Below are 113,913 nucleotides of genomic sequence, written 5' to 3'. Positions count from 1 at the left end.
CGCGATCGGCAGGATCAGCTCGCTCGCCTTCGGCGCCACGACCACCCCGCCGACCACCAGCCCCGAGGCGGGCCGGCAGAACAGCTTCACGAACCCGTCGTCCAGGCCCATCATCTTCGCCCGCGCGTTGCCCGTCAGCGGCAGCATGACCGTACGGGCCGGCACCTTGCCGCTGCTGACGTCCGCCTGGCTCACCCCGACCGAGGCGAGCTCGGGGTCGGTGAACACGTTGGAGGCGACCGTCTGCAGCCGCAGCGGCGACACCGCCTCGCCGAGCGCGTGCCACATCGCGATCCGGCCCTGCATCGCCGCCACACTGGCCAGCGGCAGCACGCCGGTGCAGTCGCCGGCGGCGTAGATGCCCGGCACGTTCGTACGCGACACCCGGTCGACGGTCACGTACCCGCCGCGGCCGATCTCCACGCCGTACTCCTCCAGCCCGAGGCCGGTGGTGTTGGGGATCGCGCCGACGGCGATCAGCACGTGCGAACCCTCGACCGTGCGGCCGTCCTGCAGTTCGACGACCACCCCGTCGGCGGTACGCCGGGCGGCGGCCGCGCGGGCCCGGCCCAGGATGTTCATGCCGCGCGAACGGAAGACGTGCTCGATGACCACGGCGGCGTCGGGGTCCTCGGTCGGCATCACCCGGTCACGGCTGGAGACCAGCGTGACCTCCACCCCCATGGCCAGGTACGCCGACGCGAACTCGGCGCCGGTCACGCCGGAGCCGACCACGATCAGGTGCTCGGGCAGTTCGGTCAGGTCGTACACCTGCCGCCAGTCGAGGATCCGCTCGCCATCGGGACGGCCGTCCGGGAGCACCCGCGGAGTGGCGCCGGTCGCGATCAGGACCGTGGTGGCGTCGACGGCGTACTCATCGCCGTCGGCCGGGGTCACGACGACGCGGTGGAGATGCCCGACGGTCTCCGGGCTCAGCCGGGCCGTTCCCTGCACGAACCGTACGCCCGCCTTGGTCAGCTTGGCGCAGATGTCGGCGGACTGCGCGGCGGCCAGCCGCTTGACCCGGCCGTTGACCACCGACGCGTCGACGCTGACGGTCTCCAGGCTGGCGCCCCGGATACCGAACTCCTCGGTGTCCCGATAGGCGGTCACCACATCCGAGCTGGCGATGAACGTCTTCGACGGCACACAGTCGTGCAGTACGCACGCGCCGCCCGCGCCCTCCCGCTCGACGACCGTCACCTCTGCCCCGAGCTGCGCCGCGACCAACGCGGCCTCGTAACCCGCAGGACCTCCACCGATGATCACTACCCGATTCACAGGCCAAGCCTAGAGCGAAAGCACCACCGACCAGGCACCGCGTCGCATATCGCTCCCGACACGCTACGCAGTATTCTCGGGGCGGCCCGCCGGACGCTATCGTCGGGCCCGTGCGTCACTACGCCGCGTACGGCTCAAACCTGGACCCCGCCCGCATGCGGGCATACTGCCCCCACTCGCCCATGGTGGGCGTGGGCTGGATCGAAGGGTGGCGGTTGACCTTCGCCGGGGGCGACGTCCTCGGCTGGGAGGGCGCGGTCGCCACGGTCGTCGAGTCGCCCGGCGACCGGGTCTTCGTGGCGCTCTACGACGTACACCCCGAGGACGGCCGGCAGCTCGACGAGGTCGAGGGCGTCACGGCCGGGACCTACCGGAAGATCCATGTACGGGTGGCGACGCTCGACGGCGACGTGACCGCATGGGTCTACGTGTTCACCGGCTACGAAGGCGGCTCGCCGACCGCCTGGTACCTGAGCGAGCTGGTCCAGGCGGCGGAGAAGGCGGGCGCGCCGGCCGACTACGTCGAGCGGTTGCGGTCACGGCCCACCCGGGACTAACGGAACTCCGGGCCTCTGTTCACGGCCCAGTCGTACGCCCGACCGGGCCTGGCGAACGGGTACGGCTGGCGGTCTGCCGGCGCCCGTTCGGCGTGCGGGTCCTTCTGCAGCTTCCGCGCGGCGTCGAGCAGGTCGACCAGCTCGCGGCGCTCCTCGGAGGTCAAGACCCGGTAGGCCCCACCGGCGATCCGGTCGGTGAGCGCCTCGGCCCACGCGCGCTTGCGTACGAGCGGCGCGTACGCCGGGTACGGCGGCCGCCAGCCGAACTCGGTGGCCCCCGACTCACCGTCCGGCCCCGCCACGATGGCCTCCAGCGGGGTGAGGTCACTGGCGCGTACGGCCTGCACGTGCGCACCGCAGCGGTGCTCACGCAGCAGGTGGAGCAGGACGGCGGCCCGGGCGCCGGGGCCGCCTTCGGGTACGGGCATCGCCCGCCACGCGGCGAACAACGGCATCCCGGTCGGGTCGGCGTCCACCGCCACCCGCTCGGCCAGCCCCAGCAGGCGGGGCAGCCCGTAGAACGACTCCAGGTTCTCCCGGCCCCACCGACCGCACTCGGCGGCGCTGTGCCCGGCGATCTCCCGCGGCGACGCCACTCGCAGGGCCGCGTCCCACCCGTCCCGGACCGCGTCGGGCGCGATGAAACCCATCGCGGCGGCCGCGACGTCGGCGTGTACGTCGCCCAGCGCGCCGGCACGCCCGGCGACGTAGAACGCCCAACCGGTCAGCCCGAGCTGGCGCGCCTTGCGGGTCGTACGCGGGTCGTGCCAGAAGGCGCCGCCGAGTTCGAGGACGGCGCTCTTCACGGCGGCCGCTGTCTGCTCGGGCGTCATGCGGTCATTGTGCCGGTACCGTCGCGGTGCGTCACGCCGCTACTCGTCGGTTGCCAGGCCGTCCAGCGCGGCGGCGGCCTTCTCCACCCGCCGGCGCGCCGCCGTCACGGCCTTCTCCGCCAGTACCCGCGCCGCTTCGGCCTCCGCCAGTTCGGTACGTGCCGCCAGCAGTTCGCGGTGCGCGGCGGCGCGGGCCCGGCGGCGCTCCGCGGCGGCCGCCGCGGCGGCGGCCCGGCGCTCGGCCTCCGCGGCTCTCTCCGCCGCCCGGCGCTCCGCCTCCGCCGCCTTGCGTGCGGCCTCCTCCGCCGCTTTCTCCGCGGCCCGGCGCTCCGCCTCCGTGGCCTTCGCCGGCGCCTTCCCCGTCGTGGAAGTCTTCGCCGTCGGGCTCCCGTCCGGCGGGCCGGGCTCGGGCTCCGCCTCGCCGCCGTGGATCAGACGCAGCTTGGGGCGCGGGGTCTCGCCGAACCCGGCGTACGTGACGGCCCGGGTGAGCTGCCCGGCGCGCACCTGCTCGGCGACGGCTGGGTCGGCCAGCGCGGCGGTGAGAGTGGCTTCGATCTCGGCAGCCGGCAAGTTGGCACGACCGGCGAGCCGGATCGCCTCCCGGGACAGCGCCGCGACCACCGCCCGCCGGCGCATCGACAGTTCCCGCAGGTCGTCGCCGCGCAGTTCGCGCTGCGCCGACCGCAGCGACTCCCCCAGCACCAGCAGCTCGTCGACCAGCTCCGGTCGCTGCCGGGCCAGCAGGTTGACCACCCAGGCACCGACCGTCGGCCGGCGCAGCGCGCCTATCTCGGTCGCGAGTCGACGGTCGCCGGCGGCCCTGGCCCGCTTCACGGCGTCGTTGCGCGCGGCCACGAACTCCTCCGGGGGCAGCGCGTACAGATCGGTCATGACCTGGGCGAGCGGATCGGCATGCACCCACCCATCTTGGCCCAGCGCCGACCCTAGAGTTCGATCTGACGCCCCGGTTCCAACCGCGCGTACTCGGTGCGCACCAGGTTGGCCATGTTGTTGTCGGTGACCATGAACCCGGTCTCGTTCAGCACGGCCTCGTGCATCGCGTACGCACGTCGGGGCGCCACCTGGCGGACGAACTCGACCGCCTCGGCGAGCTTGAGCCACGGCCCCGCGACGGGTACGAACAGCGTGTCCACCCGGGCGTCGGTCGGCACGTCGAACGAGTCGCCGGGGTGGTAGACCCCGCCGTCGCCGTCCGGCGCCTCGACGAAGAACCCGACGTTGGCGACGCGTGGCAGCTCCGGGTGGATGATCGCGTGCAGGCCCCCGTACGCCCGTACCCGCAGGCCGGCCGCGGTGAACTCGTGACCGGGAACGACCGGCTTGGCCGCGTCGGCCAGGTCGCCGAGCTTCCCCATCACGTCCGGGTGCGTGTACACCTCGATGGCCGGCCGTTTGCCCAGCGCGTCGGCGAGCGCGTCGACGTTGAGGTGGTCGAAGTGCTCGTGAGTGATCAATACCGAGTCGACCCCGTCCAGCGCTTCCCGCTCCGACAGCGAGCCGGGGTCGATCACGATGACACCGCCGTCGTGCTCAAGGCGTACGCAGGAGTGGGAGAACTTCGTCAACCTCATCGTGACCTCCTCGCATCGAAACCGGTATCCGCGGCGGGAACCCGGCGGCAGGTCGGGCGCGTCGGACGGGGGCTTGACGATCGTGACCCTACCCGGGGAGACCACATGTCAGTCCTGAACCCCTCAGGGCGGCTCATCGCCGCCGCCCTGGCATCCACGACAGTCATCGTCATCACTGCCGGCTGCTCGGCGAGCAGCAGCAGCGGAAGCACGTCGAACGCCGGCGCCCAGCGGCAACCGGCCGCAGCCGGCGGCGACCGCGTCGCGTCGGGCGCCGGCCCCATGGCACAAGAGCCGGCGCATGGAGGTACCGCCGGCAAACCCGGCGCCGACCCTCCGGCTCAGCTGGCGACCGACTCCCGCGCCCTGATCTTCACCGGCACCGTCACGATCCGGGTCTCCGACGTCGGGCGTGCGGCCGCCGACGTGAGCGCGCTCGCCACGAGCGCCGGTGGGTTCGTGGGGGGCGACGACCGTACCAGCGACAAGGACCGCTCCCAGGCTCGGCTGACCCTGCGGGTGCCGTCGGCCCGCTTCACCGGCGTCGTGGACGGCGTCAGCAAGCTCGGCGCCAACGGACGGGACGAGAGCCGACAGCTGTCCACTGAGGACGTAACCGACCAGGTGACCGACCTGAACGCCCGAATCGCGACCGGCCAGGCCAGCGTCGACCGGGTCCGGGAGCTGCTCGCCAAGGCCCAGAACATCGGCGACATCGTGTCGCTGGAGTCGGAACTGTCCCGCCGGGAAGCCGATCTGGAGTCGTTGAAGTCCCGCAAGAGCAAGCTCGACGACCTCACGACGCTGTCCACGCTCACCGCGGTGATCCTCGGCCCGCAGGCGGCCGCGAAAGCGCCGGCACACCGGTCCGCAACCGGCTTCAGCGCCGGTTTCGAACGCGGTTGGCACGCCTTCGCCGGCTCGCTGCGGATCCTGCTGACCGTGCTCGGTGCGCTGCTCCCCTGGCTGCTCGGCCTCGGCCTGCCAGCCCTCGCCGCGCTGTGGGCGGTACGCCGGCTACGCCGGCCCCGACCGCGAACCGCCGAGTGAGACGGCGGGGACGTCGTGGACGTCGTGGACGTCGTGGCCGTCGTGGACGTCGGGGCCGTCGGGGTCAGAAGGCTCCGGCGGACAGCGCGGCCAGCGCCGTGTGCACCATGACCCGTACGCCGTAGCCGATGGCCCGTTCGTCGACGTCGAAGGCCGACTGGTGTATGTCGAACTTGACGTCGGAGCCGGGAATGCCGCAACCGAGACGGATCATCGCTCCGGGCACCTGCTCGAGGTAGAACGCGAAGTCCTCGCCGCCCATGCTGATCTCGGCCTCGACCACCCGGTCGGGGCCGAGAGCGGCGCCGGCGGCGCCGGCGATGATGGCCGTGGCGAGCCGGTCGTTGACCACCGGCGGCACGCCCCGGGTGTAGGTCACCTCCGCCTCGGCGCCAGTGCCGGCGACCACGTCATGGATGAGCTTCGTGATCAGCTCGGGCACCTCACGCCAGGCGTCGCGGTTGAGCACCCGGACGGTGGCCCGGGCGTACCCCTCGATCGGGATCGCGTTGGCCGCCTCGCCGGCGCGGACCGAGCCGAAGACCATCGACACGCCGGCGCGCGGGTCGACCCGCCGGTCCAGCAGGGACGGCACGTCGACGACGACCCGCCCCAGCGCGTGCACGAGATCGGCGGTGAGGTGCGGGCGGGCGGTGTGGCCGCCGCGCCCGGTGAGCTTGACCTCCACCTTGTCCGCCGCCGCCGTGAACGGGCCGGACCGGACGCCGACCAGGCCGGTCGGCAGCAGCGGAGCGCAGTGCAGCGCGAAGATGGCGGCCACGTCCTTGAGGCCCCCGGCGGCGATCACCTCAGGGGCGCCCGACGGCATACGCTCCTCGGCCGGCTGGAACAGCAGCCGGACCCGGCCGGGCAGCTCGTCGCGCTTGGCAAGCTGGGCCAGGGCGAGCCCCACGCCCAGCATCACGGTCGTGTGCACGTCGTGGCCGCAGGCGTGGCAGACGTTGTCGACGGTCGACCGGTAGGGCACGTCCTTGGTGTCGGGCAACGGCAGGGCGTCGATGTCGGCGCGCAGTGCGATCACCCGGTCGCCGTGGCCGATGTCACACATGACGCCGTTGCCCTTGGGTAGCAGGCGCGGGGAAAGCCCGGCGGCCGTCAGTTCGCGCGCAATCAGAGCGGCGGTCTCGAACTCCTGACCGGAAAGCTCTGGATGTGCGTGAATGTGGCGTCGTACGGCTACCAGCTCCGCCCCTCGGGAGGCGAGCCAGCGATCGAGCTGGCCCGGCAGCGGATCAGCCCCGGGCGGCGTCTCGGGCCAGGACGACGTCAGCGGGCTGCCCGGTGGCAGCGACAACGCACTCGTCACGGTGAGTTCTCGATCTCGGTCGGATGGATCAGCGCGCCCCGTGCGCGCCCCGGACAGCCTAGCCCCGTTATTGTGACGGAGCGCAACAGCATTCTCGTAGCGACCGCGTAGCGCTACGTCACGAAAGCCCTGGTAGGGGCGGTTTGAGGATGTCGGACCCGCCGCATTTGCACTCTCGGCTGCTGACACGTGCCCCACTCCTCCTACAACGCGTGACGACCCAATCAGTCACGGAGCGATTAGGGTTGACTACTGTCGTCGTTCACTCCGACGACGCATTTACCCAGCAGAGCCGCTATAGGTCAACAGAGCGTGATCGGGACGGATCCGGGCTGGCACTACTTTTGGCGTGCCGACCGCGTGAAACATCCGTCACCGCCTTTCACCCGCCTGCCGGAATGGGCAAGATCGCGGATGTCTGGAGCTAAGCTCCGCTCTTCTTGCCCATAGGTACGGCTCCAAACACCGGACGGTTCGGCCTTTCGTCACCTTCCTGGAAATCCGCCCCGTTCGAAGGGTGATACCCAGGCAATTGCCCGCTTCATCACTCCAGACACCTACTGCGAGTTCTGCCATTGCTCGATGTCTCAGCGACGGTTATCCACAGGCGCGCCGGCAGGGCAGCGCGAGCCGGCCGACCCGCACCATGCTCCATCGCGTGCCCCGTACTCCGAGACGCCCGGCCGACCTCGCCGGCACCCTCTTCCTCGGCAGCGCCGCCGTGGCCGACGGCCTGCTCACCCCCGCCGACCTGCGAAGCCGCGCCTGGCAGCAGGTGCTCCACGGCATCTACGCCGACGCCGCCGTACCCCTGACACACCGGCACCGGTGCCTCGCCGTGGCGCGCTTCGTCATGCCGCCCGGCGGCGCGGTCGCGGGACGCTCGGCGGCGTACCTGTACGGCGCCGAGCTGGTCACCGCCACCGATCCGGTCGAGGTCCTCGTCCCTCGGACGTCCTGCGTCCGGATGGCCCGTGTGAGTACGCACGTCGCTCACCTGGACACGGCGGAGACCCACCTGCTCGATGGGATACCCGTCACGACCCCTTTGCGGACCTGCTGGGACCTGGCGCAGTGGTGCGCCGACCCGGTGGAACGGGTGGTCTGGATCGACGCCCTGGCCGCCCGTGGGGCGGTCGCACTCCCCGACCTCACGGCGTATGCCCGGGCCGGGGCCGGCCGACGCGGCTGGCGGCGGCTGCTGGACGCCGCGCGGCTGGCCGACGCGGGCGCGGCGTCACCCCAGGAGTCGCGGCTGCGTGTGCGGCTGGTACTCGCCGGCATCCCACGTCCCCAGACGCAGGTAGTGATCACACGGGACGGTCGCTTCGTGGCCCGCACGGACCTGGCCTGGCCCGAGTACCGGGTCGCGGTGGAGTACGACGGGGTCTGGCACGCGGAGTCACCGGGACAGATCCACGCCGACCGCCGCCGGCTCAACGACATGATCGCGGCCGGCTGGGTCGTCCTGCACGTGACGGCCAAGCGCCTACGCGACGATTTCGACGGGTTCGTCCGTGAGCTGCGGACCGTGCTGCGCGCCCGCGAAGGACATTGATCCGCGCAATGTTGCACACATTGCCGTCTCGTGCCGCGTCAAGGCCGCAATGTGTGCAACATTGCGTGGATCTTGGGGCGCCGGGGGCCGGGGGGCGGGGGCCGGGGGGGCGGGGGGCGGGGGCGGGGCGCGGAGATCAGAACCGGTCGCTCGGGCGGTAGACGCCCCACACCTCACGCAGCGCCCCGCACACCTCACCGACCGTCGCCCGGGCCCGCAGCGCCTCCTTCATCGGGTACAGGACGTTCTCCGTACCCTCGGCAGCCGCCCGCAGGTCGGCCAGCGCGCGGTCGACGGCGGCGTTGTCGCGCGACGCCCGCAGCTCGGCCAGGCGCGCGGCCTGCGCCGCCTCGATCGCCGGGTCGACCCGCATCGGCTCGTACGGCTCCTCCTCATCGAGGGTGAACCGGTTGACGCCGACCACGACCCGATCGCCGTTGTCGATCTCCTGGGCGATCCGGTACGCCGACGACTCGATCTCCCGCTTCTGGAAGCCGGCCTCGATCGCCTCGACCGCCGAACCGTAGTCGGCGACCTGCTCCATGAGCGCGACCGCGGCCTGTTCGATCTCGTCGGTCATGGCCTCCACGACGTACGAGCCGGCGAACGGGTCGACGGTCGCGGTCAGATCCGACTCGTACGCGATGACCTGCTGGGTGCGCAGCGCCAGCCGGGCGGCCTTCTCGGTGGGCAGCGCGATCGCCTCGTCGTACGAGTTGGTGTGCAGTGACTGGGTGCCGCCCATCACCGCGCCGAGCGCCTGCACCGCGACCCGGATCAGGTTGACCTCGGGCTGCTGCGCGGTGAGCTGGACGCCGGCGGTCTGGGTGTGGAAGCGCAGCATCCACGACTTCGGGTTCTGCGCGCCGAACTCCTCGCGCATGATCCGCGCCCAGATGCGCCGGGCGGCCCGGAACTTCGCGACCTCCTCCAGCAGCGTGGTGCGCGCGACGAAGAAGAACGACAGCCGTGGGGCGAAGTCGTCGACGTTCAGCCCCGCCTCGAGGGCGGCCCGCACGTACGCGACGCCGTTGGCCAGGGTGAAGGCGATCTCCTGGACGGGCGTCGCACCCGCCTCGGCCATGTGGTAGCCCGAGATGGAGATCGTGTTCCAGCGGGGGATCTCCTTGCGGCAGTACGCGAACGTGTCCGACACCAGCCGCAGCGACGGCTTCGGCGGGAAGATGTACGTGCCGCGGGCGATGTACTCCTTGAGAATGTCGTTCTGGATCGTGCCCGAGAGCGCCGAGCCGGGCACGCCGTGCTCCTCGGCGACCAACTGGTAGAGCAGCAGCAGCACCGACGCGGGCGCGTTGATCGTCATCGACGTCGAGACCTTGTCCAGCGGGATCTCGCTGAACAGCACCCGCATGTCCTCGATCGAGTCGATCGCGACGCCGACCTTGCCGACCTCACCGTGCGCGATCGAGGCGTCCGAGTCGTACCCCATCTGGGTGGGCAGGTCGAACGCGACCGACAGGCCCATCGTGCCGGCGGCGAGAAGCTGCCGGTAACGGGCGTTGGACTCGGCGGCCGTGCCGAACCCGGCGTACTGGCGCATCGTCCACGGCCGGGAGGTGTACATCGTCGGGTACACGCCGCGGGTGAACGGGTACTCGCCAGGCTCGCCCAGTCGTTCGGCCAGATCGGCCGGGAGATCCTCCGCCCGATAGATCGGCTTGACGGGGAAGCCGGACTCGCTGCGCCGCTCGCTCATACCCGCTGATGGTAAGCGCACGTTAAGGAGCGCGCCGCGCCCGTACCGTGAGGGATAGCGCACAACGGCCGCCATCGGTCACGATGAGTGCACAATCTCGGGCGCATCCGCCGGTCAGACTTCCCCTGCCACCGGGCCAACCGGCAAGATATGGAGGTTGGCCGGAAGATCCTATTCCCGCCGGCCGCTCCCGCACAGTCCCGATCTGACACCGACGGCGGAACTACGGTTTGAAGCCAGTGACGACTCAGCTCCCGACGTGGCACGGCGAACCCGTCCCACCATCCGGCTCCACGGCGTCCATCAGCCCTTTGAGCGGCCAGGACCCGGGTGGCGAAACAACGGCGCTGGACCTTGCGGCGGACCGGCCTCCAGCCGCCGAGGACCGCACCCAGGCGCGGCCGGCGACCGGTGACCTCCCGCAGGCGCAGGCGGAGACCGGTGACCGCACCCAGGCGCAGCCTTCGGCTGGTGCCGGCATGCGGCCGCGGCACGACGACAGCGAACGCACCCAGGCGCAACCGTCGGCGCCGGTGACACCGGCCGTCGCCGACGCGTCCACCGGCGTCCGGGGCGCCCCCGGCATGATGATCGGTTCCCGGTACACGCTGCGCGCCGCGATCGGCCACGGCGGCATGGGCACCGTGTGGCGCGCGACCGACTCCCTGCTGCGCCGCGACGTCGCGGTGAAGGAGGTCCTGCTGCCGCAGGGCATGGCCGCCAGCGACCGCGACGCGATGTACCAGCGGACCCTGCGCGAGGCGCGGGCCGCGGCCGCGCTGTCGCACCCCGCCGTCGTGCAGGTCTACGACGTGGTGACCGACGGTGGCCGGCCGTGGATCGTCATGGAGCTGCTGCAGGCCCGCAGCCTCGCCGAGATCATCGTGGAGGACGGCCCGCTCGCGCCACGGGCCGTCGCGAAGATCGGCATCGCGCTGCTCGGCGCGCTCGAGATGGCGCACGCCGCGGGGGTGCTGCACCGCGACGTCAAGCCCGCCAACGTGCTGATCTGCAACGACGGCCGGTGCGTCCTCACCGACTTCGGGGTGGCGCGGATGCCGTCCGACAGCCAGCTCACCACGCCCGGCATGGTCCTCGGCTCCCCGCACTTCATCTCGCCGGAACGGGCGATCGGGGCGCCGTTCGGCCCGCCCAGCGACCTGTTCTCGCTCGGCGTCACCCTGTACACGGCGGTCGAGGGCCGCCCGCCGTTCGACAAGCCGGACCCGATCGAGACGATGCGCGCCGTCGTCGAGGAGCAGCCGGCGCCCTCGGTGCGCGCGGGCGCCCTGTCCGGCGTCCTGCAGGGGCTGCTGGAGAAGGACCCGGCCCGCCGCTGGGACGTGCCCCGCGCCCGCGCCGTGCTGCGCGAGCTGCTCGTCGGCGCCCTGGCCAGCGCCGCGCCGGCGCACCACACCGACCCGTACGCGGTCGTCCGGCCGGCGCCGTACACCCCGCCGACCGTGAACGTCGGCGGGCAGATCGGCGGCCGCGCCATGCTGGCGCCCGGCGAGAGCGTGAGCGGAGCGATCCGGCGCCGGCAGACCACGGCGTCGCGCCCACCGACCCAGCGCTCCGCCACAGAGTCGGCCGCCGACCCGGCCACCGATCCCGCCGCCGCCGAGCGGACCGCCGTCCTTCGCGGCCGAGTGCCGCTGCCGGAGACCGACGAGTTCCCGCCGCCGGCCGGCAACGTCTACGGCAGCCCGGTCGGCTCCGGCCGCGCGCCGCGCAACGGCAGCCCGGTCGGCTCCGGCCGCGCGCCGCGCAACGGCGCCCCGAAAGCCGAGGCCTCCTCGCGCCGAGCCGCCGCGCTGCTCGCCAGCGCCGCGTCCGGCGTCCGCCAGGCCTCCGACCGGGCGGTGACGACGTTCCGGGGCCTGCCACCGAAGGGACGCACCGCCGTGGTCGCCGGCGCGGTCGTGGGGGTGCTGCTGCTGGGCATCGTCGTCGGCACCTCGATGGGGGGTTCGAGCGGGCAGCAGCCGGCGGCGAAGCAGTCCGCCGCCGCCGACAAGCCGCTGATCCCGGTACAGGAGTACCGCGACCCGAAGGGGGTCGTGGTCAACGTGCCGCAGGGCTGGCGGCAGACACCGCCGAAGACGGGCACGTACATGGACTTCGTCGACCCCGCCAACCCGGATCGGTGGGTGCGCGTCAACGTCGAGACGACCAGCCAGCCGACCGGCCGGGCCGTGCTCGAAGCGGCCGCCCGCCGGTTCCAGAGCCCCGGCGGCGGCTGCCCGGGCTTCCAGCAGGTCAAGCTCGCCGACACCACGCTGGCCGGGTTCGACGGCGCCGCGTTCGAGTACACCTGCAGCCCGCCCGGAAAGGCGCAGCGGCACGGGCGGTGGAGCGCGATCGTGGTCAAGGGGCTGGCCTACCAGGTGACGCTGTCCGTACCCGCGGCGGACTTCGCCGACAGCAAGAAGATCGACGACGAGCTGGCCCGGTCGTTCCGGCTCGTCACCTGACCGGCCGGGGATGGAGCACAGGTGTCGACCTCGGACCACGACGTGATGAGCGCTGTTGACGAGCTGATCTCCGCGGCACAGGCCTGGCTCGACGACGACCCCGACGAGGCCGACCGGGCCGAGCTGCGGGCCGTCCTCGACTCCCTGCCGGACAGCGCCGCCGAGCTCGCCGACCGGTTCGCCGGCCCGTTGCGCTTCGGCACCGCCGGGCTGCGCGGCCCGCTGCGCGCCGGCCCCAACGGCATGAACCTCGCCGTCGTCCTGTCGGCCGCCGCGGGCCTGGCGCGCTGGCTGGACAGCCGCGAGGTGGCGGGCCCCGTGGTCATCGGGTTCGACGCCCGGCACCGGTCGCACGCGTTCGCGCGGGCGACGGCGCGGGTCGTGACGGCGACCGGACGGCGGGCGCTCGTGCTGCCGGGCCCGCTGCCGACTCCGGTGCTCGCCCATGCCGTACGCGCGCTCGACGCGGCCGCCGGCGTGATGGTCACCGCAAGCCACAACCCACCGCAGGACAACGGTTACAAGGTGTACCTGGGCGCGACGGCCGGCGGACCGGGGGGCGACGGCGCACAGCTCGTACCCCCGGCCGACGCCGAGATCGAAGCGGCCATCCGCGAGGTCGGCGCGGCGGCCCGGATCCCGCTGGGCGACCCCGGCGAGACCCTCGACGCCCGTCTCGTCGCGTCCTACCTGGACGGTGCGGCGGCCGTGGTCGACCCGCAGGGGCCACGCGACCTGGTCGTCGCGTACACGCCGCTGCACGGCGTGGGGGCGCGGGTGCTCGGGGACGCGATGGCGGCGGCCGGCTTCCCCGCGCCGCTGGTCGTCGCCGAGCAGGCCGAGCCCGACCCGGACTTCCCGACGGTGCCGTTCCCCAACCCGGAGGAGCCGGGGGCGATGGACCGCGTCGTCGCGCTCGCCCGTACGAGCGGCGCCGACCTGGCCGTCGCGAACGACCCGGACGCCGACCGGTGCGCGGTGGCCGTCCCCGACGCCGGCGCGCCGGGTGGCTGGCGGGCGCTGCGCGGCGACGAGATCGGCATCCTGCTCGCCGACCACCTGATGCGCCGCGGTGTGCGCGGTCGCTACGCGACGACGATCGTGTCGTCCACGCTGCTGGAAAAGCTGTGCGCGGCGCGCGGCGCGCCGTACGGCGAGACGCTGACCGGGTTCAAGTGGATCGTCCGGGCCGGGGTGCCCGACGTGCCGGGCCGCGCGACGGCCGGCGACGCGCCCCTGGTGTACGGGTACGAGGAGGCGCTCGGTTACTGCGTGGCGCCCGGGCACGTCCGGGACAAGGACGGCATCACGGCCGCGCTGGCCGTGTGCGAACTGGCCGCCGGCCTCAAGGCGGAGGGCCGTACGCTGCTCGACCGCCTCGACGAGTTGGCCGCCGAGTTCGGCGTGCACGCCACCGACCAGGTGTCGGTGCGCGTGGACGATCTGAGCAGGATCGCCACGATGATGCGCGCGATCCGCGCCCGGCCGCCCGCGTCACTGCTCGGCCAGCCGGTCACCGGAGTGGACGACCTTCTTCCGGCAACCGATGGGCTGGTGCTGCGCACCGGCTCCGCCCGGATCGTGGTGCGCCCGTCCGGTACCGAGCCGAAGCTAAAGGCGTACCTCGAGGTGGTGGAGCCGGCCGCGGACGGTGACGTGCCGGCGGCGCGGCAGCGGGCAGCGGCCGCGCTGGAGGCGCTGCGCGCCGAGACCCGCGCGGCGCTCGGCCTCGCCTGACCTCATCCATGATCACGGAGACTTTTCCGTCCTCGGACACGGAAAGGTTTCCGTGATCATGGTGCGGGCGAAGAGCTAGAAGCGCGGCATGCCGCCGAACTGCCGGTCGCCGGCGTCACCGAGGCCCGGCACGATGAACCGCTTCTCGTTGAGGCCCTCGTCGATCGAGGCGGTCACCACCCGCAGCGGCAGGCCGGAGCTCTTCAGCCGGTCCAGCCCCTCCGGAGCGGCGAGCACGCAGAGCACGATGATCTCGGTGCAGCCGCGGTCGGCGAGCAGCTGGCAGCAGTGCTGCAGCGATCCGCCGGTGGCCAGCATCGGGTCGAGGACCATCACCGGCTTGCCGGTCAGGTCCGCCGGCAGCGACTCCATGTAGGCGCGGGGCGCGAAGGTGACCTCGTCGCGCGCCAGGCCGACGAAGCCCATGGAGGACTCCGGCAGCAACGACAGCGCCGCGTCGGCCATACCGAGGCCGGCGCGCAGCACGGGCACGAGCAGCGGAGGGTTGGCCAGCCGGGTCCCCTCGGTCGTCGTCACCGGCGTCTGCACCGGGTACGTCTCGACGGGGTACCCACGGGTCGCCTCGTACACGAGCATGGTGGTGAGCTCGTGCAGTGCGGCGCGGAAGGCGCCCGGCTCGGTGCGCGCGTCACGCATCGCCGTCAGGCGTGACTTGGCCAGGGGATGATCGACCACGAGTACGTCCACGGCGAGCAACCTAACGTGACGCCGATCGCGACTCGCGTCCGGCTATCCAAGATCGGCTGTCTCCCCCGTGCGTACACTGATCGCCATGACGGCAACGGTGGCGTCCGGCCTTTCCGAGGTGGCCCGCTCGGACGCCGCTCTGCGCGCTTTCCTGCACGGTCTGCCCGGGGTGGATCAGGTCGGGGCGCAGCAGCGGGCGGCGATGCTGGGGACCCGGTCGATCAAGACGACGTCGAAGGCCTGGGCGCTGGACCTGGCGATCCGGATGGTGGATCTGACCACCCTCGAAGGCGCGGACACGCCGGGCAAGGTGCGGGCGCTGTGCGCGAAGGCGCTGCGCCCGGATCCGACGGATCCGTCCTGCCCTCCGGTGGCCGCGGTCTGCGTCTACCCCACGATGGTGGCGACCGCCGTGGAGACGCTCGAGGGCAGCGGCATTCACGTGGCGAGCGTGGCGACGGCGTTCCCGTCCGGGCAGGCGCCGCTCGCGGTCAGGCTCGCCGACGTCGAGGCGGCGGTGGCGGCCGGCGCGGACGAGATCGACATGGTGATCAACCGGGGGGCGTTCCTGTCCGGGCGCTACCGGGAGGTCTTCGACGAGATCGCCGCGGTCAAGGCCGCGTGCGGCAGCGCGCACCTGAAGGTCATCCTGGAGACCGGGGAGCTGGCCACCTACGACAACGTCCGGCGGGCGTCCTGGCTGGCGATGCTGGCCGGAGGCGATTTCATCAAGACGTCCACCGGCAAGGTGTCACCGGCCGCGACACTGCCGGTGACGCTGGTGATGCTGGAGGCGGTCCGTGACTTCCGGGCGGCCACCGGCCGGCAGGTGGGGGTCAAGCCCGCGGGCGGGATCCGCACCGCCAAGGACGCCATCAAATATCTGGTACTGGTCAACGAGACCGCGGGCGAGGACTGGCTGCACCCGGACTGGTTCCGGTTCGGCGCCTCCAGCCTGCTCAACGACCTGCTGATGCAGCGCTACAAGCTGTCGACCGGCCGGTACGCCGGGCCCAACTACGTCACCTTGGACTAGCGCATGGTTTTCGAGTACGCGCCGGCACCGGAGTCCCGGTCGGTCGTCGAGATCAAACCGTCCTACGGGCTGTTCATCGACGGCGAGTTCGTCGACGCCGCCGGCCGGTTCAAGACCGCCAACCCGGCCACCGAGGAGGTGCTGGCCGACGTCGGCGAGGCCGACGCGAGCGACGTCGACCGGGCGGTGGCCGCCGCCCGCCGGGCGTACGAGCGGGTGTGGGGGCCGATGCCGGGCCGGGAGCGGGCCAAGTACCTCTACCGGATCGCACGGATCGTGCAGGAACGCGCCCGCGAACTGGCCGTGCTGGAGACCCTCGACAACGGCAAGCCGATCCGCGAGTCCCGCGACGTCGACCTCCCGCTGGTCGCCGCGCACTTCTTCTACTACGCCGGCTGGGCCGACAAGCTCGCCTATGCCGGGTTCGGGCCGGACCCGAAGCCACTGGGCGTGGCCGGGCAGGTCATTCCGTGGAACTTCCCGCTGCTGATGCTGGCCTGGAAGATCGCCCCGGCGCTGGCCTGCGGCAACACGGTCGTGCTCAAGCCGGCGGAGACCACGCCGCTCACCGCGCTCGCCTTCGCCGAGATCTGCCAGCAGGCCGACCTGCCGCCGGGCGTGGTCAACATCGTCACCGGCGCCGGCGACACCGGCCGCGCGCTCGTCGAACACCCCGGGGTGGACAAGGTCGCCTTCACCGGCTCGACCGAGGTCGGCAAGCAGATCGCCCGATCGGTTGCGGGATCGCGCAAGCGGGTCACCCTGGAGCTGGGCGGCAAGGCCGCCAACATCGTGTTCGACGACGCACCCATCGACCAGGCGGTCGAGGGCATCGTCAACGGCATCTTCTTCAACCAGGGCCACGTCTGCTGCGCCGGCTCCCGGCTGCTGGTGCAGGAGTCCATCGCCGACGACCTGTTGGAGTCGCTGAAGCGCCGGATGGCGCTGCTGCGCGTCGGTGACCCGCTGGACAAGAACACCGACGTCGGCGCGATCAACTCGCGCGCCCAACTGGACAGGATCCGGGCCCTGTCCGAGGTGGGCGACGCCGAGGGCGCCCAGCGCTGGAGCGCGCCGTGCCCCCTGCCCGACCGCGGGTTCTGGTTCGCCCCGACCATCTTCACCGGTGTCTCGCAGGCCCACCGCATCGCCCGGGAGGAGATCTTCGGCCCGGTGCTGTCGGTGCTGACGTTCCGCACCCCCGCCGAGGCGGTCGAGAAGGCCAACAACACCCCGTACGGGCTGTCGGCCGGCATCTGGAGCGACAAGGGCTCCCGGATCCTGGCCATCGCCGACCGGCTGCGGGCCGGCGTCGTCTGGGCCAACACGTTCAACAAGTTCGACCCGACCTCGCCGTTCGGCGGCTACAAGGAATCCGGGTACGGCCGGGAAGGCGGCCGGCACGGACTGGAGGCCTACCTTGCCCACTGAGCAGGAGTCGCCTGCGGCGACGACCGAGCCAACTGTCCGACTGGCTGTCCGCAAGACGTACAAGCTGTTCATCGGCGGCGCCTTCCCCCGCAGCGAGTCCGGGCGCTCGTACCCCGTCCACACCGCGACCGGAGACTTCATGGCCAACGCCGCGCTCGCCTCCCGCAAGGACGCCCGCGACGCCGTGCGCGCCGCCCGCGCCGCGTTCGGCACGTGGTCGGCCGCCACCGCCTACAACCGCGGCCAGATCCTCTACCGCGTCGCCGAGATGCTCGAAGGCCGCCACGCCCAGTTCACCGCCGAGGTCGCGGCCGCCACCGGCGACCGCGACGCGGCCGCCGCGGAGGTGGACGCCGCGATCGACCGCTGGGTCTGGTACGCCGGCTGGGCCGACAAGATCGCCCAGGTGCACGGCGCGGCCAACCCGGTCGCCGGCCCGTACTTCAACCTGTCCACCCCCGAGCCGACCGGTGTGGTCGCCGTCGTCGCGCCGCCGGAGTCGCCGCTGCTGGGTCTGGTGAGCGTCGTCGCGCCCGCGATCGTGAGCGGCAACACGGCGGTCGTGGTCGCCAGCGAGGACCGCCCGCTCCCGGCCGTCACCCTCGCCGAGGTTCTCGCCACTTCCGACCTGCCCGACGGCGTCGTGAACGTGCTCACCGGCCGGGTCGCCGAGATCGCACCGTGGCTGGCCAGCCACATGGATGTCGACGCCATCGACCTCACGGGCGTCACCGACGCCGGGCTCGCCGTCGACCTCGAGACGGCCGCCGCCGAGAACCTCAAGCGGGTGCTCCGCCCGGCGCCGGCCTCGTCCGATTGGGCAGCCGATCCAGACGTTCAGCGCATGCTTGCCCTCATCGAGACGAAGACGGTGTGGCACCCTAAGGGGATCTAGTTCCAGGTTCAAGTCGCCCGTAGGGGGTAACCGCACAAGGAGTGCGGTACGACTAGGGTGTCTGTGCGCAAGACTGGCCGTCGCGACGGTCGCGTCGGTCGGCGCATCGGACAGCGATACGGAGGTCGCCGTGAGCCGCCAACCGTCGGGAACGGAAAGCGCCGAAGAGTCGTCCGAGACGCCCGAGGAAAACGTGGACGCCGACGCTCTCAACGAGGACGACCCGATGGACGAGGAAAGCGACAGCACAGGCGCGACGGCCGAGAGCCGTTCCGCGGCGACCGATGCACTGTGGACAGACGTGCGGGTACAGCCGATCGAGATCGCGCTGCCGTCCGGCGTCGGGTACACGCTCCGGGCGTACCGGCTGTCGACGGAGGTACGCGCCCCGGAGATCGACGAACGCGAAGAAGACTTCCCCGAAGCCTCCGTGTCGCCGACGGCGACCGATGAGGACGGCGAAGACGTCGGCGGGATCGACGAGGCTGAGCTGACCGCCCAGGCGCTCGCCGCCGGCAAGGAGTCCGGCCGGCACACCACGGGCGACGGGGAAGCCGAGACCGACGGGCACGACGCGAGCGCCGCCGACAAGGCCGACGCCGGGCGCGACGACGAGGAGTCGCTGGACGCCGGCGAGGGCGAGGAAGCGGCGGAGGGCGAGGAGGAGGCCGAGCCCGAGGATGTGCCGGTCTTCCTTGCCGAGCGCGGACGGCTGCTGCTGTTCCGCAGCCCGGAGGGGCTCGTCGAGTACGTGCGCACGAGCACCGACCACGAGCTGGCCCAGCTCGACACCTGGGACGAGCTGCGTGAGCGCATCGAGCCAGACGACATCGTCCCGCTCGAGGAGGACCGGTACGAGCTCGACCTGGTCGTGGAGAACCTGCGCGGCGGACACGACGCGTGGGACCCGTCGCTGATCATTCAGGCCGGAGAGCTCGCGCGTGACGTGGCGTACGCGCTGCGTATCCCGTCGGTGATGACGGCGCTGGCGCCGGGTTCGCCCCTCGACGATCTGGACGAAGGCCTTCGGACGGTCGAAGCGGGCGGGTTCGGCGCGTTCTTCGCACGTCGCCGACTTCGCAAGATTGACCCGCAAACCACCGCGGCGCTCAGCTGGCGCACGGTCATAGGCAAGATCTCTTCGGTTGTGGACTGGCGCGACTGACCACTGACCAGGGAGCATCATCCCGATGAGCACGACGAGAAGGCGCGGGCGCGTTGGACCATAACGGAACGGTCGGGTCGCGCGTTCGACTTTGAATGGGAATAGTGAAAGCCGTTGAGGTCACCCTCTTCGGCCGCACCGGGCAGGACCAGAGACAGGGTCCCGCCGGGCGCAACGCAAGATCATGACAGCTGTCTCGGGAGGAGGACGACGCGGTGGCGCTCGTACGGGTGTACTGCGGTCTGACGGCGACAGACCAGGACGCCACACCACCGGGCTCCGAGACATGGCTCACCGTCGCGGTTGTCGACGACGCCGGCCGCCTCCTGGACATCTGTGACATCAGCGACGACGCACCCGGCTTCTCGGAGCTGGGCGCCCTGCTCGCCGAGCGCTCGAACGGACTGGAGTCCGTCGCGATCGCCGCCGACAGCGACGAGCACATCGTCACCCGGCTTCTCACCGCCGCCGGCCGCTACCTCGCCTACACCGACGAGGACTCGGCCGAGGACTACGCCGCGCGCTTCAGCAACGACGCGGCCGCCGACGAGATGCAGTCCAGCCCGGCCGAGCGGCGGGCCATCGGCCTCGCGCGGGCGCTGCAGGCGGGCGTACTGTCCGCCGTCGCCCAGCCCACTCCCCGGGACCTTTTCGGGATCAAGCCGGTCCTCGCCGCGCACGCCGCCGTCACCAACGGCCGGCAGAGCGCCGCCGCGACGCTGCGCGAGGTGCTCCGCGAGCTGTACCCGGCAGCCCTGCGCGCGTTCCCCGACCCCGCGGAGCCCATCCCGCTGGCCATCCTCGACGCCCTGCCCGAGCCGGGCCCCCTGGGCGGCGGCGGCAACGGGCGTGGGCGGGACGCCCAGGCCATCGCCGAACTGGCCGAGGCGGGCGTCGCCGACCAGGAGACGCTCGCCGAGGCCGTGTCCGCACTGCGGGAGGCGATCGCCGAGACGCCCCGCCGCACCGGCATGAACCGCTCGATCACCAATGCCGTGGCCGAGACCGTGCGCCAGTCCGTCGCCGCCGTTCGCGCCTGTGACGCTGGCGCGGCCGCCCTCGTGTCGGTCCTGTCCGCCCGGATGCCGGCCGCCGGCGCGGCGGGATCCGCGCAGCCGATCCAGACGCGTGGCCGGATGGCGGCGACCGCCGGCGCGGAGCCGGCGGCCACCACGCAGCAGTCATCGGCCGACGAGCCGGGCCGCGCGGCGACCGGGCGCCGTACGCGCACCTCCCCGGCGCGCCCCCGCTCCGCGTCGCCCACGCCGGCGCAGCCGCAGCCGCAGCCCGCCGTCGCGTCGAAGACCACGCCACCGACCGCGACGCCGGCCGTACCGCCGGCAGCGGCCGGTGTCCACCGCTCCGCCGCGGCTGAGCCGGTGGCCGCCGACCAGCCCGCGCCCCGTACCCGTGCCGCCCGGCGCGCTGCCGAGAAGCGAGCCGAGGAGCAGGTCGCGGCGGCGGCACAGGCACCGACGCCGGTGCAGAGCCCGGCTGCCACGCCGGTCCCGGTGACCGTGGCGTCGCCGCCGCCGGTTCCCGTCCAGTCGCCTCCCGCGCCGATCCCGGTCCCCCCGCCGGCCACGGTCCCGACCCCGGTCAACCCGGCCCCGAAGGTGCAGCCGGAGCCGACCGTCGTCCGGTCGCCGCAGGTGCAGCCGGAGCCGACCATCGTCCGGTCCCCGCAGGTCCCGCCGGTGCCGCCGCCCGGCCTGACCCCGGCCTTCCCGACCCGGTCGGCAAGCACCACGCCGTTCCGCGCCGCACCGTCCGAGCCCGCCGCCAACTTCACGGTGGCGCCCGGGCCCGTGCCGACCGGTCCGGTACTCGACGAGCCGGCGGTCGCCGCTCGGTCCGCCGCCGCACCCACCGAGCCGCCGCTGCGGGAGCGCCGCCCCTCGGACCGTCCGCGCCGCGCTGACGCGCCCTCCGGCGAACTGCCCCGGATCGACTTCACCCGGAGCCTGGACCTCCCCGCGGCCGAGCCGCCGCTCGCCGACCGGGGAGAGCAGCGTGAAGGCCGGGTCGTGCCGCCCTGGCAGTCGATCGACCTGCCGGCCGAGCCGCCGGCCCTGCGCCTGGTCGAACCGGCCCCGCTGACCGACCCGGCCCTGTCGCAGGAGCGCTCGCAGTACCGCAGCGAGCTCGGTGAGGACTCGCGCCTCGAGCCGCGTCCGCTCCGGCTCGTGGAGGACGCCAGCGGCGCCGGCAGCACCGCTGGCAGCGTCCCCAACGGGGCGGGCCCTGACCGGGAGGAGCGGGCGTCACGCCGCGCCGGGTCGCGCGCCCGGACCGACGAGCCGTCCGAGCCGCCGGCCAAGGACGAAGCCGACGGCGACCTGTTGATCTTCGCGGAGGCGAGGTCCGCCTGGTTCACCGACTACTTCGGCGAGGACGACACACCGCACACCTTCGACAGCCCGTCCGACGAGGGCTGGCGGGCCGCCAGGCACGCCGCTGAGCCGACGGTGGGCGCGGAGACGCCGTCGGGCCTGCCGCGCCGTGTACCGCAGCAGAACCTCGTACCGGGCTCCCCTGTCGAACTGCCCGAGCGTCCGCTCCGCGTCGTCCGCGACCCCGCAGCGATCGCCGCCCACACCTCCGGGTATTTCCGGGGTTGGCGGCGCGGCCAGGAGGTCGGCGGCTACCGAGTGGGTGGACGGCCCGGGCGAGAGTCGGCGGGCGGCTGGGACTTCAGCCGCGACCAGCAAAGCGACGACGAGCGCGGGTACGAGTACCGCTCCGCCCGACGCTGAGGCCGAAGCGAAACGCGGCCGCTGTCCGGACTCGGACGGCGGCCGCGTTGTCGTACGGGTGTGGTGGTCTCCCCCGGTCGCCGGGTGCTGACCGGTGCGCCCACGTCTTCGTGGCCGCCCGTCGGCGGTGTCACGAAGGCGTGAGCGGCGTCAGGCGAGCGTGGGCGTACGGGTGCGCCGCATGGTCAGCACGTACTCGACCAGCGAGATCAGCACCTGCTTCGTCGACTCGCGGGTACGGGCATCACAGGAGATCACCGGCACATCCGATGAAATCGCCAGCGCCTCGCGCACGTCGTCGGCATTGTGGTACTGCACGCCGTCGAAACAGTTGATGGCGATCAGGTACGGCAGCCGACGGTGCTCGAAGAAGTCGATGGCGGCGAAACAGTCGGCGAGCCGACGGGTGTCCACGAGGACGACCGCGCCGATCGCGCCGCGCACCAGCTCGTCCCACATGAACCAGAACCGCGTCTGGCCCGGAGTGCCGAACAGGTAGAGGATCAGGTCCCGGTCGATCGTGATCCGACCGAAGTCCATCGCAACGGTGGTCGTCGTCTTGCCAGGCACCTGGCGCGTGTCGTCGACGCCCACGCCGGCCGACGTCATGATCGCCTCGGTGGTCAGTGGTGTGATCTCCGAGACCGAGCCCACCAGCGTGGTCTTACCCACGCCGAAGCCACCGGCGATGACAATCTTCGCTGACGTGACCCGCCCGGACGACGAACGGTGCGGCGTCATGTCAGAGCCTCCGAAGTCCACTCAGCACCCTTTCCAGCAGTTCTGTGCCCACCGCGTCGTTGTCGTCGAACGAGGTCGGCTCGTACACGGCGACCAACCCGTCCGCCGCCATGTCCGCGATGAGAACCCGCGCTACGCCGAGCGGCAGTTGCATCCGCGCGGCGATCTCCGCAAGGGACTGCAGCCGGCCATCGCACAACGTGGCGATGTACTGCTGCTCCTGCCCTTGCGCGCCGCCTCTCCCACCGGCGGTACGTCCCCGCACGGTGGTTTCGATCAGCGCCTCGATCGCAATTTCCAGCCTCGGCCGGGTGCGGCCACGGGTGACGGCGTACGGCCGCACCAATGCTCCACTCGGCTCATCACGTTGGGCCATCTTCGCCGCTCACCTCCTCACTCCTCGGGCCGGTTACCACACGCGCGACTGATCTCGGTAACGGCCGGTCAGCCCAGCAGCGACGCGGTCGGCCGCGGCGCGGGGGTCAGCGCGTCACCGACCCGGTCGACCAGCAGCGCCATCTCGTAGCCCACCTGTCCGACGTCACACGCCCGAGCGGCCAGCACCGCGAACGACGAGCCGTCGGAGATCGACATGAGGAAGAGGAACCCGTTGTCCATCTCCACCACGGTCTGCAGCACCGCGCCACCCTCGAAGCAACGGGCCGCCCCCTGGGTCAGGCTGACCAGCCCGGACGCGATGGCGGCGAGCTGATCGGCCCGGTCGCGTGGAAGGTCGCGCGACGAGGCGAGGAGCAATCCGTCAGCGGAGACGGCCACTGCGTGTGCAACACCGGGCACACGGTCGGCAAAGTTGGTCAGCAACCAACTGAGGTCCTGCGTTGTCGTCATGCTTCTTGCTCCTTGCCACCTTGCGAACTTTGTGGTCCGGTCGTGGTGTGCTCCGGGGTCTTCGCATCACCGGGCTTGCTGCCTCTGCCGCGTTGAACGCCCCGGTGATACGCCGACAACAGACCACGAACGGCCTCTGGCGTGCGCTTGTGCGCGCTGACAGTACCCTTCTCAACCCCACCGGGCACAAGCTGGGACATGGGTACGCGCTTGGGCAGCCCCGTCGCGGTGGTGCTGAAGTCGTGCTGCTGGTCGAGCGCTGACGCGGCTTTCCATCCTTCGTCCGCCGCGGTACGCCACATGGACGTCGCCTCCACCGGTGTCGAACGCTCGGTCGTCTCGGCCGGAGCCGCCACGTCATCCGCCTGCGGTGCGGTGTCCTCGGCGACGACCGGCTCCACCGCGGCCACTGAGCCGTTCGGCTCGGGGGCGGCGGACGGAACGACGGCGGACGGAACGGCGGCGGACGGAACGACGGCGGACGGAGCGGCGGCAGCCGGCTCGATGGACTCCGGCACGGCCGGGGCCGCCCCGTTTGTCGGAGCCGGCGTCCTGGATGCGGAGCCGGGCTTGCGGAACCAGGCCGACTCGAGCTCGCGGAAGATCGGCAGCTCCATCGTTTCGTCCGCGAATCGCTGCTCGGCGCCCCCGACCGTGCCGGAGGCCGGCGAGCCGCCGCTGTCCTCCCAGTCGACGCGTACCCGCGGCATCTCCGCCGTCATGTCGAGCGCGGCGGAGAACGCCGCTGGCGCGTGCGGCGGCTGGGCCGGAGCAGCGGGCTCGGGCTGCTTGGGCACCGGCGGCCAAGCGGGCGGAGTGGCGGGCGCGCCGCCGACCAGCCGGTTACCGCCGTTGTCGCCCGGGCGGGCGCCCGTCGACCCGGCGGGGGCCGACGGAACGGCGGGAGCTTGCGGAGCCGCGGGAGGCTCCGGAACGGCGGGCGCCTGCGGAGCCGCGAGAGGCTGCTGCGCCGCTGCCGTGTCGTCGGCCTCGGCGCCGCCCAGCAACGGGCGCTGCCGCGGGATGGCCGTGCCGTCGCCGTCCGGGGTGGCGGGCTCGGCCGGTCGCCGGTGCGGCAGCGGCACGCGATCCTGGGGCGCGACGGCCGGGTGGACCGTGCCGTTGTCCTCGGGCGTGGCGATGAGGTCCGACCAGGCCGGGGCCTGCCCACGGTTGGGCGCGACGGCGGGCGGAACGACATCGCCGGAGGCCGCGGGCGAATCACTGCCCGGCTGGGACCCGCCCGGCTGGGACCCGCCCGGCTGGGACCCGCCGAACAAGCCGGCGGCGCCGGACCCGTCGTTGAGCGGGCGCGGGTTGATCTGGCCGCCAGGGCCGGCGAACGCGGTCCTGGCGGAACCGTTGAGCGCCGGGCCCGACCCGCTCGTGGCCGCACCCTGGTCGGCACCGGCCCACGGACCGGCGCCGACGAGCGGGTAGGCGCCCGTGGTCGGCTCGCGTGACGGGACCTGAGCCCCGCCGGTCGAGGCCGCGCTTTCGAGGGCCAACGGGGCCCCGAACGGTGACCGGTCGGGCCGGGCGATCGGACGTTCGGTGCCGGTGACCTCGCGCGAACCGGCGATCGGCACGCCACCGCGACCGGCGAGGGCGCGCGGCACGAGAACGCTGGCCGGCAGCGTGAGGTCGGCGATGGTCCCGCGCTCACGCGCCGGTCGCAGCTCGACCTTGACGCCGTGCCGGGCGGCCAGCCGCGCGACCACGACGAGGCCCATCATCCGGGAGACGGCGACGTCCACCATGGGTGGGTTGGCGAGCCGCTCGTTGAGCTCTCGCAGCTGATCCGGCGAGATTCCGATGCCCCGGTCCTCGATGATGAGGACGGCCCGGTCGCCGACCCGACGCGCCTCCACGACCACGGCCGAGTCCGGCGGTGAGAAGGCGGTGGCGTTGTCGAGAAGCTCGGCGATCAGATGGACCATGTCGTTGACCGCGTGCGAGGCGATCTCGACATCACGGTCGATCATGCCGAACTCGATCCGGGTGTAGTGCTCCACCTCGGACTGTGACGCCCGCAGCACGTCCATCAGCGGCGCGGGCTCGCGTTGGATACGCGTGGAGTCCGCACCGGCGAGCACCAGCAGGTTCTCGTCGTTACGGCGCATCCGGGTGGCCAGGTGGTCGAGCTGGAACAGCTCGGACAGCCGGTCGGGGTCCTCCTCGCCGCGCTCCAGCCGGTCGAGGTGGCCGATGAGCCGGTCGACCAGGATCTGGCTTCGGCGGGCGAGGTTGACGAACATCGTCGCGACGCTCGACCGCAGCGCCGACTGCTCGGCGGCGGTGCGCACGGCCTCCAGGTGAACGGCGTTGAACGCCTCGGCCACCTGGGCGAACTCGTCGTTTCCGCGGACCGGCAGCGGCTCGGCGATCTGCGCGGCCAACTGCTGTGGGGAGGCCTGCGTGGCCAGCTGTGGATCGCGCAGCCGGGCGACCGCCTGCGGCAGGCCGTACTGCGCGACGGTCAGCGCGCCGTGGCGCAGCTCGCGCAGGGCGCGGGCCATCGACCGGGCCACGATCCACGCGAACAGGATGGAGACCATGAGCAGCGCGAGCAGCAGGCCGACCTGGAGCACCATCTGCCGCTGCAACTGGTCACGCAGGCTCGCCGCGTCGCTGACGGCGTGCTGGTCGAGCGAGACCTCGACCTTGCGGACCAGGTCGGCCTGACCGACCATGGCCCGGTCCCACTGCGCCGGGGTGAAGATGTCGCCGGGCAGCTCGTCGCCGGTGAGGCTGGAGATCGTGCTCTGGAAGTTCTCCGCTTCCCGCCGGTCGGCGCCGGTGACGGTCTTGTCGTAAAGCGCCCGCTGGTCCGCGGTGGCGACCGCCTGGAACTCCCGCAGAGCCTGTTCCTGGCCCTTGAGCGTGCCGATGAAGGCCACCTTCATCTGTACCGGCATCGAGCGCTGCAGGAGCGCCTGGAGCACGACCACGCGCTCCTGCGCCAGGAACTCCTTGCTCTGCGACAGCGCGGCCGAGGCGCGCATGTCGTTGGAGAGGTTCTGGTCGCCGGCCAGCTGGGCCGCCGCGCCCCGGATGGACACCAGGTCGCCGATGAGCGTCTGGTACCGGAAGATGGCGTTGCTCAGCGTCGTGGGCTCGGCCGCGTTCTGCTGGCCGCTGCTCCTGATCTGGTCGCGCTGCTTTGCCAGGTCGGACAGCTGAGTGTCGATGCGGTTGAGCTGTCCGCGGAAGTCGGCGGGCAGGTTGGCGAGAGCCGACCGGCGCAACCGGTACTGCTTGGACGCCTGGTCGGTGGAGGCCGTCTGACGGTCGAACGCCGCCCTCGTGTCGTTGCTCGGACTGCCGAGGAGAAGGGTCGCGGCTGCTCGTTCGTTCTGCAGCTCATGCACCAACGCGCCGCTCTCGGCCGTGAGGCCGGCCAGCAGGCGCGACTGGTCGGCGTCGCTGGCACGGTGGTAGTTGCCGACCAGACCCAGCATGCCGACCACGACGGTGGCGATGGTGGGAACGATCATGATGAGCCCGAGCTTGGACCAGATCGGCGCGTTACGCAGCCAGCCCATCGGCAGGCGTACTTGCGAGAACTTCGAGGTCCCCGCCGTTGGCCGTTTGCTCACCTCACCGCCCTCCGAACCGGCGCCTGACAAGGATCAGGCACCCGCCACCGCCCGACCCGTCTTGAGCCAGACCCCCGAGATTCCACCACGTCCGATGCCAAGAAGAAAGCCCAGCGTGGCCTCCTGATACCAGGCACGTTAACCCGACGGCGGCTGTAGGCAGCGAAATCACTCCTCGGAAGCGGACGCGGAAGAACAGAAAGTGGTAAATGCCCGGGTCGTCCTGCTGATCCTTCGGGGACGACCACCCATCAGCAATGACGAAGACCTCATATCCACCGAACCGGACGAGCGCAGGCGACTACCACCCATCGTCCACCATCAGCGGCCAGAGTCCATCCCCTCAGACCGGACAGGTCGGCCATTCGGATAAGAAGTGGAACCCATCGACCGATCGCACGCACGGACGATCATCCGAGCAGCTTCGCGTACGCCGGTTTGACGACCTCGTTGATGAGCGTGAGCCGCTCGTCGAAGGGGATGAACGCGCTTTTCATCGCATTCACCGTGAACCATTGCAGTTCGGCCCAGCCGTAGCCGAACGCGTCGACCAGCAGCGCCATCTCACGGCTCATGCTGGTGCGGCTCATCAGCCTGTTGTCGGTGTTCACGGTGACCCGGAACCGCAGATCGTGCAGCAGACCGATCGGATGCTCCGCGATCGACGGCACCGCGCCGGTCTGCACGTTCGACGAAGGGCACAGCTCGAGCGGAATCCGCTTGTCCCGCACGTACGCCGCGAGCCGTCCCAGCCGGCCCGTCTCCGGGTCGATGTCGTCGACGATGCGCACCCCGTGGCCCAGCCGGTCCGCGCCGCACCACTGGATCGCCTGCCAGATCGAGGGCAGCCCGAACGCCTCCCCCGCGTGGATGGTGAAGTGGAAGTTCTCCCGCTGCAGGTACTCGAAGGCGTCGAGATGCCGGGTGGGCGGGTAGCCGGCCTCGGCCCCGGCGATGTCGAACCCGACGACGCCCCGGTCCCGGTAGCGGACCGCCAGTTCGGCGATCTCCATCGAGCGCGCCGCGTGGCGCATCGCCGTGAGCAGCGTGCCGACCCGGATCCGTCGACCGGCGGCCGCCGCCTGCCGCGACCCCTCCTCGAAGCCGGCGAGGACGGCCTCGACCACCTCGGGCAGCGCGAGGTCGCGCTCCAGGTGCTGCTCGGGCGCGTACCGGACCTCCGCGTACACCACACCGTCGGCCGCGAGATCGAGCGCGCACTCCGCCGCCACCCGGTGCAGCGCCTCGGCCGTCTGGGTCACCGCGACCGTGTGCGTGAACGTCTCCAGGTAGCGCTCAAGCGATCCCGAATCGGCCGCCTGCGCGAACCATTTCCCGAGCTCACCCGCGTCGGTGCTGGGCAACGGGTGTCCGACGGCGTCGGCCAGCTCGATGATCGTCTCCGGGCGTAGGCCGCCGTCCAGGTGGTCGTGCAGCAGGACTTTGGGAGCGAGCCGGATCTCTTCGTAGGTGGGTGCAGGCATTCCTCGACCTTAAGGCCATGATGGTCGGGTGCGCGCAGACCTCGTCGAGTACCTGTGCTGCCCGGTGTGCAAGGCGGCGCTGGAGGCGACCCCGGCCGCGCTGCGTTGCGCCAACGGGCACAACTTCGACATCGCCCGGCAGGGCTACGTCGACCTGAGCGGCGGGCGGGTGACCCATCCCGGCGACACCCCCGACATGATCTCCGCACGTCAGGCGCTGCTCGCGGCGGGGCATTTCCGGGTACTGACGGACGCGCTCGTCGCGTCGCTCGCCGAGCGGCCGCCCGGGCTGGTGGTGGACGTCGGCGCCGGCACCGGCCAGCACCTGGCCGAGGTGCTCGATGCCCGCCCCGGGGACCTCGGCCTGGCCGTCGACGTGTCGAAACCCGCGCTGCGCCGCGCCGCACGGGCGCACCCGCGGCTGGGCGCGGTACGCGCCGACGCCTGGCGGGGCCTGCCCGTGGCCGACGCCGTGGCCGACGCCGTCCTCGATGTGTTCGCGCCGCGCTCCGGGCTGGAGTTCCATCGCATCCTGCGCCCCGACGGCGTCCTGGTCGTCGCCACGCCGGCGCCCGAGCACCTCGGCGAGCTGGTCGACGCGCTGGACCTGGTACGGGTGGACCCGGCCAAATCTGAGCGGCTGTCGGCCACGCTGGATCCGTGGTTCGTCCGCGTCGACGAGCGGCGGTGCCGCTGGCAGTTGCGGCTGTCGGCGGCGGAGGCGCAGGCCGCCATCGCGATGGGGCCCAGCGCCTGGCACACCGAGCCGGAGCGGCTCGCGCGGCTCATCGCGGGGCCGGTGACGGTCACCGCCGCCGTCGACGTGACCCGCTGGAGGCCTCGCCCCCGAGGTTGACGGGGGCGAGGCCACCCGCGGGGCGGACCGGCCGAAAGCCGGCTACCCCACCAGCTTCCAGCCGCCGAAGCTCGCGGTGGTGGAGGCGGAAACCTGCTTGTTGATGTACAACTTGCCGTCCAAGCCGACGGCGAACAGGTCGAGCAGCCCGCTGGACTCCTGCTCAACCGCGGGATAGTCGACTATGGCGCCGCCGAGATCCTGCCAACCACCGTACGGCTGGTTCGACCCGGTTTGCCGGGTCATGCTCACCCCGCCTCCACCGTTGCGGGTGAAGGCGAAGATCCGTACGTCGTTGAGGCGGGTCTCCACCCCAGCTGTGAAGAGCGTCGGCTCGCCTACGCCGCCCTGGCCACCGATGTTCGTCGGAGTCTTGCGCCAGCCGCCGTCCGGGACGTCCTGGACGATCACCCCGACGCTGCTGTCGGTCTTCCGGTAGTGCACTTCGAGCCGACCATCCGCGTTGGCCGCAACCGCCGGAGGACTGGCTGGGGTGTCCGTCGGGAACGTGTTGTCGTACACGAGGACGTCGTTGGGGCTGTGCTGGAACCAGTGCAAGATCGTTCCCTGGTTCGCGTTGTTCCTCGGGTCGGGAACGGAGCTGGCAAAGATCTCGATCCGGCCCTTGTTGACGATCGCGGCGACCGGGTCCTGTATTCCGGTACCGCCGAAGTCGTGCCAGGGGGTGAACGTACCGTTGGGCGAGGTTTGCCAGGCGCTGCTCATCCCGCCGCCGCCGTTCTTGATGAAGATCTGGATTCGTCCGTCGGCGTTCGTGGTCACGATGGGGGTACCAGCCTGTTCCGGATTGCCCACTTGGTCGTTGGGGTTGCCGAGATTGGTCCAGCCACTGGTCCACACGCCGTTCGGGCTCGTCTGGTACTTGGTGACGATCCGGTGGTCGTAGCTGTGGGCGAAGATTTGCATCCGTCCGTCAGCGTTGTTGACCACGCTGATCGCGGGGTAAACACCCCCTCCGTAGTACCCGAGCGACTGTGGACCGGACCATCCTCCCGATGTCGTCTGCCATCAGGTGAACACCTCGCCGTCCCGCACCGCGAACACCTGTATCCGACCGTCGGCGTTACGCCCCACCCACGAAGTGCCGCGCGCCCAGCGGTAGTACATCCGTTCGGTCCATCCGGAGTTGACGTAGGCCTGAGCAGGTGGATTGAGCGGCATGTACTGGTTGAGGAAAGCGTTCCGCTTCACGTCACGCGCCCAGCTGACAAGGTTCTCGGGCACGTTCTGAATGTTGTAATCGCGGTAGTACACCAGGTTGGCGCGTGTGCCGGAGGCGTCACCGTACCGACGAGTGGCCGCCTCGGCGAACTTCGCTGTGGCCACGTGGTCCTGATGGTCTTCGATGTAGCCACGATTCGGATCCGCCGGCACGGTGTCCTGCAGCCGAATGGTCGTGGGGCCGTAGTAGCCCATGACGGCTGCGAGCGTCTGCAGCAGCCCGTCATGGTTGTACGTGAAGCGCTGCTGTACCAGGGATTGGCAGGAGGAGGAACCACTTTCGTCCTGACAGGGAATTCCCGTCGTGGTGACCGCGGTGCCGGACTCCCAGAGGCTGCGGATCGACACGTCACCTGAGGCCGGGGCGTTGTCCGCGAGGTTCATGAAGACGAGCTTCACGTTCGGACGATCACGCAGGACGTACTCTTCGACCTGCTTGCCGCCGAAGGTGAGCAACCGTCCGGTCCACTCGTCCTGATTGTTGAGGTCGGACACATTGGCCATCAGACGGTAGGCATCTTGGATGCCCCGCTGCCGGTTCCGTATCGTCGGTTCACCCCTGCCGTCCGTCACGAAGACCGTCACGCTGCACTTACCAGCATTGATCTGGTTGTAGATGTCGGGATTCATAAACAGCAGGTCGTCATCTTCGTGCGCGACAACCTGCATGGCTTCACAGGGGCTCACTGCCGCATGGGCGGCCGTGGTAGCAACAGTGGTCGACGACGCCATGACGGCGACCGCTATCGTCCAGACGCACACTCGACGGGCCTTACGCATCGTGATATGCACGCACTCTCCAATCGAGACGGCGCTCCGTGGCGTCGTCGAACCGATGCCCTCCTGTACAGGACTCCGCTACACCAGCAGCGCTCGCGCCTGTCGGCCCAGAGGAATCGGGGCGCATCGGCGGATCGAGGGGCCTGGCTGCGGCGCTTCGAGCTAGACGATCTTAAATCTTGAGATTTATAGATGTCCACAGCCAGTTGCGGGCAGCCACTACGCATCAAGCCCGATTTTGTTCACCCGAAATGCCCCGTCGAGACAGGGTTCAACAGTGAGGCGAATCAGTCGGAATCCCGGTGCGCCAGGTCGGGGCCGAACGCCGGCCGGCACACCGCCACGTACTCGGCGCCCTCGTCCGCCGGCGTCGCGTACCGGATGCGTTCGCCGGCCCGGGTCACCACGGCCTGGCCGGCGCGGACCTCGATGACGCCGTTCGGCGTCTCCACGGTGACCCGGCCGCGCAGGACCAGCGTGTACTCGTCGAACTCCGGGGTCTGGAACGGCTCCGTCCAGCCGGCCGGCGCGACCATGTGCGCGATCGACACCGCTTCCTCGCCGGTGTTGACCCGACCGATGTACTCGTCGATGACCTTCCCACCGGGCACGGGCACCCGGGTCGCCTTCTCGACCAGCTCCGCCATCACTCGCCCTCCCTATCCATGATCACGGAGACTTTTCCGTGTCAGGGCACGGAAAAGTCTCCGTGATCATGGGACGTCTACCGGCTACCGGTTCCACACCCGGTCGATCTGGGCCGGTGGATCGCCGCTGCCCGCCCAGCTCAGCGTGCCGTCCGCCTCGACGACGATGACCCGGGAGGTGCGGGCCCGTCCCCAGGCCACCGCCGACTCCGCGTCCGGCCAGGTCGGCGCCTCCTGGAGGATCCCCGAGGGCTCGTCCGCGTGTGCGGCCCGCTCCCAGTATCCGGTCCACACCGGCTGGCCGCCCACCACGTCGCGGTGCACGAACACCGCGCCGTGCCCCACGTACTCCAGCAGCCGGCTCGGGATTGCGTCGGGTGCCGGCTCGACGGCCTGGTCGCCACGGGCGAGGTCGTGCACGCCGAACGCGTACGGCAGCAGCTCCGCCATCGACACCGCACCGGTGGCCGTCTCGACCAGGCACCGCGGGCCACCGTGCTCCCACAGCAGCTGCCGGCAGCGGCCGCACGGCATCAGCGGTGCGCCGGCCGAGTCCACGCAGGACACCGCGACCAGGCGGCCACCGCCGCTCATCTGCAGCGCCGAGACCATGCCGCACTCGGCGCACAGGCCCACACCGTACGAGGCGTTCTCGACGTTACAGCCGGTCACCACCCGGCCGTCGTCGACGAGCCCGGCGACCCCGACCGGAAACCGGGAGTACGGCGCGTACGCGTGGTGCATCGCCTCCACCGCTGCGGCGCGCAGCGCGTCCCAGTCCACGTCCACGTCGACGCCCCCCTCGATCACGCTCGACGACCTACCGGATTGACCATTTTCCGCAGATCGCGAAGCTTAACCACCCGGTCGGTCAGCTACCGCGCCGGTACCGCTGGCCGTCCGCGGCCGGCATGCGCAGCCGCTGCGACGCCAGCGCGAGCACGACCAGGGTGGTGATGTGGGGAGCCGCCTGCACGAACTCGGAGGGGATGGTGTCGGTGACGGCGTACCAGACGGCTACCAGTACGCCCGCGGCGACCGCCACGACCCCGCTCACCGTCCGCCGGCGCACGAACTGCCACACCCCCACGACGACCAGCATCACCGCCAGGAACAGCAGCAGCGCGTGCACCGACGTGCTGCCGCCGCGCAGCTGGAGCGCGTCGGTGTACCCGAACAGCAGCGCGCCGGAGGCCAGGCCACCCGGCCGCCAGTTACCGAAGATCATGGCGGCGAGACCGATGAAGCCACGCCCGCCGGTCTGGCCCTCCCGGTAGATGCTGGACGCGACCATCGACAGGAACCCGCCGCCCAGCCCGGCGAGGGCGCCGGAGGCGATGACCGCGTAGTACTTGTACCGGTAGACGTTGACGCCCAGCGACTCGGCGGCGTGCGGATTCTCCCCGCACGAGCGCAGCCGCAGCCCGAACGGCGTGCGCCACAGCACCCAGAACGACACCGGCACCAGCACGACCGCGATGACGGTCAGCGCCGAGACCTGCGTCAGCGCGCCGCGCAGGATCCCGACCAGGTCACTGACCAGGAACCAGTGCCTGCGTTCGAGGCCGTCGAGCGCGCCCAGCCCCGGCACGCTCCACCGCGGCAGCTCGGGCACGCTCGGCGACTGCGTGACGCCGCCGCCGGGCAGGCCCTTGAACGCCAACTGGGACAGGTACCGGCCCGCACCGGTGGCCAGGATCGTGATGGCGACACCGGAGACGATGTGGTCGACGCCGAAGGTCACGGTGGCGAGAGCGTGCAGCAGCCCGCCCAGGGCGCCGCCGGCGACCGCGGCGATCACGCCGACCCACGGGCCGGCGTGGTAGCCGGCCCACGCGCCGAACCAGGTACCGAGGATCATCTGGCCTTCCAGGCCGATGTTGACCACACCGGCCCGCTCGGCCCACAGGCCGCCCAGGCCGGCGAGCCCGATCGGCACGGCCGACTGCAGCGCCGCGCGGATCGCCCCGTTCGAGGTCAGGTCGTTGGCGCCGGTGACGGCCCGGACCGCGGCCAGCGCCACCAGGCCGCCCGCGACCACCAGCAGCAGGACGGGCAGGCTCAACCGCCGGCCCCGCTTCGGCGCCGGCGCCGCGGCGCCCGGGGTGGGCGTGAGGACAGCGTCGGCTGCGAGCATTCCGGCTCGCGCGGCTGCGCGTTGCGACCCTGAACGCTCGGTCACTGGTGCACCTCGCTTCTCTCGGCAGCCGGCTCGGTACCCGGTTCGGCGACCACGGTGCCGACCCGGCGCTGCTGCGCCCGCCGGCTCAGCCGCTCCGCCAGCTCGTACGCCACCACGACCGCGAGCACCGTGGTGCCCTGCATGATCGTGATGATCTCCTTCGGGATGTCGTTCAGGTCGAGGATCAGCGCCGACCGGTCCAGGAACGCCCACAGCAGCGAGGCGAGCGCGATGCCGACGGGCGAGTTGCGCCCCAGCAGCGCGATGCCGATGGCGGTGAAGCCGAGGCCGCCGACCGACGAGGTGTACGCGTGCCGCTCACCCAGCAACTGCGACATGCCGACCAGGCCGGCCACGCCGCCGGACAGGAGCATCGCGTAGAGCACCATCCGGCGGGCGTTGACGCCGCTCGCCACGGCCGCGGTCGCGTTCTGGCCGCTGGCGCGCAGGTCGAAGCCGAAGCGGGTACGGCCGAGCACGAACCAGTACCCGGCGCCGACGATCACCGCCACGATCAGGAAGCCGTGGACCTGGGCCGGTGAGCCCGGGATCAGCGGGATTCCGGGTACCCAGGAGTCCTTTGGCAGCAGCGGGGTCGTCACGTCGTTGCTGCCCTTGGCCTGCACGCCGAGGTGGTTGGTGGTCAGCAGGTACGCCACGATCTGCCCGCCGATGTAGTTGAGCATGATCGTCGAGATGACCTCGCTGACCCCTCGCGTGATCTTCAGGACGGCGGCGATGCCGGCCCAGCAGGCGCCGACCGCCATGGCGACCACGACGATCAGCACGATCCGCAGGACGCCCGGCACGCCGTGCAGGAACGACGCGGCGCCGAGCGCGGCCGACAGCAGCGTGGCCAACCGGTACTGGCCGTCGACGCCGATGTTGAACAGGTTCATCCGGAACCCGATGGCGACCGCGACGGCGGCGATGTAGTAGTCGGTCGACTTGTTGAGGATGTCGACGACCGAGTCCGGCTGTGTGCCGTAGTCGACCATCGAGCTGAACGCCGACAGCGGGTCGTCGCCGCTGATGAGTAGCGCGACCGACGAGATCAGGGCGGCCAGCAGCAGGGCGCCGACCGGCGCGATGATCCGCGGCAGCAGCCGTCGCCAGTCCAGCCGCCGCGCCAGACCCGGCGCGGGTACGTCACTCATCTGATTCCTCCGCGCCGGTCATGGCCAGGCCGAGCTGTTCGGGCGTGACGGTCGCGGGATCGGCCTCCGCCACGAACCGCCCCCGGAAGATGACCTTCAGCGTGTCGGACAGGCCGATCAGCTCGTCGAGGTCGGCCGAGATGAGCAGGACGCCCATGCCCTCCCGGCGGGCCCGCTTGATGTGCTCCCAGATGGCGGCCTGGGCGCCGATGTCCACACCCCTGGTCGGGTGGGCGGCGAGCAGCACCTTGGGCGTGTGGCTCATCTCCCGGCCGACGATGAGCTTCTGCTGGTTGCCACCGGACAGCGCGCCGGCCGGCACATCGATCCCGGGGGTGCGTACGTCGTACTCGGCCACGATGCGCGCGGTGTCCCGGCGGGCTCGGGCGTTGCTGAGCAGCCATCCCCGGGCGTTCGGCACCTCGGTCTGGTGGCCGAGCATCCGGTTCTCCCACAGCGGCGCGTCGAGCAGCAGCCCCTGCCGGTGCCGGTCCTCGGGGACGTAGCCGAGCCCGGCCTCGCGGCGGGCGCGGGTGTTCCAGGCGCTGATGTCGGCGCCGTCGAGCGTCACCGTGCCGGTCGACGGCCGCATGCCCATGATGGCTTCGACCAGCTCGGCCTGCCCGTTGCCCTCGACGCCGGCGATGCCCACGACCTCGCCCCGGTGGATGGTGAAGCTGACGTCCTCGACCAGCGGTCGCCCGTCGGCGGTGTGCACGGACAGGTCGGCCACGGACAGCACCGGCACCTCGGTGACCGTCGACTCGCGCGCCTCCGGGCTGGGCAGCTCGCTGCCGACCATCAGCGTCGCCAGCTGCCGGGCGGTCACCTCGCGGGGATCGACCGACGCGACCGTCGTGCCGCGCCTGATCACCGTGATCGCGTCGGCGACGGCGAGCACCTCGTGGAGCTTGTGCGAGATGAAGATGATGGTGAGCCCCTCGCGGGTGAGCTCGCGCAGGTTGTCGAACAGCTCGTCGACCTCCTGGGGCACCAGCACCGCCGTCGGCTCGTCGAGGATGAGCACCCGGGCCCCGCGGTAGAGCACCTTGAGGATCTCGACGCGCTGCCGGTCACCGACGCCGAGGTCCTCCATCAGCGCGTCCGGATCGACGCCCAGCCCGTACTGCTTGGAGATCTCCCGGATCCGGCGCCCGGCCGCCTCGCCGATGCCGTGCAGCTTCTCGGCGCCGAGGACGATGTTCTCCAGCACGGTGAAGTTGTCGGCGAGCATGAAGTGCTGGTGCACCATGCCGATGCCGGCGTTGATGGCCTGCTGCGGAGAGTGGAAGACCACGCGGGCGCCGTCGATGAGGATCTCGCCCTCGTCGGGGCGGTGCATCCCGTACAGCGTCTTCATGAGCGTGGACTTGCCGGCGCCGTTCTCCCCCACGATCGCGTGGATGCTGCCCCGGCGCACCGACAGGTCGATGTCATGGTTGGCGACGACGCCCGGGAACCGCTTGGTGATCCCGCGCAACTGCACCGCGAGGGGCTCGCCCGCCCCCGCCGCGGGCGCCGCCGGTGCCACGTCGGTGCTCATCGCATCCCTCTCCTCCACGGTCGCCGGCGGGTCCGAACCGCGGCCTGCCGGCGATCATGCCACTTGGCGGGGCCCATCCGGACCCCGCCAAGTGCCAATTCGATACGTCGAGTGTCAGCTGGCCGGCTTCGTCGGTACGGTGATCTTGCCGTCGATGATCTGCTGCTTGAAGTCGTCGAGCTTGGCCTTGATGTCGTCGACCTTGCCTCCGGAGGTGGAGTACCCGACGCCGTCGGCCTTCAGGTCGAACACCGTCTCGCCCGGGGTGAACTTGCCGTCACCCATGTCCTTGATGAACGAGTACACGGCGTTGTCGACCCGCTTGAGCATCGACGTCAGGATGACGTCCTTCAGGTCCGGCGTGACCGTGTTGTACTGGTCGGAGTCGACGCCGATCGCCCACTTGCCCTTGTTCTTGGCGGCCTTGAACACGCCCACGCCCGAGCCGCCCGCGGCCTGGTAGACGATGTCCGCACCGCCGTCGTACATGCCCTCGGCGGCCGTCTGGCCCTTGGCCGGGTCGTTGAAGCCGGAGCACTTGTCCGCGACGCTGGACAGGTAGTTGACGTCGACCTTGACGTCCGCCTTGACCGCCTTGGCGCCCGCCACGTACCCGGCCTGGAACTTGTGGATCAGGTCGACGTCGCAGCCGCCGACAAATCCGATGTGGCCGGTCTGGCTCTTCAGCGCCGCCGCCGCACCGACCAGGAAGGAGCCCTGCTCCTCGGCGAAGGTGAGGTTGGCCAGGTTGGGCATCTTGACGCTGGCGTCGTCGATGATCGCGAACTTCGTGTTGGGACAGTCCTTCGTGGCGCGCGCGATCGGACCGGTCTGCGGGTCACCGGCGTACGCGAAGCCGACCGCGATGACCGGGTTGTAGCCCGCGTCGCACAGCAGCTTCAACCGCGAGTACTTGTCGTTGTCGGTCTCGTCCTTGCTGGCCTCGAGCTCCTTCGTCTTGATGTCCAGGTCGCTCCTGGCCTTCTCAAGACCGGCCGCCGCCGCGTCGTTGAAGGACTTGTCCCCGCGCCCGCCGATGTCGTACGCCAGCCCCACCTTGACGGTCTTCTTCGCCCCGTCGCCGGTGCCGCTGCCGGAGTTGTTGCTGTTGCCGTTGCCACCGCAAGCGGCCGTGCCGAGCGCGACGAGCGTCACGCCAGCGGTCGCCAGTAGCTTCATCCCACGCGCTCGGCGCAAGACGATCTCCTTCCGATTGCACCGCCACATCGCGGTGTGAGCCAACGGACCGGAGCGTACGCCGAAACATCATCTATGCAGCGTGGCGTTATCAGCATGTAACGTGACTCGGCCATCGACCCACCCCGACCGTCACACCTGCCGGTATCGACGGTCACCGGCCGCAGGACTTTCGGCCGAGGCGGTCACGGCCGGCACGATTTCGCGACGTGGGCCGCGAGGTCGCCCGGTCAGTGCCAGAACGTGGCGACGGCCGCGTTCGCCAACGTCAGACCGACGACGGCGAGGAAGTGGCCCTTGTTGACCTCGGCCCGCTTTCGCGGGAAGAAGACCATCACGAAGATCATCACCGCGACGATGCCCTTGACGGCCAGCTTGACCGGGTCGGGCTGGTGGTCGCGGGGCAGCGGCGCGGCCAGGGCCAGGCCGGTGACGACCTGGGCGCCCGCGCCGTACAGCATCGCCGGATTGATCCGGATCCGCCCCGACAGGTACTGCGCGACCGAGCCACCCAGCAGGACCGCGAACCCGACCAGGTGCGCGTACCGCAGGACCAGCCGGAGAGCTTCCATCCCCACTCCTTCGCGATGACGAACAACGAGAGCAGCGCTCACTCAAAACCGAGAGCACCGCTCACTGAAAGTGGGATCACCGCCCGCGGGCGGCGAACCAGCCACGCAGCCCGAGTACGCCGACGGTCGTGCCGATCGCGAGCGAAGCCACGATGAGCACCACGTGCACCCACAGGAACGACGTCGGGGCGCCGCCCCGCCAGGCGCGCGGGTCGTCCCAGATGGCAAGGGCGAACCGGGGCCAGATGACCCAGGTCCACACGCCCACCAGCACCAGGAAGGCCGACCACCGCCGCGAAAGCACCACGGCTGCCGAGTATGCCGCACCGGGGCGAATGTCGGACCGCCCGCCCCTCTCCCCCCTCCTCAGGGCAGGGTCCAGACCTCGAACAGGTCGCTGCCGTACACGAGCGCCGCGTCGGCCGGTACGAGCGCCGACGGCGGCCCCGGCGCCCGCCGGGCCAGTACCAGCAGTGCCTCGTCCGCGGTCTCCCGCAGGAATGCCAGCCCGTCGTCGCCGGCACGCACCCAGCGCAGGCCGCCGCTACGCAGCGCCGGATGCGCCCGCCGCAGCGCGATCAGGTCCCGGTAGAAGGGCAGGACCGGCCGGTCCCACGGCATCGGCGTACGCGACGCCTCCCCGGTCTCCCCGGTCAGACCGAACTCGTCCCCGGCGAAGATCATCGGTACGCCGGGGAGCGTCATCAGCAGCCCGACGGCCACCTCGTGCCGGGCCGGATCACCGGTGACGGTGGCGATGCGGGCGGTGTCGTGGGAGCCGAGCAGGTTCCACGAGTGGGTGTACGCGCGCCACGACACGAGCCCGTTCACCGCGCGCATCGTGGCCACCGCCGCCGCGGCGCCCCGCGACGGCACCCCGCCCGGCGCGCCGAGGAAGTCGGCCAGGTCCAGGTCGGGGCCGCGCAGCCAGCTCCACAGCGGACGGGTGAAGCCGGCGTAGTTCATGCTGCCGTGCCAGCCGTCGGAGTCGAGGTCGCCGGTGAAGTCGTGGAAGTGCTCGGCCAGGACGACCGCGTCCGGGCGGGCGCGTACCACCGCCGCCCGCAGCAGGGCCGCGACCTCGTGGGTACGGTCCTCGGCGCCGAGCCGGCCGGTCATGTTGGCCACGTCGATCCGCCAACCGTCCAGCACGTCGAGCCAGCGCACCGCGATGTCGGTGAACCGGCGGCGCAGCTCCGCACTCCCCCAGTTGAACTTCGGCAGCGACGGGACGCCGCGCCAGGACTCGTAGCCGCCGTCGGCGTCCACGTAGAACAGCTCCCGCTCCGGCCCACCCGCGAGCGCGGCCTGAAACCACGGGTGGGCGACACCGCAGTGGTTGGTGGTGAGGTCGCCGAGCAGTCGCATCCCGCGGGCGTGCAGCGTGTCGGCCAGGCGGTGCAGGGCCGCCTCCCCACCGAGCAGCGGGTCGACGGTGTCGAACGCCGTCGCGTCGTAGCGGTGGTTGGAGCGGGCCGGGAACACCGGCGTCAGGTACACGGTGTCGACGCCGAGCCGCTGGAGGTGGTCCAGCCGCGCCCTGATCCCGTCCAGGTCGCCGCCGTAGACCTGGCGCGGCGTCTGCGGGCCCCGCCCGCACACCGGGGTGTCCCAGTCGCAGGGTACGGCCCACTCGGGCAACGGCCGGTCGAATGACCTGGCGAACCGGTCCGGGAAGATCTGGTACACGACGGCGTCGGCCGCCCACGCCGGCGGCGGGTCGTACGCGACGAGCCGGAAGTCGTACGCGTCGGGCACGTCGTGCTCGGCCGTACCCAGGGCGTTGAGCCAGCGCGCCCCGTCGAGCAGCCAGCGGTAGCGCGTCACCGGGTTGTGCACCGGGACCGGAGCCCGCCACCAGTTCTCGCCACCCGTGGTGCGGTCCAGCACGGCGGCCGCGAACTCCGGCTCACCGTCCGATACAGCGCGGAGGTGCACCGTTCGCACCGACGCCGGCGCCCGCAGGAACACCGTCACGGTGTCGCCCAGCCCGGGCGCCGGGTCGCTCACGTACAGCGGCGAGCCGTCGTGATGAGGCTTCATCCCTTCACCGCCCCGGCCGTCAGCCCGGAGACGATGAACCGCTGGAGGAAGCGGAACACCACGACCGTCGGTACCGCGGTGAGCAGCGAACCGGCGCAGAACATGCCGAAGTTCTGGTCCCGGGAGACGCCCTCGGCGATCAGGCCGTACAGGCCCACCGCCAGCGTCTTGGAGTTCGGCTCGTACAGGAACACGTTGGCGAGCAGGAACTCGTTGACGGTGCCGATGAAGACGAGCAGGGCGGTGATCGCCAGGATCGGCCGCACCAGCGGCAGCACGATCTGGAAGAAGACCTGCACATGCGACGCCCCGTCGACGCTCGCCGACTCGTCCAGCTCCCGGGGCACGGTGTCCAGGAAGCCCTTCATCATCCAGGTGTTCACGCCGAGCGCGCCGCCGAGGTACAGCAGGATCAGGCCCCACGGCGAGCTGAAACTCAAACCCGGCCAGTAGTCGCCGATCCGGGCGAACATGAGGTAGATGGCGACCACGGCGAGGAACTGCGGGAACATCTGGATCAGCAGCAGCGACAGCAGCCCGACCCGCCGGCCGGCGAACCGCATCCGGCTGAACGCGAACGCGGCGAGCATCGACAGGAAGACCGCGACCACGGAGGCCACCCCGGCGATCAGGATCGAGTTGGCGTACCAGTGGCCGAACGCGGTGCGCGCGAACAGATTGGCGAAGTTGTCGATGGTGAACGCGGTGGGCACCGCGTCGGTCGACGACAGCGTCCCCAGCGGGTTGAGCGCGGCCGCCACCACGAACACGATCGGGAACAGCGAGAACAGCACGGCGAGCACGCCGACCAGGTGCCGCCAGCCGATCCGGGCGAACCATCCGGTCACGCGTACACCTCCTCCTGGCGTCGGGTACGTCGGAAGCTGATCGCCGAGATCAGCGCGACGATGGCGAAGATGTAGATGGAGACCGCGGCGGCGAACCCGTACCGGGCTCCGGCGGCGCCGAACGCGAGCCGGTACGTGTACGTGATGAGCAGGTCGGTCGCCCCGGCCGTCGGGTCGTCGGCCGGGAACGGGCCGCCCTCGGTGGTCAGGTAGATGGCGTTGAAGTTGTTGAAGTTGAACGCGAACGACGAGATCAGCAGCGGGGCCAGCGCCACCAGCAGCAGCGGCAGGGTCACCCGGCGGAACGCCTGCCAGGGCGTCGCGCCGTCGATCTGCGCGGCCTCGGTCATCTGCCGCGGGATGGCCTGGAGCGCCCCGGTGGTGACCAGGAACATGTACGGGTACCCCAGCCACAGCTGGACCAGAATGACGGCCAGCCGGGCGCTCCACGGGGTGCCCAGCCAGTCCACGGACAGGCCGAACAGCCGGTTGATCAGCCCGAAGTCGGCGTTGAACATGTCCCGCCAGACCAGAAGCATGGCGAACGACGGCATCGCGTACGGCAGGACGAGCAGCATCCGGTACAGCGTGCGTCCGCGTAGCCGGTCGGTGTGCAGCGCGAGCGCGCACAGCATGCCGAGCGCGAACGTGGTCAGCACCGACGCGACGGCGAACACGAGGTTCCAGGCGAGGGTGCGAAAGAACGGGCGGGCGATCCGGGAGTCGGTGGCGACCTGGGTGAAGTTGCGCAGCCCCACGTTGATCCGCCAGCCCTGCGGCAGCCGTTGCCCGGCGGCGTCCACGAAGGAGCCGTCGTGGGCGGTCCAGCGATGGCCGGTGCCGGCCTCGACGACGCAGTCGCAGCCGGCCTGGTAGGTGCGCTGGGCCCGGCCCTCGTACGCACGGGAGATGCCCGACGACCGGATCGCACCCCCGGCGGTCGGCACGGCCAGCTTGGTGATCTCCTGGCTGCGGGCGCCGGCCTCGCCCAGGTTGAGCGGCGTGTAGCCGTCCGGGACGCCGGCCACCGGCTTCAGTCCCTGTGCGTCGCCGAGGAACTGCTTGCCGGCAGGGTCGGTGAGCAGGAAGGCGATCGCGTTGTCGCCCTTCGTGACGACCTTGAGCGCGTACTCCGGCGAGCCGGGCACCTCGACGACGGACGCGGTCTGGATCGCGGTGATGGCGTCCTGTTTGGTACCCCGGTGCCCGTCGCCGAAGTTGGAGAAGGCGGTGCTCATGGTGAGGAACACCGGGACCACCTGGAACGCGACGAGGAACAGGGTGCCGGGCAGGAGGTACTTCAGCGGCAGCCGTCGCGGGGTCAGGTAGGCGTAGAAGACCAGCGCGGATACGGCGGCCTCGACGGCGAGTCCGACCCAGGCGTGTGCCTCGATCAGAGGGAACGCCGCCCATACGGCGAGCGCAGCGACCAGCCCGAGCAGAAGGATCTTGGCGACGAGCCCGAACATGAGATGGCCTTTCCCATGATCCTGAAGGATTCGAGGGCCCAGGGCACCGCGAACCCTTCAGGATCATGACGGTCTCCTATTGGATCTTTTCCTGGATGGCCTTCGCGGCCGCCTGCACGGAGCTCGGCACGTCGGCGCCGCCGACGACCGCCGCCTCGGCCTTGCCGAACGGGTCCCAGATGGACGCCATCTCGGGGATCGCCGGCAGGATCACTCCGTTCTTGCCGGCGTCCAGGAACTTCTGCAGGTCCGGGTCGTCGCCCTTGACCGCGTCCAGCGCCGCGGTCAGCGCCGGCGGGCGGGGCTCGGCCTGGTAGAGCGCCTTGGCCAGATCGGTCCTGGTCACGTAGTTGGCGACGAACTCCTGCGCCACCGCCTTGTTCCTGCCCTTGCTCGCCACGTAGAAGGCCTGCACGCCCACGAACGGTTGGGCCTGCTTGCCGCCCGCGAAGCCCGGTACCGGGGAGACGTCATAGGAGAGGCCGGCCTTCTTCACATCGGTGATCGCCCACGGTCCGGAGATCAGGAACGCGGCCTTGCCGCCGGTGAACGTCGCGATCGCATTGTCCGAGCCGATCGAGCGCTTCAGCGCGCCTTCGCCCTTCTCGCCCAACGCGGCGATCTTCGTGAACGCGGCCTGCGCCTCCGGCTTGGCGACGCCGAGGTCCTTGGGGTCGTAGTCGCCGTTGGGCTTGGCACCGAAGAGGTAGCCGCCGGCCGACGAGTAGAGCGGGTAGATGTGGTACGCGTCGCCGTTCTGCCCGACCTGCAGCGCCATGATCTCGCTGACCTTGCCATCGGCTTTCAACTTCTTTCCGGTCGCCACCAGGTCCTCGATGGTCGCCGGCACCTCGGGCGCGAGCGCGGTGTTGCGGATGAGCGCGAGGTTCTCGACCGCGTACGGCACACCGTAGACCTGATCGTTGAAGGTAACGGCCTTGATGGACTGCGCGGAGAACGCGGCCTTCTGCGCGGCCGACAGCGCGACCGGGTCGATGGCGCCGTTCTGGACCAGGTTGCCGATCCAGTCGTGCGCGCCGACCACGATGTCGGGCGCCTTGCCCGACTGGGAGGCGGTCAGGAAGTTGGTCTGCAACTCCTTGGACACGGCCTGCACCTGCACGGTGAGGCCGTTCTCCTTGCCGAACCGGTCGGCGAACGGCTTGAGGGCCGCCGTCCGCTTGTCGTCGGCCCAGATGACGAGGGTGCCGCCCGACTTCTTGGCGGCCGTCGAAGTGTCTGACTTCTTCTGTGAGCCACAGGCTCCGGCAACCAGCATCAGGGCTGCCGCTGCGACCACACCCGCAGTACGGATGCGCATCGGGTCTCCTCGCTAGGGGCGGTTTGTTGCGGGCACGCTAGCAAGATATTTCTATGAATGAAAGAGCTTGCAATCGCTTTCGCAAGCACCTTGCGGGGTGGGTTAGAGTGCGGCCATGAACCCGCGCACAACCGGCGACCACGCAGCGACAACAGGCCCTGACCGCCCGACACCGTCCACATCGGGTCGGGCGCGCTTGGCCGACATCGCCGTGCAGGCCGGCGTCAGCGAGGCGACCGTCTCCCGCGTCCTCAATGACAAACCGGGCGTGAGCACCGAGACCAGGCAGGCCGTGCTCACCGCCCTGGACGTGCTCGGGTACCAGCGGCCCGAACGGCTCCGCAAACGGAGCGCGGGACTGGTCGGCCTCGTCGTACCGGAGCTGGACAACCCGATCTTCCCGGCCTTCGCCCAGCTCATCGAGTCGTCGCTGGCGCAGTCCGGGTACACGGCCGTCCTGTGCACCCAGACGCCGGGCGGCGTGACCGAGGACGAGTACGTGGAGATGCTGCTCGACCGGCAGGTCGCCGGCATCATGTTCGTCTCCGGCCTCAACGCCGACACCACCGCCGACCCCGACCGGTACCGCAAGCTGATCTCGCGCCCGCTGCCCGTCGCCTTCATCAACGGGTACGTCGAGGGCGTCGAGGCGCCGTTCATCTCCTGCGACGACCGCGCCGCCGGTGAAGCGGCAGTTCGGCACCTCGCCTCGCTCGGGCACCGGCGCATCGGGCTGATCAGCGGGCCCAGCCGGTTCCTGCCGGTGCAGCGCAAGCTCGCCGGCTACCGCGAGACCATGCGGGAACTGTTCGGCGAGTCCGGCGAAGACCTGGTGGAGCTGTCACTGTTCGGCGTGGAGGGCGGCGACGCCGCGGCCGGACGGCTGCTCGACCGGGGCGTCACCGCCATCGTCTGCGGCTCCGACCTGATGGCGCTCGGCGCGATCCGGGCCGCCCGCTCACGCGGGCTCGACGTGCCGGGGGACGTCTCGGTGGTCGGGTACGACGGGTCGCCGCTGATGACGTTCACCGACCCGCCGCTGACCACGATCCGCCAGCCCGTACGGGACATGTCCGTCGCCGCGGTCCGCGCGCTCGTCGACGAGATCGCGGGCGATCCGGCGCCGAACTCCGAGTACATCTTCCGGCCTGAACTCGTCGTACGCGGCTCGACGGCACCGGTGGCAACCTGACGAAGGTGTCACGTCGATAGGCGAGTCGGCCGGCGGTGGGCTATCGACGTTATGCGGCTCGAATAACGTCGATAGCCCACCGCTGGCGCTCTTCACGCACGCGTGAGGCGGGCGGCGATACGGGCGAAGCCGGCGCGGATCTGCTCCGGGGTCGGCGGCGGCGTGGGCTCCTCGACAAGATCCGGCTCGAAGCCGGGCCCGGCGACGAGGTCCGACTCGAAGTCCGGCTCGGCGATGAGGTCCGGCTCGAAGTCCGGCTCGTCGTCCTCAGCGGCGGCGAGCCGCGCGGCGGCGATGTCACCGCGGATCTGGTCGATGGTCAGGTGCGGCGCGATGGGCTCGACGACCGCCATCAACTCCTCGTCGGCGACGACCGACTCGGCGAGCGCCAGCGCGTGCGCGCGCTCGTACGGCCCGCAGACGACGGGCGCCCAGTCCTCGGCGTCGTTCAGCGGACCGAACGTGACGATCCACGGCAGTTCGTGCGCCGGCGAATCCGGCGCGATTTCCAAGGTCACTAGGGCACCCACCGGCCCATCATGGCCCTGGTGACCTTGCTAATCGCGCATATTCCGACAAAATCAACGTAACGGCTGACAGGAGTCCGCCCCGCCGGGCGGCCCGGCCACCCCCTGGTCAGGACCGTCCCACCCGGGCTAGCCACGGTCGGACCCCGCGGCGAGATCGCGTACCCGGCCGTGCCCGCTCGTGGCGGCCAGCGCCGCCGCGAACAGGATGAGCTGGCTGAACAGGTACATGAAGACGAGCAGCCCGATGGCTCCGGCGAACACCTGGTAGGCCGGGTTGTGCTGGGTACGGCCGATGTACCAGCGGCCGAGGGTCTTCAGGGCCAGCATGCCGACCGTGAACACCAGCGCCGACGGCACGAGGCGGCGTACCGGCATGCGCAGGCGGGGTACGAGGGCCAGCAGCGCCGCACCGAGGATGAAGTCGACGACGGCCGCGAACACGGTCGCGGACTGGTTGAGCAGTACCCGCAGAGCGGACTGCCGCGGCTCCCCGGCCAGCGACAGCAGCAGGTCCTGCACCCCGCCCGCGATCGCCACCGACACGGTGAGCAGGACGCCGAGCGTGATCAGGACGGCGACGTCGACCAACCAGCGCACGAACCAGTGGCCGGGATGCTCGGTCACGCGCCACACGGCGCGCTGCGACGAGCGCAGCGTCTCCACCCAGCCGATGCCGGCGAGCGCCAACCCGACCGCCGCCAGCCGGCCCAGGCTCTGCGCGGTACCGATCAGATCCTCGATCTTCACCCTGGGCAGGTTGCCCTGCAGGTAGGTCCGGACCGCCTGGACGACCAGCGGGTTGTCGCGCAGGACGTACCCGAGGATGCCGAACAGCAGCATCGCCATCGCGAAGACGGCGAAGAACCCGTAGTAGGCGTTCGCCGCCGCCAGGCGGACCCCGTTGACGTTGTCGAAGCGCTGGTAGGCCCGGACCACGTGGTCGAACGCGGCCGACCGGCGGCGGGCGCCCGCCCAGCCGTCCACCAGACGCCCGACGAGTCGCCCCACGTCAGCCCCTCTCGCTTGCGGTGCCGGGAGCTAGCCGTCGTCGCCGTCGAACGCCCCGCCGAGCACGTAGTCCCGATGCGGGCGCCACCGCCCACCCGATCCGTGTTCGAAGAGAGTAAATCCCTTGACCTGGAACTGCGCCTCGAACCCGGCGAGATCACGGAACGCCGCGTCCAACTGGTCCGACGGCACGTCCTGAGCCACCGTGACGTGCGGGTGGTACGGGAACCGGCTGGCCCGCTCGATCACGCCGATGTCCTGGATGGCCGCGTTGAGCTGTTCGCACTCGCTGATGCCGGCCGCCACCGCGACGAACACCACCTCGGTGACCGGCCGGAACGTGCCCGTACCCCGCAGATACAGCATGAACGGCGGGTGCGCGGCGGCGATCTCGGCCAGGCGCCGCTCGACCACGCCAAGGTCGTCGGCGTCGATCTCGGTGGGGCCCAGCAGGGTCACGTGGGCCGGCACGTACGCGGCCTGCGGGTCGCCCGCCTCCGCCCGCCGCTGGGTCAGCTGGGGTCCCCAGGGCTCCGGGATGTCGACCGCGATGCCGATCGTGGTACGCACGTCGGCTCAGCCAGTGGTGGCGGGGGCGAGGAAACCGATCCGGTCGTACACCCGCCGCAGCGTCGCCGAGGAGGCCGCGCGAGCCTTCTCCGCGCCGACGGCGAGCAGCTTGTCGAGCTGGGCCGGGTCCTCCAGGTACATCCGGGTGCGCTCCTGGATCGGCCGGATCGCCTCCACCACCACCTCGGCCAGGTCCTTCTTGAGGTCGCCGTAGCCCTTGCCGGCGTACGCGAGCACGAGGTCGTCGAGCGAGCGGCCGGTCAGCGCCGAGTAGATCGACAACAGGTTGGACACGCCCGGCTTGTGCCCGGGGTCGTACACGATCTCCCGACCGGTGTCGGTCACCGCCGACCTGATCTTCTTCGCCACCCGGGCCGGGTCTTCCAGCAGTTCGATCAGGCCGTTGGGTGAGGAGGCCGACTTCGACATCTTGATGGTCGGGTCCTGCAGGTCGGTGATCTTCGCGGTGTCGCGGACGATGAACGGCTCCGGCATGACGAAGGTCGGACCGTACGTGGTGTTGAACCGTTGGGCGAGGTCGCGGGTCAGCTCCAGGTGCTGGCGCTGGTCCTCGCCCACCGGCACCGCGTCGGCCTGGTAGAGCAGGATGTCCGCGGCCATCAGGACCGGGTACGTGAACAGCCCGACGCTGGCGCGCTCGGCGCCCTGCTTGGCCGACTTGTCCTTGAACTGGGTCATCCGGCTGGCCTCGCCGAAGCCGGTGATGCAGTTGAGCACCCAGGCGAGCTGCGCGTGCTCGGGCACGTGGCTCTGTACGAACAGGGTGCTGCGGTCCGGATCGATCCCGATCGCGAGCAGCTGCGCGGCGCTCACCCGGGTCCGCTGGCGCAGCACCTTCGGCTCGTGCCCGGCGGTGATCGCGTGCAGGTCGACCACGCAGTAGAACGCGTCGTGGCTGTCCTGGAACCCCACCCAGTTGCGCAGCGCCCCCAGGTAGTTGCCGAGGTGGAACGAGTCGGCGGTGGGCTGGATGCCGGACAGTACACGCGGTCGGTCGTGTCGAGCCTGGGAGGACATGTCGGCCATTCTGTCACCCCCGTCCGAGGAGCCAACGCCCTCGGGTGGTACCGGACGCCCGCGGTCAGCCGGCCGCACCGGATTCGTCGCCGCCCGCTCCCGTCGGGACCGCCGTCCGCGTCAGCGTCACCCGCGCGACCCGGCGCCCGTCGAGCGCCCGGACGGCCAGCCGCCACCCGGCCAGCGGTACCTCGTCGCCGACCGCGGGCAGCCGGCCCAGGCGGCACATCAGAAAGCCGCCGACGGTCTCGTACGGGCCGGGCGGGAGAACCAGCCCGACCAGCTCGGCGAAGTCGGCGAGGTTGAGGCGGCCGTCGACCTCGGCGGGCGCCGCCCCGCCGACCGGTAGCGGCTCCGGCTCGACGTCGTACTCGTCGTGGATCTCGCCGACCAGCTCCTCGATCAGGTCTTCGAGGGTGACGATGCCGGCGGTGCCGCCGTACTCGTCGACCACCACCGCGAGATGGTGGCCCTCCCGGCGCATCTCCGACAGCGCCGTGAGCACCTTCTTGCTGGTCGGCAGCCGTTTGACCTCGCGGGTGAGCTGCCCGACCGCGACCACGTCGTCGCGCTCGGGGCGGATCGTGAGGTCACGCAGATGGACGAAGCCGACCACGTCGTCGGAGCTGCCCTGGATCACCGGGAACCGGGAGTGCCGGGCGTCGCGTACCAGCTGGAGCGCGTCGGCGATCGGCAGCCCGGCGTCGAGGAACACCACCTCGGTCCGTGGCACCATCAGCTCGCGGACGTGGCGCGCCGCGGCGGTCAGCACGTCGGCGATGAGCTGGCGCTCCTCTCCCCTGAGCACCGTGTTCGCCGCGACCAGGTCGCGCAGCTCCGCCTCGCTGATCTTCTCGCGCCCCGCGGTCGGGCTGGCGCCGAGCAGGCGGGTCACCCACCGCATCCCGGCGTCGGTGCCGCGCACCAGAACGCGGGCGATCGCGCGGCGGATCGGCCCGGGTGCGCGGGGACGGCCGGCGTCCGTGGCTGCGTCCGGCCCGGCGTCCCCGGCCTGCTGCATGCCGGAATTGTAGGTAGGCACGCCAAGGCGCTCCCCGACTTCGGCTAGATTTTTGTTGACCGACCGTTGGGGAGGCACCTGGTGAGACTGCTCGTGACTGGCGGAGCGGGATACATCGGCAGCGTCGTGACCGCTCTGCTGCTCGACTCCGGGCATGACGTCGTTGTACTTGACGATCTTTCTACCGGTCACCAGGTGGCCATACCCAAGGGCGCGCAGTTCGTGCACGGCCGGGTACACGATGTCATCGGTGAGGTGCTGACCCCCGACTTCGACGCGGTACTGCACTTCGCCGCCTTCATCGCCGCCGGCGAGAGCGTGCGGAAGCCCGAGAAGTACTGGGAGAACAACCTGATCGGGTCGCTGCGGCTGCTCGACGCGATGCGCTCGGCCGGCGTGCGCCGGCTGGTCTTCTCGTCGACCGCCAACGTGTACGGCGACCCTGACGCGGTCCCGATCCCCGAGACGGCGGTGACCCGCCCACCCAACCCGTACGCCGCGTCCAAGCTCGCCGTCGACCACGCGCTGGCCGGCGAGGCGACCGCCCACGGCCTGGCCGCGGTCAGCCTGCGCTACTTCAACGTCGCCGGCGCCCACGTACGGGCCGACGGCAGCCTGATGGGCGAGCGCCACGACCCGGAGACCCACCTGATCCCCATCGCGCTGCAGGTGGCGGCCGGCCGGCGGGACAAGCTGGAGCTGTACGGGGACGACTACCCCACGCCCGACGGCACCTGCGTCCGCGACTACATCCACGTCACCGACCTCGCCGCGGCACATCTGCTGGCGCTGTCGACCATGGAACCGGGCACGCACCGCGTCTTCAATCTCGGCAACGGCAACGGCTTCTCCAACCGCCAGGTCGTGGACGTGGTGCGCGAGGTGACCGGGCACCCGGTGCCGACCGAGATCGGCCCCCGCCGCGAGGGCGATCCGGTCACGCTCGTCGCCTCTTCCGAGAAGGCCCAGCGCGAGCTCGGCTGGAAGCCGGCCAAGCCGGCGCTGTCCCAGATGGTCGCGGACGCCTGGGAATTCCTGCGGCGGTAAGACTCCCGACCGTTTCGCTGCGATCACCGCGGGCCCGGGTTAGCCTGCACCGGTGCCACTCCGGTCCGTACCACCCGGACGGTCGGCGCCGTCCCTGAACTCTGCTCCCCCGCCCGCAGGCGAACGACGATGATCTACGTCATCGGCTCCGGCCCGGCGGGCGTCGCGGCGTCCGTCGCGCTGACGCGGCGGGGCCAGCACGTGACCATGCTCGACGCGGGGGTGCGGCTGGAGCCGGAGCGCGAACAGGTGCTGCTGCGGATGTCGGCCGGCGACCCGGGTGACTGGACCACGGCGGACCTCGCCGTGCTCAAGGAGAAAATGAGCTCCGGCGCCGCCGGCATCCCGCTCAAGTACATCGCCGGCTCGGACTTTCCCTACCGGGGCGCCGACGAGTGGCTGCCCCGCGACGCGCGCAACGTCGGGCTCCTGCCGTCGTTCGGCCGGGGCGGCTTCGGCAACGTGTGGGGCGCGGCGATCCTGCCGTACCTGGACAGTGAGCTGACCGGCTGGCCGCTGCACCGGGGCGAACTGGCGCCGCACTACGAGGCGGTCCTCTCGTTCATGGGGATGTCGGCCGAGCGCGACGACCTGGAAGAGCACTTCCCGCTGTACACCGAGAAGTTCGACGCCCCGCGGGTGAGCCGGCAGGCCGAGGCGCTGCTGGCCGACCTCGACCGCAACCGTGGCGCGCTGCGGGCACGCGGGTTCCGGTACGGGCGGTCCCGGCTGGCGATCGCCGCCCGCAACGGCGACGGGCGTGACTGTGTCGCCTGTGGACTGTGCATGTACGGTTGCCCGTACGGGGTGATCTACAACCCGGCGACGACGCTGCGGGAACTGGCGCGGGGACCCCGGTTCACCTACCGGCCCGGTGTCGTGGTCGAGCGGTTCCGGGAGGTCGGCGGCGAGGTACGCATCTCGGCCCGGCCGTGCTCGGGCGGCGAACCGATCGAGTTCGTGGGGTCCCGGCTGTACGTCGCGGCCGGCGTGCTCTCGTCGACGAAGCTGTTCCTGGCGTCCACCGGGGCGTACGGGCGCGAACTGTCCATCAAGGACAGCCAGTACTTTCTGCTGCCGCTGCTGCGCTACCGGGGTACGCCGGGGGTGGCCGACGAGCCGTTGCACACCCTGTCCCAGGCGTTCGTGGAAATCTTCGACGAGAGCCTGTCGACGAACAGCATCCATCTGCAGCTGTACACGTACAACGAGCTGTTTCGCACCGCGATCCGCGCGACGCTGCGCGGCGCGTACCCGCTGTTCCGGCCGGTGTCGGACGCCTTCCTCTCCCGCCTGCTCGCGGTGCAGGGGTACCTGCACTCCGACCTGTCCGGCACGATCACGCTGCGGCTGGACCCGCCGCGCGGCGGGTCGCCGGCGGTGCTGAAGCTCGACGGCAGGTACGGGCCACAGACGCGCCAGGTGCTCAAGCGGTTGGTGGGCAAGCTCTGGGCCAACCGGTCGCTGCTGCGGGCGGTGCCGCTCGGCCCGGCCCTGACCCTCGGCGAACCCGGGCGGGGATTCCATTCCGGCGGTACGCTACCGATGCGGGAACGGCCCGGTCCGTTCGAGACCGACCCACTCGGCCGGCCGCACGGCTTCGACCGGGTGCACATCGTCGATTCCAGCGTCTTTCCAACGGTCAACGCCAGCACCATCACCCTGACGGTGATGGCGAACGCACACCGCATCGCAGCGCACGACGGGAACGCTCGATGAGTGAAGTCGCACCACAGCGGATCGCCGCGGTCACGGGCGCCAACGGCTACCTGGGCTCGCGACTGAACCGGGCGCTGACCGCCGACGGGTGGACGGTGCTCCCGCTGCGCCGCGACGGTTCCTTCTCGCTGGACGACGGCGTGCGGCCCGGGTTCTTCCGCGACAACCAGGTACGGACGCTGGTGCACTGCGCCTGGGACTTCAGCCTGACCGGTTGGGAGGAGATCGTCCGGCGCAACGTGCGGGGGTCGGTCCGGCTGCTGGAACACGCCCGGGCGGAAGACGTGGAAACCGTCATCTTCATCTCGACCATCAGCGCGTACGCCGGCTGTCGCAGCCTGTACGGTCGGGCGAAGCTCGCGGTCGAGACGGACGCCCGGCGGCTGGGCGCGGTGGTCGTCCGCCCCGGTCTCGTGTACGGCGACCGGGCGGGTGGCATGGTCGGCTCGCTGACCAGCGCCGTGCGGAGACTGCCCGTCGTGCCGTTGGTCGGGAACGGGCGGCAGGTGCTGTACCCGGCCCACGAGGACGACGTCGCGCGACTGGTGTGCGCGCTGGCCGACGGCGGGAAGGCCGACGAACCGGTGATCGCCGCCTCGGAGCAGGGCTGGACGCTCCGGGACGTCGTCGCGAGCCTGGCTGCCGCCCAGCACCGTCGCGTACGGGTCCTTCCCGTGCCCTGGCGGGCGGTCTGGCTGCTGCTCAAGGCCGCCGAGACCGCCGGACTGCGCCCGGGGTTCCGCAGCGACAGCGTGGTCAGCATCGTCAACCAGGATCCCCGACCCGACTTCGCGGCGACCCGCGCGACCGGTGTGCGCTTCCGCGTCTTCACCGCGTGAACCACCAGCAGCTCTGAACAACGTACCCGCGAGCGCCGACAGATCACGTCAACGTATCCCCGGAGGGGTGGGACAACCGTGAGCGGCAACGCACGGCCATTGGAAGTCACCGTCGTTCTGCCCTGCCTCAACGAGGCGGAGACGGTCGAGGTCTGCGTCCGGAAGGCGGTCGACTGCCTGCGGCGGCTCGATGTGAAGGGCGAGGTCATCGTCTCCGACAACGGATCGACCGACGGGTCCCAGACGCTCGCCCGCGCGGCCGGGGCCCGCGTCGTGCCCGCGCCGCTGCGCGGTTACGGCGCCGCCCTGATGGCCGGCGTCGAGGCCGCCCGCGGCAGGTACGTCATCATGGGCGACGCCGACGATTCCTACGATCTCGGGAACCTCGAACCGTTCATCACCGAGCTACGCAAAGGCCACGACGTGGTGATGGGAAACCGGTTCCGGGGTGGCATCAAGCGGGGCGCCATGCCCGCGCTGCACAAGTACCTGGGCAATCCCGCGCTTTCCTGGCTCGGCCGGGTCCTGTTCGGACTCCGCGACGTCGGTGACTTCCACTGTGGGCTGCGTGGCTTCAACCGGGACCGGATCCGGGCGCTCGGCCTGTGCATGCCGGGGATGGAGTTCGCGAGCGAACTGGTGATCCGCGCCGCGCTCGCCAGGTACTCGATCGCCGAGGTGCCGACGACGCTGAGCCCGGACGGGCGCAGCCGCTCCCCGCACCTGCGCACCTGGCGCGACGGATGGCGGCATCTACGCTTCCTGCTCGTCTTCGCTCCACAGAAGACACTCATGCTGCCCGGTCTCGTCCTCGCGCTGCTCGGCCTGGCGGGAACGGCCTGGCTGGCGCCGGGACGGCAGAGCGCGGGACACATCTCCTTCGACGTGAGCGCCCTCGTGTACACCTGCCTGGCCGTGCTCGTCGGCGTGCAACTGCTCCTGTTCGGCGGTTTCGCGCGGCTGTACGGGATCCAGGAAGGGCTGACCCGCGAGGACACCCACGCGACGTGGACGCGGCTCTTCCGCCTGGAGACGTGCGCCGCCGTGGCACTCCTCCTGATCGGAGCGGGGCTCACGGGTACGTTCATCGCCATCGGCGCCTGGAGCAGGACCGGATTCGGCGAGTTGGACGCGCACCGCACCCTTCGCCTCGTCGTACCGTCGGCGACCGCGATCGCGCTCGGCATCGTGGTCATCTGCTCGGGATTCTTCGCGAGCCTGCTGACCCTGCGGTCCGTCGACCGCCGTACCCGCATGCCGACCCCCGTGGAGTTCAAATCCCTCGACGGCGCGCCAACGACGAAACCCGCGACCGTGGCCAACCGGCGGCCCTGAACCGGCCCACGCACCCGCGCTACCCGAAACCGCCCCGCGCAGCCGGTGCCAGGCCAGCACCGCCGCGGGCGGCGCGAGCGCCAGCAGCGGCACGGTGAACCGGAAGTCGACCACCGAGAGGACAAGCGACAGCACAAGGGTCGCCAGGCCGAGGCCCGACAGCAGAACGGCGTCGGCCGCTTCCCGTGGCCGCCACGTCCGGGGACGCCAGCACACGGTCGCGCCCGCGAACAACGCCAGGAGCATGAGGACCAGCGGCCACGTGGTGAAGGTCCGCCCGTACGCCCACAGCACACCGTTGAGCGCGGTGATCTTCGGCGCCGCGAAGCCCGCCTCGTACATCCGCGTCGGGTAGAACTCGCGCCCCATGAGCGCGGGGCTGCACCAGCCCGTCGCCTGCCCCGAGGCCCGGTTGCCCGACACCATGCCGAGCTGGTCCGTCCGGCACGCGATGAGGCCGGGCGGCTGCCAGCCCGGCTGTACGAGGTGGACGGTGTCCGTGAGGATCGTCTTCGCGAAGTCGCCGGGCTGGCCGACGATCGCCTTGCGGGCGAACGAGGCGAATACGTGGTCGTCCCGGTAGTCCGGGAACTGGTTGGCGAGCTTGTGCCGGTCGCCGGCGAAGAGGTACAGGTCATTGACCTCGCGCTGCCCGACCGGCTCCACCGGGCAGATCTTCCGCTCGTCGGCGGTGAACCCGTTCTTCGAACAGTCCACGAACGTGGTCGTCCGCTGCCACAGGTAACGGCCGCTCATCTCGTTGAACGCGTAGACCCCGTAGTTGCTGTGGTACCAGACGAGGTATCCGGCCAGCGGCGCCGCCAGCGCGACCGCGAACACAGCGACGTTGCGCCACCCCACCCGCCTGACCAGCAGGTACAGCAGCACGACGACGGCCAGGGGCTGGCCGATGGTACGGGTGACCGACGCCGCCGCGAGGACCAGCCCGGCCAGGGCGCACATCCACGCCGTCAGGCGCTCCCGCCAGCACAGCACCAGCACGGCGGCCAGCAACAGGGCGGTGAACAGCGTCTCGGCCATGACGTAGTGCTCGAGGACGATCTCCCGCGCGTCCAGGATCACCGGTGCCGCCGCGAACGCGGCGCGGTTGGGCGTCACGCCGCGCCGCGCGAGCAGCGCGTACACGCCGACGCCGAGCGCGAGACCGAGCAGGTGCTGGACCACCGCGACGGTGACGATGTGCCCGGTGAACGCGAAGCACTTCAGGAACAGCGAGTAGCCGAACGGCCAGATCCGGCTCGGCGCCATGAACTGCGCGGCCTTCAGGTACGCGAAGGTGTCGCCGAAGTAGCCGAACGCGGGTGGATAGGCGGCCATGACGGCCACCCGGACCGTCGCGCCCACCAGCAGCAGCCCGACCAGTGCCGGATGCGCGCGGAGCGGGTGACGTACGCGTGAGCCCGCCGACTCCTGACCGGCTTCGTCGGGGGCGATCGGCCCCCGCTCCAGGGTGGTGTTGTTCACGCCCGCTAGTAACCCATGGAGCGGGCCCTAAACCTCAGGACGCTTCGATGATCATCCCGGCGCCGACCGTACGGTTGGTCGTCTCGTCGATGATGACGAAACCACCGGTGGTCCGGTTACGCCGGTACTCGTCGGCCAGCAGCGGCACGGTCGTCCGCAGCCGCACCCGGCCGATCTCGTTGAGCGACAGCCCGTCGGCGCACTCGTCGCGGTGCAGCGTGTTCACATCGAGGCGGTACTGGATCCCGCGCACGATCGCCCGGGCCGACCGGGTGGTGTGCTTGATCGCGTACTTGCCGCCGACGGTCAGCGGGCGCGACTCGTCCATCCAGCAGACCATCGCCTCGATGTCCTGCGCCACGGTCGGCTGGTTGTGCGGACGGCAGATCAGGTCGCCCCGGGCGATGTCGATCTCGTCGGCGAGCCGGATCGTCACCGACATCGGCGGGAACGCCTCGTCAACCGGCCCGTCAGCCGTCTCGATCGACGAGATGGTGCTGGTGAAGCCGCTCGGCAGCACCATCACCTCGTCGCCGGGCTTGAGCACGCCGCTGGCCACCTGGCCGGCGTAGCCGCGGTAGTCGGAGACCACGGTGGACTGCGGACGGATCACGTACTGCACCGGGAACCGCACGTCGACGAGGTTGCGGTCGCTGGCGATGTGCACGTGCTCGAGGTGGTGCAGCAGCGACGGGCCGTCGTACCACGGCATGTTCTCCGAGCGGCTGACGATGTTGTCGCCCTTGAGCGCCGAGATCGGAATGACCGTCAGGTCCGGCGCCTCCAGCTTGGCCGCGAACGCCGTGAACTCATCGGCGATCTTCTCGAAGACCTCCTGCGAGTAGTCGACGAGGTCCATCTTGTTGACACACAGCACGAGGTGCGGCACCCGCAGCAGCGAGCACAGGAAGGCGTGCCGGCGGGACTGCTCCAGCAGGCCCTTGCGGGCGTCGACCAGGATCAGCGCCAGGTCGGCGGTGCTCGCGCCGGTGACCATGTTGCGCGTGTACTGGATGTGCCCGGGGGTGTCGGCGATGATGAACTTCCGCCGCGGGGTGGCGAAGTACCGGTACGCCACATCGATGGTGATGCCCTGCTCCCGTTCGGCGCGCAGGCCGTCGGTGAGCAGCGCCAGGTTGGTGTACTCGTCGCCGCGCGAGCGCGAGGTCGCCTCGACCGCCTCCAGCTGATCCTCGAAGATCGCCTTGGAGTCGTAGAGCAGCCGCCCGATCAGGGTGGACTTGCCGTCGTCGACACTGCCGGCGGTGGCGAACCGAAGGAGGTCCATGCCCCGCGCCGGGGCCTCCGGGGAGATGGTCATTTAGAAGTACCCCTCACGCTTGCGGTCTTCCATCGCCGCCTCGCTGACCTTGTCATCGCCGCGCGTGGCGCCCCGCTCGGTGATCCGGGTCGAGGCGACCTCCTCGATGACCTTCTCGATCGTGTCGGCGTCCGACTTCACCGCAGCGGTGCAGGACGCGTCGCCGACGGTCCGGTAGCGCACCTTCTCCACGAACGGCGTCTCGCCGGCGCGCAGCGGCAGGAACTCGTTCACCGCGTACAGCATGCCGCCGCGGTCGACGACCTCCCGGTCGTGCGCGAAGTAGATCTCGGGAAGCGCGATCCGCTCCCGCGCGATGTAGTGCCAGATGTCCAGCTCGGTCCAGTTGGACAGCGGGAACACCCGGATCGACTCGCCGGGGTGCACGCGCGCGTTGTACAGCGACCACAGCTCGGGTCGCTGGTTGCGCGGGTCCCACTGGCCGAACTCGTCGCGGAAGCTGAACACCCGCTCCTTGGCGCGCGCCTTCTCCTCGTCGCGGCGGGCGCCGCCGAACAGCGCGTCGAACCGGTACTTCTCCACCGCATCGAGCAGCACCGGCGTCTGGATCCGGTTGCGCATGCCGTCGGCCGGCTCGCGGACCAGCCCCGACGCGATGGCCTCCGGCACGCTGGCGACGATCAGCTGGACGCCCAGCTCCTCGACCCGGGCGTCGCGGAACGCGAGCACCTCGGGGAAGTTGTGCCCGGTGTCGACGTGCATCACCGGGAACGGGATGCGGGCCGGCGCGAACGCCTTCTCGGCCAGCCGCAGCATCACGATCGAGTCTTTACCGCCGGAGAACAGCAGCACGGGTCGCTCGAACTCGGCGACCACCTCGCGCATGATGAAGATGCTCTCGGCCTCGAGAGCATCCAGGTGCGAAACCCGGTAGGCAGCCGTCATCGCGTCGAGACCCTTCAGTGGGTGTGCCTCAACTGGTGCACCGCTCCAGTGCGGCGAGCAGCCGGGGCGCCAGATCCTTGCGGCAGACCACAAGATCAGGCAACAAGGGGTTCGGACGATTGTATTCCAATCCCGACCCATTCAGTCGGGATGCATGCAGACCCGTGGCCAGCGCCACAGCGACCGGTGCGGCCGAATCCCACTCGTACTGGCCGCCGGCGTGCACGTACGCGTCGACCTCGCCGTCGACCACAGCCGCGATCTTCGCCCCGGCCGACCCCATGGGCACCAGTTCGGCGCCCAGCCGTTCGGCCACGTCGGCCAGGAACGCCGCCGGCCGGCTCCGGCTGACGGCCAGCCGCAGCGGTCCGCCGGCGGCGGCCTGACCCGACAGCGGCGGGTACGACGGCGCCGCGCTGGTCGCGAGGACGCGGTGCTGGGCCGGTAGCGCCACGGCGCCCGCGGTGAGCCGGCCCGGCCCCGGAGCCGCGCGCTGCCACAGGCCGATGTGGACAGCCCAGTCGGCGCGCCCCTCCTCACCGAACTCACGGGTGCCGTCGAGCGGGTCGACGATCCAGACCCGGTCGGCGTCGAGCCGGGCGGGGCTGTCCTTCCCCTCCTCCGACAGCACGGCGTCGGCGGGACGGTGGCGCGCCAGCTCGGTAGCGATCAGCTCGTGCGACCGGGCGTCCCCGGCGGCGCGCAGCGCGTCCGGGTCCCCGTGCCCGAGCTCGGCGCGCAGGTCGAGCAGCAGCTCCGCGGCCCGCGCCGCGAGCCACCGGGCGAACGCGGAATCAGCCGCCGGGGCGCCCTCCCGTTCGGCGCCGTTGACGAGACCTTGCGTCATGTCACCCTCTCGCGCGTGGGCGGTGCGGACGTCAGCTCGTGTGGTACAGGTTCTGGGCCGGCTCCAGCCCGCGCTGCACCACCATTTCCACGGCGTCCGCGGCGCGGTCGACCAGGAAGTCCAGCTCCTTGCGCTCCACTGCGGAGAAATCCGACAGCACGAAGTCCGCGGGATCCTGCCGGCCGGGCGGACGGCCGATACCGAACCGTACTCGGATGTAGTCCTTGGTGCTCAGCGATCGCGACATCGAGCGCAGCCCGTTGTGACCGCCCTCACCGCCGCCGATCTTGAGACGGAGCTGGCCGTACGGGATGTCGAGCTCGTCGTGGACGGCGATGACCTGGGCCGGCGGCACCTTGTAGAACTGCGCCAGGCCGGCGACCGGGCCGCCCGAGAGGTTCATGTACGTCAGCGGCTTGGCCAGCACCAGCCGGGGCGCGTCGACCCCGACGCCCAGGCGGCCCTCGGCGGTGTCCGCGACGACCTTGCGGTTACGCGAGAACCGCGCGCCGATCCGGTCGGCGAGCAGATCGGCCACCATGAACCCGACGTTGTGGCGGTTGCCGGCGTACTGCGGGCCGGGATTACCCAGCCCCACCACCAGCCACGGGGCGGCTTGCGAAGACATCACGCTCCATATGCTGACGCCGATCTCGGCTCGACGCACGGAGTTCGACCGTACGTGGAGCCGAGATCGGCGCAGGAGTAGGACTGGCGGCCGGTCAGGCCTCGGCGGGAGCCTCGGCGGCGGCCTCGCCCTCGGCGGGAGCCTCGGCGGGAGCCTCGGCGCCCAGCTGCTCGGCGGTCGGCGCGGCGGTCACGATCGCCACGATCAGCTCCGGGTCGGCCGCGAGCTCGGCACCGGTCGGCAGGGGCACGTCGCCGGCGGTGATCTGGCTGCCGGCCTCCAGGCCCGCGACGGAGACCTCGAGGTGCTCGGGCAGCCGGGTGGCGTCGGCGAGCACGCTCAGCGTGGCGTGCTCGTGCACGATCAGGGTGCCGGCCGCCGCGTCGCCGATCAGCTGGACCGGCACGTCGACGGTGACCTTCTCGCCACGGCGTACGACCAGCAGGTCGATGTGCTCGTAGGTGTCGCGGATCGGGTCACGCTGGATGGCCTTGGGCAGGGCCAGCGCGTTGCCGCCGCCGGTGATCTCGATGTTGAAGAGCTGGTTGGCGCCGCCGTGCCGGATGGCGGCGGCGAACTCCCGCGCGGGCAGGGCGATGTGGCGGGGCTTCTCGCCGTGACCGTACAGCACGGCGGGCACCTTGCCGGCCCGGCGGGTACGACGGGCACCACCCTTGCCAAACTCGGTGCGGAGCTCTGCGCTGATCTTGACCTCGGACACGGAAAGTACTCCTGTTGTGATCTGTTCTGCGGGCGGCGGCGGTGCTCGGGCAAGGGTGCACAGGGCATGGCCCCGGAGCACCGCGTCGATCACGGTGCCCGCTCGGTCATCGCTCGCGTGGGGAACGCGTACGGCCCGCAGGGCACCCTCGCCGTGGCAACCGCACCAGCTTACCCGAGCCCTTCAGCCGCCCTGCGCCGGGGCGGCCATCGCGCCGGCACCGCACCGGAGCCCCGGCCCCATCGCGCCGGCACCGCACCGGACCTTGGTCAGGAGAGCCCGCCGAACAGGGTGGTCACCGAGCCGTCGTCGAAGACCTCCCGGATCGCGCGCGCGATCAGCGGTGCGATGGAGAGCACGGTGATCTTGTCGAGCTGCTTGTCGTCGGCCAGCGGGAGCGTGTTGGTCACCACGACCTCGCTGATCTTGCTGCTGGCGAGCCGCTCAACGGCGGGGTCGGACAGGATCGGGTGGGTGGCCGCCACGACCACGTCCGCGGCCCCCGCGTCGACCAGGATCTCCGCCGCCTTCGCGATGGTGCCACCGGTGTCGATCATGTCGTCGACGATGAGGCAGATCCGGCCCTCGACCTCGCCGACCACCCGGTTCGCCACGACCTGGTTGGGCTTGAGCGGGTCGCGGGTCTTGTGGATGAACGCCAGCGGGCAGCCGCCCAGTCGGTCGGTCCAGCGCTCGGCCACCCGCACCCGGCCCGAGTCCGGCGCGACGACGGTCATCGGCCGTCCGGCGTACTTCTCCTCCACGTAGTCGGCCAGCAGGTTCATGGCGAACAGGTGGTCGACGGGACCGTCGAAGAAGCCCTGGATCTGTGCGGTGTGCAGGTCGACCGTCAGGATCCGGTCGGCACCGGCCGTCTTGAACATGTCGGCGACGAGCCGGGCCGAGATCGGCTCCCGGCCGCGGTGCTTCTTGTCCTGCCGCGCGTACGGGTAGAACGGCAGGACGACCGTTATGCGCTTGGCGGAGCCGCGCTTGAGCGCGTCCACCATGATCAGCGACTCCATGAGCCACTTGTTGACGGGCTGCACGACCGACTGCACCACGAACGCGTCGCTGCCGCGCACCGACTCCCGGTACCGGACGAAGATCTCCCCGTTGGCGAAGTCGTAGGCGTCCATCGGGGTCGGCGCCACGCCGAGCACCGAACCGATCTCCTGGGCGAGAGCCGGGAACGCGCGACCGGAGAAAAGCATGAGGGACTTGCGGTTATCAGCGACGATGCTGCCCATCAGCGATCTGCTTCCGTCTCGTCGGAACTGGTCGAGGTCGCCGTCATTCTTCGCTGGAACGTGACCCGGACTCGGTCGACGCCGCTTCCGGATGACTTTGCTCACTGTCAACCGTAGCGTCACCGTCGACCCGCGCTGCCGCCGCCTCAGCCGCCCCAGCCGCCGCGGTGCCGGGGCGCCGGCGACCGACCCAGCCCTCGACGTTGCGCTGCTGTGCCCGGCTGACACCCAGCGCGCCGGCCGGCACGTCCTTGGTGATGACGCTACCGGCGGCGGTGTACGCGCCATCACCCACCGTCACCGGCGCGACGAACATGTTGTCGGCTCCGGTGCGGGCGTGACTGCCGATCGTCGTGTGGTGCTTGTTGACGCCGTCGTAGTTGACGAACACCGTCGCCGCGCCGATGTTGGTGTGCTCGCCGATCGTCGCGTCACCCACGTACGACAGGTGCGGCACCTTCGCGCCCTCACCGATGTCGGCCTTCTTCGTCTCCACGAACGTGCCGACCTTGGCGCTCGCCGCCAGCCGGGAACCGGGACGCAGGTACGCGTACGGGCCGACCTGCGCGCCCGGTCCGATCTCGGCGCCCAGCACGTGCGCCCGCACGACGGTCGCGCCGTCAGCGATCACGCTGTCGACGACGGTCGTGTCGGGGCCGACGACCGCGTTCTCCCCGACGGTCGTGGCGCCGCGCAGGTGCGTGTTCGGCTCCACGACGGCGTCGCGGCCCAGCGTGACCGTCACGTCGATCCAGGTCGTCGCCGGGTCGATGATGCTGACCCCGGCACGCATCCACGCCGTGTTGATCCGGTCCCGGAGCAGAGCCCGCAGCCCCGCCAACTCCGCCCGGTCGTTGCAGCCCAGGACCTCCGTGTAGTCCACCGCCTGGTGCGCCAGCACGGGGTACCCGTCGGCGACCAGCAGCCCGACCACGTCGGTGAGGTACTCCTCGCCCTGGTCGTTGTCGGTGCCCAGCTTGCCCAGCATCTGCCGGAGCGTCACCGCGTCGAACACGTACGCCCCGGCGTTGATCTCGTGGATCGCGCGCACCTCCGGGGCCGCGTCCCGCTCCTCCACGATCCGCTCCACAGCGCCCGTCTCGCCGCGGACGATCCGGCCGAGCCCGGTCGGATCGGGCACCTGGGCGGTCAGGATCGTCGCCGCGGCGCCCGCGGCCTCGTGCGCCTCGACCAGCCCGGCCAGCGTCGCCGGGCGTACCAGCGGGAAGTCGCCGTTGACGACCACGACGCTGCCCCGCAGCTCGTCCACCGCCTCCATCACCATGCGTACCGCGTGGCCGGTCCCCCGCTGCTCCGACTGGAGCACCGACCGCACCTCGGGCGCGATCTCGGCGAGGTGCGCCCGTACCTGGTCGGCGCCGTGCCCCACGACCGCCAGGACCCGGCTGTCACCGAGACCCTCGCGCGCCGCCGCCAGCACGTGGCCGAGCACCGAGCGGCCGAGCAGCGGGTGCAGCACCTTGGGCAGTGAGGATTTCATCCGCTTGCCCTCGCCGGCGGCGAGAACGATCAACGTCCGCGATCGGGCTGTGTCTGCCTGGCCAGCGCCCACGTGCTGCTCCTTGCGTGGAGATCGGAATCGGTGGAGATCGGGATCGGACACCTCATCGTAAACAGACCCGACCGCCGGGCCGTCAGCTCACCGCCGGGCCGTCAGCTCACCGCCGGGCTGTCAGCTCATCAGCCGCGCGGCGTCGACGTCACCCCTGTGGTCGGCTGCCCGTGATCCGTTCATGCCACACCTGCCCCCTGCGCGGGGTGACGGCTTGCGAGGCGACGCTCGCAGCCAGGGGCCGTCCGGACGAACCATCCGGAAAAACCGTCCGGAGGAAATGGACTTAAAGGGACAGCTCGGCCGCCAGGGTTCGAACCTGGAACATTCGCTCCAAAGGCGAAGGTGATGCCTATTTCACCACGGCCGATCGCTCAACAACCACAGCCTATGAAGACTACCTAACCGGCAATCAGGCGCGCACGCGAGAACCGGCTACCGAAGTATCGCCTCGATCAAACCCTCGATCCTCCAGTAGATGTCGCGGTAGCCGCGCACCGACACAGCGATACACCCGTGGTAAGCAGCGCCCGTGTTCTTGCGAACGACGGGCAGCCGGTGTCTCTTGAGGGACGTGGGTTGAAACCGCTCGCGGCCCACGCCCAACCGATCCATCCACCACTGCTCCGCGGCCCCCACGTCGGCAGTCTCGTGAATGTAGAGCCGAAAGCAGATGCGCTCGTCATCGACGTCCGCCAGGGCCAGGAATCGCAGAAACAGACGGATGAGGCCAGGGTCGGAGTTTGTAAAAATGATCTTGCTTGCGGGACGCCACGGCTTCCCCTTCGCACCCTCACACCAGTAGACAGCAGCACCGAGCAGAAGCACTTCGCGATCCGACAATGAGCCGACCTCGGACGCCGCCGACGCAACCGCCGCCGCATGCCGCTCGTCGCGCTCCCGGCGATGCCTCTCCCATCGGCCATCGGCCATCAGCGCGGCATGCTCCCGCTTGCGCCTGGCCCGCTCCGAGTCCCGATCCAACGGGAGATGCCGCACCCACCGCCAGGCGGTCGAGCGCGCGATCCCCAACTCCAGCGCGAGGTCGTTGACCGACCATCCCTGCGCCCGCAACACCAACGCCCGCTCGCGCAGGTCATCCTTTGCCGTGGGCCGCCTCGTCCACTCCGGCGGCGGCACTCCGCGCAGCCAGTCCCGCAGTCGCTCCTTCGATACGCCGAGCCGCGCCTGGATCTGCGGCACCGACAGCCCTTCGCGGCGCAGCCGCCGCGCCTCCCCCGCCAGGTCATCCACGTCGTTCAACCTAGAACACACGTACGACAGACCAGCATACGTAATCACTCACATACGCAACGTGAAAACGGCTCGGCACCGGTCGACGCACGGCAGTCGATGATGCAGGATCTGCCCGTGCGTGCTTTCCGCCTGGTAGTAGTCAGCCTGTTGGTCGTGGCCGGCGCCACGACCGCCGCTGCCCCGTCCGCGTACGCCGACAGCGAGGCGAGTCTCGGGGTCAGCCCGAACAACGGCAGCCCCGACGCCGCGTTCACGGCCATCGCGCGGTGGCAACCACCCAAGCACGGCCGGAACCGGCAGTGCACGCCCGACCAGGTCACCTTCACGTGGGACGGCGCGGCACTCGGCGAGGCCCCGGCGGCCCGGGCCGGTGACGCCTGTGTCGCGATCCTGCGCGCCACCCCACCGCCCGGCCAGTACGACGGGACCAGCGCGCACGTCATCGGCGTCAGCGGCCTGCGGGCCGCCCGCACCCGGTACGTCGTCGTCGCCGGCGCCACCGCTCCGACCGCGGCGGCCACCGACGCGACGACCACGCCCGACGCCGCGACCCCCACGGACCTCCCGTCGCTCGACCCGCAGTCGACGGGACCGGCGGCGGTCACCGCGCCGACCGGCGCGGCCACCGCCGCGAAGGCGAACAGCACGGGCCTGAGCGGTACCTCCCAGCTGATCATCGCGTTCGGCATCCTGCTCTTCCTCGCCGGTGTCGCGGCGCTCGGCGCGCTGGTGTGGCGGGCCCGCCGGGCGCGCGTCGAGGACGGCACGCAGACGTTCCCCGCCGACCTCACCCAACCGATTCCCATGGACGCCACCCAGCCGCTGGTCGATCCCACCCGACCGATGCCGCTGCCCCGGCAGCCCGGTGACTCCGACACCACGCAGACGTTCCAGTTCTGGCCGCCGCGCTCCGGCGGCCAGCGCGGCGAGTGATCGCAGACCGGACCGACGGAGGACTGCCAGGTACGGTCTCCTGGCGAGCACGGAGGTAGCAATGGGTGTTGATCAGCTCACCGAGGCACAGATCCGGGCGGCCGTGGCCGTCATGGAGTCCTTCCAGCGTCGAGCCGGCCAGCCCGGCATCGCGTACGGGATCATCGCCGGCGGTGAGCTGGTCCATTCGGGCGGTATCGGTGAGCGGCGACTCGGCGGCCCCGCACCGGACGCCGACACGGTGTTCCGGATCGCGTCCATGACCAAGAGCTTCACCGCCGCGGCCGTACTGCTGCTGCGCGACCGGGGCGCGCTGCGCCTCGACGACGCGGTGGCGACCTACGTCCCCGAACTGCCGGGTTGCAACGGCCCGACGGCCGACTCGCCGACGCTGACCATCCGGCACCTGTTGACGATGACCGGCGGGTTCCCCACCGACGACCCGTGGGGCGACCGTCAGCAGGGGCTGCCGCTGCCCGCGTTCTCCGAACTGCTGCGGCGCGGCGTGAGCTTCGCCTGGGCGCCCGGGACCAGGTTCGAGTACTCGAACCTGGGTTACGCGATCCTCGGCCGGGTCGTAGCGGCCGCGTCCGGGATGTCCTACCTGGAGTTCATGACTGATCACTTACTGGTTCCGCTCGGGCTCAAGCGCACCGTGTTCGAGCCCGAGGGCCTGCCCCCGGCCGAGCTCGCCCAGGGTTACCGCCGCGTCGACGAGGAGTGGGTGGAGGTGCCGTTCGAACCGTACGGGGCCTTCGCGCCGATGGGCGGGCTGTTCAGCACCGTCCGGGACCTCGCGCGGTGGGTCGGCGGGATGATCGACGCGTTCCCCGCCCGTGACGACGACGATGATTCGCATCCACTGCACCGGGCCAGCCGGCGGGAGCTTCAGCAGCCGCACCACGGGTACGCGCTGCTGCCGGACGCGGTGCCGTTCGCCGACGTGATCAGGCAGACCTCACGTAGCTACGGGTACGGGCTGATGGTGGAGGACGACCTCCGGCACGGTCGTTTCGTCGCGCACAGCGGCGGCTACCCGGGCTTCGGCAGCTACATGCGCTGGCACCCGGAGACCGGGATCGGCGTGGTCGCCCTGGGCAACAGCACGTACGCGGCGGCGCGGACCGCCGCCACCGACATGCTCACCGCGCTCCTCGACCGGCGGAGCGACCGGCGGAGCAACGGGCGGACCGACGGGCCTGCCGACCGGCGCACCGGCCGGCCAGCCGGGCCGGTGCCCCACGGGAAGCCGGCGTGGCCGGCGACGCTGGAGGCGCGCGCGGACCTGGAGCGCCTGCTGACCGAGTGGGACGACGCCATCGCCGCGCGCTGGTTCGCCGACAACGTCGAGCTCGACGAGCCGCTGTCGCGACGCCGGGCGCAGCTCGAGCGGCTCCGTGAGCAGGTCGGGCCGCTGCAGCCGGAGGACGGGCAGCAGCCGGTACACGATTCGCCGGCGCACTGCGCGTGGTGGCTGCGTGGCCGGGGCGGCAGGGTCCGGGTGGAGATCCGGCTGACGCCGGAGCACCCGCCGCGCGTCCAGACGTTCAACGTGACGGCCGCGATCCGGCCGAACGACCGGCTCAGCGCACTGGTCGACGAGATCGTCGCGGCTCTCAACGAGCCGTCGCCGTCGTTCCCGGCGTCGATCACGACGGCGCCTTCGGTCGACCGCGAGCAGCTCACGCGGCTGATGCGGCTGGCCGCGGCGTGGGCCGGCGGGTGCCGGCTGGCGGAGGTACGGGCCGGCGACGGCGAGACGGCCACCACGATCGCGATCACGGGCCGGTCCGGCGACCTTCTACTGTCGCTCCGGACCGACCGGGAGAGCGTGGTCGAGACGTTCAGCCTCGACATCGCGCTGTAGCTGATCCGCCAGCGGGCGGAGCGGCTCGGCGGCCACGTTTCCGGCCGGTACCGGTGGGAAGGCAGAACGCCGTGTCCGCCGAGGAAAGGCAGCCGCTCGCCGAGTACGAGCTGGATCTGAAGCTCGTCGACACCTTCACCGCCGGCAGGCTGGACGCCGACGGCGAGGCGAGGCTCGCCGACCAGGTGGCCCGCATCCTGCCGCTGCACTGGACCGCGCCGGAAGAGATCGTCCGGTTGACCCAGCGCATCATCGACCACCTCGGCGGAGAGCGTGAACTGCTCGCGTGGCTGGAGCGCCACCCCGGCCGGCCGCGTCTGGTGGCCAGGCTGTACGTGTTGATCGGCCTGCTCGACCAGATCAGTGATGCGGCGGCCCTGGTCGCGGGGCTGGCCAAGTTGCGGGAGAAGGTGCGCTACCCGCCGGGCCTGGGCGGGTACCTGCTACCCGACACCACGGCCGAGACGCTCGCGGACCTGTCCGCGAAGATCGAGGAGTTGCTCGCCGACGACCGGGCCGCGGACGCGTTCGGGTTGGCGGTGGCGGCGGTGGCGATGCTCCAGGAGATCGCACCGGGCGCCGCGCGGTCGGATCCCGAGTTCGGCGCGCTCGGGGATGTTCTCGAGCAGATCCGGCACGATCTCGTCGGCGCGGCGGCGGGCCAGTAGCCATCGATGGCAAGGCGCGGCGACGTCAGTACCAGGCGGGCCGGCAGGACCGGCCGCGTGCCGTCGGTAACCAACGGCGATTCACCACATCGAGGACGTCAGCGCTGATGAATTCTACGCAACCGTAGGTTACGGTGACGTAGGCGTAGGAGCACTCCCCCCCTACCTCTGCGAGGTGCCATGTCCGCTCCCGTACTCGACAAGACCCCTACCTCGACCACGCCGCCCGGCCCCAAGTCGCTGACCGAAGGCAATCAGGGAATCGGCATCCTCATCGCGCTCTGGGCGTTCGTCGTCCTACCCTTCGCGGCGGTTCTCGCCGCTGTGCCGGTCGCCTGGGGCTGGGGCCTGTCGTGGCTGGACGTGGCGATGTTCGTGGTGCTGTACGTCGTCTCCGGCATGGGGATCGGCACCGGCTTCCACCGCTACCTGACCCACGGCTCGTTCAAGGCCAACCGGCCGCTGCGGGTCGCGCTGACGATCGCCGGCTCGCTGGCGATCGAGGGCAACCCCACCCAGTGGGTGGCCGACCACCGGCGTCACCACGCGTTCTCCGACCGTGAGGGCGACCCGCACTCGCCCTGGCGCTACGGCGAGAGCGTCTGGGGCCTGACCAAGGGGCTGCTGTACGCGCACGTCGGCTGGCTGTTCCACCGCGAGTTGTCCAACCGCGCGCGCTTCGCTCCGGACCTCCTCGCCGACAGGGACATCCGCCGGATCGACCGGGCGTTCCCCGCGATCGTGGCCATCTCGGTGCTTCTGCCCGGCGTGATCGGCGGGCTGGCCACCTGGTCCTGGCACGGCGCGCTGTCCGGAGTCTTCTGGGCCGGCCTGGTGCGCATCGCCGTGCTGCACCACGTCACCTGGTCGATCAACTCGATCTGCCACGTGTACGGGGAGCGCCCCTTCGAGACCCGCGACGGTGACAAGGCCAGCAACTTCTGGCCGCTTGCGATCCTGTCGTTCGGCGAAAGCTGGCACAACCTGCACCACGCCGACCCGACGTGCGCCCGCCACGGCGTCGACCGGGGTCAGATCGACCTCAACGCCCGCCTGATCTGGATTTTCGAGAAGCTGGGCTGGGCGACCAACGTCCGCTGGCCCAAGGCTGACCGGCTGGACGCCAAGCGGATCGCCCGCGCTGGCACGATGGGCTCGTGACCGACAAACCGAACAGCGCTCATCCACCGATCCCCGCCGCGCGGCCCCGGGCGCCACGCGGCGGTGACGCCGCCGCCACCGCGAAGCCCCCGTCGCGGGTACGGATGTCGTCGGCGCAGCGGCGCGAGCAGCTCATCGCGATCGGCCGGCAGCTGTTCGCCGAGCGCGGGTTCGACGCCACGTCCATCGAGGAGGTGGCGGCGCGGGCGAAGGTCTCCAAACCCGTCGTGTACGAGCACTTCGGCGGCAAGGAAGGCCTGTACGCGGTGGTCGTCGACCGGGAGGTCCGCGCCCTGCTGGACCGGGTCACCACCGCGCTGACCGCCGGACACCCTCGTGAACTGCTCGAACAGGCCGCGCTCGCGCTCCTCGACTACATCGAGGGCGAGACCGACGGGTTCCGGGTCCTGGTGCGCGAAGCGCCGGTGATGTCCGGGTCGGGCAACTTCATGAGCGTGCTCAACGACGTGGCACATCAGGTCGAGCACATCCTGGGCGCCGAGTTCAAAAGCCGCGGGTACGACCCGAAGCTGGCCGAGCTGTACTCCCAGGCCCTGGTCGGCATGGTGGCCCTGACCGGTCGCTGGTGGCTGGAGGTGCGCAAGCCACGTAAGGACACGGTGGCCGCGCACCTGGTCAACCTCGCCTGGAACGGCCTGTCCCACCTCGAGGCCAAGCCGTCGATGATCACCAGGCGCCGCTAGTCGCGAGCGGGCGGCTGGCCACCGAAACCGGTGGCCAGCGGCGAACGGCGACTCGAACGGCGGCTAGTGGCGCACGGCGGCTAGTGGTTCGTGGCGTGCCGGGTCGTCGGCTGCCGGGTCCGGAACGCCGCCTCGGCCTCTTCGTCCTCGGTCGGCCCCACCTTGCCGTAGAGCCCGGCGGCCAGGAACAGCATGCCGAAGATGAACGACACGACGCAGTTGACCATCGAGAACGACAGGAAGTTCGCGTCGGTCCGCAGAAGCAGCAGCATCACGATCCCGGCGATCAGGAAGATGAAGCCGCCGACCAGGTTGAGGGCGACGAACAGGTTGCGCCCGATCAACGCGCCCGCCAGCACGATCAGGCCAGCGATGATGGACAGCACCGAGAAGGCCGGGTTGGTCAGCAGGCCGAGCACCCAGTCGCCGTGGTTGGCGAAGAAGTCCATGCCGCTGGTGCGGATGAAGCCGATGATGCCGAAGATCAGTATGTACAGCCCCACGAGCCCCGACAGCGCCCGGTAAAGCGGCCGCAGCGGGTGGTTGATCGGGATATGCGCCATGGCTGCATTCTTCCCCATGGCACAGTCGCCTATGCCTCCGGGATCCGCTCCGCGAGCTCCAGCCACGCCTCCTCGGTCGCGGCCCGCTCCGCCTGCAGTTCACGCAGCTCGGCGTCGAGGGCGGCGACCTTCTCGTAGTCGGTGGCGTGGGTGGCGAGCTGCTCGTGCAGGCTCGCCTCCCGCTGCTCCAGCTTGCCCACCAGGCGCTCCAACCGGGCCAGCTCCTTCTTGGCCGCGCGCAGCTCCCCCGCGCTCATGCCGCCGTCGGCCGACTTCACCGGCGCGGGTTGCCGGGCGGCCGCCGGAGCGCCCGGCGTCGCCGGGGCCGCGCCCAGCTTCGCCAGGTACTCGTCCACCCCACCCGGAAGGTCGGTGACCTTGCCGTCGCCGTACATCGCCACGACCGTGTCGCAGACACGTTCGACCAGGTACCGGTCGTGGCTGGCCACGATGACCGTGCCGGGCCAGCTGTCGAGCAGGTCCTCCAGCGCGGCGAGCGTGTCGATGTCGAGGTCGTTGGTCGGCTCGTCGAGCAGCAGCACGTTCGGCTCGGCGGCGAGCAGGCGCAGCAGCTGCAGCCGCCGCTTCTCGCCGCCGGACAGGTCGGCCACCGGGGTCCACACCCGGGCGCCGGAGAAGCCGAACAGCTCGGCGAGCTGGGCGGCCGACAGCTCGCGGTCCCCGAGCGTGACCCGCCGGGCGACCTCCTCGACGGCTTCCAGAACGCGCAGCTGGAGCGGCAGCTCGTGCAGCTCCTGCGACAGGAAGGCCGGCTTGACCGTCTGGCCCGTGCGCACCTGACCCGAGTCGGGGGCGAGCGAGCCGGTGAGCACCCGCAGCAGCGTCGACTTGCCGGCCCCGTTGGCCCCGACCAGGCCGATCCGGTCGCCTGGCCCGATGTTCCAGGTGACGTGGTCGAGGAGGGACCGGGTGCCGAGGTTGACCGAGACATCGTCGAGCTCGTACACCTGCTTGCCGAGCCGGGCCGTGGCCAGGCGCTGGAGCGAGACCTGGTCGCGTACCGGCGGCACGTCGGCGATGAGCGCGTTCGCCGCCTCGATGCGGAAGCGCGGCTTGCTGGTACGCGCCGGCGGGCCCCGCCGCAGCCAGGCGATCTCCTTGCGCAGCAGGTTCTGCCGCCTCGCCTCGGCGGCGGCCTCGATCCGGGCCCGTTCGGCACGCGCCAGCGTCCAGGCGGCGTACCCGCCTTCGTAGGCACGTACGGTGCCCTCGGCGACCTCCCAGGTCGTGGTCGCGACCGCGTCGAGGAACCAGCGGTCGTGCGTGACGACGACGAGCGCGCCGCGTCGGCGCAGCAGGTGCGCGGCCAGCCAGTTGATCCCGGAGATGTCGAGGTGGTTGGTCGGCTCGTCGAGGATCAGCAGGTCGGACTCGCGGATGAGCAGCGCGGCGAGCGCCACCCGGCGCCGCTCGCCACCCGACATCGGCGCGACCGGAGCGTCCAGCCCCAGGTCGGGCATGCCGAGCCCGGCGAGCACCGAACGTACGCCGGCGTCGCCGGCCCATTCGTGTTCCGCGGCGAACGCCTCGGGCAGCCAGGCGGAGCCGACGACGACGTCGCGTACGGTCGCGCCGGGCGGCAGGTCGAGCGTCTGGGGCAGCGCGACGACCCGCAGGTCGCGCCGGTGGGTGACCCGGCCGGTGTCCGGCTCGATGCTCTTGGTGAGCAGCTTGAGCAGGGTCGACTTGCCGGCGCCGTTGAGCCCCACGACACCGACCCGGTCGTTGTCGTCGAGGCCGAGGGAGACCTCGTCGAGGAGCTGGCCGGCCGCGTACCCCTTGCTGACCCGGTCGAGGTTGACGATGTTGGCCACTACACCACCCTCGCACCCGGCACCGGGCCGTGCGCCGGCTGGGCCGACCGGCAGGTGCCGCTGTCGACGAGCTCCTTGGCGAGGGCCTCGGCGTGACGGGCGTCGGTGGCGAGGAACACGCAGGTCGGCCCGGAGCCGGAGACGATGCCGGCGAGCGCGCCGGCGTCGTGACCGGCCTCCAGTGTGCGGCGCAGCTCCGGCCGCAGCGACAGCGCGGCGGGCTGCAGGTCGTTGCCGAGGGCCGCGGCGAGCACCAGCGGGTCGCGCTGCCGGAGCGCGGCCAGCAGCCGGTCCGGCGCGCCGACCGACTCCCGCGCGGCCCCGTACTCGCGCAGGTGGTCCAGCTCCCGGTAGACGGTGGGCGTGGACAGCCCGAGGCCGGCGACGGCCACGACCCAGTGCCAGCTGTGGCTGCTGGCCAGCACCGGGCTGACCCGCTCGCCGCGGCCGGTGCCCAGCGCGGTGCCGCCGAGCACGAGGAACGGCACGTCGGAGCCGAGCGTGCCCGCCACGCTCGCCAGCTCGTCGCGGCTCAGGTTGGTGCCCCACAGCGCGTCGCAGGCCACCAGCGCGGCCGCGGCGTCCGCGCTGCCGCCCGCCAGCCCGGCGGCCACCGGGATCTGCTTGCGCAGGTGCAGTCGGGCCAGCGGCTCGCGCTGGGTGTACCGGGCGAGCGCCCGCGCTGCGCGTAACACCAGGTTGTCGTCGTCTCCGGCGAGCTCGCCGGCCCCCTCCCCCTCCATGGTCAGGGTGAGCCGGTCGCCGCGGCGCACCGACAGCTCGTCGTAGAGCGAGATGGCGTGGTAGACGGTGACCAGTTCGTGGAAGCCGTCACTGCGAACCGGGCCGACATGCAGGTGGAGGTTGATCTTCGCGGGCACGCGGACGCGTACCGGCCCCAGCGTGCCCAGCCGGGGCCGCTCGTACTCCTCCTGGTCGAGCGGTTCGGTCACGCCGCAAACCTTACCCGCGGTCGCGGCCACGGCCGGTCGGTCCGGCCGGGACGGCCCCGCCGGCCGCGGCAGCGATGGCGGCGAACTGCTCGACCGGGAGGGATTCACCGCGCGCGCCCGGGTCGACGCCGGCGGCACGCAGCAGGCGCTCGGCCGCGTCCGGGCCGCCGGCCCACCCGGCGAGAGCCGCGCGCAACGTCTTGCGCCGCTGCGCGAAAGCCGCGTCGATGACGGCGAAGACCCGCTCGCGCTGCGCGCCCGCCGGCGGGTCCCGACGGGTGAACGCGACCAGGCCCGAGTCGACGTTGGGCACCGGCCAGAAGACGCCCGGCGGCACCCGGCCGGCCTGCCGCGCCCGCGCGTACCAGGCGAGCTTCACGCTCGGTACGCCGTAGATCTTGGAACCGGGCCCGGCGGTGAGCCGGTCCGCGACCTCCTTCTGCACCATCACCAGGCCGTGCCGCAGGCCGGGCAGGATCGCCAGCAGGTGCAGCACGACGGGTACGGCCACGTTGTAGGGCAGGTTGGCCACCAGGGCGGTGGGCGGTACGTCGAAGTCGTCCGGGCGCACCTTCAGCGCGTCGCGTTCGATCACCCGCAGCCGGTCGGCGTGCTCGGGCTGGTGGCGCGCGACGGTGCCGGGCAGCGCCGCCGCGAGCGTGGGATCGATCTCGACCGCGCGTACCGCCGCGGCTTCCGGCAGCAGGGCGAGGGTGAGCGAGCCCAGGCCGGGGCCGACCTCGACCACCACGTCGGAGGGGTCGAGGTCGGCCGCGCGGACGATGCGCCGGACGGTGTTGGGATCGTGCACGAAGTTCTGCCCGAGCGTCTTCGTCGGGCGTACGCCGAGCCGCCCCGCCAGCTCGCGTACCTCTGCGGGTCCCAAGAGCGTCACTATCTCAGTCTGACATCCCCATGATCACGGAACATCGTCCGTGCCCGGACGCGGAAAATGTTCCGTGATCATGAGAGCCAGGGGCCGAAAATTCGGTCGCCGGTCGCCGAGATCGCCGCACACAGCTCGTCCAGGTCGACGTTCTTGACCTCGGCGAGCGCCCGCACGGTCAACGGGATCAGGTACGAGGCGTTGGGCCGCCCCCGGTGCGGCGTCGGAGTCAGGTACGGCGCGTCGGTCTCCACGAGCAGCTGGTCGGTCGGCGTGACCGTCGCCGCCTCCCGGAGGTTGCCGGCGTTGCCGAAGGTGACGGTGCCGGCGAAGCTCAACACGTACCCTCGTCGCACGCACTCGCGGGCGAACTCGACGTCGCCGGAGAAGCAGTGCAGCACGACGGTCTCCGGCGCGCCTTCGGAGTCGAGCACCCGCAGCACGTCGGCGTGGGCGTCCCGGTCGTGGATGACCAGCGGCTTGCCGTAACGCTTGGCGATCGCGATGTGCGCCCGGAAGCTCGCCTCCTGCGCCGCCCGGCCGCCGGAGCCGGTACGGAAGGTGTCCAGCCCGGTCTCCCCGATGCCGCGGACCCGGGGATCGGCGGCGAGCGCCTCGATCTCGCGCAGCGCGCCGTCCAGGTCGGCCAGCAGCGGGGCCTCGTTGGGGTGCAGTGCCACGATCGCCACCACCGCGGAGTGCGTGTGGGCCACCTCGACGCCCCAGCGCGAGGAGTCGACGTCCACGCCCACCTGCACGAGCCGGTCCACGCCGGCGTCGCGGGCCAGCGCGATGGCGGCCTCGACGCTGTCCGGCCCACCGGTGCCGCCCTCGGTCAACGTGATGTCGAGGTGGGTGTGGCTGTCGATCACGGGCGTCGGCAGCGGCGCGGGCGGTGGCGGGAACTCGCCGGCCCGGCGCGCCGCACGGTCCTTACGGCTTTCGGATGGACTGTCGTTGCTCACGCCCGCCAGCATCACATATCTCGAACTCCTCCTTTCGGCCACCAACACCGTGATGGGCTGTTTACACACAGTTCACGCTTCTCCCCTAGGGTTCGGGCCGTGGCGCTGACCGAGCGAGCGGAGAATCGGCATATGTCGATGCCAACGCCGCTGCGGGTACTCCACGAGGGCCGCTGGTTCCCCGCCGAGGAGGTGGCCAAGGGCGCGGCGTACGAACTGTTCGCCGACGAGCGCCTACCCGGGTTCCTGCCCAACCCCCGACCCGGCGCCCGCCACCGGTTCCGGCGGTTCGTCCACGCGACCGACGTCCTCGCCGCGACCGGGATCGAGGTTCACCATCCGGCGGAACAGCCGTTGCGGATGCCGGTCAGCCGCAGCCTGGACTGGGCCGGCCTACACCGGCTCAGCCAGCAGCCGGCGGCCGCCTCCGAGCTCCTGGCCGCGATCCGCAGCAGCGCCGCGGTCCGGCGCGGAACCCGCATGATGAAGGTGCTCTCGCCCCGCCAGCTCCTGGCCTGCCTGCACGGCTGGTTGCCGAGCGGGTTCTGCTACCGCGAGTACGACGTGGCCCACCTGCGTACCCCGGCCGACCTGGGCGTGCTGCGCGGCGACGGCGCCGACCCCGGTGACGTGGTGTTCGCGCTGCGCTGGCGGGCCGTCGACGCCCGCGACTACACGGTGCCGTCGGCCGACACCCATCCGGGGCTGGTGGACATGCCACCGCGCGACCGGATCGGTCCGCCGATCATCGGCAGCGGGTTCGCTCCCGCCGACCGTCACCTGATCCCGGAGTTCGTGACGGCCGACCTGGCCGACCTGCCGCTGACGGCCAACGCCTCACTGCTGGCGTACACCGCCGACGGCACCGAGGTGACGCTCTACACGTACCTGGCCGAGCAGCACACGTGGACGCGGATGTGGGGGCCGCAGTGGCGCGACCTGCTGGCCGGGGTGACCGGCAACTTCCCCGGCGACCAGGAGTACTTTCCGGTGCCGCCGGGGATCACGCGCTTCGTGGGAACGTACCGGGGGCGGCTCTACGACGCGATCGCCGATCCACCGGACGACTTCCGGCTCGCGGCGAAGGTCCGCGCGGCGCGCTATCCGGTCGAGTCGGTCGCCCGGCGCACCGTGTACGCCCACTGGCGCGGCGTGCGGTGCACCGTGGTCCGCAACGAGGCCGGCTGGCTGCGGGTACGGCCCTGCCACCCGGACGCCGAGGCGATCGAGCAGCTCGGCGCGCAGTGCGTCGAGCGGGGAGTGTACGAAGCCTGGGCGCCGGCGGCGGAGGTGGTCGACGCGCGCGAGGTCGACGTCGAATACCCGCTGGATCTTGGACACTCAGCGGGCCCATAGCACCGCCAAGTGTCCAAGATCGTCAGGATTCGAGCCGCGCCAGCTCCTCGTCGATGACCGACGGGTCGAGCTTGCGGAACACCGGCGTCGGGGCCGCGAGAGCCCGGCCGGCCGGTAGCGGCCTGGACTCCCAGCGCGCACCGACGGTGTAGTCGCCGGTCAGGATCGGGTAGGTGGACCCGTTGTCGAGATCCTCCACCTCGACGATCGACGGCATCGGCGCGTGCACACCCTCCCCGCCGAGCAGCTCGTGGATCTTCTGCGCGGCGTGCGGCAGGAACGGGGTCAGCATCGTGTTGAGGTCACTGACCGCCTGGAGCGTCACGTACAGGATCGTGCCCATCCGCTCCTTGTCGTCCTTGAGCTTCCAGGGTGCCGACTCCGACATGTACTTGTTGACCTCGGCGACGATGCGCATCGCCTCGCCGATCGCGGCCTTCTGCCGGTGCTTGCCGATCAGCTCCCCGACCGTGTCGAACCCGGCGCGGACCGCCGCCAGCAGCGCCTCGTCCGCCTCGGTCAGCGGTCCCGGGGTCGGCACCGTCCCGAAGTTCTTCGCCGCCATGGAGATCGACCGGTTGACCAGGTTGCCCCAGCCTGCGACCAGCTCGTCGTTGTTACGACGGACGAACTCCGCCCAGGTGAAGTCGGTGTCGTTCGACTCGGGGCCGGCGACGGCGATGAAGTAGCGCAGGGCGTCGGCGTCGTAGCGCTCCAGGAAGTCCCGCACGTAGATCACGACGCGGCGCGAGGAGGAGAACTTGCGCCCCTCCATCGTCAGGTACTCGCTGGAGACCACCTCGGTGGGCAGTTCGAGCCGGCCGAACTCGCCCGGCTTGCCGTCCCGGGAGCCCTCGCCGTCGTACCCGAGCAGGATCGCCGGCCAGATCACCGAGTGGAAGACGATGTTGTCCTTGCCCATGAAGTAGTAGCTGCGGGAGTCCGGGTTCTGCCACCACTTGCGCCAGGCCTCCGGGTCACCGGAGCGGCGGGCCCACTCGATCGACGCCGACAGGTAGCCGATGACCGCGTCGAACCACACGTAGATCCGCTTGTCGGAGCGGTTCCGCCAGCCTTCCAGCGGCACCGGCACGCCCCACTCCAGGTCCCGGGTGATCGCGCGGGGGTGCAGGTCGTCGATCAGGTTCTTGGAGAAGCGCAGGACGTTGGGGCGCCACCCCTCGCGGCGGTCGAGCCACTCGTTCAGCGCCTCGGCGAGCGCGGGCAGGTCGAGGAAGAAGTGCTCGGTCTCCACGAACTCCGGCGTCTCACCGTTGATCTTGCTGCGTGGGTTGATGAGCTGCTCGGGGTCGAGCTGGTTGCCGCAGTTGTCGCACTGGTCACCGCGGGCGCTGTCGTACCCGCAGATCGGGCAGGTGCCCTCGATGTAGCGGTCGGGCAGCGTACGCCCGGTCGACGGCGAGATCGCGCCCAGCGTGGTCTTGGCCACGATGTACCCGTTGCGGTGCAGGGTCTCGAACATCTCCTGCACCACGGTGTAGTGGTTGCCGGTCGTGGTCCGCGTGAACAGGTCGTAGGACAGGCCCAACCCGTGCAGGTCCTCGACGATCACCCGGTTGTACCGGTCGACCAGCTCCCGCGGGGTGACCCCTTCGGCGTCGGCCTGGACCTGGATGGGCGTGCCGTGCTCGTCCGTGCCGGACACCATGAGCACGTCGTGCCCGGCCATCCGCATGTACCGGCTGAAGACGTCGGAAGGCACTCCGAAGCCGGAGACGTGGCCGATGTGACGCGGGCCATTGGCGTAGGGCCAGGCGACCGCCGCGAGAACGTGACTCATGGCGTTCAAGCGTAGTGACTCCCGCCCCGACCGCATGAACCGGCACTTTCCCCGCCGACACGCGCGCCGGTTACATGGTGATAAGCACCCGGACGGTGTGCAATGACGATTGTGACCGATCCCGTGCCGAATGCGACACCACGGCCGCTCCCCGAGCCGGACGCCACCGACGGCCCCCAGGGCCGCCCAGAGCCGGCCGCGGGTGGACCGCAGGGCCGCTCCGAGCCGATCCCACCGACCGGCGGCCGCCCGTGGCCCGCGCCCAGCCCGAACAGTGACTGGTGGCGCGGCGGCGGCGACCCGGCGGCCGGGCGCTCAGGACGCCTGGACGGCGACACCGAGCCGATCAGTATCGAGCGGGTGCTCCGGCGAGCGGCCCCGCAGGCCGCCACCTCGGAGCCCGAACGCGGACGCCGGCAAGCGCCCGAGACCCCGACGCCCGACGGTACCGGCGGGTATCGGGCCGAGACGCCCACCCGGGTCGGCCGGCACGCGGCCCGGTCCGACCGACCCACGATCACGTTCACCCAGCCGGCCGCGAAGGCCGCGGACACACCGACCACCAGGGACACCGCAGCCGCCGGACCGACCGTGTCCGCACGACCCGCGCAGGCGCCGCCCGCGGGTTCCGCGCTTGACGACCCGGCCGAGCCGCGCACCTTCGAGTTCACCGCGCCGATCCGCGCCTCCGACGAAGATCCCGAGCCGAACACCGCGAAGTTCGTCACGCCGCTCAGCGCCGCTCGCAAGACGGCTCCCTCGCCGTCGCCACAGGCAACGCCAGGTCCGCAGGCCGCACCGACCGCCCAGGCCACGCCGACCGCCCAGGCCACGCCGACCGCGCAGGCCGCACCGACCGCGCAGGCCGCACCGGCCCCGCTGGTCGCCACCGGTCGGGTAGTCGCTCCGGGCCCGGTCGACGACGAGGACACCAGGCCGATCAGGGTCCGCTCGAAGGCCGCCAGACCCGCCCCGGCCAGCGCCGAGTCGGCGGGTGCGTCCGGTGGGTCACCCGCCCGACCGGACACCGCCGACGAGGACACCAGGCCCATCCCCGTGCCCACCGCGGCGAAGACCCCTGGCCGGCCGACCGCGTCCGCGGAACGTACCGAACCGCCAGCGGAACGTACCGAACCGTCCGCGCCTGCGGCCGAAGCCACTGCGGCCGAAGCCGCTGCACCCGCCGCCACTGCGCCTGCCGCCACTGCACCTGCCGCCACTGCTCCGCCGGACCGCGACGCGCCCCCAGACAGCCGCGAGGACGGATTCCCGCTCTGGCCGAGTACCGAGGGGCCGACCGTCCCGATCCCGGCCAAGCCCCGGCGCGAACCCGCGGCCGAGAAGGCGACCGGCGGGGACAACGCCTGGCAGGCCAGCGAGATCCGGATGATGCGCGGCGGCCGGCGGCCGGCGCCCGTCAACCGGGCGCCGAAGCGGCCGCCGAAGCGGGTCACGAGGAAGTCCCGCCGGCCGGCGGTCGGCCTCACCGCGCTGGTGGTGCTGGCGCTGCTGGCCGGGTTCTTCGGATGGGTCAGCGCGGATCCGTTCTGGCTCGCCATCGGCCACGCCCAACGCGGCACGGCGACCGTGACGAAGTGCGCCGGCAGCGGCCTGGAAGCCCGCTGCGTCGGTACCTTCACCGCGGCGAGCTTCACCCGGGACGGGGTCGCGGTGAGCGCGCTCCCGCAGAGTCAGCAGCGGCCGGGCACCAAGATTCCGGCACGGATGGTCTCGGCCAAGGGGCGGGTCGCGTACGCCGGATCCGTCTCCTCGCTGCACCTGTGGTGGATCGTCGGCATCGTGCTGGTCCTGCTGTGCGGGCTCGGCATCAGCTGGGCGACCGGCGTCGGGCGGCTGGAGACCCGGCGGGCCAGGCTCGTCGCGTTCGCCATGAGCATGGGCGGCCCGCTCGTCCTCGTCGCCGGGACGCTCGCGCTCACCTGGTGAGTGCCCGGCCGGGCACTCACCTGGTGAGCGTCCCGGCCAGGCACTCAGCTGGTGAGCGTCACGGCCAGGCACTCAGCTGGTGAGCGTCACGGCCGGGCGTGCACGGCGTTGTACAGCTCACGCCGGGGCACGCCGCGCTCCGCGGCGACCGCCGCGATCGCGTCCTTGCGGGGAGTACCCGCCGCTTCCCGGGCAGCCACCTCGGCGACCAGGTCCGCGGCGGTGGGGCGGGCGGCCGGCGCGGCCGGCGCGCCCGCGACCACGAGGGTGATCTCGCCGCGCGGCGGGTCCTCGACCGCCGACGACGCCAGCTCGCCGAGCGGGGCGCGGCGGATCTCCTCGTGCAGTTTGGTCAGCTCCCGGCACAGCGCGGCCGGGCGGTCCGGGCCGAACGCGGCGGCAAGGTCGGCCAGGGTGTCCTGTACCCGGTGCGGAGCCTCGAAGAAGACCAGCGTGCGCGGCTCGGCCGAGAGCCGGGTGAACAGCGCCCGCCGCTCGCCGGGCCGGCGGGGCGGGAAGCCCTCGAAGCAGAACCGGTCGGACGGCAGGCCCGACAGCGCCAGCGCGGTGGTGACGGCGCTCGGGCCGGGCGCCGCCGTGACCGGTACCCCGGCGTCGAGCGCCGCGCGTACCAGCCGGAATCCCGGGTCCGACACGCTCGGCATCCCGCCGTCGGTGATCAGCGCCACGGTCGCGCCGCCGGTCAGGGCGTCGACGAGCTCAGGAGTACGGCGCTGCTCGTTTCCCTCGAAGTAGGACACGATCCGGCCGGGGACGGTGACGTCCAGTTCGCGGGCGAGCCGGATGAGCCGGCGGGTGTCCTCGGCGGCGACGACGTCGGCGCTCGCCAGGATTTCGCGCAGCCTGGTGGAGGCGTCGCCGACGTTACCCAGCGGTGCGCCGAGCAGGATCAGGGCCACTCGGCGTCTCCTTTGTCGCGATCGGGGTGCACATGTGTCGCAAGGGCAGCCTACGATCGCCAAGTGAGCGCGCGTGCAGCGACCGACGATGGATCGACCGGCATTGCGATGACGATAGAACCGTCGACAGCGGATACGGCCAGGCCGGCCGTGCCACCGGACGACGCGGTCCCCGCGGTGCCGGAGGCGGTGCGGCGCCGGCTGCTGCCCCGGGTCGGCCCGGATCCGAGATCGTGGGTGGCGACCGGCGTGATCGTGCTCATCGCGCTCGCGCTGCGCCTGATCGGGCTCGCCCACCCGCGCGGCAAGATCTTCGACGAGACCTACTACGCCACCGAGGGTCAGGAGCTGTTCGACCACAATGTCGAATGGAAGCCCGAGACCAGCAGCGGCGACTTCGTCGTCCACCCACCGCTCGGTAAATGGATCATCGGCGTGGGCGAGTGGCTCTTCGGCCGGGACGGCCACGGCCACTGGCTGACCAACGGCGAGTTCGGCTGGCGGATCTCGGCGGTGGTGTTCGGCACGCTGTCGGTGCTGATGCTGGTACGGGTAGCCAGGCGGCTGTTCGGCTCCACGGTCCTCGGCTGCGCCGCCGGCCTGCTCATGGCCCTCGACGGGATGCACTTCGTGCTGTCCCGGTCGGCGCTGCTCGACATCTTCCTGATGACGTTCATCCTGGCCGGGTTCGCCTGCCTGGTCATGGACCGCGATCAGCGGCGGGCGCGCTGGCTCGCCGCCATGGAATCCGGCGTCGACCCGACCCGTCCCGGCCGGGCGGGCCGCCCGCACCTGGGGGTCCCCTGGTGGCGGCTGGCGGCGGCGGTGATGCTCGGCTGCGCCGCGTCGGTCAAGTGGAGCGCTCTGTGGGACATCCTGGCGTTCCTGGTGCTGCTGGTCGCCTGGGAGATCGGCGCGCGCCGGGCGGCCGGCGCCCCGCACCCGTGGCGGGACACCGCCCTCGACGAGCTCGGCTGGGTGCTGGCGTTCCTCGGCATCATCGGCGCGGTCTACCTCACCTCGTGGACCGGCTGGTTCCTCAGCGACGACGGCTGGGACCGGCACTACCTGGCCCAGCAACTGCACCAGCGCGAACTGCCGGTGATCGGGGCGCTGCAGAACCTGTACCACTACCACATGGAGGCGCTGCACTTCCACGACAACCTGCACGATCCGCACCGGTACCAGTCCTGGCCGTGGCAGTGGCTACTGCTGGGGCGGCCGGTGGCGTTCTACTACAGCCAGGACGGTCCGTGCGGGGCGGCGAACTGCTCGGCCGAGGTGCTGATGCTCGGCACGCCGCTGCTGTGGTGGTCGTTCCTGCCGGCGCTCGCGGGGCTGGTGTGGTTCGGCACGAGCCGGCGCGACTGGCGGGCCTTCGCGATCGGCCTGTGCGCCGCCGCCGGCATCGTGCCGTGGTTCTGGTACGAGATCAAAGACCGCACCATGTTCGCCTTCTACGCGCTGCCGTCGCTGCCGTTCCTGGTCCTCGCGGTGGTGTACGTGCTGGGCGCCATCATCGGACCGGCGCCGGCGGCCGGCGCGGCGCCCGCTTCCGGGCGCCGCAGACCCGTGCCCGACCGGCGGCTGTTCGGCACTATCTTCGCGGCGGTGTACGTGGGGCTGGTGGCGCTGTGCTTCGCGTACTTCTACCCCATCTACACCGGCAAGATCATTACGTACGCCCAGTGGAGCGCCCGCATGTGGCTCGGCGGCCGCTGGATCTGACCCCGGTCAGCCGACGACTTCGTGCGTGATCTCGATGTTGCCGCGGGTCGCGTTCGAGTACGGGCACACCTCGTCCGCCTCCGCGATCAGGTCGCGGGCTGCCTCCTCGGCGAGGCCCGGCAACGCGACGGAGAGGTCGACGCGCAGGCCGTACCCGGTGCCTTCGGTGAGCCGGCCGATGCCTACCCGGGCGGTGACCGACGAGCCGGTGACGTCCTGGCGGGTGCGCCGCGCCGCGACCATGAGCGCACTGTGGAAGCAGGCGGCGTACCCGGCTGCGAACAGCTGCTCGGGGTTGGTCGCCCCGCCCGGGCCACCGAGCTCCTTCGGTGCTGCCACGCGCAGGTCGAGCTGGCCGTCGTCGCTGGCGATGCGGCCGTCACGGCCGCCCTCGGCGGTCGCGGCGGCGGTGTAGAGAACGGACCGGAGGGTCATCGGCTCTCTCCCCCGGGGCGCAGGATGAGCTTGCCGGTGGTCCGGCGGGCGAGCAGGTCCTCGTGGGCGCGGCGGGCGTCGGTGAGCGGGTACTCGCCGCCGACGACCGGACGTACCCGACCGGCGGCGACCAGCTCGAACAGCTCGGTCAGCGCGGGGGCGAACATGCCGGGCACGGCGAGTGCGGGGCTGAGCCAGAAGCCGACGACGGACGCGTTGCGCTTCATCAGGCGTCCGGGCTCGATCGGTGTGGCGATCTCCCGGGAGGCCGCGCCGAACGTCACGAGCCGCCCGAACTGCCCGAGGGCGTCGAACGCGGCGTCGAACACCCGGCCACCGACCGCGTCGAGGATCACGTCGACGCGCTTGCCGCGGTTGGCTTCGACGACGCGCTCGGCGTACCCGTCGGCGGCGCCGGAGACGGCGACGTCGGCGCCGAGGTCGAGCGCCATCTGCTGCTTCTCGGGCGCGGACGCGGTGGCGATGACCCGGCCGGCGCCGAACGCCTTGGCCAGCTGCACGGCGAGCGATCCGACCCCGCCCGCGGCGGCGTTGACCACGACGGTCTCCCCGGCGACCAGGCGGGCACTGGTGCGCAGCAGGTGCCACGCGGACAGCCCTTGGACCAGTAGGGCGAGCGCAGCGCCGTCGCCGATCGACTCCGGCACCTCGACGGCAAGCGCGGCGGGCAGCAGCACCTTCTCCGCGTACCCTCCGCCGGTGGTCAGGCCCATCACCCGGCGGCCGTCGGCCGTCCGGCCGATCACCTCTGAGCCCGGCACGAAGGGCAGCGTGGGGCTGGTCAGGTAGGACCCGTCAGCAAGGTGGGTATCGGCATAGTTGATGCCGGCCGCGGCCACGTCGATCAGGATCTCGTCGGGGCCGGGCTGCGGGTCGGGCAGCTCGACCAGGTCGAGCACCTCCGGTCCGCCATATCGGGAAATCTGAATGGCACGCATGCGGCCACAGTAACGTACTAAGTACGTTAGCGAGCCTGTGAGGACGACCACCATGACGCAGCGCAGAACCCGCGCTCCCCGCCACACCCTCGACCGGAGCGCGATCGCCGCGGCCGCGCTCGACCTGATGGACGCCGAGGGGGCGCGGGCGCTGACGATCCGGTCCCTGGCGGCCCGGCTGGGCGTGGCGCCGATGGCGCTGTACAACCACGTCCACACCAAGGAGGAGATCCTGGACGCCGCCCTGGAGCACGGCCTCGCGCGCCTACCCGGCGCCGACCCCGGGCGGGCGGCCGGCGGGTGGGTCGACCGCATCCGGTCGATCAACCTCGCCTTCCACCGCGCGCTGCGCGAGCACCCGAGCCTGGTCACCCTGCTGGTCGCCCGGCCGCTGGGCGGGCAGGCGCCGATCGGGGCCGCGGAGGCACAGCTACGCGTACTGGTCGAGGCGGGGTTCGCGCCCGACGAGGCGGCCCGGGCCCACCTGACCCTGCTGCACTACGCCATCGGCTCGGCCGCGTGGACGTCGCCGCGCGTCGAGCCGCCCGCCGTCGGACGGGCCGTCCTGGAACGGCTGCCCGCCGAGCGGTACCCGACCCTCGCCGCCCTCGCCGCTCCGCTGGCCACGGCCAGCTACGACGACGATCAGTACGCGTACGGCCTGGACCTGCTGCTGGCCGGCGTACAACGGATCCCTACTGTGGAGCGTCCCGACTAGCCGGTGGCGTAGGCCGCCTGCTCAGCGGTTTCGTAGATCGGCAGCATGTGGGTCAGATGGGTGGCTTCCAGAACCTGCCGGACGATGGGCTGGACGCCCGCCAACCGCAGCCAGCCGCCGTTCCGGGTGGCCGTCAGGTGCGTCTGCGCCATCATGTTGAGCCCGCTGGAGTCGCACAGGTCGACGCCGCTGAGGTCCAGGATGATCCGGGGCTTGTCCTCGCCGGCGAGCGCCAGGAGCGTCTCCTTCAACGCCGCGTGGGTATCGAAGTAGATGCTCCCGCTCGCGACCACGACCGTATGGTCGCCGACTCGGCGGACGGCGACGTCGATCTTGTCGCTCACGGCTTGGCCCGCTTCCGGATGGCCGGATCCCCGTCGGCGCGTGACCGCTCCACCCCAAGCAGCCTAGTCGCCTACGGCGGTTCCGCAGGCCAGGGCATCCGTGGTTATTGATCTTCACCGGCCCGGGTACGCCGAAGGCCTCGCGACGGCCCCCTCGCCGGCCTCGCCGAAGACCTTGCCGACGGACAAAACGGGGCGAAACAAAGATCACTCGTACCACGTTGGACAGAACGGCCGGCGATCAGCGCACGTGATCCGAGTCAGCGTCGACCGGACGAGCGGGTCTCAACCACCCCCGCCGGGCGTCAATTTCCGTTGACAGCGCGTACGCGCCGCAGCTTAGGATCGCACCGCCAGCCATCAACCTCCGTTAATGGAAGGGCGGGGCGAGCCGTCCCGGGCAGCCCGTCCGCCGGACAGGCGTGAGACAACGGGGGACGCCTCGCCGGTGACGACTGTCCGGGACCACACAGTGGCTGAGCGCCAGCACCGGTGATCGGTACTGGCGCTCAGCTGTGTCCCATTCTTTGATCGCCGTACCGGTTCGGTAGGGTTCGCCGAGACAGGGACTGCGGTGAAGGGAGCCGGCGGTGCGACGCGAGCAGGCACGGTGGCGGCTGTCCGCCGCGCTGCTGTCGCTGCTGCTGGCGTTCGGCGCAGCCACCTGCCAGATCACCGCTGACCGGTCCGTCCCGAACACGGCACCCGATTCGCCGGCCGCCGTCATGGCCGCCGGCGGCACCTCCGCCGCACACACCGCCGCGGAGCGGCAGGGGCATCCACGGCTCACGGTCGGCCGCGGTCACACCGGACTGCTGCTGTTCCTGGCCGCGCTGGCCCCGCTGCTGGCCGGCGTGCGCCGGCCCCGCGCCTGGTCGCTGACGACCATCCCGCCGTGGTCCCCGCCCACCACCTTCGGCGCGTGGACGTCCCGGGGCCGGGCCCCACCCGCTCCGATGCGCCTGGCCTGACCGTCTTCGCCACGCCTGTCGCGTACGGGCAGCCGGTCAGGCACTGGCCGTCACGGCACGGCGCGTCACCGCGCAACGCCGTTCCCGCGCCTCAGCGTGCCGCGCCATTCCCGCGCGTCACCGTGCCATCGCGCGCGTCACCCCGCGCGCGTCACCCCGCGCGCCGTCACCCCGCGCGCCGTCACCGCGCCCTCGCGGCGTCCGACGCGGTCACCCGCCCGGCCCCGCTCGAGGGCGCCCATCACCGTTGTCGCTTCCATCACCATTCAGTGGGGTACATGTGATCGTCCTTCTTGTTCTCACGCTCGCGACCGTGGCCGTCGGCGTCTACCTGATGGTCCGCATGCTCGGCCGCGACGAGCCGGCCCTGGGCATGATCGGCCTTATGGTTCTCCAGGCCGCGGGTGTCATGGGCGCCGCGTACGGCGTCCTCAGCCGGGTCTGATCCGATGAGCCGAGGGTGCGGCCACCAGGCGGTGGCCGCACCTCCCCCGTACACCGTCTCGACACCCTCATGAGGAAGGAATCGCCGTGGACGTCGAACGCACTCCACTGCCCGGCATCGGGCTGCAACACGTGTTCACCACCGAACGGGATCGCCGCATCGGAGTGGTCTCCCATCGTGACGGCCGGCGGCACCTCGTCATCTACCGCCGCGACGACCCCGACAGCGCCTCGGAGGCGGTGGCGCTGACCGCCGAGGAGGCCAACGGACTGGCCGAACTGCTCGGCGCCGCCCGCATCGTCGAGCGCCTGGCCGAACTGCACCGCCAGGTCGAGGGGCTGGTCAGCGAACAGATCCCGATAACGGCCGGCTCTCCGTACGACGGGCGCAGCCTTGGCGATTCCCGTACCCGTACCCGCACCGGCGCCTCCATCGTCGCGGTGGTCCGCGACCGGGAGGTGATCGCGAGCCCGCGACCGGACTTCGTCTTCCGCGCCGGGGACGTGGTGGTAGCGGTGGGCACCGCGGAGGGCACCACCGCCGCAGCCTCGATCTTCGTCGGCGGGTAGCGGCCGATGCACGGAGCTGTCCCGTTGATCGAACTGGGTGCGATCATCCTCGCCCTGGGCCTGCTCGGCGCCGTCTCGGTCCGGTTCTCGATCTCCCCGATCCCGCTGTACCTGCTGGCCGGGCTCGCCTTCGGCCAGGGCGGGATCCTCCCGCTCGGTGCCTCCAAGGAGTTCATCACCACCGGCGCCGAGATCGGCGTGATCCTGCTGCTGTTCACCCTCGGTCTGGAGTACACCGCCGGCGAGCTGGTCGGCACGCTCCGCTCCTCAGCCGTATCCGGACTGGTGGACGTGGTCCTCAACGCGGCACCCGGGGTCGGCGCCGCCCTTCTCCTGGGCTGGGGACCGGTCGCCGCGCTGACGCTGGGCGGCATCACGTACGTCACGTCCTCCGGCATCACCGCCAAGGTTCTCGGCGATCTCGGCTGGCTGGGTAACCGGGAGACCCCGGCCGTACTGTCCCTGCTGGTCTTCGAAGACCTCGCCATGGCCGCGTACCTGCCGATCCTCACCGCCCTGCTCGCCGGCGCCGGCCTGCTGCGCGGGTCGATCACCCTCGCCGTCTCGGCCGCGACCATCGGGCTCATCCTGCTGGTGGCGCTGCGCTTCGGCTGGGCGGTCGAACGGTTCGTCGCCAGCCCGAGCGACGAGGTGGTCCTGCTCAAGGTCCTCGGCCTCACGGTGCTCGTCGCCGGGATCGCCCAGCAGCTCCAGGTGTCCGCCGCGGTCGGTGCGTTCCTGGTCGGCATCGCGCTGTCCGGTCCGCTGGCGCACGCCGCGCGCGAGCTGCTGAGCCCGCTCCGCGACCTGTTCGCCGCGGTGTTCTTCGTCCTCTTCGGCCTGAACACCAACCCGGGCGACCTGCCGCCCGTCGCCGGTATCGCGGCCCTGTTGGCCCTCGCCGGGATCACGACCAAGCTCATCACCGGCTGGGTGGCCGCCCGCCGCGTCGGCAGCGCCACCACCGGGCGGATTCGCGCCGGAGCCGCGCTCCTACCCCGCGGCGAGTTCAACATCGTCATCGCCGGCCTGGCGGTCGCGGCCGGCGTCAACCCGCGGCTCGGTCCGCTCGCCACCGCGTACGTGCTCGTCCTCGCCACCGCCGGACCGCTGCTCGCCCGTGCCGCGGAGCCCGTGGCCCGGCGGCTGCGCCGCCCGCCCCGCACGTCCGATGGCTACCGGTCAGGACGTGACGGAGGCAGCCTCCGACACGTCGACCGCGTCGGTGCTCTTGCGGCTGATCCGCGCCAGCGACCGGTCGACGACGGCCATGACAGCGAAGATCACGGCCGCGACCAGCATGAAAACGGCAAGTTCGTGTAGGCCGGCGGTGTCGGCGCGGTTGCCGAAGAAGGAGCCGCTCGCGGCGGAGGCGAGGATGGCGCCGAGGTACGAGAACGTACGCATGAGCCCGGACGAGGCGCCCATCCGCGCGGGATCCGCCTGGTGGTACAGCGCGTTCTGGTTGGCGAGGCTGTTGAGCCCCTGCGGCAGGCCGAGCACGATCGCGATTCCGACAAGGAACCACACGGCCACGTGAGCGTGCACGATGAGCAGGAGGGCGCACGCGACCACCTGCGCCATCGCGCCGACGATGAGCTTGCCGCGGATCTCGGGGCGGCGCCCGGTCGTCGTCGAGACGAGGATCCCGACGGCGAACGTGGGCAGCAGGATGAGGCCGGCGGCGGAGGCGGACAGCCCCCGGCCGTCTTCGAGCCACTGGGTGAAGCCGTAGATGAAGGCGTAGGACACGATCTGCGCGCAGACGGTCCGCCCGTAGGTGGCCAGCAGCGGCAGGTTTCCGGCGAAGACGCGCACGTCGATGAAGGGGTCGGCGCAGCGTAGCTCGCGCACGGTGAAACCGGCCGCCGCGACGACGGCGACGCCGAGCAGCCACAGGAGGGCGACGCTCGCGTTCATCAGGTACAGCAGGAGCGCGACCAGCGCGGCGGCGAACAGGACGATCCCGGGGTAGTCCAGACGGCGCCCGGCGGCCCTCGTCGGCGCTTCCGTCGGCAGGTACAGCGCGCCGAGCACCAGGCCGACGGCGGCGAGCGGGATGTTGACGGCGAAGGTGGCGCGCCATCCCGCAAGCCCGATCAGAAGGCCGCCGATGGTCGGCCCGATCGCGATGGTGGTCTGGGTGGCGACCGCGAGAGCGGTGAGCACGCCCGCCGGGCTCTTCTGCCCGGTGCGCTCGGCCTCGCTGCGGATGAGGTACATCGAGGCGGGGTAGCCCGCGCAGGTACCGAAGCCGAGCACCACCCGGGCGACGATGAGCGCGCCGATGTTCGGCGCGAGCACGCCCAGGAAGCCGGCGATCCCGGTGAGGGCGGTGCCCACGAGGAAGAGGCGGCGCGGCCCGAAGGTGTCGACGAGGCGGCCGAAGAGCGGCTGTCCGATCGCGGTCGCGAGGTAGAGCGCCGAGACGAGCCAGGCGGTCTGCGACGCCGGCGCGCCAAGGCCTGCGGCGATGGGTACGAGGGCGACGGCGATGATCGACGAGTTGATCGGGTTCAGGATCGCCCCGAGAAACATCGGAGCGAGCAGCTTACGGTCGAACGTGCGAGGGGCGGAGCTTCCCGTGTCGAGACGGGTAGGAGCTGTCATGCGTCAGTGAGCCGTTCCAAAAGTGCCATCGCCGCGATGACGGCCTGGCGTTCGTCTTCCGAGAAGCGCTCGTGCATCGCGCGGGTGAGCCATTCCCGGCGGGCCTGCTGGTTGTCCCGGTCGAGAGCCTTCCCAGCCGCGGTGAGCGTCACGATCTGCCGACGCCCGTCGGTCGGGTCCGGCGCCCGGGAGATCAAGCCGAGCTGCTCGAGCGCGGACAGGATGCTCGCCATCGACTGCGGGCGCACCCCTTCCGCGCTGGCGAGTGCGGAGGCTGTCGATGCCTCTTCCTTGCCGAGGCGGGTGAGGACCGCGACCTGGGACGGCGTCAACCCGTCGCTCGATGCGACCTCGCGCAGCCGCCGGCGTAGCCGGCCGATGGTGGCCCGCAGGGCGAACGAGGCCTGGAGCGCGGAGGACGTGGTCGGCTCCATGATCCCTCATCTCCCAGGCCAATCTGCTCAGTTCAACTGTACAGTCTGAGCTGAATAACGGAGGGCCTGGCCCTCCCCGCTTCGACGGCTGCAAGATTGGCGGACACGACGGGAGCCGCTCTCCACAGTCCTCTCCGGACTGTTTTCGAAGAACAACAGCGGGGTACCACCGGGCTGCACCCCTAGGGACCCGGGCGCTTGGCCGTAGGGGCCGACGGTGTGCGGCGAGAAGTGGAGGTCGCCTGTGCACCGGGTCCTGCAGAACGCACCGTTGGTAGGCGTACTCGCCATCGCCCTCGCGATTTCCGGTCCCGCCGACGCCGCGATTCAACTCCTCACGCCGGCCGGACAAGGGATGCACCGGATGTTCAGCACCCCTCGCGTCAGGCATCGCTCCACGACGTCGACCGCAGCCCCGTCTGCCAGCTCATCCCCGGCTAGCTCCGCCGCGCCTTCGCCCGCCGGCTCCCCGGCCGTGGCCGCGGACGACGTGGTCGCACTGTCTCACCCGAATTCCGGGGCGGCCTCTCCCGCCGACCACCCCGTTTCCACCCCCCTCAACGGGGTTGGCACCGTCGGGGCGTTGTTCAACGACGATGGCGACGGCGATCACTTCTGTACCGCGAGCGTGATCAGCAGCCCCCACGGCAATCTGCTGGTCACCGCCGCGCACTGCATCCATGGGGGGCGCGACGGAGGTTACCGCTCCGACCTGGCGTTCGTACCCGGCTACCACGACGGTGTCCGCCCCTACGGCACCTGGAGCATCACCGCCGCGTTCGTCGATCCACAGTGGGCAGACAGCTCAGACCCGGACCTCGATGTCGGATTCCTCACCGTCGCCCCGCGGCAGGGCCGACAGATCGCGGACGTCGTCGGCGCGAACCGGCTCCTGACCAGCCAGGGGTTCGCGAACATCGTCACGGTGGTCGGCTACCCCGCCGAGCAGGAGACGCCGATCGCCTGCACCAACCACACCGTGATGCACTCCCCCTCACAGCTGCGCTTCGACTGTGCCGGCTACAGCGGCGGTACCAGCGGCGGCCCCTGGTTGGCGAATTACGACCCGCAGACAGGGACCGGTGACGTGATAGGCGTGATCGGCGGCTACGAGAAGGGCGGCGACACCGACGACGTCTCCTACACCGCCTACTTCGACGCGGCCGTCCAACAGCTCTACGCCCAGGCCCGCTAGCCACCGCTCGTCCGATCGGTGTTCAGGAGGCCGCCTCGCTCTCGTACCAGGGATCCGGAGCCGGTTCGGTACGGGTGACGTGCACGGCGAACGGTTCCAGGCCGACCGCGGCGCGCCGCTCGTCCAGCCGCTCGGGATCCACGCACGGCCACGGCACCGGCGCGCCGTCGCGGACACCGGCGATCTGGGTACCGTAGATCTGTTCCTGACCCTCGTTGACCAGCACCCGGTCGCGCAGCAGGGCCAGCTCCCGCGGGCTCGCCTCGCCCGCCGCCACCGCCTCGGCCAGCAACGCGAGCGCCCGCCGCTGCACCTCCAACTGCCGGTCCGCGTGCTGCGCCAGCTTCCACGCGCTGACCGCCGCCGCCGGCCCGACCAGCCGCACGGTCGGCCAGCCGTGCTCGGCCATGATCTCGGCCAGCCGGTCCCCGTGCCCGACGGTCACCCGCCGCCACGCCAACTGCGCGGCGTAGTCGTCCTGGTTCATGGCTTCGCGCGTCGCGCGAAGGTCCACCGTCGCCATCGCGACCAGCTCGTCAGCCAACGCCCGGTACCGCTCGTCCACCACGTTCCGCCCCGTCCTGTCCCTCGCCACGGTCACAGCCGGGACCACGATAGGAGGCGGGCCGCCGAAAAAGATCATCCCGCGGATCGATGACACGCACCGCCACCGCGGGCGACAATGGATTCATCACCGCTCAGGGATACCCCGGCCCAGGGTCGTCCCAGGCGCGTCGCGGGGGCGGCACTCGCTCGTACGAGGTTTCGAGCCGCGCTCATCCTCGACGGGAATCCCGCCACCGGTCTGCCGGCAGACGGGGAGCCGACCCGTGCCCACCACGCCTGAGTTTCACCACGACACGCTTGTAAGGCTCTTCTGACATGGCCGGCGCGCTGTCTGCCGACGTCGCTCACGTCCAGGTCGACCGCCCCTGTCGGTCCGGGCTCGGCTGCGCTCGTCCGACGCGGTTGATGTCAGCGGTAGATGTCAGGAGTGCACTCGGCCGGTGGCCTCGATGATGTCTTCGTCGAGGAGGGCGGCGTGGATGGCGGTGGCCACAGTGCTGGCCTGGCCTGCGGCGCCGATCGCCAGCAGTGCCGGGTTCACGGTGGTGCCGGCTGCCCACACGCCCGGGACACTTGTCCGTCCGACCTCGTCGACGTCGACAGCGCCCGCATTCGGACCGGCTGAAATTAGGCGGCAGCCGAGCCGGGCAGCGAGGTCGCTTTGTTGGTGCTGGCGGGTGACGACGAAGACCGCCCGGCGGGCGATCGCCTCACCGTCGGCCAGTACGAGGTCGAGTCCGTCGGCGTGCCGTTCGACGCTACGGACTCGTTCGGTGCGCACCCGTACCCCGGCGGCGGCCAGGCGCGCCAGACCTTCACCGCCGAGTTCGTCGCCGTCAGTGAACAGCAATACGTCGTTGCTCCAGCGGCTCAACAGCAGCGCACGCTGGACTCCCCGCGCCGGGAGCCCGCGCATTCCGAGCTGGGCAAGCGGTTGGTCGCGGACCTCCCAGCCGTGGCAGTGCGGACAGGCCACCACCTGGTCACCCCACCACTGCGAGACCCCGGGCACCTGCGGCAGCTCATCGGTCAGCCCGGTCGCAAGCACGATCGATCGAGCGGACCAATGGCCCCCTTGACGGGCCGAAACCTCGAACCGCGGCACACCGTCCACGACCGGTCGGATGCTTTCGACCCGATCGGACACCAGGGTGACGTCGTAGGGCGCCAGCATGGAGCGCGCCGACGCCAGCAGTTCCGCAGGGGTCGGCGCAAGCTGGCCCAGGAAGTTGTGAACGTGACGCGCCGGCCGGTTGCGTGGCTGGCCGTCATCGACGAGCACGACCCGACGCCGGGCCCGGCCGAGCGTCAGGGCGGCCTGCAAGCCGGCCACGCTTCCACCCACGATCACCACGTCGCTGTCAGACATGCCGCCAATCATGCCTATGCTGTGCCAAATTCTGGAACGTCGGTCTCACATATTAGGAGGAGACCGCGCTGACCTGCACCTGATATCGGGCAGCCCCAAAGCCATGGGGCACGGTACCGGCGGCGCGCACCCGACCACGGCCACCGCCAAACTCGCTATCGCCTTCGACCGGGCACACCGTGCTGCCGATCCTCAAGCGGGTGCGCTGCCAGCCCGGCTGCGACGAACTCCTCGTCAGGAAGGTCACCGGGCAGATCCCCAACGACTTCGCCCTCAAGCGGCTCGGCGAGAGCTTGGACGGATCATGGCTGTTGCCGTACCGACGCGAAAGGGGCCGTTTCCTGATCTCGGAAACGGCCCCTTTCCTGGGGTGGAGCTGAGGGGATTTGAACCCCTGACCCCCTCGATGCGAACGAGGTGCGCTACCGGACTGCGCCACAGCCCCCCGGCGATCAGCTACCTCTTGGTAGCGGACCGGCGACCAGGTTAGCAGGTCTGGAGCACGTACGGCGAATCGGATCGCCGTCCGCCACGCCAAGATCTTGGTACTTCCCGAAAATCCGGCTCACCAGTCCTGCCCGACGGCGCGAGCCTCGTACGCGCGGCCGCGTACCGCCGACTGCGCCGCCAGCCTGGCGGCCTCCCGCCGGGCCTGCTCGCGCTCCAGCAACTGCTGGCGCAGCAGCTCTCTGCGGGCGGCGGCGCGGCGGGCCTGCTCGCGACGGACGGCGGCCTGGCGGGCGGCGACCCACGCCGCGTACCGCGCCTCTTCCCGGCGCCGCTTCTGCTCCAGCACGGCCCGGTTGCGCAGGTGGAGCACGTACGCGACCAGGAGCGCCCCGGTCACGCCGGCGCTGATCCAGAAGCCGGGGCCGACGACGACCACGCCGATCAGCTCCACCAGGTTGAGCAGGACCAGCGCGGCGAAGACGCGGCGGCGACGGTAGACCGCGCGCGGGTGGCGCAGCCGCTTGGGCACGCGCGTGGGTCGCTGGCGAGGTGTCGCGGCAGCGTGATCAGCGGTGGCTTCAGCGACCGCCGCGGAGGCGGCCACTGCGGAGGCGACCGCCGCGGAGGCGACCGCTGCCGCGGAGGCCACCGCGTCCGCCGATCCGCCGACCGGGACGCCAGCCGTCATCCGGGCCACCACGAAGCGCGGTGGGTTGACCGGCCGTCGTCCGGGCACGGTACGGCGGCGCCGGTGCGTCTGGGCCCCGATGCGGGCCAGTACGCGAGCCGTCGACAGCGCCCGCTCCGCCACCAGTCTCTCGGTGGCGTCGTACCGGCGAACGAGCGCCGGAGCGAGCGCCAACAGACCTGCGGCGGCGAGGACGGCGAGGAGCACCGACGTCGGCACCCTCACCCCTCCCGTCACACCTGGATGACAAAAGAAGAGTTGCTCCGCGGCAACTCAGATACCCGAGGTTACGTCTTCCGACCGAGTATTTTTGGGAGCCACGCTGCGTAACAGCCTTATGGGGTAATTGGTACCTAATAGTCCGTCGAGGAAAAGCCGAAAGGCGGATCAGGCGGCGGCGCGTGACCGATGCCAGCGCGCCAGCAGCCCTCCTTCGTCATACACGTCCTCAACGGTCAGGGCGTATCCGATATGGTCGCGCCACTGCCCGTCGATGTGCAGGTACCGCTCGTGATACGCCTCGCGGCGGAAGCCCAACTTCTCCACCACCCGCCGACTCGGCTGGTTTTCCGGACGAATATTGACTTCGATGCGGTGCAGGCCACCGACGGCGAAGGCGTGGTCGACCGCCAGCGCCAGCGCGGTCGGAATGACACCGCGGCCGGCGACCCTCGAGTCGACCCAGTAGCCGGCGTAGCAGGAACAGAACGCACGCCGCACGATGCTCCCGAGCGTCAACTGCCCGACGAAGCGCTCCCCGTCACGGTCGGCCAGACAGACGGCGAACGGCATCGCGATGCCCTGGCGCGCCGAGCGGCGCAGGTCGGAGTGGACCGACCGGAACGCGGCGGGCGAGTTCAGGTCGAACCAGGAGCCGGACGGCGTGGGCTCCCAAGGCGCCAGCCAGGCCTCATTGGCCCGGCGGGTCTCGGACCAGGCCCGCGCGTCCCCGCGCCGGTACGGCCGCAGCAGCACCGCGCCATCGCGCAGCACCGCTGGCCAGCCCGGCTGCAACATCAGCGTCGCCGATCCAGGAGCAGAACGTCCACGGTGGACCCGGCGGGCGCCGTCGTCACCTTCTCCCCCAACACCATCAGGCCGTTGGCTTCCGCGAGCCCGGACAGCGTGTACGGGCCACCGGCGAGCGGTGCGACGGTGTAGCCGCCGCCCCGGCGCTCGGCCACGAACGCCGGACGGAACTCGCGCAGCCCGGCCGGCGACTTGATCGTCTCCAGCAGGTGAGCCCGTACGCTCGGGCGGAAGATCGGGTCGGCTCCGGCGAGCAGTTGGATCACGGGCCGGGCCAGCACCTCGAACCCGATCATCGCCGCACCGGTGTCACCCGGCAGGCAGACGATGGGTACGCCCTCGGCCCCGGCCATCGACGGTACCCACCCGTACCCCAGCGACGTACATGGATACAGCGACACATCGGTGAACAGTACCGACGACCGGTGCCCCTCCCGGCGGGCGAGTACCCGCCGCACCATGTCCCCGGGTCCGGTGCCCGTCCCACCGGTCGTGACGATCAGGTCGGCGCGCAGCGTCTGGTCCTCCAGCAGCCCGCGCAGCCCTTCCGGGTCGTCATCGCAGATACCCACCCGGTAGGCGTGCGCCCCCGCCTCGGCTGCGGCAGCGGTCAGCGCGTGCGAGTTGGCGTCGACGAGCTGCCCAGGCTGGCTGGCGCGGCCCACGTCGACGAGCTCGTCGCCGGTCGCCACGACCACCACCCGGGGGCTCGGCCGTACGACCACGTGGCCGATGCCGCAGCTGGCCAGCAGCGCGACCATCGCGGGGTTGACGTACGTACCCGCACGGGCCAGCAGCGCCCCGGCCTGCATCTCGTCGCCGGCCCGGCGCACGCCGTACCCGCGCCGCGGCGGCGACCCGTACACCTCGACGGCCGCCATTCCCTGGTCGGTGAGGGCTGCTGGGACCACCACATCGGCGGCCGCCGGCAGCATCGCACCGGCCCCGATCGAGAAGCAGGTGCCCGGGGTCAGCCGGACCGGCCGCCAGCTCGCGGCGCCGAGATCGCCGATCACGTTGAGGCGCACCGGCCGGCCCGCCGAGGCATCCGCGATGTCTTCGAACCGCGCGGCGTACCCGTCGATGGCCGCGTGGTCGAACGCCGGCAACGGGCCCGGCGCGTGGATGTCCTCGGCGAGCACGTTGCCGTGCGCCTGGGTCAGGTCGAGATCCAGCGCCGGCAGTGGCCGCAGCCCTCGCAGTACGCCGGCGAGGTACTCGGCGAGCGGGGTCAGCTCGGCGCCAGCCGGATGGACAGTCATGTCGTAATCGGTCGGGACCGTCGTCATACCGCTCGCCTCCTCTCCAATCTGGAACTTTCCGACCTGTCATATCCCGAATGCGCCGGGACGCTATGACGCGGTGGAACCTTCAGAATTACCGATACCGCCGATAAAGCCACGCAGCCACGTCGTGAAAGCCGGTCCGATATCGGACCGCTGCGCGGCGAGTTGTACGACGGCCTGCAGGTATCCGAGGGGCTGACCGGTGTCGTAACGGATACCCCGGTAGATGATGCCGTGTACCGGTGTCCCCTCGGACAGCAGGAGGGCCATCGCGTCGGTGAGCTGGATTTCGCCGCCGCTGCCCGGCTTGACCCGCTTGATGGCGTCGAAAATGGTGGCGGGAAGGATGTAGCGCCCGACCACGGCGAGGTTGCTGGGCGCCTCTTCCGGCGTCGGCTTCTCCACCAGGCCGGTGACCCGGACCACCTCCTGCCCGACGTCGGGCAGGTCCGCTTCCGCCGGCGAGACGGACGCGATGCCGTACCGGCGCACCTCCTCCGGCTCGACCTCGATGAAGGCGAGCACGATGCCACCGGTGTGCGCCTGCAGCTCGACCATCGCCGGCAGCAGCGGGGACGACTCGTCGACGAACTCGTCACCGAGCAGCACCGCGAACGGCTCCCCCGCGACGTGCGACTCGCCGACGCCGACCGCGTGCCCGAGGCCGAGCGGCTCGTGCTGGCGGCAGGTGTAGATGTCGGCCAGGTCGCTGGGGCGCCGGACAGCGGCGAGCCGCTCCTCGTCGCCCTTTTCGATGAGCCTTGCTTCGAGATCGGGCCGGCGGTCGAAGTGATCGACCATTGAGGTCTTGCCCCGCCCGGTGATGAGCAGGATGTCCTTGATGCCGGCGTCGGAGGCCTCCTTGACGATGTACTCGAGGACCGGCCGGTCCACGACCGGCAGCAGCTCCTTGGGCACGGCCTTGGTCGCTGGTAAGAACCGGGTGGCGAGGCCGGCTGCCGGAATGACAGCCTTGACCGCGCGGTGCTCGGGAGTGGACGGCGTGGATCCGCCGGGAGTTTCCGTGGTTGCGCGCGCACTGTCGACCATGTCCGGAGACTAACCGTCATGGCTCGGTCGTGACGTCTGTGGGCGGGCCGGGTGAGCCGACAGACCCGATCGGGACGGTCTGCGGCCCGCCGGCGGCCACCGCCGCACCCGCGAGTTCGGCGTCCGGGGCAGGCCCGTCGCCGCGGGTACGGGCGACCCGGAAGCCATCGCGGCCGCCGGATTTCGCCTGGTAGAGCGCGTCGTCGGCGGCCTCGAGCACGGCGGCGCCCGTCGTGCCGTGGTCGGGATAGACCGCGATGCCGATCGACACGGTGACCGGGATACGTCGCGGATTGCCCGTACGTGCGGATCGGACCAGTACCGGGGTGCGCCGGATCGCCGCGCCGAGCCGTTCGGCCACGACCGCGCCGCCGGCCGCGTCGGTCTCCGGCAGCAGCACCACGAACTCCTCCCCGCCCTGCCGGAAGGCGAGGTCGACCTCACGGATCTCGACGCGTATCCGGCGGGCGAACTCCGCGAGAACGGCGTCGCCGGCCGCGTGCCCGTACGTGTCGTTGACGTCCTTGAAATGGTCGAGGTCGAGGGCGAGCACGGCGAGCTGGTGGCCGAAGCGGCTGGCCCGCTCGACCTCCCGGCGCAGGGAGTCCTTGAGGTACCGGTAGTTCGACAGGCCGGTGAGCGGATCGGTCAGCGACAGGCGCTGCGCCTCCCGGTGCACGCGTACGTTGTCCAGCGCGACCGCGGCCTGCCCGGCGAAGGTTCGCAAGGTCACCATGTCGGCGTCGTCGAACTCGTCGAAGCCGTGCCGGTCGTACAGCGCCAGCACGCCGCGTGCCGGCGCGGGCGACTCGAAGCCCTGGACCGCGTCGGCGGCCGCCGCGCTGAGCCCGCCGGTCGGGCCGGCCACGCCGTCCGGGCCGGCCGCCGCGAACGGCACCGCGACGTACGTGCGGCAGCGCGGCTCGCCCGCGGCAAGCCGGGGACCGTCCCGCTCGACGAGACCCCGGCGCGCCTCGCCGCTGGCGGCGACCGCGCCCAGCAGGCCCTCTCCCAGCAGTACCCGCAGGTCTTCGATCCGCAGCGGCCCGCCGCCGGGCCCGCGCCCGTCGAGCCCGTCGGCGCACCGTCCGATGAGCACGCCGGAGGTGGGATCGGCCAGGAGCAGCACGCCGGCCTTCGCCCCGGTGGCCGACAGGGCGCTTTCGAGGATCACCTCGAGGATGCGGTTGACGTCATGCGTACTCGACAGGGTGTCGCCGAGCAGTCCGAGGTGCCGGCGGAGCTGGTCCCGGCTGACGGTGAGGGCGCGCAGGTAGTCCTGCGTTTCGCGGGCCATCCGATTGAACGTGGCCGCGAGCCGGCCGACCTCGTCGCCGGTACGCACGGGCACCCGGACCCCGAGGTCGCCGGCTGCCATGCGGTCGACGGCGCGTGACAGTTCGGTGAGCGGGCGGGCGGTCGAGCGGGCGAGCCACCAGGCGGCGGCGAGCGACAGCAGCCCGGTCAGGGCGACGACGGCGGCGAGCACGGCGTACAGGGCCCGTGGCTGCTCGCCGCCGACGGACAGCGCGAGCGGCAGCGGCTGCCCCTCGCCGCGCGCGACGCGGCGTACCCAGCGGCCGCTGCCGGTCTCGCCCACCGCGCCGGCGCGCAGGGTGTCCGCCACCCGGGCCACCCGGTCCCGGTCGGACCCGCGCTCGGTGCTCCAGGCGCCGTCGCCGCCGAGTACGGTCACGGCCGCGCCGGTGGCCGCGGCCAGCCGCTGCGCCAGGGACTGGTCGACCGGCTCGACGGCGTACACGTCGCCGAGCGCGTGACCGTCGGCGTCGACGAGCGCGACGTGCGCGCAGATTCCGGCGAACGCGTCGCCGGCGTCTGCGTCGGCGCAGTCGGCCCAGGGCTTCGCCGGCGGCGTGCCGACGGTGTAGACGACCTCCCCGCGCGGGTCGACCAGTTGCACGCCGCTGGCGAGCGGCTGGTCGACCACCCGCTCGACCGCCGCCGGATCCGCGGCGCCGCCGAGCGTCGCCGCGGCCTGGGCCGCGGTGCGCAGGCGCTGGCAGAGTGCGTTCATGGTGGTGCGTACGCCGGTGGCAGCCAGATCGAGCCGCTCGTTGGCCCGGTTGTTGGTCACGGTTCCGACGGTCGCCGCCACGAAGCCGGCGCCGAGCAACACGGGACCGAGGACGACCGCGAGGAACGCGACCGCCAGCCGCGCGCGCAGCGTCACTCGTCCTCCCAGCCTCGGGGGTCGGCAGACCAGGGACGCGTGATGGTGTCGTACCGTACGGCGTCCAACCGACTGTGGCCGAGGTCCCTAGTGTCCGATTTATCTAATCTGCGTATCTTAGCCGGAAAAGGCGCTGTCCCCGTCGTAGCCGCGCCCGGGCGGACGAAGCCCGAACTACGTTCCGCGCTCCTGTCCGCCCGCCGGGCGACCGCGCCGGAGGTACGCCAGCAGGCCGACCTCGCCATCCGGGCGGCCCTCGCCGCGCTCATCGCCGAGGTCGGCGCGGAAACGGTGTGCGCCTACCGGCCGATGACGGGCGAGCCCGGCGGGGCGCAACTGCCCGACCTGCCGGGGGTTCGCCGGGTCCTCCTGCCCGTACTCCGCCCCGACCTGGATCTCGACTGGGCCGCCTACCCCGCTCCCCTCGTGGCCGGCCGGTACGGGCTTTCCGAGCCGGACGGCCCGCGCCTCGGCCTCGACGCGATTGCCGGCGCCGACCTGGTGGTCGCCCCGGGGCTCGCCGTGTCGGCCGATGGCGTACGGCTCGGACGCGGCGGCGGCTCGTACGATCGGGCGCTCGCCCGGGTGTCGCCGTCCGCCCTCGTGGTCGTACCGCTCTACGAGGGCGAACTCGTCGACCGGCTGCCGGCGGAGCCGCACGACCGGCCGGTGGACGCCGTGGTCACGCCCGCAGGGGTGCGTCTGGTCTCTCACACTGGACGAAACCGACCCCGATGACGCACCATTGGCACTCGAAGACCCTGAGTGCCAGATCCACGGAGGCTGACGTGCCGACCTACCAGTACGCGTGCACCGCGTGCGGCCACCAGCTTGAAGCGGTGCAGTCGTTCAACGACGAGCCGCTGACCGAGTGCCCCGAGTGCGCGGGCAAGCTCCGCAAGCTGTTCTCGGCGGTAGGGATCGTGTTCAAGGGCTCCGGCTTCTACCGCACCGATTCGCGGTCGGGCTCGACGTCGTCGTCATCGTCGTCATCGTCGAGCAGCTCGTCGGCGAGCGCGTCCAACGGCGGCGACAGCACCAAGTCCAAGGCGTCCGAGAGCAAGCCGACCCAGAGCAGCGGCTCGTCCGATAAGACCTCCGCCACCGCCTCCACGGCCAGCTGACGGCCGGCCGCGCCGGCTCAGCCCGGGTGCGGCAGCCTCAGCCCCAGTGCGGCGGCCGATCCGCGAACAGCCGGTCGTCGTTGCTGGCGGCGCGCTCCCCCCAGCCCGCGTCGGTGTCGTCGGCGGTCTGGTCGGGCAGGATCACGAAATCGTCGCTGAGGTCCACCTCCCGCCGGTCCTCGGCAGAGGTAGGCGTGAGATCCAGGTCGTCGGCTCGGCGTGACACACCCGAAGCGTAGTCCGGGCACCACAGCCGACATCAACGACCGGCGGACCTTGGTAGCGTCGAGCGCGTGACCAGTGGGAGCCCCTCGGACAGGTCCGACCCGCAGGGCTTCGCCGGGCAGCCCGGACCTGTCGACGACGAAGCACAGTGGCGGCGGCCCGCCGCGGATGCCCCCTCGTTGCCGCCGCCCGTCCCGCCACCGCCCACGGAACCGGTGGCGTACGCCGGACCGCCCCCTACCGACCCGCCCCCGGCGGGCTGGCGACCGCCCCTCGTCGTCCAGGCGCCGCCGCCCCGGGCGTTACCTGCCCAGGACCTGCTCCGACTCGACGAGGCCGAGCAGCGGGCCCGGACACTCACGTACGGGATCGCGATGGTCGCCGGGGCGGTCATGATCCTTGTGGTGCTCGTCCTGTGCGGCCGAGTGCTGCTGTGACGGGCCGAGCGGGGCCGTCCTCCAATTCAGGACAGGTTCAGGACAGGGCGCTGACCGGGCAGGTCGATCGGACCAACCATCCGGACAGATCCGACGGGGCCGGTACCACCGCACCTTGAGCCCTGTGATGTTGCGTGTTGTGATGGTTTCATGTCCGGCGAAGAGCTGCTGCGGTCACGCGGTCTGCGGGTGACCCGGCAGCGCCTGGCCGTCCTCGACGTGCTCGACACCGAGCGGGCCCACCTGGACGTGGAGCAGATCACGGCCAAGGTCCGCAGCCGGCTGGACTCGGTCTCCGTCCAGGCGGTCTACGACGTGCTGGGCGCGCTGAGCCGCGCCGGCCTGGTCCGGCGGATCGAGCCGGCGGGCGGCCCGGCCCACTTCGAACGCCAGACCGGCGACAACCACCACCACATCGTGTGCCGCGGGTGCGGCGAGATCACCGACGTCGACTGCGCGGTCGGTACGGCTCCGTGCCTGGAACCGGCGCGGGTGCACGGGTACGAGCTCGACGAGGCGGAAGTGACGTTCTGGGGTCTGTGCCCCGCCTGCCAGCGCCGGCGTGCCGAGGACTGACCCACGACGGGCTGGCGGCGGTCGGCCGTGACAGGCTTGCCGGGTGACCAGTGACGACGACCTGGGGCTGTTCGGCCCGGACTCGGTGACCTGGCGGGTACACGCGGAGTCGATCCTGGCGCTGGGCGGGATGCGGGCGCTGTACCTGCAGACCCTGCATCCGCGCGCGATGGCCGGCGTCGCGCAGAACTCCGGGTACCGGGCGGACCCCTGGGGCCGCCTGGAGCGCACCGCGATCTACGTCGCCACCGTGGTGTACGGCACGACCGCCCAGGCCCACCGCGCCGGCGAGCACGTACGCCGCCTGCACGCCCGCATGCGCGCGACCGACCCGGACACCGGCGAGCTGTTCCGCGTCGACGAGCCGGAACTGCTCCGGTGGGTACACGTCACCGAGGTCGACTCGTTCCTGACCACCGCCCGGCGAGCCGGCCTGGCGCTCACCGACGACGAGGCCGACCGGTACGTCGACGAGCAGCGGCGCGCCGCCGAGCTCGTCGGCCTCGACGCCGACCAGGTGCCGCGCTCGGTCGCCGAGGTGAACGACTACTACCGGGAGATTCTCCCCAGCCTGCGGATGACCAGGGAGGCGGCGGAGGGTGCGCTGTTCCTGTCGGCCCCGCCCCTGCCGTGGGGCCTCGGGTACACGCCGGCGCGCGCCGCGTGGCTCGGGCTGTCGGCGCTCGTGGTGAGCCTGCTGCCACCCTGGGCTCGCAAGCTGTACGGGCTGCCGGGACTGCCGACCACCGATCTGACCGCGTCGCTGTCGACGCGCGCGTTACGCCTGTCGCTGCGCGCCCTGCCACGACGGCTGGTCGAAGGCCCGATCTACAGGTCGGCCATGGACCGGGCGGCGCGGGCGGCCCAGGAATCCTCCGGCGCCACCCAGGCGGCTTAGGGCGCGGCGAGCGACTGACGCTCGACGGCCGCCCACGGCTCCCGCTCGGGTGCGGCGGCACCGGCCGGGCAGGATCGGCGGAAGTCGCACCAGGAGCAGATCGGACCCGGCGTGGCGGGGAACGCCTCGTCGGGATCCGCCCCCGCGGCCACCGCCTGCTCGGCGTCCATCGCGTCCTGCGCGGTCTGCTCGGCCCTGCGCACGTGCCTGGCCAGCGACTCCTCGGTGTGCTCGTGGGTGGCCACGGTGCCGGTGGGCAGGTGGTGCAGCTCGACCCGGCGGCAGCGACGCCGGAACACCCGCTCCGCGGCGTACGCGTAGAGGGCCAGCGCCCGGGATCCTCGGGCGTCGTCGCTGGTCAGCTCGCTGCGACCGGTCTTGTAGTCGATGATCACCAGCTCATCGCCGGCCTGGTCGATGCGGTCCACCCGCCCCGACAGCGCCAGCAGCTCGGTGCGCGCGGCGACGACCCGCTCGACCCCGACCGGATCCGCGGCCGGATCGAGGCCGTCGACGTAGGTCTCCAGCCAGCCCAGCGCCCGGTTGAACGCCTGCTGCTCCTGGGCCTCGTCGCGGTAGCCCTCGCTCACCCAGGTGGCGCGCAGGAGCCTCGGCAGCGCGGCCGGGGTGCGCTCCGGGCCGGACAGCGCGTACCAGCTCTTCAACGCGTTGTGCACGCTGGAGCCGAGCGAGTTGTGCGCCCACGGTGGCCCCTTGCGCGGCGAAGGCCGGTCGACGTAGACGAACCGGTAGCGGCGGGGGCAGTCCTCGTAAGTCCCCAGCCGGCTCGGCGTGCAGCTGAACAGCCGCCTGGGAGCGGCGAAAAGTCCCAGCTGTCCGTCTTGCTCGGCGGAAGATGGAGCGGCGGAAGCGCGGCTCGGCCGTTCGATGGGCACGTGACGATCCTGCCACCAGGGTGCGACACTTGTCCGACGCGCCACGTAGGCGCGGCAGATTCGCAGGTGGTGGGCACCAGGAGGTCCGATGGGATTCATGCGATGGTTGCGCGGGGGTGACGAGGACACCAGCGCGACGAGCATGGTCTCCGCCGGCCTTGCCGAGATCGACGGGCTGTTCCGGCCGTCGAAGCACAAGCAGACCGAGCACGTCGAAGAGCAGAAGCGCAAGCGGCTCGACGTTGCCAGCGCCGGCGGGATCGACCTCGAGCGCGGAGTGGCCGTGATCCGGCCCAAGCGTTCCGACAAGCCGGCGGCGCCCGCGGAGGACCAGGCGAGCTGATCGGCGACGACCAGGCGAGTTAATCGGCGACCGGCGTCAGCCCACGCAGGCGAGTTAGTCGGCGACCGGCGTCATCCCCACGCAGGCGCGATGGGCGTCAGCCCACGTAGCCCCGGACGAACGCGGCCACCGCGTCCGCGACCAGCTGCACGGCGATCGCCGCGACCAGCAGGCCGGCGATGCGGGTGAGCACCTCGATGCCGCTGGGGCGCAGCAGCCGGACGATCAGGCCGGAGAACCGCAGCGCCAGCCAGACGAGCAGCAGTACCAGCGCCATCCCGAGCGCGATCGCGACGACGTCGCCCGTCGAGTGGCTGCGCCGGACGAACAGCATCGTGGCCACGATCGCGCCCGGCCCGGCCAGCAGCGGCGTTCCCAACGGCACCAGCGCGATGTTCGACGTCGCCTGCTGCGACGACGGATCGTCGGCCTTGCCGGTCAGCAGTTCCAACGCGACCAGCAGGAGCAGCAGTCCGCCCGCGCCCTGGAGCGCCGGCAGGCCGATGCCGAGATAGTGCAGGACGCCCTGCCCGGCGACCGCGAAGAACGCGATCACCCCGCCCGCGAGGGCGACCGCCTGCCAGGCGGCCCGGTTGCGCTCGCGGGCCGGTGACCTCCCGGTCATCGCCAGAAAGATCGGCACCATGCCGGGCGGATCCATGATCACGAACAGTGTGAGCACAGTCTCACCGAGCAGTTTAGCGTTCATCGCACCGGAGCGTATCCTTTCGCGCTGCTCACGATCCGTTCGTAAACATCAGGCGCGGTGGTGCACGCGCCGAGCTGCACCGTCTTGTTGGACCCGTGGAAGTCGCTCGAACCCGTGACGACGAGTCCGAGGTCGGCGGCGAGCGCCCGGACGTGTGCCCGTTCGGCCGGCGTGTGGTCGCAGTGGTCGGCCTCCAGGCCGAACAGGCCGGCCGCCGCCATCTGCACGATGAGTTCGTCAGGCACGACCGGCCCGCGCCGGGTCGCCTTCGGATGGGCGAACACCGTGACCCCGCCGGCAGCGCGCACCAGCCGCAGCGCGGCGAACACGTCCAGATCGTGCTTGGGCAGGCGGTACCGCTCGCCGAGCAGGTGCGAGGCGAACGCCTCCGAGACGGTCCCCGCGAGTCCCCGCCGGATGAGCGCCTGCGCCAGGTGGGGACGCCCCACCGTGCCGCCGCCCGCGTACCCGCTGACCTCGTCCCAGGTCACGTCGATCCCGTCGGCGCGCAGCAGATCGACCATCCGCTGCGCGCGCCGCACCCGGTCCTCGCGCACCGCCGCGAGCGCCGCCGACAGGGCTGGGTCCGCCGGGTCGAACAGGTACGCGAGCAGGTGCAGCCCGATCGGCCGGTCGGTCGCGTACCAGCGGCAGGACAGTTCGGCACCCGGTACGAGCGTCAACCCGGCCGGCAGGGCCGCCCCGGCCGGCTCCCAGCCGGCCGTGGTGTCGTGATCAGTGATCGCGATCACGTCGAGCCCGGCGGAGGCCGCCGCCCCCATCAGCTCCGCCGGGGTCAGCGTGCCGTCGCTGGCCGTCGAGTGTGTGTGCAGGTCAATTCGCATCACCGCCGACGCTACGACATCGGGCAATCATCCGATCATGCGACCGGCCTCGCGACGACGAGCCAACGCTCCGTTGTGGACGGAGCGGGCAGCTCCTGCGGGTGCTGCGGGTCGGTGACCCTGCCGTAGCGGAGGTGGCTCTCCTCGGCCACGGCGAAGGTGTCCCGGCCGGTCCACACCGGCCCCGCCCACCAGGTGCCCTCGGCCGGCACACTCGTCGCCGTCAACCTGCCGTTCCGGGTGTCCACGACGCCGACGGCGCGGTTGGCCTCGCCCAGAACCCACCGCCCGTCCGGGGACAAGCCGTGCCGGGCGACGCTCAGGTACGGCTGGCCGCAGGCCTTGTCACCGGCGCGGAGTCCGGCGGCCGGGTCGAGCACCGCCGTGCAGAAGGTCCCCGGACGGGCGTCCTTCACCTCGCCGACCACCGACCGGCCGTCCGGCGTGGCGGCGTAGATGGCGACCACGTCGTGGTTCCAGGTCGGCACGTACCCGCCCTGGGACGGATCCCACAGGTCGTAACCGTCGTAGTCGATCCCCTGCCGGTTCCCGATCACCAGGTACGACCCGGCCCAGCCGACCAGCTCCGCGCCGGTACGCCCCTGGGATCTGTCGGAGCCGGGCAGCTGGACGCCCTGCCCGCTCAGGTCCCGGCCGCCGGCGACGGTTGCGACGGTGAGCATGCTCCCCTGCTGGTACGCGATGCGCCGGCCGTCGGGCGAGAACGCGAAGTTGCTCGGAAGCCCGTCGATCACCAGGGTCGGCTCGCCGCTGTCACGAACCAGCCAGAGCTGGTGGGTGGCCTTGTCACCGCGTACGACCAACCAGCCTTCCGGCACCCGCAGCGCGTCGTACACGTCGCCACTGCCGGGAAGGCTGATCGGGGCGTGTCCGGCCGGGCGGAGCTCGCCACCGACCACCAGGTCGAGCGGTGCCGTCGACGTGACGTCGGCGTTCGGCGCGGCGGCCAGCTGGCCGGTCCGCCGCTGGCCCGGCTGGCCGCCGAAGCCGCCGCCCGCCCACAACGTGCCGGAGGTCACCATCGCGATCACCACCGCGAAGGCGGCGCCTACGGTGATCCGCCGGTGTCGGCGGATCACGCGGCCGCGGGCGATGGCCGTACCGGCGACGTCGTGGATCGGCGGCACCTCGGCCACGTTGGCAGCGAAGGTGTTACGCAGTTCATCCTCAAGCCTGGTCACCGGACTGTCTCCTTCGCTGTCTGTGGGGCACGCGCACCGGGTTCGATCCCCTGTTCACCAAGTCGCCGGCGTAGCGTCGCGAGGGCCCGGGAGCACTGGCTCTTGACCGTGCCGACGGACACGCCGAGCAGCGCGGCGGTGTCCACTTCGGACAAGTCTTCGTAGAAGCGCAGGACCAGTACGGCCCGCTGCCGGGCAGGCAGCTCCTTGACGTGGGCCCACAGCGCGTCGCGCTCCAGGCGCGCGTCGAGGCCGTCCGAGATCGCCCGTTCCGGGAGCACCTCGGTCGGCCGTTCACCGTGCCAGCGCCGTCGCCACCAGCTCGTCGCGGTGTTGACCAGCACCTTGCGCGCGTACGGCTCGACCGCCTCGATGCGCTCGATCCGCCGCCACGCCAGATACGTCTTCGTCAGCGATACCTGCAGCAGGTCCTCGGCCGCGCCCCAGTCGCCGGACAGGAGGTAAGCGGTCCGCAAGAGCGCCGTGGAACGCGCCGCGACAAAGTCACGGAACTCCCGCTCCGGGTCGCCTGCCGATGAGACCACGCCTGACTCCTTCCTCGGATGCACCAACCGATACGCGTTGGGGCACGAGAAAGGTTGTCAGGAAAACGGTGGAGATTTCCGGCGGCGCGTCAGGTGCCGTCGTCCTCGTCGAACTCGCCCTCGCTGATCCGTCCCAGCCGGGCTTCGACCGCCTCGGGCTCGTACATCTCCTCGACGATACGCAGGTAGAGCTCGTTGGGGTTGGGCAGGTTGTCGACTTTGCGCAGCGCCTGCTCCTGGCCGGCGGACTCCAGCTCGAACGTCCCGTAGTTGAGGAGCCGGCCGAGCGGCGACTGCACGTACTTCATGTCGGTGACCCGCAGCAGCGGCATCATGGCGACCTTACGGGTGACGATGCCGTTGACGAGCATGACCCGTTTGTTGGTGAGGATGAACCGGTCGTACCACCAGTCGGCGGCCCGCCAGCCGAGTGCGACCAGAATCGCCAGCCACAGCAGGATGACGATGGTCACGCCGCTGGAGATGTTGTGCTTGGCCATGTAGCCGGTGGCGTACCCCATGAGCAGGGTCGCGGCCACGCCGATCAGGATCTCCCTGATGAGCTCGATCCAGTGCCGCCGCCACTCGCCGCGGTACTTCTCGGTCGGGAACAGGTATCGCTGGACGATCGAGCTGGGCTCCTCCTCCAGCGGCAGGACGCGCCGGGAGGGTACGAGCGGGGGCGCCAGCGGCTCGCCCCGTAGCGCCGCCAGCTCCTCGTCGGTGAGCGGAAGAGGCTCGTCGACGACGTAGTAGGCACCCCCCGCGGTGACGCCGGGGTCCCCGCCGCCAGCCGCCTCGGACGGGTCATCGAGCGGCCGGGCGAACTGCTCGGTCTCCTGGTCTTCCCAGCGACGGCCTGGATCTTCGCCGTCGGGCGGCTCCGGCGTCGTCATCGTCAGCTGACGAGCCTCGAGAAGAAGTCACCGAAGCCGGTTCCAATGTCGACGAGTCCGTTTCCCAGCGACTTCACGACCTGCGCCGCCGAGGCGGGGCGGTAGGCGACGAAGAACACCAAAAAAGCGATGGAAGCCCAGGTGAGGACCTTTTTGACCATCTCGGGCCTTCCCTCTCCCCACGGCCTCGGGTGCATCACGCCGCGGCCAACTCACAGTATCAGTGATGTGCCTATCGGTGAACGTTCACTCATCCGTCCAGACAGGACCCGATCCTAGTGGTGCCGGGCTATGCGCAGCTATGCAGATGCGGGGAAGGGGCGCCGAAAACGAGTTCGCTGGGCAACGAGTCGACCAGATCGCACAGCGAGAGATCCTCGGCCACGAGATATCCGGCGGACGCCGGCCAGGCCACCGCGTACAGCCACATGCCCTTGGCTTCACCCACGTACGCCGACCGGTCGTCGGCGGACTTCACCGACCACAACGGGGTCGGCCAGCCCGCCACCCGTACCTTCGCGTGCGCCGGCGCACCGTCCTGCGCGCCCTCGAGGAACGGTCCCGGGTCGGGGCCGGGAATGCCGGCGAACCGGGTACCCAGCCCCACGCCGGGCTCCTCGGCGACCAGGACGAGGTCGGCCGGGCCGCGGTCGATGGGCGCCGGGCCGCTACAGGCCAGTACGGTGGCCCGGACACCGGAGCGCCCGTCGCCGGCCCAGCCGACCCCCGTCACCATCCACCCTGGCGGCAGCGGCCACAGCGCCCACAGCGGTGTCGCGTCGGCGCCGGGCCGGCGTGGGCGTAGCTTCGCGACGACCGCCTCGAGGATCTCGGCGTTGATGTGCTCGGCGACGGAGAACGGCAGGACGGGCCCGTCGACATCGCAACGCCAGTCGCTGTTCATCAGGTCGGGCGCTCGCACCCGACCGCCGCACCTGGGACAGCAAACGGCGATGCCCATACGACTACGGTGCGTCGTCGCCACGAAGCCGTCAAGCGCCGCCACCCGGGCGGGTGGACGGTCCGGCACTCGCCGGGCGCGGCCGGCAGCCGTCAGCCGGCGGGCGGTCCGGCGTGCACACGGACCCAGGCGTGCATCGCGATCCCGCTGGCCACCCCGGCGTTGATCGAGCGCGTCGAGCCGTACTGCGCGATCGAGTACATCCGGTCGCAGGCTTTGCGGGCGCGCTCGGACAGGCCCGGCCCCTCCTGACCGAAGAGCAGGACGCAGCGGCGTGGCAGGACGACCGACTCCAGCGGCGCCGCACCGGGCAGGTTGTCGATGCCCACCACCGGCAGTTCCTCGCCGTGCGCCCAGGTCACCAGGTCCGCGATCGACTCGTGGTACCGCACGTGCTGGTAGCGATCGGTGACCATGGCGCCGCGCCGGTTCCAGCGCCGACGGCCGACGATGTGCACCCCGGCCGCCAGGAACGCGTTGGCGTTGCGCACGACCGTGCCGATGTTCAGATCATGCTGCCAGTTCTCGATCGCCACGTGGAAGTCGTGCCGCCGGAAGTCGAGATCGGCCACGATCGCGTCGAGCCGCCAGTACCGGTACCGGTCGACCACGTTGCGGCGGTCACCGGCCGCCAGCAGTTCCGGGTCGTACCGGGGGTCCGTCGGCCACGGACCGACCCACGGACCGACCCCCACTTCGAGATCAGGTTCGACCTCGACATCCTCGCTCATGACAGGCAAAGGTACGCGCAGCGCGAGGACCGCAGCTTGCGAGGACCGCAGTCGCAAGCCGGTCAGGTACGGGGTCAGACGGTCAACGCGAGCGACAGGTCCGCCAGGAACCGGCGCTCGGCCGGTGTCGCGCACCCTTCGGCCCGGTTGGCCGAGCACACGGTCGCGGCGATGTCGACGAGCCAGTCCCGGTAGGCGGCGGCGTCCTCGCCCGGGGCTCGCCGCGTGAGGGCCCGGGCGCCCACCCGGCAGTCGGCCAGCACGCTCGCGATTCCCGACCGTGGTTCGGCGAACTCGTGCGGGTCGCCGTCCCCGACCTGTTCGGCGTAGATCGCGGCCACCACGTCCCGCAGCAGCCGACTGGGTGACGCTCTGCCGGCCGCGATCGCCTCGATCCCGGCGATGCCCTCCGCCACGGTATGCCCGATGTTGTCCCGCTCGACCGCCGTGGCGGCGATCAACACCCGGCCGGGGAGTCGGACGATGAGATCCCACTCCGCAGGCGGGAAGGACAACGCGACGGTTGACCGGCTCCCTCGTTGGTGCGGCATGACGACCCTCCAGCGCTCAGCATAGGCGCGCCGGTAACCGTGATCGTTAGCCGTCCCTGACAGGTCACGGGGCAAGTCGCGGGCCCCGACCGCCGGGGTGCGACCGCCGGGCGCCGGACGCCGGATCAGGCCGGTCGGCGTCGCGGGATCACGCGGAGGGCTTGGGCTCCGGGAAGCTCGGCTGCTCGGGCCCCGCGAACTCCTTCTTCGGCACCATCACCTTGCGCCGGAACACGCAGACCAGCGTGCCGTCCTGCTTGTAGCCGCGGGTCTCGACGCTCACCACACCCCGGTCCGGCTTGGATTCGGACTCCCGCTTGTCGAGCACGGTCGTCTCGCCGTAGATGGTGTCGCCGTGGAACGTGGGCGCGACATGGCGCAGCGACTCGACTTCGAGGTTGGCGATCGCCTTGCCGGAGACGTCCGGCACCGACATGCCCAGCAGGATCGAGTAGATGTAGTTCCCGACCACCACGTTGCGCTTGAAGTGTGTCGATGTCTCCGCGTAGTGGGCGTCGATGTGCAGCGGGTGGTGGTTCATCGTCAACAGGCAGAACAGGTGGTCGTCATATTCCGTGACCGTCTTGCCGGGCCAGTGCCGGTAGACCGCGCCGACCTCGAAATCCTCGAAATACCGCCCGAACTGCATCGCGACCCCTTCCCATCGACCGGCCTGACATTACCCGCAGGTAACCAACCGGAACATGGAGATGTCGACCACAGAACGCAGTGAGCGGCGGGGCCCTCCCCGGCACCCGCCGCCCACGCTCTGTGATCGAGAATTTTGCCGTAAAGCGCAACTCACGGTGTAGAGACGCAGGTCACAGTTACCAAACTGTGAGGTTTATTCTGGCCCGACACCGCCGCTCACAGAAACACGACTACACAGCGTGAACGCCATAGCACCACAACCCGGCGACACTACGGTGAGCCACGACACCCTCTCGCCGTCCGGCCGCCGGCTACGCCTCGCCGCCACCCTGATCGGCGCCGTCCTGCTGCTCGCGGGCACGATCGCCGGCACCGACGACGACTTCCCCTTCGGCCCGTTCAGCATGTACGCCAGCGCCCAGCGGCTCGACGCGCCGGTGGCGGATACCCGCATCGAGGCCGTCGACACCGGCGGGCGCCGGTGGATCCTGACCCAGACCGACACCGGCATCCGCCGGGCGGAGATCGAAGGCCAGCTCGACCACTTCACCGCCCGGCCGGCCACACTGTCGGCCCTCGCGAGCGCCTACGAACGGCGCCACCCCGGCGCACCGGCGCTGACGACGATCGAGATCGTGGTGCGCTGGCACGAGGTACGCGGCGGCCACCCGACCGGGCGCTACAACGACCAGACCCGGGCGGTGTGGCACCCGTGAGCGAGCACCTGGGCCGGGCGACCGCCTGGCTGACGGAGGCGGTACCGCGTGCCCGCCTCGCCTGGTTCCGCACCGTGGCCTACCTGTTCATCGCGGCGGACCTCGTCTGGTTCACGCCGTGGGTACGCCACCACGGACAGCTGCCCGCCGACTTCTACCGTCCGCTGCTGGTCGGCCGCCTGGCGCACCTGCCAATACCCACCGGGCCGCTGGTCGAAGCGGTGTACTGGCTGCTCCTGACCGCCGCCCTCGCGGCGGCGACCGGGCGGGCTCCCCGCCTGTTGGGATGGACCGTCTTCGTCCTGTACGCGGAGTGGATGGTCGTGGCCATGAGCTACGGCAAGGTCGACCACGACCGCTTCGCGTTACTGGTCGCCCTCGCCGCGCTGCCGACGGCCGGGCCGGCAGCGTACGGCGACCGTATCCGCACCGAGCGCGGCGGCTGGGCGCTACGGGTCACCCAGCTCGCCGCCGTCGCCACGTACTTCCTGTCCGCCTGGGCGAAGCTCCGCTTCGGCGGCCCGCAATGGCTCACCAGCGCGACCCTGACGTGGGCGCTGCTGCGCCGGGGCACCCCGCTCGGCCAGCCGCTCACCGACGTACCCGGACTGCTGGTCGCCGCACAGTTCGGCATCATGGCCTTCGAACTTCTCAGCCCGCTCGTCTTCGTCCTGCCGCGCCGGTGGCGCCACCTCGGCGTCGCGTTCTTCTACGCGTTCCACCTCTGCGTGTTCGCCACCACCACCATCTCGTTCATCCCTCAACTGGTGGCGCTCACGAGCTTCCTTCCGCTCGAACGGCTCGGCGACCCGCGACGGCGTCGCGCCCTACGGCTCGAGGTCGCCGGCGAGCGGGCGCGGGAGCGCGCAGGCGGGCGTGCCGCCGGGTAGCCGATGCCGGTTGCGCGCCACCCACCGGTACGCGGGCCACGCCATCGCCAGTACCGGGCGGGCGGCGAGCGCCGTACCGACCGGACGCCACAGCAGGCGCCCGCTCGCTCCGGACGCCTGACGCAGCAGCCGCGCGATCGCCGCCGGCCCGGAGGCGACCTCGCCGTCGGCACCGACCCACTG

The 113,913-nt window shown here is 71.3% G+C and carries 110 protein-coding genes, 2 tRNA genes and 2 pseudogenes (2 of these 114 running past the window's edge); 40 read left to right on the top strand and 74 right to left on the bottom strand.

The annotated features are described in order from the left end of the window. On the bottom strand, nucleotides 1-1,281 hold the 5' portion of the coding sequence (locus tag HC031_RS07035) for an NAD(P)H-quinone dehydrogenase (RefSeq protein WP_167924334.1). 120 nt of this gene lie to the left of the window's left edge; only the first 1,281 of its 1,401 coding nucleotides appear in the window; its start codon is at nucleotides 1,279-1,281; its stop codon lies beyond the left edge, outside the window. 110 nt (nucleotides 1,282-1,391) lie between these two features. Between HC031_RS07035 and HC031_RS07030 the strand changes: the two genes are divergently transcribed. Continuing rightward, entirely contained in the window at nucleotides 1,392-1,838 is a 447-nt protein-coding gene (locus HC031_RS07030; protein WP_167924333.1) for a gamma-glutamylcyclotransferase, read from the top strand. Here HC031_RS07030 and HC031_RS07025 read toward each other — a convergent pair. From HC031_RS07025 to HC031_RS07015, 3 genes are read right to left on the bottom strand one after another with little or no spacing between them, the layout of a single operon-like run. Then, nucleotides 1,835-2,671 (bottom strand): SCO6745 family protein, encoded by an 837-nt coding sequence (locus HC031_RS07025; RefSeq protein WP_240942172.1) that lies wholly within the window; start codon nucleotides 2,669-2,671, stop codon nucleotides 1,835-1,837. The two genes, HC031_RS07030 and HC031_RS07025, sit on opposite strands and share 4 nt — an antisense overlap. Before the next feature lie 39 nt (nucleotides 2,672-2,710). Next, nucleotides 2,711-3,565, bottom strand: a complete 855-nt coding sequence (locus HC031_RS07020; protein ID WP_167924491.1) for a hypothetical protein — start codon at nucleotides 3,563-3,565, stop codon at nucleotides 2,711-2,713. A gap of 53 nt (nucleotides 3,566-3,618) precedes the next feature. Continuing rightward, nucleotides 3,619-4,266, bottom strand: coding sequence for an MBL fold metallo-hydrolase (locus tag HC031_RS07015; RefSeq protein ID WP_167924332.1), 648 nt, complete (start codon nucleotides 4,264-4,266; stop codon nucleotides 3,619-3,621). A gap of 105 nt (nucleotides 4,267-4,371) precedes the next feature. Here HC031_RS07015 and HC031_RS07010 point away from each other — a divergent pair, with 105 nt between their 5' ends. Further along, complete coding sequence (locus HC031_RS07010) at nucleotides 4,372-5,316, top strand: DUF4349 domain-containing protein (protein WP_167924331.1); 945 nt, start codon at nucleotides 4,372-4,374, stop codon at nucleotides 5,314-5,316. A gap of 64 nt (nucleotides 5,317-5,380) precedes the next feature. Here HC031_RS07010 and HC031_RS07005 read toward each other — a convergent pair whose 3' ends face one another. After that, nucleotides 5,381-6,643 (bottom strand): amidohydrolase, encoded by a 1,263-nt coding sequence (locus HC031_RS07005; protein ID WP_167924330.1) that lies wholly within the window; start codon nucleotides 6,641-6,643, stop codon nucleotides 5,381-5,383. Nucleotides 6,644-7,301: 658 nt separating this feature from the next. Between HC031_RS07005 and HC031_RS07000 the strand changes: the two genes are divergently transcribed. Beyond that, nucleotides 7,302-8,201, top strand: a complete 900-nt coding sequence (locus HC031_RS07000; RefSeq protein ID WP_167924329.1) for a hypothetical protein — start codon at nucleotides 7,302-7,304, stop codon at nucleotides 8,199-8,201. 136 nt (nucleotides 8,202-8,337) lie between these two features. Here the strand turns inward: HC031_RS07000 and HC031_RS06995 are convergent, their stop codons facing one another. Then, entirely contained in the window at nucleotides 8,338-9,918 is a 1,581-nt protein-coding gene (locus HC031_RS06995; RefSeq protein ID WP_167924328.1) for an acyl-CoA mutase large subunit family protein, read from the bottom strand. Nucleotides 9,919-10,502: 584 nt separating this feature from the next. On the opposite strand from HC031_RS06995, the gene HC031_RS06990 reads away from it, so the two are divergent. Together HC031_RS06990 and HC031_RS06985 are read left to right on the top strand one after the other, a co-directional pair. Continuing rightward, entirely contained in the window at nucleotides 10,503-12,392 is a 1,890-nt protein-coding gene (locus HC031_RS06990) for a serine/threonine-protein kinase (protein WP_240942221.1), read from the top strand. 45 nt (nucleotides 12,393-12,437) lie between these two features. Then, the gene (locus HC031_RS06985) at nucleotides 12,438-14,129 is read left to right on the top strand and encodes a phospho-sugar mutase (RefSeq protein WP_167924489.1); all 1,692 of its coding nucleotides are present in this window, start codon (nucleotides 12,438-12,440) and stop codon (nucleotides 14,127-14,129) included. A 75-nt stretch (nucleotides 14,130-14,204) separates the two neighbouring features. On the opposite strand, the gene upp is transcribed toward HC031_RS06985, so the two are convergent. After that, a complete protein-coding gene (gene upp / locus HC031_RS06980; RefSeq protein ID WP_167924327.1) occupies nucleotides 14,205-14,837 on the bottom strand; it encodes a uracil phosphoribosyltransferase in 633 nt (210 codons plus the stop codon). Nucleotides 14,838-14,922: 85 nt separating this feature from the next. On the opposite strand from upp, the gene deoC reads away from it, so the two are divergent. The 5 genes from deoC to HC031_RS06955 all read left to right on the top strand — a co-directional run bounded on the left by deoC (nucleotide 14,923) and on the right by HC031_RS06955 (nucleotide 22,120). Further along, nucleotides 14,923-15,873 (top strand): deoxyribose-phosphate aldolase, encoded by a 951-nt coding sequence (gene deoC, locus HC031_RS06975; protein WP_167924326.1) that lies wholly within the window; start codon nucleotides 14,923-14,925, stop codon nucleotides 15,871-15,873. A 3-nt stretch (nucleotides 15,874-15,876) separates the two neighbouring features. Further along, nucleotides 15,877-17,304, top strand: a complete 1,428-nt coding sequence (locus HC031_RS06970) for an aldehyde dehydrogenase family protein (protein WP_167924325.1) — start codon at nucleotides 15,877-15,879, stop codon at nucleotides 17,302-17,304. Next, entirely contained in the window at nucleotides 17,294-18,199 is a 906-nt protein-coding gene (locus HC031_RS06965) for an aldehyde dehydrogenase family protein (RefSeq protein ID WP_205862348.1), read from the top strand. Before HC031_RS06970 ends, HC031_RS06965 begins: the two co-directional genes overlap by 11 nt. Nucleotides 18,200-18,425: 226 nt before the next feature. Beyond that, a complete protein-coding gene (locus HC031_RS06960) occupies nucleotides 18,426-19,364 on the top strand; it encodes a DNA primase (protein WP_167924487.1) in 939 nt (312 codons plus the stop codon). Nucleotides 19,365-19,579: 215 nt separating this feature from the next. Beyond that, the gene (locus tag HC031_RS06955; RefSeq protein ID WP_420813600.1) at nucleotides 19,580-22,120 is read left to right on the top strand and encodes a transposase; all 2,541 of its coding nucleotides are present in this window, start codon (nucleotides 19,580-19,582) and stop codon (nucleotides 22,118-22,120) included. 150 nt (nucleotides 22,121-22,270) lie between these two features. Here HC031_RS06955 and HC031_RS06950 read toward each other — a convergent pair whose 3' ends face one another. From HC031_RS06950 to HC031_RS06930, 5 genes are all read right to left on the bottom strand, one after another. Further along, on the bottom strand, nucleotides 22,271-22,861 hold the full coding sequence (locus HC031_RS06950) for a GTP-binding protein (RefSeq protein WP_167924324.1): 591 nt from the start codon (nucleotides 22,859-22,861) through the stop codon (nucleotides 22,271-22,273). Nucleotide 22,862: 1 nt separating this feature from the next. Then, entirely contained in the window at nucleotides 22,863-23,237 is a 375-nt protein-coding gene (locus HC031_RS06945; protein ID WP_167924323.1) for a DUF742 domain-containing protein, read from the bottom strand. Nucleotides 23,238-23,305: 68 nt separating this feature from the next. Continuing rightward, nucleotides 23,306-23,710 carry a roadblock/LC7 domain-containing protein gene (locus HC031_RS06940; protein ID WP_167924322.1) on the bottom strand — a complete coding sequence of 135 codons (405 nt, stop codon included), beginning with the start codon at nucleotides 23,708-23,710 and terminating at the stop codon, nucleotides 23,306-23,308. Continuing rightward, on the bottom strand, nucleotides 23,707-27,309 hold the full coding sequence (locus HC031_RS33820; RefSeq protein ID WP_167924321.1) for a nitrate- and nitrite sensing domain-containing protein: 3,603 nt from the start codon (nucleotides 27,307-27,309) through the stop codon (nucleotides 23,707-23,709). Before HC031_RS33820 ends, HC031_RS06940 begins: the two co-directional genes overlap by 4 nt. Nucleotides 27,310-27,719: 410 nt before the next feature. Further along, complete coding sequence (locus HC031_RS06930) at nucleotides 27,720-28,793, bottom strand: adenosine deaminase (protein WP_167924320.1); 1,074 nt, start codon at nucleotides 28,791-28,793, stop codon at nucleotides 27,720-27,722. 28 nt (nucleotides 28,794-28,821) lie between these two features. Here HC031_RS06930 and HC031_RS06925 point away from each other — a divergent pair, with 28 nt between their 5' ends. Continuing rightward, nucleotides 28,822-29,649 (top strand): putative RNA methyltransferase, encoded by an 828-nt coding sequence (locus HC031_RS06925; RefSeq protein ID WP_167924319.1) that lies wholly within the window; start codon nucleotides 28,822-28,824, stop codon nucleotides 29,647-29,649. Between the two features lie 42 nt (nucleotides 29,650-29,691). On the opposite strand, the pseudogene HC031_RS06920 reads toward HC031_RS06925, so the two are convergent. The 14 genes and pseudogenes from HC031_RS06920 to HC031_RS06860 all read right to left on the bottom strand — a co-directional run. Continuing rightward, nucleotides 29,692-30,654, bottom strand: a pseudogene (locus tag HC031_RS06920) (DUF8189 domain-containing protein); the annotation flags it as partial. Nucleotides 30,655-30,678: 24 nt separating this feature from the next. After that, nucleotides 30,679-31,683 (bottom strand): PIG-L family deacetylase, encoded by a 1,005-nt coding sequence (locus tag HC031_RS06915; protein WP_167924317.1) that lies wholly within the window; start codon nucleotides 31,681-31,683, stop codon nucleotides 30,679-30,681. A 275-nt stretch (nucleotides 31,684-31,958) separates the two neighbouring features. Further along, on the bottom strand, nucleotides 31,959-32,318 hold the full coding sequence (locus HC031_RS06910) for a cupin domain-containing protein (RefSeq protein ID WP_167924316.1): 360 nt from the start codon (nucleotides 32,316-32,318) through the stop codon (nucleotides 31,959-31,961). A gap of 84 nt (nucleotides 32,319-32,402) precedes the next feature. Next, a complete protein-coding gene (locus tag HC031_RS06905) occupies nucleotides 32,403-33,107 on the bottom strand; it encodes a cytidine deaminase (RefSeq protein WP_167924485.1) in 705 nt (234 codons plus the stop codon). Between the two features lie 82 nt (nucleotides 33,108-33,189). Then, nucleotides 33,190-34,455 (bottom strand): ABC transporter permease, encoded by a 1,266-nt coding sequence (locus HC031_RS06900; protein WP_167924315.1) that lies wholly within the window; start codon nucleotides 34,453-34,455, stop codon nucleotides 33,190-33,192. A gap of 41 nt (nucleotides 34,456-34,496) precedes the next feature. Then, nucleotides 34,497-35,657: an ABC transporter permease gene (locus HC031_RS06895; RefSeq protein ID WP_167924314.1), complete on the bottom strand. Its 1,161-nt coding sequence runs from the start codon at nucleotides 35,655-35,657 to the stop codon at nucleotides 34,497-34,499. After that, on the bottom strand, nucleotides 35,650-37,200 hold the full coding sequence (locus HC031_RS06890; RefSeq protein WP_167924313.1) for an ABC transporter ATP-binding protein: 1,551 nt from the start codon (nucleotides 37,198-37,200) through the stop codon (nucleotides 35,650-35,652). The genes HC031_RS06895 and HC031_RS06890 overlap by 8 nt, the downstream gene beginning before the upstream one ends. A gap of 114 nt (nucleotides 37,201-37,314) precedes the next feature. Beyond that, nucleotides 37,315-38,397, bottom strand: a complete 1,083-nt coding sequence (locus tag HC031_RS06885) for a BMP family lipoprotein (protein WP_205862347.1) — start codon at nucleotides 38,395-38,397, stop codon at nucleotides 37,315-37,317. Nucleotides 38,398-38,627: 230 nt separating this feature from the next. Beyond that, nucleotides 38,628-38,969 carry a hypothetical protein gene (locus HC031_RS06880; protein WP_167924312.1) on the bottom strand — a complete coding sequence of 114 codons (342 nt, stop codon included), beginning with the start codon at nucleotides 38,967-38,969 and terminating at the stop codon, nucleotides 38,628-38,630. Nucleotides 38,970-39,045: 76 nt separating this feature from the next. After that, nucleotides 39,046-39,276 carry an SCO4848 family membrane protein gene (locus HC031_RS06875; protein WP_167924311.1) on the bottom strand — a complete coding sequence of 77 codons (231 nt, stop codon included), beginning with the start codon at nucleotides 39,274-39,276 and terminating at the stop codon, nucleotides 39,046-39,048. Between the two features lie 59 nt (nucleotides 39,277-39,335). Then, a complete protein-coding gene (locus HC031_RS06870; protein ID WP_167924310.1) occupies nucleotides 39,336-41,012 on the bottom strand; it encodes a glycoside hydrolase family 13 protein in 1,677 nt (558 codons plus the stop codon). Next, a complete protein-coding gene (locus HC031_RS32430) occupies nucleotides 41,009-41,860 on the bottom strand; it encodes a sugar ABC transporter permease (RefSeq protein WP_338090506.1) in 852 nt (283 codons plus the stop codon). The genes HC031_RS06870 and HC031_RS32430 overlap by 4 nt, the downstream gene beginning before the upstream one ends. Beyond that, nucleotides 41,857-43,329: an ABC transporter permease subunit gene (locus tag HC031_RS32425; protein WP_205862346.1), complete on the bottom strand. Its 1,473-nt coding sequence runs from the start codon at nucleotides 43,327-43,329 to the stop codon at nucleotides 41,857-41,859. Before HC031_RS32425 ends, HC031_RS32430 begins: the two co-directional genes overlap by 4 nt. A gap of 76 nt (nucleotides 43,330-43,405) precedes the next feature. Beyond that, nucleotides 43,406-44,650: a sugar ABC transporter substrate-binding protein gene (locus tag HC031_RS06860; protein WP_167924309.1), complete on the bottom strand. Its 1,245-nt coding sequence runs from the start codon at nucleotides 44,648-44,650 to the stop codon at nucleotides 43,406-43,408. A 115-nt stretch (nucleotides 44,651-44,765) separates the two neighbouring features. On the opposite strand from HC031_RS06860, the gene HC031_RS06855 reads away from it, so the two are divergent. Then, complete coding sequence (locus HC031_RS06855; RefSeq protein ID WP_167924308.1) at nucleotides 44,766-45,842, top strand: LacI family DNA-binding transcriptional regulator; 1,077 nt, start codon at nucleotides 44,766-44,768, stop codon at nucleotides 45,840-45,842. Between the two features lie 92 nt (nucleotides 45,843-45,934). Here HC031_RS06855 and HC031_RS06850 read toward each other — a convergent pair whose 3' ends face one another. The 5 genes from HC031_RS06850 to HC031_RS06830 form a co-directional block, all read right to left on the bottom strand. Continuing rightward, on the bottom strand, nucleotides 45,935-46,372 hold the full coding sequence (locus tag HC031_RS06850) for a hypothetical protein (protein ID WP_167924307.1): 438 nt from the start codon (nucleotides 46,370-46,372) through the stop codon (nucleotides 45,935-45,937). 126 nt (nucleotides 46,373-46,498) lie between these two features. Beyond that, nucleotides 46,499-47,380, bottom strand: a complete 882-nt coding sequence (locus tag HC031_RS06845; protein ID WP_167924306.1) for a YhjD/YihY/BrkB family envelope integrity protein — start codon at nucleotides 47,378-47,380, stop codon at nucleotides 46,499-46,501. 30 nt (nucleotides 47,381-47,410) lie between these two features. Next, entirely contained in the window at nucleotides 47,411-47,950 is a 540-nt protein-coding gene (locus HC031_RS06840; protein WP_167924305.1) for a 2'-5' RNA ligase family protein, read from the bottom strand. Nucleotides 47,951-47,956: 6 nt separating this feature from the next. Then, entirely contained in the window at nucleotides 47,957-48,997 is a 1,041-nt protein-coding gene (gene trpS / locus HC031_RS06835) for a tryptophan--tRNA ligase (protein WP_167924304.1), read from the bottom strand. Nucleotides 48,998-49,052: 55 nt separating this feature from the next. Continuing rightward, entirely contained in the window at nucleotides 49,053-50,009 is a 957-nt protein-coding gene (locus tag HC031_RS06830) for a hemolysin family protein (protein ID WP_167924303.1), read from the bottom strand. A gap of 81 nt (nucleotides 50,010-50,090) precedes the next feature. Between HC031_RS06830 and galE the strand changes: the two genes are divergently transcribed. From galE to HC031_RS34960, 5 genes are all read left to right on the top strand, one after another. Further along, a complete protein-coding gene (galE, locus tag HC031_RS06825) occupies nucleotides 50,091-51,056 on the top strand; it encodes a UDP-glucose 4-epimerase GalE (protein ID WP_167924302.1) in 966 nt (321 codons plus the stop codon). A gap of 129 nt (nucleotides 51,057-51,185) precedes the next feature. After that, complete coding sequence (locus tag HC031_RS06820; RefSeq protein WP_167924301.1) at nucleotides 51,186-52,775, top strand: GMC oxidoreductase; 1,590 nt, start codon at nucleotides 51,186-51,188, stop codon at nucleotides 52,773-52,775. After that, a complete protein-coding gene (locus tag HC031_RS06815; RefSeq protein WP_167924300.1) occupies nucleotides 52,772-53,614 on the top strand; it encodes an NAD-dependent epimerase/dehydratase family protein in 843 nt (280 codons plus the stop codon). Before HC031_RS06820 ends, HC031_RS06815 begins: the two co-directional genes overlap by 4 nt. Nucleotides 53,615-53,692: 78 nt before the next feature. After that, nucleotides 53,693-54,949, top strand: a complete 1,257-nt coding sequence (locus tag HC031_RS34965; protein WP_167924299.1) for a glycosyltransferase family 2 protein — start codon at nucleotides 53,693-53,695, stop codon at nucleotides 54,947-54,949. A 486-nt stretch (nucleotides 54,950-55,435) separates the two neighbouring features. Next, a complete protein-coding gene (locus HC031_RS34960; protein ID WP_167924298.1) occupies nucleotides 55,436-56,368 on the top strand; it encodes a hypothetical protein in 933 nt (310 codons plus the stop codon). Nucleotides 56,369-56,468: 100 nt separating this feature from the next. Here HC031_RS34960 and cysN read toward each other — a convergent pair whose 3' ends face one another. The 9 genes from cysN to HC031_RS06760 all read right to left on the bottom strand — a co-directional run bounded on the left by cysN (nucleotide 56,469) and on the right by HC031_RS06760 (nucleotide 64,934). Continuing rightward, a complete protein-coding gene (cysN, locus tag HC031_RS06800) occupies nucleotides 56,469-57,755 on the bottom strand; it encodes a sulfate adenylyltransferase subunit CysN (RefSeq protein ID WP_167924297.1) in 1,287 nt (428 codons plus the stop codon). Beyond that, nucleotides 57,756-58,661 carry a sulfate adenylyltransferase subunit CysD gene (cysD, locus tag HC031_RS06795; protein WP_167924296.1) on the bottom strand — a complete coding sequence of 302 codons (906 nt, stop codon included), beginning with the start codon at nucleotides 58,659-58,661 and terminating at the stop codon, nucleotides 57,756-57,758. Nucleotides 58,662-58,689: 28 nt separating this feature from the next. Next, nucleotides 58,690-59,508: a 3'(2'),5'-bisphosphate nucleotidase CysQ gene (locus HC031_RS06790; RefSeq protein WP_167924295.1), complete on the bottom strand. Its 819-nt coding sequence runs from the start codon at nucleotides 59,506-59,508 to the stop codon at nucleotides 58,690-58,692. A 31-nt stretch (nucleotides 59,509-59,539) separates the two neighbouring features. After that, nucleotides 59,540-60,136, bottom strand: a complete 597-nt coding sequence (gene pth, locus HC031_RS06785) for an aminoacyl-tRNA hydrolase (protein ID WP_167924482.1) — start codon at nucleotides 60,134-60,136, stop codon at nucleotides 59,540-59,542. A 94-nt stretch (nucleotides 60,137-60,230) separates the two neighbouring features. Beyond that, on the bottom strand, nucleotides 60,231-60,857 hold the full coding sequence (locus HC031_RS06780) for a 50S ribosomal protein L25/general stress protein Ctc (protein ID WP_167924294.1): 627 nt from the start codon (nucleotides 60,855-60,857) through the stop codon (nucleotides 60,231-60,233). 269 nt (nucleotides 60,858-61,126) lie between these two features. Next, entirely contained in the window at nucleotides 61,127-62,107 is a 981-nt protein-coding gene (locus HC031_RS06775) for a ribose-phosphate diphosphokinase (RefSeq protein WP_167924293.1), read from the bottom strand. Between the two features lie 43 nt (nucleotides 62,108-62,150). Further along, nucleotides 62,151-63,608 carry a bifunctional UDP-N-acetylglucosamine diphosphorylase/glucosamine-1-phosphate N-acetyltransferase GlmU gene (gene glmU / locus HC031_RS06770; RefSeq protein ID WP_205862403.1) on the bottom strand — a complete coding sequence of 486 codons (1,458 nt, stop codon included), beginning with the start codon at nucleotides 63,606-63,608 and terminating at the stop codon, nucleotides 62,151-62,153. 370 nt (nucleotides 63,609-63,978) lie between these two features. Beyond that, nucleotides 63,979-64,050 (bottom strand) — tRNA-Gln (locus tag HC031_RS06765). A 65-nt stretch (nucleotides 64,051-64,115) separates the two neighbouring features. Further along, entirely contained in the window at nucleotides 64,116-64,934 is an 819-nt protein-coding gene (locus HC031_RS06760; protein WP_167924292.1) for a helix-turn-helix domain-containing protein, read from the bottom strand. A 117-nt stretch (nucleotides 64,935-65,051) separates the two neighbouring features. On the opposite strand from HC031_RS06760, the gene HC031_RS06755 reads away from it, so the two are divergent. The 5 genes from HC031_RS06755 to HC031_RS06735 all read left to right on the top strand — a co-directional run bounded on the left by HC031_RS06755 (nucleotide 65,052) and on the right by HC031_RS06735 (nucleotide 70,270). Beyond that, a complete protein-coding gene (locus HC031_RS06755) occupies nucleotides 65,052-65,870 on the top strand; it encodes a hypothetical protein (RefSeq protein ID WP_167924291.1) in 819 nt (272 codons plus the stop codon). Between the two features lie 61 nt (nucleotides 65,871-65,931). Continuing rightward, a complete protein-coding gene (locus HC031_RS06750; RefSeq protein WP_167924290.1) occupies nucleotides 65,932-67,737 on the top strand; it encodes a serine hydrolase domain-containing protein in 1,806 nt (601 codons plus the stop codon). A gap of 71 nt (nucleotides 67,738-67,808) precedes the next feature. Next, entirely contained in the window at nucleotides 67,809-68,405 is a 597-nt protein-coding gene (locus HC031_RS06745) for a hypothetical protein (RefSeq protein WP_205862343.1), read from the top strand. A gap of 180 nt (nucleotides 68,406-68,585) precedes the next feature. Then, nucleotides 68,586-69,566: an acyl-CoA desaturase gene (locus HC031_RS06740; protein ID WP_167924289.1), complete on the top strand. Its 981-nt coding sequence runs from the start codon at nucleotides 68,586-68,588 to the stop codon at nucleotides 69,564-69,566. A 104-nt stretch (nucleotides 69,567-69,670) separates the two neighbouring features. Beyond that, a complete protein-coding gene (locus HC031_RS06735) occupies nucleotides 69,671-70,270 on the top strand; it encodes a TetR/AcrR family transcriptional regulator (protein ID WP_205862402.1) in 600 nt (199 codons plus the stop codon). 80 nt (nucleotides 70,271-70,350) lie between these two features. On the opposite strand, the gene HC031_RS06730 is transcribed toward HC031_RS06735, so the two are convergent. From HC031_RS06730 to HC031_RS06710, 5 genes are all read right to left on the bottom strand, one after another. Further along, nucleotides 70,351-70,833: a DUF4383 domain-containing protein gene (locus tag HC031_RS06730; protein WP_167924288.1), complete on the bottom strand. Its 483-nt coding sequence runs from the start codon at nucleotides 70,831-70,833 to the stop codon at nucleotides 70,351-70,353. 29 nt (nucleotides 70,834-70,862) lie between these two features. Continuing rightward, the gene (locus HC031_RS06725; RefSeq protein ID WP_167924287.1) at nucleotides 70,863-72,668 is read right to left on the bottom strand and encodes an ATP-binding cassette domain-containing protein; all 1,806 of its coding nucleotides are present in this window, start codon (nucleotides 72,666-72,668) and stop codon (nucleotides 70,863-70,865) included. Then, nucleotides 72,668-73,621, bottom strand: coding sequence for a 4-(cytidine 5'-diphospho)-2-C-methyl-D-erythritol kinase (locus tag HC031_RS06720; RefSeq protein ID WP_167924286.1), 954 nt, complete (start codon nucleotides 73,619-73,621; stop codon nucleotides 72,668-72,670). The genes HC031_RS06725 and HC031_RS06720 overlap by 1 nt, the downstream gene beginning before the upstream one ends. A 10-nt stretch (nucleotides 73,622-73,631) precedes the next feature. Further along, on the bottom strand, nucleotides 73,632-74,519 hold the full coding sequence (rsmA, locus tag HC031_RS06715) for a 16S rRNA (adenine(1518)-N(6)/adenine(1519)-N(6))-dimethyltransferase RsmA (RefSeq protein WP_167924478.1): 888 nt from the start codon (nucleotides 74,517-74,519) through the stop codon (nucleotides 73,632-73,634). 65 nt (nucleotides 74,520-74,584) lie between these two features. After that, nucleotides 74,585-75,484 carry a TatD family hydrolase gene (locus tag HC031_RS06710; RefSeq protein ID WP_167924477.1) on the bottom strand — a complete coding sequence of 300 codons (900 nt, stop codon included), beginning with the start codon at nucleotides 75,482-75,484 and terminating at the stop codon, nucleotides 74,585-74,587. 120 nt (nucleotides 75,485-75,604) lie between these two features. On the opposite strand from HC031_RS06710, the gene HC031_RS06705 reads away from it, so the two are divergent. Beyond that, a complete protein-coding gene (locus tag HC031_RS06705) occupies nucleotides 75,605-76,828 on the top strand; it encodes a hypothetical protein (protein ID WP_167924285.1) in 1,224 nt (407 codons plus the stop codon). Nucleotides 76,829-76,850: 22 nt separating this feature from the next. Here the strand turns inward: HC031_RS06705 and metG are convergent, their stop codons facing one another. Continuing rightward, nucleotides 76,851-78,629, bottom strand: a complete 1,779-nt coding sequence (gene metG, locus HC031_RS06700; RefSeq protein WP_167924284.1) for a methionine--tRNA ligase — start codon at nucleotides 78,627-78,629, stop codon at nucleotides 76,851-76,853. Nucleotides 78,630-78,731: 102 nt separating this feature from the next. On the opposite strand from metG, the gene HC031_RS06695 reads away from it, so the two are divergent. Continuing rightward, on the top strand, nucleotides 78,732-80,576 hold the full coding sequence (locus HC031_RS06695; protein ID WP_167924283.1) for a hypothetical protein: 1,845 nt from the start codon (nucleotides 78,732-78,734) through the stop codon (nucleotides 80,574-80,576). 86 nt (nucleotides 80,577-80,662) lie between these two features. On the opposite strand, the gene rsmI is transcribed toward HC031_RS06695, so the two are convergent. Next, nucleotides 80,663-81,496 (bottom strand): 16S rRNA (cytidine(1402)-2'-O)-methyltransferase, encoded by an 834-nt coding sequence (gene rsmI / locus HC031_RS06690; protein WP_338090504.1) that lies wholly within the window; start codon nucleotides 81,494-81,496, stop codon nucleotides 80,663-80,665. Nucleotides 81,497-81,604: 108 nt separating this feature from the next. Between rsmI and HC031_RS06685 the strand changes: the two genes are divergently transcribed. Then, nucleotides 81,605-83,224 (top strand): dolichyl-phosphate-mannose--protein mannosyltransferase, encoded by a 1,620-nt coding sequence (locus HC031_RS06685; protein ID WP_167924475.1) that lies wholly within the window; start codon nucleotides 81,605-81,607, stop codon nucleotides 83,222-83,224. A gap of 6 nt (nucleotides 83,225-83,230) precedes the next feature. Here HC031_RS06685 and HC031_RS06680 read toward each other — a convergent pair whose 3' ends face one another. Then, a complete protein-coding gene (locus HC031_RS06680) occupies nucleotides 83,231-83,659 on the bottom strand; it encodes an organic hydroperoxide resistance protein (protein WP_167924282.1) in 429 nt (142 codons plus the stop codon). After that, the gene (locus tag HC031_RS06675; RefSeq protein ID WP_167924281.1) at nucleotides 83,656-84,618 is read right to left on the bottom strand and encodes a quinone oxidoreductase family protein; all 963 of its coding nucleotides are present in this window, start codon (nucleotides 84,616-84,618) and stop codon (nucleotides 83,656-83,658) included. The genes HC031_RS06680 and HC031_RS06675 overlap by 4 nt, the downstream gene beginning before the upstream one ends. Before the next feature lie 52 nt (nucleotides 84,619-84,670). On the opposite strand from HC031_RS06675, the gene HC031_RS06670 reads away from it, so the two are divergent. Then, complete coding sequence (locus HC031_RS06670; protein WP_167924280.1) at nucleotides 84,671-85,336, top strand: TetR/AcrR family transcriptional regulator C-terminal domain-containing protein; 666 nt, start codon at nucleotides 84,671-84,673, stop codon at nucleotides 85,334-85,336. On the opposite strand, the gene HC031_RS06665 is transcribed toward HC031_RS06670, so the two are convergent. After that, the gene (locus HC031_RS06665; RefSeq protein WP_167924279.1) at nucleotides 85,333-85,680 is read right to left on the bottom strand and encodes an anti-sigma factor antagonist; all 348 of its coding nucleotides are present in this window, start codon (nucleotides 85,678-85,680) and stop codon (nucleotides 85,333-85,335) included. The two genes, HC031_RS06670 and HC031_RS06665, sit on opposite strands and share 4 nt — an antisense overlap. A 590-nt stretch (nucleotides 85,681-86,270) precedes the next feature. On the opposite strand from HC031_RS06665, the gene HC031_RS06660 reads away from it, so the two are divergent. Next, on the top strand, nucleotides 86,271-86,651 hold the full coding sequence (locus tag HC031_RS06660) for a hypothetical protein (protein WP_167924278.1): 381 nt from the start codon (nucleotides 86,271-86,273) through the stop codon (nucleotides 86,649-86,651). Between the two features lie 137 nt (nucleotides 86,652-86,788). On the opposite strand, the gene HC031_RS33815 is transcribed toward HC031_RS06660, so the two are convergent. Continuing rightward, nucleotides 86,789-86,911, bottom strand: a complete 123-nt coding sequence (locus tag HC031_RS33815) for a hypothetical protein (RefSeq protein WP_277349638.1) — start codon at nucleotides 86,909-86,911, stop codon at nucleotides 86,789-86,791. A gap of 20 nt (nucleotides 86,912-86,931) precedes the next feature. On the opposite strand from HC031_RS33815, the gene HC031_RS06655 reads away from it, so the two are divergent. From HC031_RS06655 to HC031_RS32905, 3 genes are all read left to right on the top strand, one after another. Further along, nucleotides 86,932-87,096, top strand: coding sequence for a hypothetical protein (locus HC031_RS06655; RefSeq protein ID WP_167924277.1), 165 nt, complete (start codon nucleotides 86,932-86,934; stop codon nucleotides 87,094-87,096). 86 nt (nucleotides 87,097-87,182) lie between these two features. Continuing rightward, nucleotides 87,183-87,665: a cation:proton antiporter regulatory subunit gene (locus HC031_RS06650; protein WP_167924276.1), complete on the top strand. Its 483-nt coding sequence runs from the start codon at nucleotides 87,183-87,185 to the stop codon at nucleotides 87,663-87,665. 6 nt (nucleotides 87,666-87,671) lie between these two features. Continuing rightward, a complete protein-coding gene (locus HC031_RS32905; RefSeq protein ID WP_240942170.1) occupies nucleotides 87,672-88,988 on the top strand; it encodes a cation:proton antiporter in 1,317 nt (438 codons plus the stop codon). A 60-nt stretch (nucleotides 88,989-89,048) separates the two neighbouring features. On the opposite strand, the pseudogene HC031_RS06640 reads toward HC031_RS32905, so the two are convergent. Then, nucleotides 89,049-90,203, bottom strand: a pseudogene (locus HC031_RS06640) (MFS transporter); the annotation flags it as partial. A 68-nt stretch (nucleotides 90,204-90,271) separates the two neighbouring features. Continuing rightward, the gene (locus tag HC031_RS06635; protein WP_167924274.1) at nucleotides 90,272-90,709 is read right to left on the bottom strand and encodes a MarR family winged helix-turn-helix transcriptional regulator; all 438 of its coding nucleotides are present in this window, start codon (nucleotides 90,707-90,709) and stop codon (nucleotides 90,272-90,274) included. A gap of 244 nt (nucleotides 90,710-90,953) precedes the next feature. Here HC031_RS06635 and HC031_RS06630 point away from each other — a divergent pair, with 244 nt between their 5' ends. Beyond that, nucleotides 90,954-91,904, top strand: coding sequence for a trypsin-like peptidase domain-containing protein (locus HC031_RS06630; RefSeq protein ID WP_205862341.1), 951 nt, complete (start codon nucleotides 90,954-90,956; stop codon nucleotides 91,902-91,904). Nucleotides 91,905-91,926: 22 nt separating this feature from the next. Here HC031_RS06630 and HC031_RS06625 read toward each other — a convergent pair whose 3' ends face one another. Next, on the bottom strand, nucleotides 91,927-92,472 hold the full coding sequence (locus tag HC031_RS06625) for a DUF6624 domain-containing protein (protein WP_205862340.1): 546 nt from the start codon (nucleotides 92,470-92,472) through the stop codon (nucleotides 91,927-91,929). A 420-nt stretch (nucleotides 92,473-92,892) separates the two neighbouring features. After that, a complete protein-coding gene (locus HC031_RS06620; RefSeq protein WP_167924272.1) occupies nucleotides 92,893-93,840 on the bottom strand; it encodes an NAD(P)/FAD-dependent oxidoreductase in 948 nt (315 codons plus the stop codon). 179 nt (nucleotides 93,841-94,019) lie between these two features. On the opposite strand from HC031_RS06620, the gene HC031_RS06615 reads away from it, so the two are divergent. Continuing rightward, nucleotides 94,020-94,220 (top strand): hypothetical protein, encoded by a 201-nt coding sequence (locus tag HC031_RS06615; protein ID WP_167924271.1) that lies wholly within the window; start codon nucleotides 94,020-94,022, stop codon nucleotides 94,218-94,220. Here HC031_RS06615 and HC031_RS06610 read toward each other — a convergent pair. From HC031_RS06610 to HC031_RS06585, 6 genes are all read right to left on the bottom strand, one after another. Next, a tRNA-Ala gene (locus HC031_RS06610) sits at nucleotides 94,212-94,285 on the bottom strand. The two genes, HC031_RS06615 and HC031_RS06610, sit on opposite strands and share 9 nt — an antisense overlap. A gap of 120 nt (nucleotides 94,286-94,405) precedes the next feature. After that, a complete protein-coding gene (gene sepX, locus HC031_RS06605) occupies nucleotides 94,406-95,197 on the bottom strand; it encodes a divisome protein SepX/GlpR (RefSeq protein WP_420813609.1) in 792 nt (263 codons plus the stop codon). A gap of 168 nt (nucleotides 95,198-95,365) precedes the next feature. Further along, entirely contained in the window at nucleotides 95,366-95,995 is a 630-nt protein-coding gene (locus HC031_RS06600) for a GNAT family N-acetyltransferase (protein WP_167924269.1), read from the bottom strand. Then, the gene (locus tag HC031_RS06595) at nucleotides 95,995-97,269 is read right to left on the bottom strand and encodes a molybdopterin molybdotransferase MoeA (protein ID WP_167924473.1); all 1,275 of its coding nucleotides are present in this window, start codon (nucleotides 97,267-97,269) and stop codon (nucleotides 95,995-95,997) included. Before HC031_RS06595 ends, HC031_RS06600 begins: the two co-directional genes overlap by 1 nt. 90 nt (nucleotides 97,270-97,359) lie before the next feature. Then, entirely contained in the window at nucleotides 97,360-98,343 is a 984-nt protein-coding gene (locus tag HC031_RS06590; RefSeq protein ID WP_167924268.1) for a UTP--glucose-1-phosphate uridylyltransferase, read from the bottom strand. A 16-nt stretch (nucleotides 98,344-98,359) separates the two neighbouring features. Beyond that, entirely contained in the window at nucleotides 98,360-100,534 is a 2,175-nt protein-coding gene (locus HC031_RS06585; RefSeq protein WP_167924267.1) for a diguanylate cyclase, read from the bottom strand. A gap of 189 nt (nucleotides 100,535-100,723) precedes the next feature. Between HC031_RS06585 and HC031_RS06580 the strand changes: the two genes are divergently transcribed. Then, nucleotides 100,724-101,272 carry a 5-formyltetrahydrofolate cyclo-ligase gene (locus HC031_RS06580; RefSeq protein ID WP_338090529.1) on the top strand — a complete coding sequence of 183 codons (549 nt, stop codon included), beginning with the start codon at nucleotides 100,724-100,726 and terminating at the stop codon, nucleotides 101,270-101,272. Between the two features lie 50 nt (nucleotides 101,273-101,322). Continuing rightward, a complete protein-coding gene (locus HC031_RS06575) occupies nucleotides 101,323-101,658 on the top strand; it encodes an FmdB family zinc ribbon protein (protein ID WP_338090502.1) in 336 nt (111 codons plus the stop codon). A 37-nt stretch (nucleotides 101,659-101,695) separates the two neighbouring features. On the opposite strand, the gene HC031_RS06570 is transcribed toward HC031_RS06575, so the two are convergent. Beyond that, on the bottom strand, nucleotides 101,696-101,884 hold the full coding sequence (locus tag HC031_RS06570) for a hypothetical protein (protein ID WP_167924070.1): 189 nt from the start codon (nucleotides 101,882-101,884) through the stop codon (nucleotides 101,696-101,698). A gap of 67 nt (nucleotides 101,885-101,951) precedes the next feature. Here HC031_RS06570 and HC031_RS06565 point away from each other — a divergent pair, with 67 nt between their 5' ends. The 3 genes from HC031_RS06565 (at nucleotide 101,952) to HC031_RS06555 (ending at nucleotide 103,794) form a co-directional block, all read left to right on the top strand. Continuing rightward, a complete protein-coding gene (locus HC031_RS06565) occupies nucleotides 101,952-102,320 on the top strand; it encodes a translation initiation factor 2 (RefSeq protein ID WP_167924264.1) in 369 nt (122 codons plus the stop codon). Between the two features lie 150 nt (nucleotides 102,321-102,470). Then, the gene (locus tag HC031_RS06560; protein WP_167924263.1) at nucleotides 102,471-102,896 is read left to right on the top strand and encodes a Fur family transcriptional regulator; all 426 of its coding nucleotides are present in this window, start codon (nucleotides 102,471-102,473) and stop codon (nucleotides 102,894-102,896) included. A gap of 43 nt (nucleotides 102,897-102,939) precedes the next feature. Then, a complete protein-coding gene (locus HC031_RS06555) occupies nucleotides 102,940-103,794 on the top strand; it encodes an oxygenase MpaB family protein (RefSeq protein WP_167924262.1) in 855 nt (284 codons plus the stop codon). On the opposite strand, the gene HC031_RS06550 is transcribed toward HC031_RS06555, so the two are convergent. Then, nucleotides 103,791-104,684: a RecB family exonuclease gene (locus HC031_RS06550; protein ID WP_420813608.1), complete on the bottom strand. Its 894-nt coding sequence runs from the start codon at nucleotides 104,682-104,684 to the stop codon at nucleotides 103,791-103,793. The genes HC031_RS06555 and HC031_RS06550 overlap by 4 nt on opposite strands. A 94-nt stretch (nucleotides 104,685-104,778) precedes the next feature. Between HC031_RS06550 and HC031_RS06545 the strand changes: the two genes are divergently transcribed. After that, nucleotides 104,779-105,033 carry a hypothetical protein gene (locus HC031_RS06545; RefSeq protein WP_167924260.1) on the top strand — a complete coding sequence of 85 codons (255 nt, stop codon included), beginning with the start codon at nucleotides 104,779-104,781 and terminating at the stop codon, nucleotides 105,031-105,033. Nucleotides 105,034-105,130: 97 nt separating this feature from the next. Here the strand turns inward: HC031_RS06545 and HC031_RS06540 are convergent, their stop codons facing one another. The 10 genes from HC031_RS06540 to HC031_RS06495 form a co-directional block, all read right to left on the bottom strand. Continuing rightward, nucleotides 105,131-105,742, bottom strand: a complete 612-nt coding sequence (locus HC031_RS06540; RefSeq protein WP_167924259.1) for a MarC family protein — start codon at nucleotides 105,740-105,742, stop codon at nucleotides 105,131-105,133. Then, nucleotides 105,739-106,587 (bottom strand): PHP domain-containing protein, encoded by an 849-nt coding sequence (locus tag HC031_RS06535; protein ID WP_167924258.1) that lies wholly within the window; start codon nucleotides 106,585-106,587, stop codon nucleotides 105,739-105,741. The genes HC031_RS06540 and HC031_RS06535 overlap by 4 nt, the downstream gene beginning before the upstream one ends. A 35-nt stretch (nucleotides 106,588-106,622) precedes the next feature. Further along, nucleotides 106,623-107,789, bottom strand: coding sequence for a PD40 domain-containing protein (locus HC031_RS06530; RefSeq protein ID WP_167924257.1), 1,167 nt, complete (start codon nucleotides 107,787-107,789; stop codon nucleotides 106,623-106,625). Further along, nucleotides 107,786-108,334: a SigE family RNA polymerase sigma factor gene (locus HC031_RS06525; protein WP_167924256.1), complete on the bottom strand. Its 549-nt coding sequence runs from the start codon at nucleotides 108,332-108,334 to the stop codon at nucleotides 107,786-107,788. The genes HC031_RS06530 and HC031_RS06525 overlap by 4 nt, the downstream gene beginning before the upstream one ends. A gap of 89 nt (nucleotides 108,335-108,423) precedes the next feature. Further along, nucleotides 108,424-109,230, bottom strand: coding sequence for a PH domain-containing protein (locus tag HC031_RS06520; RefSeq protein WP_167924255.1), 807 nt, complete (start codon nucleotides 109,228-109,230; stop codon nucleotides 108,424-108,426). Between the two features lie 2 nt (nucleotides 109,231-109,232). Next, nucleotides 109,233-109,391, bottom strand: coding sequence for a hypothetical protein (locus HC031_RS06515; RefSeq protein ID WP_167924254.1), 159 nt, complete (start codon nucleotides 109,389-109,391; stop codon nucleotides 109,233-109,235). A 128-nt stretch (nucleotides 109,392-109,519) separates the two neighbouring features. After that, entirely contained in the window at nucleotides 109,520-110,191 is a 672-nt protein-coding gene (locus tag HC031_RS06510; RefSeq protein ID WP_338090501.1) for a DUF6758 family protein, read from the bottom strand. 92 nt (nucleotides 110,192-110,283) lie between these two features. Then, entirely contained in the window at nucleotides 110,284-110,922 is a 639-nt protein-coding gene (locus tag HC031_RS06505) for a TrmH family RNA methyltransferase (RefSeq protein WP_167924253.1), read from the bottom strand. 74 nt (nucleotides 110,923-110,996) lie between these two features. Beyond that, complete coding sequence (locus tag HC031_RS06500; protein ID WP_167924252.1) at nucleotides 110,997-111,473, bottom strand: hypothetical protein; 477 nt, start codon at nucleotides 111,471-111,473, stop codon at nucleotides 110,997-110,999. A 148-nt stretch (nucleotides 111,474-111,621) separates the two neighbouring features. Then, on the bottom strand, nucleotides 111,622-112,122 hold the full coding sequence (locus tag HC031_RS06495) for a MaoC family dehydratase (protein ID WP_167924251.1): 501 nt from the start codon (nucleotides 112,120-112,122) through the stop codon (nucleotides 111,622-111,624). Between the two features lie 277 nt (nucleotides 112,123-112,399). Between HC031_RS06495 and HC031_RS06490 the strand changes: the two genes are divergently transcribed. Together HC031_RS06490 and HC031_RS06485 are read left to right on the top strand one after the other, a co-directional pair. Next, the gene (locus tag HC031_RS06490) at nucleotides 112,400-112,840 is read left to right on the top strand and encodes a hypothetical protein (RefSeq protein WP_167924250.1); all 441 of its coding nucleotides are present in this window, start codon (nucleotides 112,400-112,402) and stop codon (nucleotides 112,838-112,840) included. Next, a complete protein-coding gene (locus tag HC031_RS06485; protein WP_205862338.1) occupies nucleotides 112,837-113,730 on the top strand; it encodes an MFS transporter permease in 894 nt (297 codons plus the stop codon). Before HC031_RS06490 ends, HC031_RS06485 begins: the two co-directional genes overlap by 4 nt. Here HC031_RS06485 and HC031_RS06480 read toward each other — a convergent pair. Further along, a protein-coding gene (locus tag HC031_RS06480) for a DCC1-like thiol-disulfide oxidoreductase family protein (protein ID WP_167924249.1) crosses the window boundary here: on the bottom strand, nucleotides 113,668-113,913 show its 3' portion. 159 nt of this gene lie beyond the right edge of the window; the window shows 246 of its 405 coding nt (coding positions 160-405); its start codon lies off the right edge, out of view — the gene reads right to left on this strand; its stop codon occupies nucleotides 113,668-113,670. The two genes, HC031_RS06485 and HC031_RS06480, sit on opposite strands and share 63 nt — an antisense overlap.

The sequence above is a fragment of the Planosporangium thailandense genome, assembly GCF_011947195.1.
Classification (GTDB): domain Bacteria; phylum Actinomycetota; class Actinomycetes; order Mycobacteriales; family Micromonosporaceae; genus Planosporangium; species Planosporangium thailandense.
This window is presented reverse-complemented; position numbering and strand designations above follow the sequence as displayed.

Coding starts and splice junctions, on each gene's coding strand:
- HC031_RS07025 (WP_240942172.1), bottom strand. CDS start 2,671: ATGACGCCCGAGCAGACAGCGGCCGCCGTGAAGAGCGCCGTCCTCGAA.
- HC031_RS07020 (WP_167924491.1), bottom strand. CDS start 3,565: ATGACCGATCTGTACGCGCTGCCCCCGGAGGAGTTCGTGGCCGCGCGC.
- HC031_RS07015 (WP_167924332.1), bottom strand. CDS start 4,266: ATGAGGTTGACGAAGTTCTCCCACTCCTGCGTACGCCTTGAGCACGAC.
- HC031_RS07010 (WP_167924331.1), top strand. CDS start 4,372: ATGTCAGTCCTGAACCCCTCAGGGCGGCTCATCGCCGCCGCCCTGGCA.
- HC031_RS06995 (WP_167924328.1), bottom strand. CDS start 9,918: ATGAGCGAGCGGCGCAGCGAGTCCGGCTTCCCCGTCAAGCCGATCTAT.
- HC031_RS06990 (WP_240942221.1), top strand. CDS start 10,503: ATGATGATCGGTTCCCGGTACACGCTGCGCGCCGCGATCGGCCACGGC.
- HC031_RS06985 (WP_167924489.1), top strand. CDS start 12,438: ATGAGCGCTGTTGACGAGCTGATCTCCGCGGCACAGGCCTGGCTCGAC.
- deoC (WP_167924326.1), top strand. CDS start 14,923: ATGACGGCAACGGTGGCGTCCGGCCTTTCCGAGGTGGCCCGCTCGGAC.
- HC031_RS06970 (WP_167924325.1), top strand. CDS start 15,877: ATGGTTTTCGAGTACGCGCCGGCACCGGAGTCCCGGTCGGTCGTCGAG.
- HC031_RS06960 (WP_167924487.1), top strand. CDS start 18,426: ATGGACGAGGAAAGCGACAGCACAGGCGCGACGGCCGAGAGCCGTTCC.
- HC031_RS06950 (WP_167924324.1), bottom strand. CDS start 22,861: ATGACGCCGCACCGTTCGTCGTCCGGGCGGGTCACGTCAGCGAAGATT.
- HC031_RS06945 (WP_167924323.1), bottom strand. CDS start 23,237: ATGGCCCAACGTGATGAGCCGAGTGGAGCATTGGTGCGGCCGTACGCC.
- HC031_RS06940 (WP_167924322.1), bottom strand. CDS start 23,710: ATGACGACAACGCAGGACCTCAGTTGGTTGCTGACCAACTTTGCCGAC.
- HC031_RS06930 (WP_167924320.1), bottom strand. CDS start 28,793: ATGCCTGCACCCACCTACGAAGAGATCCGGCTCGCTCCCAAAGTCCTG.
- HC031_RS06910 (WP_167924316.1), bottom strand. CDS start 32,318: ATGGCGGAGCTGGTCGAGAAGGCGACCCGGGTGCCCGTGCCCGGTGGG.
- HC031_RS06900 (WP_167924315.1), bottom strand. CDS start 34,455: ATGCTCGCAGCCGACGCTGTCCTCACGCCCACCCCGGGCGCCGCGGCG.
- HC031_RS06895 (WP_167924314.1), bottom strand. CDS start 35,657: ATGAGTGACGTACCCGCGCCGGGTCTGGCGCGGCGGCTGGACTGGCGA.
- HC031_RS06890 (WP_167924313.1), bottom strand. CDS start 37,200: ATGAGCACCGACGTGGCACCGGCGGCGCCCGCGGCGGGGGCGGGCGAG.
- HC031_RS06880 (WP_167924312.1), bottom strand. CDS start 38,969: ATGGAAGCTCTCCGGCTGGTCCTGCGGTACGCGCACCTGGTCGGGTTC.
- HC031_RS06870 (WP_167924310.1), bottom strand. CDS start 41,012: ATGAAGCCTCATCACGACGGCTCGCCGCTGTACGTGAGCGACCCGGCG.
- HC031_RS32425 (WP_205862346.1), bottom strand. CDS start 43,329: ATGTTCGGGCTCGTCGCCAAGATCCTTCTGCTCGGGCTGGTCGCTGCG.
- HC031_RS06860 (WP_167924309.1), bottom strand. CDS start 44,650: ATGCGCATCCGTACTGCGGGTGTGGTCGCAGCGGCAGCCCTGATGCTG.
- HC031_RS06855 (WP_167924308.1), top strand. CDS start 44,766: ATGAACCCGCGCACAACCGGCGACCACGCAGCGACAACAGGCCCTGAC.
- trpS (WP_167924304.1), bottom strand. CDS start 48,997: ATGGCCGACATGTCCTCCCAGGCTCGACACGACCGACCGCGTGTACTG.
- HC031_RS06830 (WP_167924303.1), bottom strand. CDS start 50,009: ATGCAGCAGGCCGGGGACGCCGGGCCGGACGCAGCCACGGACGCCGGC.
- HC031_RS06820 (WP_167924301.1), top strand. CDS start 51,186: ATGATCTACGTCATCGGCTCCGGCCCGGCGGGCGTCGCGGCGTCCGTC.
- HC031_RS06815 (WP_167924300.1), top strand. CDS start 52,772: ATGAGTGAAGTCGCACCACAGCGGATCGCCGCGGTCACGGGCGCCAAC.
- cysN (WP_167924297.1), bottom strand. CDS start 57,755: ATGACCATCTCCCCGGAGGCCCCGGCGCGGGGCATGGACCTCCTTCGG.
- cysD (WP_167924296.1), bottom strand. CDS start 58,661: ATGACGGCTGCCTACCGGGTTTCGCACCTGGATGCTCTCGAGGCCGAG.
- HC031_RS06790 (WP_167924295.1), bottom strand. CDS start 59,508: ATGACGCAAGGTCTCGTCAACGGCGCCGAACGGGAGGGCGCCCCGGCG.
- pth (WP_167924482.1), bottom strand. CDS start 60,136: ATGTCTTCGCAAGCCGCCCCGTGGCTGGTGGTGGGGCTGGGTAATCCC.
- HC031_RS06775 (WP_167924293.1), bottom strand. CDS start 62,107: ATGGGCAGCATCGTCGCTGATAACCGCAAGTCCCTCATGCTTTTCTCC.
- glmU (WP_205862403.1), bottom strand. CDS start 63,608: ATGAAATCCTCACTGCCCAAGGTGCTGCACCCGCTGCTCGGCCGCTCG.
- HC031_RS06750 (WP_167924290.1), top strand. CDS start 65,932: ATGGGTGTTGATCAGCTCACCGAGGCACAGATCCGGGCGGCCGTGGCC.
- HC031_RS06740 (WP_167924289.1), top strand. CDS start 68,586: ATGTCCGCTCCCGTACTCGACAAGACCCCTACCTCGACCACGCCGCCC.
- HC031_RS06735 (WP_205862402.1), top strand. CDS start 69,671: ATGTCGTCGGCGCAGCGGCGCGAGCAGCTCATCGCGATCGGCCGGCAG.
- HC031_RS06730 (WP_167924288.1), bottom strand. CDS start 70,833: ATGGCGCATATCCCGATCAACCACCCGCTGCGGCCGCTTTACCGGGCG.
- HC031_RS06710 (WP_167924477.1), bottom strand. CDS start 75,484: ATGCTGGCGGGCGTGAGCAACGACAGTCCATCCGAAAGCCGTAAGGAC.
- HC031_RS06705 (WP_167924285.1), top strand. CDS start 75,605: ATGTCGATGCCAACGCCGCTGCGGGTACTCCACGAGGGCCGCTGGTTC.
- metG (WP_167924284.1), bottom strand. CDS start 78,629: ATGAGTCACGTTCTCGCGGCGGTCGCCTGGCCCTACGCCAATGGCCCG.
- HC031_RS06695 (WP_167924283.1), top strand. CDS start 78,732: ATGACGATTGTGACCGATCCCGTGCCGAATGCGACACCACGGCCGCTC.
- HC031_RS06685 (WP_167924475.1), top strand. CDS start 81,605: ATGACGATAGAACCGTCGACAGCGGATACGGCCAGGCCGGCCGTGCCA.
- HC031_RS06680 (WP_167924282.1), bottom strand. CDS start 83,659: ATGACCCTCCGGTCCGTTCTCTACACCGCCGCCGCGACCGCCGAGGGC.
- HC031_RS06675 (WP_167924281.1), bottom strand. CDS start 84,618: ATGCGTGCCATTCAGATTTCCCGATATGGCGGACCGGAGGTGCTCGAC.
- HC031_RS06670 (WP_167924280.1), top strand. CDS start 84,671: ATGACGCAGCGCAGAACCCGCGCTCCCCGCCACACCCTCGACCGGAGC.
- HC031_RS33815 (WP_277349638.1), bottom strand. CDS start 86,911: ATGGAAGCGACAACGGTGATGGGCGCCCTCGAGCGGGGCCGGGCGGGT.
- HC031_RS32905 (WP_240942170.1), top strand. CDS start 87,672: ATGCACGGAGCTGTCCCGTTGATCGAACTGGGTGCGATCATCCTCGCC.
- HC031_RS06635 (WP_167924274.1), bottom strand. CDS start 90,709: ATGGAGCCGACCACGTCCTCCGCGCTCCAGGCCTCGTTCGCCCTGCGG.
- HC031_RS06620 (WP_167924272.1), bottom strand. CDS start 93,840: ATGTCTGACAGCGACGTGGTGATCGTGGGTGGAAGCGTGGCCGGCTTG.
- HC031_RS06600 (WP_167924269.1), bottom strand. CDS start 95,995: ATGTTGCAGCCGGGCTGGCCAGCGGTGCTGCGCGATGGCGCGGTGCTG.
- HC031_RS06595 (WP_167924473.1), bottom strand. CDS start 97,269: ATGACTGTCCATCCGGCTGGCGCCGAGCTGACCCCGCTCGCCGAGTAC.
- HC031_RS06590 (WP_167924268.1), bottom strand. CDS start 98,343: ATGGTCGACAGTGCGCGCGCAACCACGGAAACTCCCGGCGGATCCACG.
- HC031_RS06560 (WP_167924263.1), top strand. CDS start 102,471: ATGTCCGGCGAAGAGCTGCTGCGGTCACGCGGTCTGCGGGTGACCCGG.
- HC031_RS06545 (WP_167924260.1), top strand. CDS start 104,779: ATGGGATTCATGCGATGGTTGCGCGGGGGTGACGAGGACACCAGCGCG.
- HC031_RS06540 (WP_167924259.1), bottom strand. CDS start 105,742: ATGAACGCTAAACTGCTCGGTGAGACTGTGCTCACACTGTTCGTGATC.
- HC031_RS06535 (WP_167924258.1), bottom strand. CDS start 106,587: ATGCGAATTGACCTGCACACACACTCGACGGCCAGCGACGGCACGCTG.
- HC031_RS06520 (WP_167924255.1), bottom strand. CDS start 109,230: ATGACGACGCCGGAGCCGCCCGACGGCGAAGATCCAGGCCGTCGCTGG.
- HC031_RS06515 (WP_167924254.1), bottom strand. CDS start 109,391: ATGGTCAAAAAGGTCCTCACCTGGGCTTCCATCGCTTTTTTGGTGTTC.
- HC031_RS06510 (WP_338090501.1), bottom strand. CDS start 110,191: ATGGGCATCGCCGTTTGCTGTCCCAGGTGCGGCGGTCGGGTGCGAGCG.
- HC031_RS06505 (WP_167924253.1), bottom strand. CDS start 110,922: ATGAGCGAGGATGTCGAGGTCGAACCTGATCTCGAAGTGGGGGTCGGT.
- HC031_RS06500 (WP_167924252.1), bottom strand. CDS start 111,473: ATGCCGCACCAACGAGGGAGCCGGTCAACCGTCGCGTTGTCCTTCCCG.
- HC031_RS06495 (WP_167924251.1), bottom strand. CDS start 112,122: ATGCAGTTCGGGCGGTATTTCGAGGATTTCGAGGTCGGCGCGGTCTAC.